General features: G+C 71.2%; 107 protein-coding genes and 1 tRNA gene (2 of these 108 cut by a window edge). 53 read left to right on the forward strand and 55 right to left on the reverse strand.

The genetic code is table 11. From position 1 onward, the window contains the following. Positions 1–376, forward strand: partial view of a TetR family transcriptional regulator gene (locus ACGFY9_RS19635; RefSeq protein WP_393755653.1) — the 3' portion only. The gene continues 209 nt to the left of window position 1, outside the view; 376 of the gene's 585 nt are visible here — the last part of the coding sequence; its start codon lies beyond the left edge, outside the window; it ends in the stop codon at positions 374–376. Positions 377–449: 73 nt separating this feature from the next. Here the strand turns inward: ACGFY9_RS19635 and ACGFY9_RS19640 are convergent, their stop codons facing one another. From ACGFY9_RS19640 to ACGFY9_RS19650, 3 genes are all read right to left on the reverse strand, one after another. Further along, positions 450–728 carry a hypothetical protein gene (locus ACGFY9_RS19640; RefSeq protein WP_393755654.1) on the reverse strand — a complete coding sequence of 93 codons (279 nt, stop codon included), beginning with the start codon at positions 726–728 and terminating at the stop codon, positions 450–452. Between the two features lie 66 nt (positions 729–794). Further along, positions 795–2,921, reverse strand: a complete 2,127-nt coding sequence (malQ, locus tag ACGFY9_RS19645; RefSeq protein WP_393755656.1) for a 4-alpha-glucanotransferase — start codon at positions 2,919–2,921, stop codon at positions 795–797. Then, positions 2,922–3,233 (reverse strand): hypothetical protein, encoded by a 312-nt coding sequence (locus ACGFY9_RS19650; protein WP_393755658.1) that lies wholly within the window; start codon positions 3,231–3,233, stop codon positions 2,922–2,924. 181 nt (positions 3,234–3,414) lie between these two features. Between ACGFY9_RS19650 and ACGFY9_RS19655 the strand changes: the two genes are divergently transcribed. Genes ACGFY9_RS19655 through ACGFY9_RS19665 form a run of 3 tightly spaced genes read left to right on the forward strand, consistent with a single transcriptional unit; the run spans position 3,415 to position 5,983 of the window. After that, positions 3,415–3,948, forward strand: a complete 534-nt coding sequence (locus ACGFY9_RS19655; RefSeq protein WP_393755660.1) for a PadR family transcriptional regulator — start codon at positions 3,415–3,417, stop codon at positions 3,946–3,948. After that, positions 3,945–4,643 carry an ABC transporter ATP-binding protein gene (locus ACGFY9_RS19660; RefSeq protein ID WP_393755662.1) on the forward strand — a complete coding sequence of 233 codons (699 nt, stop codon included), beginning with the start codon at positions 3,945–3,947 and terminating at the stop codon, positions 4,641–4,643. The genes ACGFY9_RS19655 and ACGFY9_RS19660 overlap by 4 nt, the downstream gene beginning before the upstream one ends. Beyond that, a complete protein-coding gene (locus ACGFY9_RS19665; protein WP_393755664.1) occupies positions 4,640–5,983 on the forward strand; it encodes an ABC transporter permease in 1,344 nt (447 codons plus the stop codon). Before ACGFY9_RS19660 ends, ACGFY9_RS19665 begins: the two co-directional genes overlap by 4 nt. Positions 5,984–6,067: 84 nt before the next feature. Here the strand turns inward: ACGFY9_RS19665 and ACGFY9_RS19670 are convergent, their stop codons facing one another. Beyond that, positions 6,068–6,604: an HNH endonuclease gene (locus ACGFY9_RS19670; RefSeq protein ID WP_033284586.1), complete on the reverse strand. Its 537-nt coding sequence runs from the start codon at positions 6,602–6,604 to the stop codon at positions 6,068–6,070. A 324-nt stretch (positions 6,605–6,928) separates the two neighbouring features. On the opposite strand from ACGFY9_RS19670, the gene ACGFY9_RS19675 reads away from it, so the two are divergent. Both ACGFY9_RS19675 and ACGFY9_RS19680 read left to right on the forward strand, forming a co-directional pair. Then, positions 6,929–8,023: a mechanosensitive ion channel family protein gene (locus ACGFY9_RS19675; protein WP_393755666.1), complete on the forward strand. Its 1,095-nt coding sequence runs from the start codon at positions 6,929–6,931 to the stop codon at positions 8,021–8,023. A gap of 197 nt (positions 8,024–8,220) precedes the next feature. Beyond that, positions 8,221–8,841: a Uma2 family endonuclease gene (locus ACGFY9_RS19680; RefSeq protein ID WP_393755668.1), complete on the forward strand. Its 621-nt coding sequence runs from the start codon at positions 8,221–8,223 to the stop codon at positions 8,839–8,841. 21 nt (positions 8,842–8,862) lie between these two features. Here the strand turns inward: ACGFY9_RS19680 and ACGFY9_RS19685 are convergent, their stop codons facing one another. From ACGFY9_RS19685 to ACGFY9_RS19700, 4 genes are read right to left on the reverse strand one after another with little or no spacing between them, the layout of a single operon-like run. Next, a complete protein-coding gene (locus ACGFY9_RS19685; protein WP_393755670.1) occupies positions 8,863–9,174 on the reverse strand; it encodes a hypothetical protein in 312 nt (103 codons plus the stop codon). 42 nt (positions 9,175–9,216) lie between these two features. Continuing rightward, positions 9,217–9,468, reverse strand: a complete 252-nt coding sequence (locus ACGFY9_RS19690) for a hypothetical protein (protein ID WP_393755672.1) — start codon at positions 9,466–9,468, stop codon at positions 9,217–9,219. A 41-nt stretch (positions 9,469–9,509) separates the two neighbouring features. Continuing rightward, positions 9,510–9,803 carry a hypothetical protein gene (locus ACGFY9_RS19695; RefSeq protein ID WP_393755674.1) on the reverse strand — a complete coding sequence of 98 codons (294 nt, stop codon included), beginning with the start codon at positions 9,801–9,803 and terminating at the stop codon, positions 9,510–9,512. 47 nt (positions 9,804–9,850) lie between these two features. Further along, positions 9,851–10,312: an ATP-binding protein gene (locus ACGFY9_RS19700; protein ID WP_393755676.1), complete on the reverse strand. Its 462-nt coding sequence runs from the start codon at positions 10,310–10,312 to the stop codon at positions 9,851–9,853. A 143-nt stretch (positions 10,313–10,455) separates the two neighbouring features. Between ACGFY9_RS19700 and ACGFY9_RS19705 the strand changes: the two genes are divergently transcribed. The 3 genes from ACGFY9_RS19705 (at position 10,456) to ACGFY9_RS19715 (ending at position 11,753) form a co-directional block, all read left to right on the forward strand. Then, positions 10,456–11,340 (forward strand): helix-turn-helix domain-containing protein, encoded by an 885-nt coding sequence (locus tag ACGFY9_RS19705; RefSeq protein ID WP_393755969.1) that lies wholly within the window; start codon positions 10,456–10,458, stop codon positions 11,338–11,340. 3 nt (positions 11,341–11,343) lie between these two features. After that, positions 11,344–11,517 carry a DUF397 domain-containing protein gene (locus ACGFY9_RS19710; protein ID WP_393755678.1) on the forward strand — a complete coding sequence of 58 codons (174 nt, stop codon included), beginning with the start codon at positions 11,344–11,346 and terminating at the stop codon, positions 11,515–11,517. 62 nt (positions 11,518–11,579) lie between these two features. Further along, complete coding sequence (locus tag ACGFY9_RS19715; protein ID WP_393755680.1) at positions 11,580–11,753, forward strand: DUF397 domain-containing protein; 174 nt, start codon at positions 11,580–11,582, stop codon at positions 11,751–11,753. Positions 11,754–11,789: 36 nt separating this feature from the next. Here ACGFY9_RS19715 and ACGFY9_RS19720 read toward each other — a convergent pair whose 3' ends face one another. After that, positions 11,790–12,362, reverse strand: a complete 573-nt coding sequence (locus ACGFY9_RS19720) for a hypothetical protein (protein ID WP_393755681.1) — start codon at positions 12,360–12,362, stop codon at positions 11,790–11,792. A 354-nt stretch (positions 12,363–12,716) separates the two neighbouring features. Here ACGFY9_RS19720 and ACGFY9_RS19725 point away from each other — a divergent pair, with 354 nt between their 5' ends. From ACGFY9_RS19725 to ACGFY9_RS19790, 14 genes are all read left to right on the forward strand, one after another. After that, positions 12,717–13,550, forward strand: a complete 834-nt coding sequence (locus ACGFY9_RS19725; protein ID WP_393755683.1) for a hypothetical protein — start codon at positions 12,717–12,719, stop codon at positions 13,548–13,550. Positions 13,551–13,751: 201 nt separating this feature from the next. Then, entirely contained in the window at positions 13,752–14,978 is a 1,227-nt protein-coding gene (locus ACGFY9_RS19730) for an ROK family transcriptional regulator (RefSeq protein WP_393755685.1), read from the forward strand. Between the two features lie 292 nt (positions 14,979–15,270). Beyond that, complete coding sequence (locus ACGFY9_RS19735; protein WP_393755687.1) at positions 15,271–16,608, forward strand: ABC transporter substrate-binding protein; 1,338 nt, start codon at positions 15,271–15,273, stop codon at positions 16,606–16,608. Positions 16,609–16,615: 7 nt separating this feature from the next. After that, a complete protein-coding gene (locus ACGFY9_RS19740) occupies positions 16,616–17,557 on the forward strand; it encodes a sugar ABC transporter permease (RefSeq protein ID WP_317882743.1) in 942 nt (313 codons plus the stop codon). Between the two features lie 2 nt (positions 17,558–17,559). After that, on the forward strand, positions 17,560–18,453 hold the full coding sequence (locus ACGFY9_RS19745) for a carbohydrate ABC transporter permease (RefSeq protein ID WP_019065213.1): 894 nt from the start codon (positions 17,560–17,562) through the stop codon (positions 18,451–18,453). An 89-nt stretch (positions 18,454–18,542) separates the two neighbouring features. Continuing rightward, on the forward strand, positions 18,543–19,808 hold the full coding sequence (locus tag ACGFY9_RS19750; RefSeq protein ID WP_393755690.1) for a 6-phospho-beta-glucosidase: 1,266 nt from the start codon (positions 18,543–18,545) through the stop codon (positions 19,806–19,808). Beyond that, positions 19,799–20,770, forward strand: coding sequence for an N-acetylglucosamine kinase (locus ACGFY9_RS19755; RefSeq protein WP_393755691.1), 972 nt, complete (start codon positions 19,799–19,801; stop codon positions 20,768–20,770). The genes ACGFY9_RS19750 and ACGFY9_RS19755 overlap by 10 nt, the downstream gene beginning before the upstream one ends. A 185-nt stretch (positions 20,771–20,955) precedes the next feature. Then, a complete protein-coding gene (locus tag ACGFY9_RS19760) occupies positions 20,956–22,401 on the forward strand; it encodes a hypothetical protein (RefSeq protein ID WP_393755692.1) in 1,446 nt (481 codons plus the stop codon). A 14-nt stretch (positions 22,402–22,415) separates the two neighbouring features. Continuing rightward, positions 22,416–23,477, forward strand: a complete 1,062-nt coding sequence (locus ACGFY9_RS19765; protein ID WP_393755694.1) for a glutamate ABC transporter substrate-binding protein — start codon at positions 22,416–22,418, stop codon at positions 23,475–23,477. Between the two features lie 66 nt (positions 23,478–23,543). Further along, on the forward strand, positions 23,544–24,875 hold the full coding sequence (locus ACGFY9_RS19770; protein WP_393755696.1) for a hypothetical protein: 1,332 nt from the start codon (positions 23,544–23,546) through the stop codon (positions 24,873–24,875). Positions 24,876–24,901: 26 nt separating this feature from the next. Then, positions 24,902–27,442 carry a tetratricopeptide repeat protein gene (locus ACGFY9_RS19775; protein ID WP_393755698.1) on the forward strand — a complete coding sequence of 847 codons (2,541 nt, stop codon included), beginning with the start codon at positions 24,902–24,904 and terminating at the stop codon, positions 27,440–27,442. After that, positions 27,443–28,786 (forward strand): protein phosphatase 2C domain-containing protein, encoded by a 1,344-nt coding sequence (locus ACGFY9_RS19780; protein WP_393755699.1) that lies wholly within the window; start codon positions 27,443–27,445, stop codon positions 28,784–28,786. 98 nt (positions 28,787–28,884) lie between these two features. Then, positions 28,885–30,231 (forward strand): VWA domain-containing protein, encoded by a 1,347-nt coding sequence (locus tag ACGFY9_RS19785; protein WP_393755701.1) that lies wholly within the window; start codon positions 28,885–28,887, stop codon positions 30,229–30,231. 61 nt (positions 30,232–30,292) lie between these two features. Next, positions 30,293–32,251, forward strand: coding sequence for an FHA domain-containing protein (locus tag ACGFY9_RS19790; RefSeq protein ID WP_393755702.1), 1,959 nt, complete (start codon positions 30,293–30,295; stop codon positions 32,249–32,251). Positions 32,252–32,361: 110 nt separating this feature from the next. Here ACGFY9_RS19790 and ACGFY9_RS19795 read toward each other — a convergent pair whose 3' ends face one another. From ACGFY9_RS19795 to ACGFY9_RS19810, 4 genes are all read right to left on the reverse strand, one after another. After that, positions 32,362–33,327 carry a methyltransferase domain-containing protein gene (locus ACGFY9_RS19795; protein WP_393755703.1) on the reverse strand — a complete coding sequence of 322 codons (966 nt, stop codon included), beginning with the start codon at positions 33,325–33,327 and terminating at the stop codon, positions 32,362–32,364. A gap of 157 nt (positions 33,328–33,484) precedes the next feature. Beyond that, positions 33,485–34,111 carry a hypothetical protein gene (locus tag ACGFY9_RS19800; protein ID WP_393755705.1) on the reverse strand — a complete coding sequence of 209 codons (627 nt, stop codon included), beginning with the start codon at positions 34,109–34,111 and terminating at the stop codon, positions 33,485–33,487. Between the two features lie 52 nt (positions 34,112–34,163). Then, a complete protein-coding gene (locus ACGFY9_RS19805; RefSeq protein ID WP_393755706.1) occupies positions 34,164–34,451 on the reverse strand; it encodes a hypothetical protein in 288 nt (95 codons plus the stop codon). After that, positions 34,441–34,941, reverse strand: coding sequence for a hypothetical protein (locus tag ACGFY9_RS19810; protein ID WP_393755707.1), 501 nt, complete (start codon positions 34,939–34,941; stop codon positions 34,441–34,443). The genes ACGFY9_RS19805 and ACGFY9_RS19810 overlap by 11 nt, the downstream gene beginning before the upstream one ends. A 198-nt stretch (positions 34,942–35,139) precedes the next feature. Here ACGFY9_RS19810 and ACGFY9_RS19815 point away from each other — a divergent pair, with 198 nt between their 5' ends. Together ACGFY9_RS19815 and ACGFY9_RS19820 are read left to right on the forward strand one after the other, a co-directional pair. Continuing rightward, entirely contained in the window at positions 35,140–35,487 is a 348-nt protein-coding gene (locus ACGFY9_RS19815) for a hypothetical protein (RefSeq protein ID WP_393755709.1), read from the forward strand. Further along, complete coding sequence (locus ACGFY9_RS19820) at positions 35,484–35,690, forward strand: hypothetical protein (protein ID WP_393755710.1); 207 nt, start codon at positions 35,484–35,486, stop codon at positions 35,688–35,690. The genes ACGFY9_RS19815 and ACGFY9_RS19820 overlap by 4 nt, the downstream gene beginning before the upstream one ends. A gap of 659 nt (positions 35,691–36,349) precedes the next feature. Here ACGFY9_RS19820 and ACGFY9_RS19825 read toward each other — a convergent pair. From ACGFY9_RS19825 to ACGFY9_RS19855, 7 genes are all read right to left on the reverse strand, one after another. Next, a complete protein-coding gene (locus ACGFY9_RS19825; protein ID WP_393755711.1) occupies positions 36,350–36,550 on the reverse strand; it encodes a hypothetical protein in 201 nt (66 codons plus the stop codon). Positions 36,551–36,552: 2 nt separating this feature from the next. Further along, positions 36,553–36,717 (reverse strand): hypothetical protein, encoded by a 165-nt coding sequence (locus ACGFY9_RS19830; RefSeq protein ID WP_393755712.1) that lies wholly within the window; start codon positions 36,715–36,717, stop codon positions 36,553–36,555. Further along, positions 36,714–37,679: a hypothetical protein gene (locus tag ACGFY9_RS19835; RefSeq protein WP_393755713.1), complete on the reverse strand. Its 966-nt coding sequence runs from the start codon at positions 37,677–37,679 to the stop codon at positions 36,714–36,716. Before ACGFY9_RS19835 ends, ACGFY9_RS19830 begins: the two co-directional genes overlap by 4 nt. Continuing rightward, positions 37,676–38,680, reverse strand: coding sequence for a helix-turn-helix domain-containing protein (locus ACGFY9_RS19840; RefSeq protein ID WP_393755714.1), 1,005 nt, complete (start codon positions 38,678–38,680; stop codon positions 37,676–37,678). Before ACGFY9_RS19840 ends, ACGFY9_RS19835 begins: the two co-directional genes overlap by 4 nt. A gap of 225 nt (positions 38,681–38,905) precedes the next feature. Next, positions 38,906–39,127: a helix-turn-helix transcriptional regulator gene (locus ACGFY9_RS19845; RefSeq protein ID WP_393755715.1), complete on the reverse strand. Its 222-nt coding sequence runs from the start codon at positions 39,125–39,127 to the stop codon at positions 38,906–38,908. Between the two features lie 201 nt (positions 39,128–39,328). Continuing rightward, positions 39,329–40,177 carry a helix-turn-helix domain-containing protein gene (locus ACGFY9_RS19850; RefSeq protein ID WP_393755717.1) on the reverse strand — a complete coding sequence of 283 codons (849 nt, stop codon included), beginning with the start codon at positions 40,175–40,177 and terminating at the stop codon, positions 39,329–39,331. 15 nt (positions 40,178–40,192) lie between these two features. Beyond that, entirely contained in the window at positions 40,193–40,948 is a 756-nt protein-coding gene (locus ACGFY9_RS19855) for a DUF6879 family protein (RefSeq protein ID WP_393755718.1), read from the reverse strand. A gap of 171 nt (positions 40,949–41,119) precedes the next feature. Here ACGFY9_RS19855 and ACGFY9_RS19860 point away from each other — a divergent pair, with 171 nt between their 5' ends. The 3 genes from ACGFY9_RS19860 to ACGFY9_RS19870 are packed head-to-tail and all read left to right on the forward strand — an operon-like array spanning position 41,120 to position 41,690. Further along, positions 41,120–41,326, forward strand: coding sequence for a hypothetical protein (locus ACGFY9_RS19860; protein ID WP_393755719.1), 207 nt, complete (start codon positions 41,120–41,122; stop codon positions 41,324–41,326). Beyond that, positions 41,323–41,544, forward strand: a complete 222-nt coding sequence (locus ACGFY9_RS19865) for a hypothetical protein (protein WP_393755720.1) — start codon at positions 41,323–41,325, stop codon at positions 41,542–41,544. The genes ACGFY9_RS19860 and ACGFY9_RS19865 overlap by 4 nt, the downstream gene beginning before the upstream one ends. Further along, a complete protein-coding gene (locus ACGFY9_RS19870; protein ID WP_393755721.1) occupies positions 41,541–41,690 on the forward strand; it encodes a hypothetical protein in 150 nt (49 codons plus the stop codon). Before ACGFY9_RS19865 ends, ACGFY9_RS19870 begins: the two co-directional genes overlap by 4 nt. A gap of 70 nt (positions 41,691–41,760) precedes the next feature. Here ACGFY9_RS19870 and ACGFY9_RS19875 read toward each other — a convergent pair whose 3' ends face one another. After that, positions 41,761–43,377: a recombinase family protein gene (locus ACGFY9_RS19875; RefSeq protein WP_393755722.1), complete on the reverse strand. Its 1,617-nt coding sequence runs from the start codon at positions 43,375–43,377 to the stop codon at positions 41,761–41,763. A gap of 88 nt (positions 43,378–43,465) precedes the next feature. Between ACGFY9_RS19875 and ACGFY9_RS19880 the strand changes: the two genes are divergently transcribed. The 4 genes from ACGFY9_RS19880 to ACGFY9_RS19895 all read left to right on the forward strand — a co-directional run bounded on the left by ACGFY9_RS19880 (position 43,466) and on the right by ACGFY9_RS19895 (position 51,002). Continuing rightward, complete coding sequence (locus ACGFY9_RS19880; RefSeq protein ID WP_393755723.1) at positions 43,466–43,879, forward strand: globin; 414 nt, start codon at positions 43,466–43,468, stop codon at positions 43,877–43,879. A gap of 146 nt (positions 43,880–44,025) precedes the next feature. Then, positions 44,026–47,253 (forward strand): FtsX-like permease family protein, encoded by a 3,228-nt coding sequence (locus ACGFY9_RS19885; protein WP_393755725.1) that lies wholly within the window; start codon positions 44,026–44,028, stop codon positions 47,251–47,253. A 1-nt stretch (position 47,254) separates the two neighbouring features. Then, positions 47,255–49,978 (forward strand): ABC transporter permease, encoded by a 2,724-nt coding sequence (locus tag ACGFY9_RS19890; protein ID WP_393755726.1) that lies wholly within the window; start codon positions 47,255–47,257, stop codon positions 49,976–49,978. A 67-nt stretch (positions 49,979–50,045) separates the two neighbouring features. Continuing rightward, the gene (locus ACGFY9_RS19895) at positions 50,046–51,002 is read left to right on the forward strand and encodes an ABC transporter ATP-binding protein (RefSeq protein WP_393755728.1); all 957 of its coding nucleotides are present in this window, start codon (positions 50,046–50,048) and stop codon (positions 51,000–51,002) included. Between the two features lie 6 nt (positions 51,003–51,008). Here ACGFY9_RS19895 and ACGFY9_RS19900 read toward each other — a convergent pair whose 3' ends face one another. The 8 genes from ACGFY9_RS19900 to ACGFY9_RS19935 form a co-directional block, all read right to left on the reverse strand. After that, positions 51,009–51,677: a hypothetical protein gene (locus tag ACGFY9_RS19900; protein WP_393755730.1), complete on the reverse strand. Its 669-nt coding sequence runs from the start codon at positions 51,675–51,677 to the stop codon at positions 51,009–51,011. Further along, the gene (locus tag ACGFY9_RS19905; RefSeq protein WP_393755732.1) at positions 51,674–52,087 is read right to left on the reverse strand and encodes an acyl-CoA thioesterase; all 414 of its coding nucleotides are present in this window, start codon (positions 52,085–52,087) and stop codon (positions 51,674–51,676) included. Before ACGFY9_RS19905 ends, ACGFY9_RS19900 begins: the two co-directional genes overlap by 4 nt. Positions 52,088–52,092: 5 nt before the next feature. Continuing rightward, positions 52,093–53,757, reverse strand: a complete 1,665-nt coding sequence (ettA, locus tag ACGFY9_RS19910) for an energy-dependent translational throttle protein EttA (RefSeq protein WP_329554831.1) — start codon at positions 53,755–53,757, stop codon at positions 52,093–52,095. A gap of 143 nt (positions 53,758–53,900) precedes the next feature. Then, positions 53,901–54,134, reverse strand: coding sequence for a hypothetical protein (locus tag ACGFY9_RS19915; protein ID WP_393755734.1), 234 nt, complete (start codon positions 54,132–54,134; stop codon positions 53,901–53,903). 144 nt (positions 54,135–54,278) lie between these two features. Further along, positions 54,279–55,697 (reverse strand): Cys-Gln thioester bond-forming surface protein, encoded by a 1,419-nt coding sequence (locus tag ACGFY9_RS19920; RefSeq protein WP_393755736.1) that lies wholly within the window; start codon positions 55,695–55,697, stop codon positions 54,279–54,281. 270 nt (positions 55,698–55,967) lie between these two features. After that, positions 55,968–56,483 carry a single-stranded DNA-binding protein gene (locus ACGFY9_RS19925; RefSeq protein WP_393755738.1) on the reverse strand — a complete coding sequence of 172 codons (516 nt, stop codon included), beginning with the start codon at positions 56,481–56,483 and terminating at the stop codon, positions 55,968–55,970. 210 nt (positions 56,484–56,693) lie between these two features. Then, positions 56,694–58,703 carry a GTPase gene (locus ACGFY9_RS19930; RefSeq protein WP_393755740.1) on the reverse strand — a complete coding sequence of 670 codons (2,010 nt, stop codon included), beginning with the start codon at positions 58,701–58,703 and terminating at the stop codon, positions 56,694–56,696. Positions 58,704–58,706: 3 nt separating this feature from the next. After that, positions 58,707–60,314: a dynamin family protein gene (locus ACGFY9_RS19935; protein WP_393755742.1), complete on the reverse strand. Its 1,608-nt coding sequence runs from the start codon at positions 60,312–60,314 to the stop codon at positions 58,707–58,709. A gap of 322 nt (positions 60,315–60,636) precedes the next feature. On the opposite strand from ACGFY9_RS19935, the gene ACGFY9_RS19940 reads away from it, so the two are divergent. Continuing rightward, positions 60,637–60,709 (forward strand) — tRNA-Arg (locus tag ACGFY9_RS19940). A gap of 149 nt (positions 60,710–60,858) precedes the next feature. Here ACGFY9_RS19940 and hisG read toward each other — a convergent pair. From hisG to ACGFY9_RS19975, 7 genes are all read right to left on the reverse strand, one after another. Then, the gene (gene hisG / locus ACGFY9_RS19945; RefSeq protein WP_393755744.1) at positions 60,859–61,707 is read right to left on the reverse strand and encodes an ATP phosphoribosyltransferase; all 849 of its coding nucleotides are present in this window, start codon (positions 61,705–61,707) and stop codon (positions 60,859–60,861) included. 62 nt (positions 61,708–61,769) lie between these two features. After that, positions 61,770–63,155 (reverse strand): hypothetical protein, encoded by a 1,386-nt coding sequence (locus tag ACGFY9_RS19950; RefSeq protein WP_393755745.1) that lies wholly within the window; start codon positions 63,153–63,155, stop codon positions 61,770–61,772. Next, the gene (locus ACGFY9_RS19955; protein ID WP_393755747.1) at positions 63,152–64,231 is read right to left on the reverse strand and encodes a RimK family alpha-L-glutamate ligase; all 1,080 of its coding nucleotides are present in this window, start codon (positions 64,229–64,231) and stop codon (positions 63,152–63,154) included. The genes ACGFY9_RS19950 and ACGFY9_RS19955 overlap by 4 nt, the downstream gene beginning before the upstream one ends. Then, positions 64,228–65,436 (reverse strand): ATP-grasp domain-containing protein, encoded by a 1,209-nt coding sequence (locus ACGFY9_RS19960; protein ID WP_393755749.1) that lies wholly within the window; start codon positions 65,434–65,436, stop codon positions 64,228–64,230. The genes ACGFY9_RS19955 and ACGFY9_RS19960 overlap by 4 nt, the downstream gene beginning before the upstream one ends. Next, positions 65,429–66,634: an MFS transporter gene (locus tag ACGFY9_RS19965; protein ID WP_393755750.1), complete on the reverse strand. Its 1,206-nt coding sequence runs from the start codon at positions 66,632–66,634 to the stop codon at positions 65,429–65,431. Before ACGFY9_RS19965 ends, ACGFY9_RS19960 begins: the two co-directional genes overlap by 8 nt. Beyond that, complete coding sequence (locus ACGFY9_RS19970; protein WP_393755752.1) at positions 66,631–67,833, reverse strand: acetyl-CoA carboxylase biotin carboxylase subunit family protein; 1,203 nt, start codon at positions 67,831–67,833, stop codon at positions 66,631–66,633. Before ACGFY9_RS19970 ends, ACGFY9_RS19965 begins: the two co-directional genes overlap by 4 nt. Next, positions 67,830–68,891, reverse strand: a complete 1,062-nt coding sequence (locus tag ACGFY9_RS19975) for a pyridoxal-phosphate dependent enzyme (protein ID WP_393755754.1) — start codon at positions 68,889–68,891, stop codon at positions 67,830–67,832. Before ACGFY9_RS19975 ends, ACGFY9_RS19970 begins: the two co-directional genes overlap by 4 nt. Positions 68,892–69,078: 187 nt before the next feature. Between ACGFY9_RS19975 and ACGFY9_RS19980 the strand changes: the two genes are divergently transcribed. From ACGFY9_RS19980 to ACGFY9_RS19995, 4 genes are all read left to right on the forward strand, one after another. Continuing rightward, positions 69,079–70,872 carry a non-ribosomal peptide synthetase gene (locus ACGFY9_RS19980; RefSeq protein ID WP_393755756.1) on the forward strand — a complete coding sequence of 598 codons (1,794 nt, stop codon included), beginning with the start codon at positions 69,079–69,081 and terminating at the stop codon, positions 70,870–70,872. A gap of 14 nt (positions 70,873–70,886) precedes the next feature. Continuing rightward, positions 70,887–71,663: a thioesterase II family protein gene (locus ACGFY9_RS19985; RefSeq protein ID WP_393755758.1), complete on the forward strand. Its 777-nt coding sequence runs from the start codon at positions 70,887–70,889 to the stop codon at positions 71,661–71,663. A gap of 13 nt (positions 71,664–71,676) precedes the next feature. Continuing rightward, entirely contained in the window at positions 71,677–72,975 is a 1,299-nt protein-coding gene (locus tag ACGFY9_RS19990) for a cytochrome P450 (RefSeq protein WP_393755760.1), read from the forward strand. A gap of 110 nt (positions 72,976–73,085) precedes the next feature. Beyond that, positions 73,086–73,232 (forward strand): hypothetical protein, encoded by a 147-nt coding sequence (locus ACGFY9_RS19995; RefSeq protein WP_393755762.1) that lies wholly within the window; start codon positions 73,086–73,088, stop codon positions 73,230–73,232. Between the two features lie 21 nt (positions 73,233–73,253). On the opposite strand, the gene ACGFY9_RS20000 is transcribed toward ACGFY9_RS19995, so the two are convergent. After that, positions 73,254–76,325 (reverse strand): BTAD domain-containing putative transcriptional regulator, encoded by a 3,072-nt coding sequence (locus ACGFY9_RS20000; RefSeq protein ID WP_393755764.1) that lies wholly within the window; start codon positions 76,323–76,325, stop codon positions 73,254–73,256. Positions 76,326–76,603: 278 nt separating this feature from the next. Here ACGFY9_RS20000 and ACGFY9_RS20005 point away from each other — a divergent pair, with 278 nt between their 5' ends. Together ACGFY9_RS20005 and ACGFY9_RS20010 are read left to right on the forward strand one after the other, a co-directional pair. Continuing rightward, positions 76,604–78,142, forward strand: coding sequence for an APC family permease (locus ACGFY9_RS20005; protein ID WP_393755765.1), 1,539 nt, complete (start codon positions 76,604–76,606; stop codon positions 78,140–78,142). A gap of 40 nt (positions 78,143–78,182) precedes the next feature. Further along, complete coding sequence (locus ACGFY9_RS20010) at positions 78,183–79,142, forward strand: D-2-hydroxyacid dehydrogenase family protein (RefSeq protein ID WP_393755767.1); 960 nt, start codon at positions 78,183–78,185, stop codon at positions 79,140–79,142. A gap of 10 nt (positions 79,143–79,152) precedes the next feature. On the opposite strand, the gene ACGFY9_RS20015 is transcribed toward ACGFY9_RS20010, so the two are convergent. Continuing rightward, complete coding sequence (locus tag ACGFY9_RS20015; RefSeq protein ID WP_393755768.1) at positions 79,153–79,695, reverse strand: DUF2087 domain-containing protein; 543 nt, start codon at positions 79,693–79,695, stop codon at positions 79,153–79,155. Positions 79,696–79,892: 197 nt separating this feature from the next. Here ACGFY9_RS20015 and ACGFY9_RS20020 point away from each other — a divergent pair, with 197 nt between their 5' ends. Beyond that, a complete protein-coding gene (locus ACGFY9_RS20020) occupies positions 79,893–80,192 on the forward strand; it encodes a chaplin (protein ID WP_393755770.1) in 300 nt (99 codons plus the stop codon). Positions 80,193–80,294: 102 nt separating this feature from the next. Here ACGFY9_RS20020 and ACGFY9_RS20025 read toward each other — a convergent pair whose 3' ends face one another. The 7 genes from ACGFY9_RS20025 to chpG form a co-directional block, all read right to left on the reverse strand. Continuing rightward, complete coding sequence (locus ACGFY9_RS20025; protein ID WP_393755772.1) at positions 80,295–81,161, reverse strand: tyrosinase family protein; 867 nt, start codon at positions 81,159–81,161, stop codon at positions 80,295–80,297. Then, positions 81,145–81,597 (reverse strand): tyrosinase family oxidase copper chaperone, encoded by a 453-nt coding sequence (locus ACGFY9_RS20030; RefSeq protein ID WP_393755774.1) that lies wholly within the window; start codon positions 81,595–81,597, stop codon positions 81,145–81,147. The genes ACGFY9_RS20025 and ACGFY9_RS20030 overlap by 17 nt, the downstream gene beginning before the upstream one ends. A 166-nt stretch (positions 81,598–81,763) precedes the next feature. Then, positions 81,764–82,282, reverse strand: coding sequence for a hypothetical protein (locus ACGFY9_RS20035; RefSeq protein WP_033284546.1), 519 nt, complete (start codon positions 82,280–82,282; stop codon positions 81,764–81,766). Between the two features lie 185 nt (positions 82,283–82,467). After that, the gene (locus ACGFY9_RS20040; RefSeq protein ID WP_393755776.1) at positions 82,468–82,965 is read right to left on the reverse strand and encodes a DUF5949 family protein; all 498 of its coding nucleotides are present in this window, start codon (positions 82,963–82,965) and stop codon (positions 82,468–82,470) included. Positions 82,966–83,091: 126 nt separating this feature from the next. Beyond that, the gene (locus tag ACGFY9_RS20045) at positions 83,092–83,382 is read right to left on the reverse strand and encodes a hypothetical protein (RefSeq protein WP_266856879.1); all 291 of its coding nucleotides are present in this window, start codon (positions 83,380–83,382) and stop codon (positions 83,092–83,094) included. A gap of 255 nt (positions 83,383–83,637) precedes the next feature. Beyond that, positions 83,638–84,339 (reverse strand): hypothetical protein, encoded by a 702-nt coding sequence (locus ACGFY9_RS20050; RefSeq protein WP_393755778.1) that lies wholly within the window; start codon positions 84,337–84,339, stop codon positions 83,638–83,640. A 260-nt stretch (positions 84,340–84,599) separates the two neighbouring features. Further along, positions 84,600–84,839, reverse strand: coding sequence for a chaplin ChpG (gene chpG, locus ACGFY9_RS20055; RefSeq protein WP_393755779.1), 240 nt, complete (start codon positions 84,837–84,839; stop codon positions 84,600–84,602). Positions 84,840–85,092: 253 nt separating this feature from the next. Between chpG and ACGFY9_RS20060 the strand changes: the two genes are divergently transcribed. The 9 genes from ACGFY9_RS20060 (at position 85,093) to ACGFY9_RS20100 (ending at position 95,582) form a co-directional block, all read left to right on the forward strand. Then, positions 85,093–86,172, forward strand: coding sequence for a DUF3344 domain-containing protein (locus ACGFY9_RS20060; RefSeq protein ID WP_393755780.1), 1,080 nt, complete (start codon positions 85,093–85,095; stop codon positions 86,170–86,172). Positions 86,173–86,226: 54 nt separating this feature from the next. Then, positions 86,227–87,402: a glycosyltransferase gene (locus ACGFY9_RS20065; RefSeq protein ID WP_393755781.1), complete on the forward strand. Its 1,176-nt coding sequence runs from the start codon at positions 86,227–86,229 to the stop codon at positions 87,400–87,402. After that, on the forward strand, positions 87,399–88,820 hold the full coding sequence (locus tag ACGFY9_RS20070) for a sugar transferase (protein WP_393755782.1): 1,422 nt from the start codon (positions 87,399–87,401) through the stop codon (positions 88,818–88,820). The genes ACGFY9_RS20065 and ACGFY9_RS20070 overlap by 4 nt, the downstream gene beginning before the upstream one ends. Before the next feature lie 66 nt (positions 88,821–88,886). Next, positions 88,887–90,221 carry an O-antigen ligase family protein gene (locus tag ACGFY9_RS20075; protein WP_393755783.1) on the forward strand — a complete coding sequence of 445 codons (1,335 nt, stop codon included), beginning with the start codon at positions 88,887–88,889 and terminating at the stop codon, positions 90,219–90,221. Then, positions 90,218–91,960 carry a murein biosynthesis integral membrane protein MurJ gene (murJ, locus tag ACGFY9_RS20080; RefSeq protein WP_393755784.1) on the forward strand — a complete coding sequence of 581 codons (1,743 nt, stop codon included), beginning with the start codon at positions 90,218–90,220 and terminating at the stop codon, positions 91,958–91,960. Before ACGFY9_RS20075 ends, murJ begins: the two co-directional genes overlap by 4 nt. Next, positions 91,944–92,702: a polysaccharide deacetylase family protein gene (locus ACGFY9_RS20085; RefSeq protein WP_393755786.1), complete on the forward strand. Its 759-nt coding sequence runs from the start codon at positions 91,944–91,946 to the stop codon at positions 92,700–92,702. The genes murJ and ACGFY9_RS20085 overlap by 17 nt, the downstream gene beginning before the upstream one ends. Beyond that, the gene (locus ACGFY9_RS20090; RefSeq protein WP_393755787.1) at positions 92,699–93,853 is read left to right on the forward strand and encodes a glycosyltransferase; all 1,155 of its coding nucleotides are present in this window, start codon (positions 92,699–92,701) and stop codon (positions 93,851–93,853) included. Before ACGFY9_RS20085 ends, ACGFY9_RS20090 begins: the two co-directional genes overlap by 4 nt. Beyond that, complete coding sequence (locus ACGFY9_RS20095) at positions 93,850–94,482, forward strand: lipopolysaccharide biosynthesis protein (protein WP_393755788.1); 633 nt, start codon at positions 93,850–93,852, stop codon at positions 94,480–94,482. Before ACGFY9_RS20090 ends, ACGFY9_RS20095 begins: the two co-directional genes overlap by 4 nt. A gap of 5 nt (positions 94,483–94,487) precedes the next feature. Then, complete coding sequence (locus tag ACGFY9_RS20100) at positions 94,488–95,582, forward strand: GNAT family N-acetyltransferase (RefSeq protein ID WP_393755789.1); 1,095 nt, start codon at positions 94,488–94,490, stop codon at positions 95,580–95,582. Between the two features lie 22 nt (positions 95,583–95,604). On the opposite strand, the gene ACGFY9_RS20105 is transcribed toward ACGFY9_RS20100, so the two are convergent. Further along, positions 95,605–96,900, reverse strand: a complete 1,296-nt coding sequence (locus tag ACGFY9_RS20105; RefSeq protein WP_393755790.1) for a glycoside hydrolase family 26 protein — start codon at positions 96,898–96,900, stop codon at positions 95,605–95,607. Positions 96,901–97,053: 153 nt separating this feature from the next. Here ACGFY9_RS20105 and ACGFY9_RS20110 point away from each other — a divergent pair, with 153 nt between their 5' ends. Beyond that, positions 97,054–98,364 (forward strand): ATP-grasp domain-containing protein, encoded by a 1,311-nt coding sequence (locus tag ACGFY9_RS20110; protein ID WP_393755791.1) that lies wholly within the window; start codon positions 97,054–97,056, stop codon positions 98,362–98,364. Then, positions 98,364–99,620: an NAD(P)-binding domain-containing protein gene (locus ACGFY9_RS20115; RefSeq protein WP_393755792.1), complete on the forward strand. Its 1,257-nt coding sequence runs from the start codon at positions 98,364–98,366 to the stop codon at positions 99,618–99,620. Before ACGFY9_RS20110 ends, ACGFY9_RS20115 begins: the two co-directional genes overlap by 1 nt. A gap of 44 nt (positions 99,621–99,664) precedes the next feature. Here ACGFY9_RS20115 and ACGFY9_RS20120 read toward each other — a convergent pair whose 3' ends face one another. The 3 genes from ACGFY9_RS20120 to ACGFY9_RS20130 form a co-directional block, all read right to left on the reverse strand. Further along, complete coding sequence (locus tag ACGFY9_RS20120; protein WP_393755793.1) at positions 99,665–100,708, reverse strand: chaplin family protein; 1,044 nt, start codon at positions 100,706–100,708, stop codon at positions 99,665–99,667. 99 nt (positions 100,709–100,807) lie between these two features. Further along, positions 100,808–101,035 carry a chaplin ChpD gene (chpD, locus tag ACGFY9_RS20125; protein ID WP_033284615.1) on the reverse strand — a complete coding sequence of 76 codons (228 nt, stop codon included), beginning with the start codon at positions 101,033–101,035 and terminating at the stop codon, positions 100,808–100,810. Between the two features lie 249 nt (positions 101,036–101,284). Then, positions 101,285–101,701 carry a rodlin gene (locus tag ACGFY9_RS20130; protein ID WP_393755794.1) on the reverse strand — a complete coding sequence of 139 codons (417 nt, stop codon included), beginning with the start codon at positions 101,699–101,701 and terminating at the stop codon, positions 101,285–101,287. Between the two features lie 191 nt (positions 101,702–101,892). On the opposite strand from ACGFY9_RS20130, the gene ACGFY9_RS20135 reads away from it, so the two are divergent. Both ACGFY9_RS20135 and ACGFY9_RS20140 read left to right on the forward strand, forming a co-directional pair. Beyond that, positions 101,893–102,306 carry a rodlin gene (locus tag ACGFY9_RS20135; RefSeq protein WP_393755795.1) on the forward strand — a complete coding sequence of 138 codons (414 nt, stop codon included), beginning with the start codon at positions 101,893–101,895 and terminating at the stop codon, positions 102,304–102,306. Between the two features lie 314 nt (positions 102,307–102,620). Then, the gene (locus ACGFY9_RS20140) at positions 102,621–103,031 is read left to right on the forward strand and encodes a rodlin (RefSeq protein ID WP_200711930.1); all 411 of its coding nucleotides are present in this window, start codon (positions 102,621–102,623) and stop codon (positions 103,029–103,031) included. A gap of 56 nt (positions 103,032–103,087) precedes the next feature. On the opposite strand, the gene ACGFY9_RS20145 is transcribed toward ACGFY9_RS20140, so the two are convergent. The 6 genes from ACGFY9_RS20145 to mmsA all read right to left on the reverse strand — a co-directional run. Then, positions 103,088–105,019, reverse strand: a complete 1,932-nt coding sequence (locus ACGFY9_RS20145; protein ID WP_393755797.1) for an AMP-dependent synthetase/ligase — start codon at positions 105,017–105,019, stop codon at positions 103,088–103,090. Between the two features lie 85 nt (positions 105,020–105,104). Next, positions 105,105–106,697, reverse strand: a complete 1,593-nt coding sequence (locus ACGFY9_RS20150; protein ID WP_393755799.1) for a von Willebrand factor type A domain-containing protein — start codon at positions 106,695–106,697, stop codon at positions 105,105–105,107. Positions 106,698–106,845: 148 nt separating this feature from the next. Continuing rightward, positions 106,846–107,709 (reverse strand): ABC transporter permease, encoded by an 864-nt coding sequence (locus tag ACGFY9_RS20155; RefSeq protein WP_328683247.1) that lies wholly within the window; start codon positions 107,707–107,709, stop codon positions 106,846–106,848. Further along, complete coding sequence (locus ACGFY9_RS20160) at positions 107,706–110,486, reverse strand: alpha/beta fold hydrolase (RefSeq protein WP_393755801.1); 2,781 nt, start codon at positions 110,484–110,486, stop codon at positions 107,706–107,708. The genes ACGFY9_RS20155 and ACGFY9_RS20160 overlap by 4 nt, the downstream gene beginning before the upstream one ends. A gap of 160 nt (positions 110,487–110,646) precedes the next feature. Further along, the gene (locus tag ACGFY9_RS20165) at positions 110,647–112,080 is read right to left on the reverse strand and encodes an APC family permease (protein ID WP_393755803.1); all 1,434 of its coding nucleotides are present in this window, start codon (positions 112,078–112,080) and stop codon (positions 110,647–110,649) included. A gap of 208 nt (positions 112,081–112,288) precedes the next feature. Beyond that, positions 112,289–112,362: the 3' end of a CoA-acylating methylmalonate-semialdehyde dehydrogenase gene (gene mmsA, locus ACGFY9_RS20170; RefSeq protein WP_393755805.1), read on the reverse strand. The gene runs 1,429 nt beyond the window's last position; the window shows 74 of its 1,503 coding nt (coding positions 1,430–1,503); its start codon lies beyond the right edge, outside the window; the stop codon is at positions 112,289–112,291.

Raw genomic sequence — 112,362 nt, forward strand, 5'->3', positions numbered from 1 at the left:
CTACGACCTACGGCTGCCGGACCTGGCCTCGACCGCGCGGGACGCGGTCGGACGGGCGCTGGTCACGCACTTCCTCACCATGTGGGAGGAGAACGAGGAGCTGACGGCGATGCTCCGGGTCGGCGCCACGAACAAGGGCGGGGCCGAGCGGATGCAGGGGATCTTCCGGGATCAGCTGATGCCGGTCGCGCGGCAGGCGTGCCCCGACCCGGAGCAGGCACCGGCGCGTGCCGGGCTGGTCGCCTCCCAGCTCCTGGGGCTCGCGCTCACGCGCTACGTACTGCGCTTCCCGCCGACCGTCGCACTGGCCCGCGAGGAGATCGTGGCCTGGCTCGGCCCCACCGTGCAGCGCTATCTGACGGCACCGAGCCCGTGACCGGAAGCGGACATGCCGAAGGCGCCCGCCTCACCGCTGTGGGTGATGTGGGCGCCTTCCGGAAGAGGTGAGGTCAGACCTTGGCGTCGACGGCGGTGCCGGTCTTGCCGGACTTGGCCTTCGGCGCGCGGTCCTTGGACTTGTCCAGCGCCATGACCAGGCCCGCGATGACCGCGAACAGGGCGAGCGGGATCAGGACATAGAGCCCCAGCGTCTGGGCGACGCTCAGGCCATCGCCCGGGTCGTCACCGTCGTCGCGGGTGATCGCGAGCGCGGGGGACGTCATGAGCAGCATCATCAGCGTCGTACCGGCAGCCAGGGCACCGGCGCGCAGGGCGTTCTTCTTGTCCACACCGCAAAAGTAGCGAACGCTCGAACGGGCCGCGCGCCCGGGGGTGCCGTATGGGGCGCACGCCCCTCACGCACCCCCTCCACCACCGTCCCCCGAACCCTCCCCCAACCCCACCCGCAGCACATCCACCAGCGCGTGCAGCCGCGGCGACGCGGCCAGTTCCTCCAGCGTCACCGGCCGCCCGTCCGCGTCGGCGATGGGCAGGCGCCAGTTCGGATACTGGTCCCACGTGCCGGGCAGGTTCTGCGGGCGCCGGTCGCCGACGGTGTCCGGCAGCCAGACACCGATCATCCGGGCCGGGGTGCGGAGCAGGAAACGGTGGACGGCGTGGATCTCCGCCTCCTCCTCGGACGCGGGCCGCCCGCCGCCCGCCGGGTGTTCGTAGAGGCCGAGCCGGGCCAGCAGCGCGAGCCACTCCCCGACATCGGTGGCGGACTCGATCCGCTCCTCCTCCACCGGCCGGGTCAACAGGCCCAGCCGGTCGCGGAGTTCGAGGTGTTCGCCGGTGAGCCGGGCCGCGGTGGGCGGCAGATCGTGGGTGGTGGCGGTGGCGAGGCAGTCGGCGCGCCACTTCTCGGGCGCGAGCGGACGCCCGTCGCCCTCCCAGTCCCGCTCGAACCACAGCACCGACGTGCCGAGCACCCCCCGCTCCTGCAAGGTCTCGCGCACACCCGGTTCTACGGTCCCCAAGTCCTCGCCGATCACCACCGACCCGGCACGCGAGGCCTCCAGCGCGAGGATCGCGAGCATGGCCTCGGCGTCGTAGCGGACGTACGTGCCCTCCGTCGGAGGATGTCCCTGGGGGACCCACCACAGGCGGAACAGGCCCATGACGTGGTCGATGCGCAGGGCGCCCGCGTAACGGAAGAGCGCGCGGAGCAGGCGGCGGTACGGGGCGTAGCCGGACTCGGCGAGGCGGTCGGGGCGCCAGGGCGGCAACCCCCAGTCCTGGCCGAGGGAGTTGAAGGCGTCCGGGGGCGCTCCGACCGACATGCCGGCCGCGAAGTACCGCTGCTGGGCCCAGGCGTCGGCACCGTCCGGGTGCACCCCGACCGCGAGGTCGTGCACGACGCCGATCGGCATGCCCGCGTCCCGCGCTGCCCGTTGGGCGGCGGTGAGCTGGTCGTCGGTGAGCCAGGCGAGGCGGCAGTGGAAGTCGACGCGGTCCATCAACTCGGCGCGGGCGCGGGCGGTTTCGGGTGAGCGCGGGTCGCGCAGCCCGGCGGGCCACTCCCGCCAGTTCGAGCCGTGCACCTCGGCGAGGGCGTACCAGGTGGCGTGGTCCTCCAGCGCCTCGCCCTCGCGGGCGAGGAAGTCGACGTAGGCGGCCCGTCGTCCGGGGCCGAGGGGGACCTCGCGGACGAGTTCCAGCGCCTCCCGCTTCAGCTCCCACACGGCGTCGCGGTCGATCAACGCGTCCTTCTCCAGGACGGATTCACGCAGTCGCGCGGCCTGCGCGAGGAGTCCGAGCAGCCGCTCCCGCTCGCTCTCCTCGACGTACGCGAACTCGGGGATGTCCTCGACCCGCAGATACACCGGGTCGGGGAAGCGGCGCGAGGACGGCCGGTACGGCGAAGGGTCGGTGGGCGCGCCCGGCACGGCCGCGTGCAAGGGGTTGACCTGGACGAACCCGGCCCCGAGCGATCGCCCCGCCCAGGCGGTGAGTTCACCCAGGTCACCGAGGTCGCCCATGCCCCAAGAGCGCCGGGAGAGGAGCGAGTAGACCTGCACCATCAGCCCGTACGACCGCTCGGTGGGCCTGGGCAACCGGTCCGGGGCGATGACGAGTTGGGCCTCGGCGCTGCGGCCGTCCGGCACGGTGGCGGTCAAGTGGTGGACGCCGAGCGGGAGTTGCTCGGCGCTCGCCCGCAACTCGCCCTGCTCGGTCTCGATGTGCAGCACGGTGCCCTCGGGCAGCGCGTCGAGCGCGGCGGGCGTACTGCCGTACCGGCCCACGACGGTGGGCGGCAACAGCCGTCCGGCCAGCTCCTGTTGGCGGGCGGCGAGCGCGGCGGCGGTGGCCTGCGGGGTGCTCGCGTCGACGCCGAGGGCGGCCAGCGCGGCGACGACCGCGACGGCCGAGGCGGGGACCGCGCGGTCCGGTGAGGGGCTGTAGGCGGTGGCGACGCCGTGCAGTTCGGCGAGGTGCGCCAGGTCCTCGCCGAGGGTGTCGGCCGGCCGGGGTGCGGTCATCTAGGGCCTCGTCGAGTCCGGGTCGGCGAAGGGGGCGGCCGCACCGCTCATCGGGTCGTCGAACGCGACGGCCTCGCTGGTGAGCGGGGCGTCCATGGTGGCGGACTCACTGGTGAGCGGGGTGGCGTCGGCGAGCGGGGGCTCGCTGGTGAGGGGTTCGGCGTCGGCCAGCGGCGGTTCGCTGGTCAGCGGGGTCTCGGCCCAGGCCCCCTCGGAGTCGAGGAAGAACAGGTCGGGTGCGAGATCGGCGGGCGGCTCCGGGGTGCGTTTGGAGCGGGCCGGGCGCGGAAGCGATGCCGATGCTGCGGCCACGGGGGCCTCCTTGTCGTGTCGGGCGTGCGGGCGGGTCACCGCAGCCCTACCCAGTGGGCGCGACGGCAGACCTCCAGGCTGGGGTACAGGTGGCACCGCAGCCACTCCCGCCCCCACTCCCCGCAATTCTCCTACTGATCACTATTCACTCAGTACATGTACCTGGTGCATACTGAGCGCCATGAGCACCCGCCACATCCTGCTGGGCCTGCTCGCCTCGGGACCGAGCCACGGCTACGACCTCAAGCGACGCCACGACGAACGTTTTCCGCAGGCCCGCCCGCTGGCGTACGGGCAGGTCTACACGACCCTGCAGCGCCTCGTCCGGGACGGTCTCGCGGAGGTCGACGGCACCGGCTCGGACGGCGGCCCGGAGCGCACGGCGTACCGCGCGACGGCGGAGGGTTCGCGTGAACTCGCCCGCTGGGCAGGGGAGATCGCGCCGCCCGCGCCCTTCGTGACGAACGAGATCTTCGCCAAGGTCGTCGTCTCGATCCTGGCCGACGGCGACCCCGAGGCGTATCTGCGGGCCCAACGCGCCGCCCACATGGAGCGGATGCGGGAACTCACGGCGGTCAAGACCGCCAAGGGCTCCGACCTGGCGACCGTGCTCTCGGCGGACTACGCCCTCAACCACCTTGACGCGGACCTCCGTTGGATGGCGACGACGGCGGCCCGGCTGACCACTCTGACCGCGGAGGTCGACACAGCATGAGCGACAACGGGGGTACGGCGGCGCCGCTCCTCGCGGCCCGTGACCTCGCCAAGACGCACGGCAGGACGAGGGCACTGACCGGCGCCTCGGCCGAGCTGGGCGCCGGCGAGATCCTCGCCGTCACAGGCACCAGTGGCAGCGGCAAGTCCACCCTTCTCCACTGCCTGGCCGGGATCGTCCGCCCCGACGAGGGGACGGTGACGTACGCGGGCCAACGGCTGGACGAACTCCCCGAGAAGCGGCTCAGCGAGCTCCGGCGCACCGAGTTCGGGGTGGTGTTCCAGTTCGGCCAACTGATACCCGAGCTGACGGCCGCAGACAACGTCGCGCTCCCGCTGCTGCTCGCGGGCGCCTCGCGCACGGACGCCCGGGCGGCGGCCGGGGAGTGGCTGGAGCGGTTCGGGGTGCGCGGGCAGGGCGAGCTGCGGCCGGGCGAGCTGAGCGGCGGCCAGTCCCAACGGGTCGCGCTCGCCCGGGCGTTGGTCACCTCCCCGAAGGTCGTCTTCGCGGACGAACCGACGGGCGCGCTGGACTCCCTGGCGAGCGAGCAGGTGATGACGGCCCTGGTCACGACGGCCCGCGAGTCCGGTACGGCGGTCCTGCTGATCACCCATGACGCGCAGGTCGCGGCCTACGCGGACCGCGAGATCCGGCTGACGGACGGGACCGTGGCGACGGCGGGGGTGGCGGTATGAGGTCCCTGGGGTCCGATCTACGGCTGGCCTGGCTGCTCACGCGGGGTTCCGACCGGCGGGAGTGGTGGCGGGTCGGGCTCACGGCGGCCGGGGCCGCGCTGGCGACGGGGATCGGGATCGGCGTCGTAGCACTGCTGTCGTTGGACGGGTTCTACTCGGTGTCCTTCGGGTCGGGGCTGTTCGACTCCCCCAGTGACCGGCAGAACGTGAGCCTGGCCCTCGGGCTGCTGCTGATCCCGGTGCTCGGGTTCCTCGGGCAGTGTGCGCGGATCGGGGCGGTGCACCGGGACCGGCGGTTGGCCGCGTTGCGGCTGGCGGGTGCCGGGCCGTGGCAGGTGCGGCGGATCGCGGCGCTGGAATCGGGGCTGGCGTGCCTGGCCGGGGCGGTGGTGGCGACGGCGGCCGTCGTACCGCTGCTGCCCTATGCGACGGTCTGGACCGGGGTCGTCGTAGTCGCCGTGCCGGTGCTGGGGGCGGTCGTGAGCGCGATGGCGTTGCGCCGGGTGGTGGCGGATCCGCTGGGCCGGGTGCGGCGAGTGCGGCCGGTGCGGGGGCCGGGGAGGTTGTTCGGTACGGCGACCCGGCTGCTGACGGTGACGCTGGCGGCCATCGCGCTGACCCCGTTCTTCGGCAGCCCCGTCTCCTTCGATCTCGGCCCCGTGACGGTGCTGGTCCTGGCCGGCCTGATCAGCCTGATCGCGATCTGGCTCTCCGGCGCCTCGTCCCGCCAACTGGGTGAGGGCTTCGCGGCCGGCACCTCGCGCCCCGCGCTGCTGATCGCGGCGGAACGGCTGCGCGAGGACCCCTGGTCGACCGCCCGCACCCATGCGGCACTGCTGCTGGTGACGGTCGTCGGCTCGGGCTTCGCGGGCGTACGGCAGATCCTGCTCGCGGATCTGGAGGACATGCGCCGCAAGGGCCACCTCGGCACGCCCATGTCCTACTACACGACGGGCATCGACCTCACCGCCGCCGCAATCCTCGTCGCCCTCGCGCTCGTCCTCACCGCCCTGGCCGTCGGCACCGCCGAGTCCCTCGCCACCCGGCGCCGGGGCCTGGCCGCACAGGCGGCGGCCGGGGTGCCGCACGCCGTACTGGCCCGCGCGCTCCTCCTGGAGACCGCGCTGCCGCTGCTCCCGGCGATCGCGGTGGCGGGCCTCGGCGGTACGGCGATCAGCTTCTGGTACGGCGCCGCCGTCTCCGGGCACACGGACGTGCCGGTGCCGTACGCGGCGCTGCTGGTGCCGGTCGGCGTGTACGCGGCCTGCGTGCTGGCGGCCGCCACATCACTGCCTCTGCTACGGCGGTCGGTGCGGCCGGGCGAGCTGCGGTACGCATGACGGTCCGCCCCGGCAGCACGGGGGGGCTGCCGGGGCGGACGACTCCGTACCGCCGTACATGGGCGTACACAAAAGCCCGGATCGTCAGGCGGAGATGCCGTCGATCCGGGCCATCGCGTCCTCCGCGCCGTACGGCTGCAAGTACGGCAGCCAGCGCGGGTCCCTATGACCTGTCCCGATGATGCGCCAGGCCAGGCCGGTGGGTGGGGCGGGTTTGTGGCGCAGCCGCCAGCCGATCTCGAAGAGGTGTCGGTCGGCCTTCGTGTGGTTGCAGCGGCGGCAGGACGCCACCACGTTGTCCCACGCGTGCTTGCCCCCGCGGCTGCGCGGAATGACATGGTCGACGCTGGTTGCGACGCCACCGCAGTACATGCACCGGCCCCCGTCGCGCGCGAAGAGCGCCCGGCGGGTCAGAGGAACGGGCCCCCGATAGGGAACCCGTACGAATCGCTTGAGCCGGACCACGCTGGGTGCGGGGACTGTGACGGTTGCGCTGTGCATAAAGGCGCCGGATTCCTCAAGGGAGACTGCCTTGTTCTCCAGGACGAGGACGAGCGCGCGGCGGAGCGGTACGACGCCGAGTGGCTCGTACGACGCGTTGAGGACCAGGACATGCGGCACGGATGCCTCCTTGTGCGTCGGCGGCGCGTGGCTCGCGCCGGGACGATCTGTAGTCAGTCTCCCCTCATGCCTGGTGGAAGCGCCACCATGTCCCGGTAACGGGCTGGGAGTGTTTTCGACCACATGTGATGCGGGGCCGGGACGGGTGTGGGTTCGTCCCACCTGTTCATTCCCGGCTGAGCACAGCCTCTCCCCTGAACATGGCAACGATCCACACACGATGCCCCGATAGTGTGGTGGGCCTGCCCTCCTGGTGACCTATTCGTGACCTTGCCCCTGTCGGACCATGCCGGAGGGCGGACGCAGCACCTGGAGGTACCTGCCGTGTCCTTGTCCGCCGTCCTACTGGCCGCCGCTTCGCCGTCGCCGTCCCCGAGCCCCTCGGAGACAGCGGTGACCGTGCCCTCGCTCCAGGACGCCCAGGAGAGCGCGACCAACGCCGCGAGCTGGGTGGAGCAGAACTGGTCCACATGGCTGGCGATAGGTCTCCGGGTGCTGCTGATCGTGGTGATCGCGGCGGTCCTGAGAATGACGGTGCGGCGGGCGATCACCAAGCTGATAGACCGGATGAACCGCACGGTCGAGTCGGTGGACGGCACGGCTCTGGGCGGTCTCCTGGTGAACGCGGAACGCCGCCGCCAACGCTCGCAGGCGATCGGCTCGGTCCTCCGCTCGGTGGCATCGTTCGTGATCCTGGGCACAGCCGCACTGATGGTGCTGGCGACCTTCGAGATCAACCTGGCCCCTTTGTTGGCCTCCGCCGGTGTCGCGGGCGTGGCGATCGGTTTCGGCGCCCGCAACCTCGTCACGGACTTCCTCTCCGGTGTCTTCATGATCCTTGAGGACCAGTACGGCGTCGGGGACCAGATCGACGCGGGCGTCGCCTCCGGCGAGGTCATCGAGGTCGGCCTCCGCGTGACCAAGCTCCGCGGCGACAACGGCGAGATCTGGTACGTCCGCAACGGCGAGGTCAAGCGCATCGGCAACCTGTCCCAGGGCTGGGCTACGGCGGGCGTCGACGTGACCGTCCGCGCCTCCGAGAACCTGGACCGGGTGAAGGCCACGCTCGACTCGGTCACGGAGAAGATGAGCAAGGAGGAGCCCTGGAACGAGTTGTTGTGGGGCCCGATCGAGGTCCTCGGCCTGGACAGTGTGTTGATCGACTCGATGGTCGTCCGGCTGTCGGCCAGGACCATGCCGGGCAAGTCGGTGAGCGTCGAGCGGGAACTGCGGTGGCGGGTGAAGCGGGCGTTCGACGAGGCGAACATCCGCATCGTGGGGGGTGCGACTGCGGATCCGGTGGAGGACGCGGGGGATCCTACGGAGGCGGTTGCTGCGCCGTCGGTTTACTCGAACTCGGATTCGCCTCAGGTGGCGAATACTTCGCCTATTTCTTCGCAGCGGGGGTCGGGGCGGTAGTTGCAGGGGCCGGGTGTTCCCGGGCTGTGCGGGGGCGTGCGGAGGCGGGGCCAAGGTCGGGCGGAACGGTTCAGCACACCCGTTCGAGTGAACGCATGCGGAAACCCAGGTCGCAGGCCTTCCCGGCGGCCCATGGTTCTGCCGGGGCACCCGGCACGGGCGTAGCCTGGCAGCAGCGTGACGAGGGAGAAGCATCGATGAGCGCCGAACCCATCATGGAGCCGGTCATGACGCAGCAGGACCCCATCGATCTGCTGATCGCGATCGAGGAGGCGTCGACGACGCCGATTCGACCCGAGTACGTCGAGGGGATGGCCATCGTGCCACCGGCACCGAACGACAACCACAACGACGGCGCGGGGGAACTGTTCTTCCAGTTCCGTGTCGCCGGACACCGCCTCGTGGGCATGGGCAACGGCTATCGAGCAGCCCACAAGGACGGCACCACGATGGCCCTGCTCATCCCGGACTTCTACGTCCGTCGCCGCAGGCCGAGCGAACTCGACGAGTCGTACCTCAAAGCCCACAGGGGCTGGTGCCCCATCGACATGATCGCCCTGGTCGGCGAGGTCACGTCCACCAATCACGAGACGGACACCGGCCCGAAGCTCCGCACCTACGCCGCCGCCGGAGTCCCGGTCTTCGTCCTGATCAACCGCAACACGAAGACGGCCCACTGCTACACCGCCCCCGTTCTCCCCGGCGACGATCCCAAAGAGGCGTACTACGACGCCGAGTCCAAGGTCGGCCTGGGCAATCCCCTCGTCCTCCCGGCCCCGTACCCCACCCTGGACACGGCACCCTTCCTGGAGAACTGAGGCCGAGGCCAGGGGCACGCCTCAGGCCCCGGCCCGCTCCGCCCCCGTAGCGAAGAACCGCCCCACGTACTCGCCGGCGGGCAACCCGCTCTCCCGCATGAGCGAGAAGACCTCGGCGCCCTCACCCGGCTCGCCGAACATCCGGTACGCCTCGGCGAAGTCGGCGTACTCGACGCCGTCGAGGTCGGCGCAGTACTCGTACGCCTCCAACTCCCCACGGCTGACGGCCTCGTCGAGCGAGGTGGCCCGCCACAGGGTCAACCGCTCCTCGTAGACGCCGAGTTGGCGGTGCCGGAACACACACCGGACGCCGTACCAGGACTGTTCGCTCACCTGTCGTCCCCCACTCGTCACGGTCGCACAATCGGTGAACCGCTAGCCGAACCAGCCCACTTGGACCACCACGATCCGCTCCCCACGCACATCCGTCAGATAGGTGAGCATGAGCAGGCCGCGGGTCTCAGTACGCACCCCGGGTCCGGGACCGGTATAGGCGGCACCCTCCAGAAAGACCATGGACTCGCGTACGGCGACCTCGTTGGCCAGCCGCTCCGTCTCGGCGTGTGTCGCATCCGGGAGTCCGTCCGGCAGTTCGTCCTGGAACAGCTTCCAGCGCCAGTCAGCCACCCGCGACCTCGCGGTGCGCCGTCCGTACGATCTCCCCGGCCTCACGGATGGCACGGTCGCGTACGGCGGGGTCGGCGCTGTTGATCGCCTGCTCGGCGGCGTGCAGTCTCCGGGTGGCGTTCGATCTCGACGATCACGCCCCACTCCCGGTAGAACATGCGGATCGGTACGACGCTGTCCTCGTCGCCGGCCCGTACGAACGCCTTCTGCACGTCCTCGAAGAACTCCGGGAGGCGGGAGGGGACGACGGTGGCCACGGCCTGCCGAAGTGCCGCGAGGGTGAGTTCGGGACGGGGGATCAACGGAGCGTTCCCCTCCGCGTACGGCATGGTCATCGGCCGCCCCTTCCGCTCACCGAGCGCCCTTGTGGCACGTGCCCACGCTAACGCCATTCCCGTCGCCCCCTCACGCCCACGAGCGGATTGCCCACGGCAGGGTCAGCCCCGAGCACCCACTCCGCGTACACGGTCTTGCCGACGGAACGGGGCTCCCACCCCCAGCGGTGGGACAGGGCTCCGACCAGGAGTAATCCCCGCCCGAACTGGTCCGTGTCGCCTGCCGGGCACGGGCTCGGCAAGCGTTCACCGCGCGGATCACTGACCTCGACGCGGAGGGTGACCCCGGTGACCGTGATCCGTACCCGGATCAGCCGGTCCCGCAGGCTGCCGTGCAGCAGGGCGTTGCTCATCAACTCCGATACGACGAGGGCGACATCACCGGCGAGGGCGGGATGCCCCCACTCGGTGACGAGCCTTGCGATGCGGCGGCGGGCGAGGGTGACGCTGCGGGCGAGGGGGGTGTAGTCGAGGCAGTCTTCGTGGGGAGCGGGCGGGGCTTCGGTCATGGGACACGCGCCTCTCTTTGTAGCGGGATGAGCACCGAAAGTAGCGACACCCACACCCTCAGCGCAATCTACTTGAGGAAGTTCTTCCTGAGAGGGTGAAACCCTTCGACTCGGTGACGCCGATGGGACACACTGTGACCGTGATGCGATCAACTCAGCCTCGACAGGGCCAGGTCTCAACTGTCTTGGCGCGCAGGCTCGGTGGAGAACTACTGCGCCTACGAGACGCCTCGGGCAAGACCCAGCAGCAGGCCGCCGAGTCCATCAACGCGACCGGCACCAAGATCGTGAAAATGGAACGCGGCTGGGTGCCGATGCGGGACCCGGACATTCGGGTGCTGTGCGAGTTCTATGGCGTGGAGGACAGCAAAGTCGTAGGCCGGCTAATGGAGTTGGCGAAGCTGGACCGCGAGCGACGCAAGGCCAAGGGATGGTGGCAGCACTCGCCGCACCCGGGCACGCTGTCCGAATACATCGCGCTGGAGGATGCCGCGAGCCGGGTTCGGACATGGCAACTCTCTCTGATCCCAGGGCTGTTCCAAACACCCGAATACGCCCGGTCGCTGGCAGTCAGCGAGGGAGTGGGCCCGTGGGAGGACCCTGACGAGATCGAGCGACTCGTCGAGATCCGGATGCGCCGCCAGGAGCGTTTGCGAGGAACCCATCCGCTTCAGGTGTACGCCGTCGTCTGGGAAGCAGCGCTACGGCAGTTGATCGGAGGCCCGGAGACGATGCGTGGCCAACTGCAGCATCTGCTTGAGCTAGCGAAGCTCCCGAACGTCCGGCTCCAGGTGCTCCCGTTCCGCGCGGGCGGACACCCGTGCATCACAGGGCCGTTCACCATCATCTCGTTCGCCGAGACCGAGGCGGTGGACGTGGTCCATGCCGACACCATCGCGTCTACCGTATGGGTGGAGAACGAAGCCGACAGCGCCGCCTACGCCGATTTCTTCGACCGCACGGCTCGGCTGAGCCTCGCCCAGCGTGACTCAGCCCAGCTCATCGACACCATCCGCCAGGAGATCTGACCCGTGCCCGAGTTCCACTTCGTGAAGTCCAGCTACAGCAACACCGCAGGCGAGTGCATAGAAGTAGCCCTCAACGTCTCCGAAAGCGTCGCTGTCCGCGACTCGAAGACTCCCGACGGCCCGGTACTCCGCCTGACTCCCACCACCTGGACCAAGTTCGCCGCGACGCTGCGCTGACCGAACCTGACGCCGCGCGACTTCCTCGCACTCGTCGACAGCCTCCGCAAGGAGATGTGACCATGCCCGAGTTCCACTTCGTGAAGGCCAGCTACAGCAGTGGAAACGGCGAGTGCCTCGAAGTCGCCCGCAACATCCCAGGCACCATAGCCATCCGCGACTCGAAGTCCCCCACCGGCCCGATACTCCACCTGACCCCCACCACCTGGACGAAGTTCACCGCGACCCTGCGCTGACCAACTAACTCCCGGACAGGTCAGCCGAGTTGGTCTCTACGACACACGCGACTCCCCCTCGCCCTCCCCCTCGCCCAGCCCCAGCCACCCAGCCACCTGACACAGCGCGACGAACGACACCCCCCGCCGCAACCCCGAAGACCCCGTGTACGCCCCACTCGCCCGTAGGTCGACCAGCACAGTCCCCGACCTCTCGTCGAAGGCGATCGAACCCCAGACCGTGCGTCTACGCCGCCCCGGCCTCCAGTGGAACCAGATCTCCTCACGCCCCTTCTCCGCCGTGACGGACGCGCGGTCCGACGCCTTCAGCTCCGTGCGCATCCGGTCCGACCAGCCCACCGAGGGTCGTAGCACGCGGAGTTGGCGGGTCTGGCGGGCGGCGAGGGCATCCGGGGTGAGGGTGATGCCCGACCTGCGCGCCCGGTGCCGTAGCGACAGCCATGCCACGGCGGCCCATACGACGCTCGCGGCGGCCCATGTCGCCGCCAGTTCGCCCGCCGTGCTCCAGGCGAGGCCGCCCCGGTCCCAGAGTTCGAAGCCGACCCTGATCACCACGGGTACGGCGACCGCGCACACCGCCTCCCGCCAGCACCCCGCCAACACCCTCACGCCCCGCACCCCGTTCCCTGGATCCCCCTGCCCCGCAAACGCCGCTGATCAAAAGTCAAAAACCTGTGAGGCGGCTGGCAGGACAGGTAGGCCCACATCACGAATCGGCCTCGGGGGCGGAGCCGTAGCGGCCGAAAAGCGCCCAACAGGCCTCGCAATTCCGGCAGATCGAGGGAATCTACGCCACCCGCCCCCACCTGCGGCTTTACCCATCGTGACGAACCCGTGATGCGATCACCTTCACAGCTCCAACTCATTTTCACCGCAGCCTCCGCACACCTAAGGTCACCCCCACGACGGGCCCTTGCTCTGGAGCGCAATGCCCAGGGGTCCGTTTCGAATGTGGGGACAAGAATGAGAAAGCTCGCCATCGGCGCCGCCCTGACCGGTGCCCTCGCCCTGACCGGTCTGGCCGCGCCGCTCGCGCAGGCCGCTACGCCGGCCCTGGTCTTCAGCGGGGTGACGGTCAACAAGGGGAAGGCGGTCGTCGTAGGGACGACCGCGACGGTGAAGGTGCCCGTCACGTACACGCTGACGCGGCCGTCCGACGTGACGATCGACTACAAGAAGACGTTCGCCGGGGTCATGCTCTACCGCGGCTCACTCGCGGCCTTCGACAACGAGATCGACGCCGACATGTCTCCGACCTGCACGACCACCGCGACGACGGACACCACCGTCACCGCGTCCTGCTCCGACACGATCACGATCGATCCCGGGGACAGCCTGTACGAGACGGCCGACGCGACCACCTGGAACGTCGCCGGCGTCTACGCCCACATCGACGCCGACCTGGACGACTCGGACGACCAGATCAGCTACTCCACCGACTTCGCCGCCTGGGGCAACAAGGGCAAGGTGAAGATCCAGCGCGCCGCCAAGCTCACCGCCAACGCCTCCCCGGAGCCGGTGAAGAAGGGGAAGACCATCACGGTCACCGGCAAGCTGACCCGGGCCGACTGGGAGCGCGGTACGTACACCGGTTACGTGTCGCAGCCCGCCAAGTTGCAGTTCCGGGCGAAGAGTTCGAGCACCTACACCACCGTCAAGACGGTCACCACGACCAAGGGCGGTGCCCTGACGACGACCGTGAAGGCCGCGCAGGACGGTTACTTCCGCTACGTCTTCGCCGGCACCTCCACCACCGGCGCGGCGACCGCCGCCGGTGACTTCATCGACGTGAAGTAGCAGACCCGGCGAGACGCCGGGCTACACCAGCACCTCCCCACCGCCCCCGCAGGTAACGAGTCTGTTGCCTCGGGGGCGGTGTCTATTGACGCCCCCTTCGCCCCGGGCTTACGTTCCTTCCACCCAATTGGAAACTTTCCTAACAGTGATCACGTGACACGCTGTGTGGTTCGGGAGTTCGAAAGGCAGGTGGCGTAAGACATGGCAGGAACCTCCGGTACCCCGGGCACCGGCACCCCGGGCACCCCCCGCGTCCTGCGCGCCATGAACGACCGTGCCGCCCTGGACCTCCTCCTGGAGCACGGCCCGCTCTCCCGCACCCGGATCGGCAAGCTCACCGGCCTCTCCAAGCCGACCGCCTCCCAGTTGCTGGCCCGGCTGGAGGCGGCGGGGCTCGTCCTCGCCACCGGGACGAGCGAGGGGCGGCCCGGCCCCAACGCCCAGCTGTACGTGGTCAATCCGGGTGCCGCGTACGCCGCCGGGCTCGACGTCACGCCGGAGCGCATCCGCGCCGCCGTCGCCGACGTCACCGGCCGGACGGTGGGGGAATTCGAGCTCGCCACTCCTGGTCGGCGGCCCTCCCAGCCCGTCGTACGGCAGGTCACCGACGCCCTCGACGGGGCCGTGAAGGCGGCCGGGCTCGCCCGGGACGACGTCCACCGGCTCGTCATCGGGACCCCCGGCGCCTTCGACCCGAACACCGGCCGGCTGCGCTACGCCTCGCACCTGCCGGGCTGGCACTCCCCTGCCCTCCTCGACGAACTCGCCGCCGCGCTGCCGATGCCGGTGGAGTACGAGAACGACGTCAACCTCGTCGCCATCGCCGAGCAGCGGCTCGGCGCGGCTCGCGGGCACGGCGACTTCGTGCTGCTGTGGAACGAGGGCGGTCTCGGCGCCGCCCTGGTCCTCGGCGGCCGGCTGCACCGCGGCTGGACCGGCGGCGCGGGCGAGGTCGGGTTCCTGCCGGTGCCGGGCGCGCCCCTGGTCCGCCAGGTGACCAAGGCCAACAGCGGTGGTTACCAGGCCCTGGCCGGTTCACAGGCCCTGCCCGGGCTCGCCCGCGAACTCGGCATCACCGAGATCCCGACGGGTCCCTACGCCGAGGTCGCCGCCGCCCTCGTCGCCACCGCCGCCGACCACACCACCGGTCCCCAGCGGCGGCTTCTGGAGATCTACGCGACCCACCTCGCGACCGGTCTCGCCTCGCTCGTCTCCGTACTTGACCCCGAACTCGTCGTCCTCAGCGGTGGCTCGCTGGCCGCGGGCGGCGAACCTCTCCGTGCCCTCGTCCAGGCCGAGTTGGAGGAGCTGGCGGCATCGCGGCCCCGGCTCGTCGTCGGCGACGTCCACGAACAGCCCGTGCTGCGCGGCGCGTTGGAGAGCGCGCTGGCAACGACTCGCGACGAGGTCTTCGACACCTCGCGCTGAGACCACGCCCCGACCGACCAACTCCGGCTTCCCCGAACCGACTTCGACCTACCCCCGGCTTCCTCCGGACCGACTCCGACCCACCCGCACCGCCCGCACCACCCGGCCCCTCCGGACCGACCCCGGGCACCCCCGCCCCACCTCGCCACCCCCGAACCAACTCCGACCCACCCGCACCACCCGGCCTCTCGGACCGACCCCGCACCGGCCCGCACCACCCACATCGCCCGCCCCACCCGGCGCCCCCGCAACCACCACATCACACCCCGCCCTGCCCTTGGGAGACCTCGTCATGCCCGGAATATCCCGGAAAGCGGTCATCGCGCTCGCCGCCTCCGCCTCCTTCGCCCTCCTCACCACCGCCTGTACCGGCCAGTCCTCGTCCGGCGCCTCCGACGACGCCTCGAAGGACGTCACCATCAACTTCTGGCACGCCTGGAGCGCCGCCTCGGAGCTGAGCGCCGTGAAGTCGCTGGTCGCCGGGTTCGAGAAGGCGCACCCCAACATCCACGTGAACGTCGTCGGCAACATGACCGACGACAAGATCAACCAGGCGCTGCGCACGGGGGGTGGCAAGTCGCCCGACGTGATCTCGTCGTTCACCACGAACAACGTCGGCAAGTTCTGTTCGTCGGGGGCCCTGGTCGATCTCAACCCCTTCTTCAAGAAGGCCGGCATCGACCCGGAGACGACGTTCCCCAAGGCGATGAACGAGTACACCCAGTTCGACGGAAACCGGTGCACCGCACCCCTGTTGGGCGACGCGTACGGGCTCTACTACAACAAGACGGAGTTCAAGAAGGCCGGCATCACCAACCCGCCCAAGACCTGGTCCGAATTCGAGGCCGACGCCAAGAAGTTGACGATCTCCAAGGGTGACTCGTACTCGCAGCTCGGGTTCATGCCGGACTACCACGGCTGGGAGACCACGACCGAGCACATCTTCGCGCAGTTCTCGCCGACGTACTTCGACAAGAGCGGAAAGTCGGCGCTCGCCACGGACCCCGCGTTCAAGGCCGGTTTCACGCTGCAGAAGAAGCTCGTCGACGAACTCGGCGGATTCAAGAAGCTGGAGAGCTACCGCTCCACGCTCGGTGACGAATGGGGCGACAAGCACCCCTTCCACACCGGCCAGGTCGCGATGCAACTCGACGGCGAGTGGCGGCTCGGGATGGCCACGGCCGCGAATCCCAAGCTGGACATCGGCGTCGCCCCGCTGCCCGTCCCGGACGACCAGGCCGCCCAGTACGGCAAGGGCTACATCACCGGCACGATCACCGGGATCGCCGCCAACAGCAAGAAGCAGAACGCCGCTTGGGAGTTCGTCAAGTACATCACCACGGACACGGACGCGGTGGTCGGCTTCTCCAACTCCATCCACAACGTGCCCTCCACCCTCGCGGCTCTCAAGTCCCCGAAGCTGAAGTACGACCCGCGCTTCAAGACCTTCCTGGACATCGCGTCGAACCAGTACTCGACGACAAGTCCCGCCTCCATCAACGGCGGTGTGTATCTGACGACGATCCAGAACCTCGGCTACGACTACGAGAGCGGCAAGGTGAAGGACCTCGACTCGGCCCTGAAGAGCACGGCCAAGCAGATCGACACCGACATCGCGCAGGCGAAGTAGTCCCGGAATGAGCACAGTCACCCTGGCGTCGAAGCGCCGTAAGTCGGCGCTTCGGACTCTCGCCTTCATGTCGCCCTGGCTGATCGGCTTCGCGGTCTTCTTCGCCTATCCGCTGATCTCGACGGTCTATTTCTCGTTCATGCACTACGACGGCTTCAAGCCGCCGACGTGGGTGGGGACGAAGAACTGGACGTACGTCTTCAAGAACTATCCGTACTTCTGGCCCGCGATGCGCAACACCCTGTGGCTGGTCGTGGTGATGGTCAGCCTCCGGGTCGTATTCGGCCTGGGCGTCGGGCTGTTGATCACCAAGATCAAGACGGCGACCGGCGTCTTCCGGACCCTCTTCTATCTGCCGTATCTGGCCCCGCCGGTCGCGGCGACGATGGCGTTCGCGTTCCTGCTCAACCCCGGTACGGGACCGGTGAATTCGATCCTGGAGAAGGTCGGCATCCCGGCCCCGGGCTGGTTCAACGACCCCACCTGGTCCAAGCCGGCCCTCACCCTGCTCGCCCTCTGGGGCATCGGCGACCTCATGGTCATCTTCATGGCCGCGCTGCTCGACGTACCCCAAGAGCAGTACGAGGCAGCCGAGTTGGACGGCGCGTCGGCCTGGCAGCGGTTCCGGTACGTCACGCTGCCGAACATCTCGCCGATCGTGATGTTCGCCGTCGTCACCGGCGTGATCCAGACCATGCAGTACTACACACAGCCCCTCATCGCCGGGAAGGTCGCGTCCGGTGTCATCCAGGGCGCGGGAACCCAGTTCGAGCCGGGCTACCCGGAGAAGTCCACGCTCACCCTTCCCCAGCTCGTCTACAACCTCGGCTTCCAGCGCTTCGACTACGGCTCGGCCTGCGTGGTGGCACTCGTCCTGTTCGCCCTGTCGATGGTGTTCACCGCGTTCCTGATGCGGCGCCGGGGCGGCCTCAATCTGGCAGGTGACTGACCATGGCCCAAGTACTCGACAAGCCCGTGGAGTTGAGGGCGCCGGTGACCCCCGCCGAGCGCACCGCCCGCCGCAAGGCGCTCATGGAGTGGATCGCCGTCCACTCGCTCGGCGTCGCCGCCGCGCTCTTCTTCACGCTCCCCTTCGTGTTCGTGTTCCTGACCTCGCTGATGAGCGACAGCCAGGCCCTGAGCCGCGACCTCATCCCGCACACCTGGGAGTGGGGCAACTACAAGAAGGTCTTCGACACCCCGGGCTTCCTCACCTGGTGGAAGAACACGCTGATCTACGCCGGTCTCGGCACCGTCCTGACCGTCGTGTCGTCGATCCCGGTGGCGTACGCGCTCGCCAAGTTCCGCTTCCGGGGCCGGAATCTGTCGCTGATGCTGGTCATCTCGATGATGATGCTGCCGCCGCAGGTCGTGATCATCCCCATGTACCTGTTCTGGGCCAAGCAGTTGGACCTCTCGGGCACGCTGTGGCCGCTGATCATCCCGATGGCGTTCGGGGACGCGTTCTCGATCTTCCTGCTGCGCCAGTTCCTGATGACCATCCCGAACGAGTACCTGGACGCGGCGAAGGTGGACGGCTGCGGCGAGTTCAAGACGCTCGTGCGGGTCGTCCTGCCGATGGCCAAGCCGGGGATCGCCGCTGTGGCGCTCTTCCAGTTCTTCTACGCCTGGAACGACTACTTCGGGCCGCAGATCTACGCGTCCGAGAACCCCGGTGCCTGGACGCTGAGTTACGGCCTGGAGTCGTTCAAGGGCGCGCACCACACCGACTGGAATCTCACCATGGCCGCGACCGTGCTGGTCATGGCCCCCGTGATCCTCGTGTTCTTCTTCGCGCAGAAGGCGTTCGTCGAGGGCGTCACGCTCACCGGAGTGAAGGGTTAACCACGCATGCTGTGCCTTCCCGGGGGACAACCCCCGGACCCCCGGCAGATGAAAAACGTCCCCGGCGCCCGGAAGCGAGGAGACCTCCAGTGAAACTCACCGTGGTCGGCGGAGGCTCGACCTACACACCCGAACTCATCGACGGCTTCGCCCGGTTGAGGGACACCCTGCCCGTCGAGGAACTCGTCCTCGTCGACCCGGCGCCCGAACGCCTGGAGCTGGTGGGCGGGTTGGCCCGCCGGATCTTCGCCAAGCAGGGGCATCCCGGCAAGATCGTGACGACGTTCGACCTGGACGCCGGTGTCGAGGGCGCCGACGCGGTGCTGCTGCAGCTCCGGGTCGGCGGTCAGGCGGCCCGCGAGCAGGACGAGACATGGCCGCTGGAGTGCGGCTGTGTCGGCCAGGAGACGACCGGCGCGGGCGGCCTCGCCAAGGCGCTGCGGACCGTACCGGTGGTCCTCGACATCGCGGAACGGGTCCGCCGGACGAACCCGGACGCCTGGATCATCGACTTCACCAACCCGGTGGGGATCGTCACCCGCGCCCTGCTCCAGGCCGGGCACAAGGCAGTTGGCCTGTGCAACGTGGCGATCGGCTTCCAGCGGAAGTTCGCCGGACTCCTCGGGGTCACCCCGACCGATGTGCACCTCGACCATGTGGGCCTCAACCACCTCACCTGGGAAACCGGTGTGCGGCTCGGCGGCCCCGAGGGCGAGAACGTGCTGCCCAAGCTGCTCGGCGAACACGGCGACGACATCGCCGCCGACCTGAGCCTGCCCCGGGTGCTGCTCGACCGGCTCGGCGTCGTCCCGTCGTACTACCTGCGCTACTTCTACGCGCACGACGAGGTCGTACGGGAACTGCGGACCAAGCCGTCGCGGGCCTCCCAAGTGGCGGAGATGGAACGTGAGTTGCTGAAGATGTACGCCGACCCGGCCCTCGACGAGAAGCCCGCGCTGCTCGCCAAGCGCGGCGGGGCCTACTACTCCGAGGCCGCCGTCGACCTGGCCGCCTCGCTGCTCGGCGGGGGCGGGAGTCCCTACCAGGTGGTGAACACGTACAACAAGGGGACGCTGCCGTTCCTGCCGGACGACGCGGTGATCGAGGTGCAGGCGGCCGTCGGCGCGAAGGGCCCGACTCCGCTTCCCGTGGCCGAAGTCGACCCGCTGTACGCGGGGTTGATGGCCAACGTGACGGCGTACGAGGACCTCGCCCTGGAGGCCGCGCTGCGCGGGGGCCGGGACCGGGTGTTCCGGGCGCTGCTCTCGCATCCCCTGATCGGCCAGCACGAGTACGCCGAAGCCCTGACCGACCAGCTGATCGCGCACAACTGGGAGCACCTCGCGTGGGCCTGACCGCAAGTGTCCTCGCCGTCGACGCGGGCAACAGCAAGACCGACGTCGCGGTCGTGGCGGCCGACGGGGAAGTCCTCGCCACGGCCCGCGGCGGCGGGTTCCGGCCGCCGGTCGTGGGCATCGAGACGGCCGTGGACAACGTCGCCGAAGCCGTCGCCCGCGCCTTCGCGGAGGCGGGGGTGAGCGCCGTCGGCCATGTGTCGGCCTGTCTCGCCAACGCCGACTTCCCCGTGGAGGAGGAGCAGTTGGCGACCGCCCTGCACGCGCGCGGGTGGGGCACGAGTGTGGAGGTGCGCAACGACACGTTCGCGATCCTGCGGGCGGGCATCCCGGAGCCGCGTGGTGTCGCCGTCGTGTGCGGGGCCGGCATCAACTGCGTCGGCATGCGGCCCGACGGCCGCACCGCCCGCTTCCCGGCGATCGGCCGTATCTCCGGTGACTGGGGCGGCGGTTGGGGCCTGGCGGAGGAGGCCCTGTGGCACGCGGCCCGCGCGGAGGACGGACGCGGCGGTCCTACGGCCCTGGCGCGTACGCTCCCGGCGTACTTCGGCCTGGACTCGATGTACGACCTCATCGAGGCGCTGCATCTGGAGCACGTCGCGCATCGCCGTCGGCACGAGTTGACGCCGGTGCTGTTCGCGACGGCGGTGGACGGCGACCCGGTGGCCCGCTCGATCGTGGACCGGATGGCGGAGGAGGTCGTGGCCATGGCGACGGTCGCGCTGACCCGCCTGGAGCTGCTCGACGAGGAGGCGCCGGTGCTGCTCGGCGGCAGCGTCCTCGCCGCCCGGCATCCCCAACTGGACGACCGTATAAGGGAGTTGCTGGCCGCCAGGGCGCCCAAGGCGGTGGCGACGGTCGTCACCGCGCGGCCGGTCCTCGGCGCCGTCCTGCTCGGTCTGGACCATGTGGGCGCCGCGGCCGAGGCGCATGCGCGGGCCAGGGCCCATTACGAGCACTGACACCCGGGAACCGAACAGATTCCCACGGCGTATTCATGGACAGGGGGGCGGTGCGGGGCGTTGTGTGGTGCCGGAAATCCGGTGACCGCGCTGCGATCCGATCAAGATCCAGTGAAGGCCGGTGCGGAATGTCAGTCCTGGCGGCGATACTTGCCGCGACGGGATGACCCTGGGGGAGGTCAGCAGTGACACAACCGCAGAAGAGCAGTACGGCGCCACCGGGCACCGCCGTGCCCACGATGCCGGCGCTGCCGCCGCAGCCGGGCCGGCCGGGGCCGCCCACGCCCCGGCGTGCGCCGGACGCCGCGCCCGCGCGCCGTACGGCGCTCGCCGAGGGCGTCGATCAGCTGCGCGCCGCGGCCACCACGGAGCCGGGGCGGCTGCGGGCCATCGGCGCGCTGCTGGCCGTGCTGGTGGTCGCGTTCGGCGCGGTCGCCGCCTGGCAGACCGACAGCCGCGCGACGGCGGCCGACGACGTGCTCCACCACAGCCAGCCGCTCAGCTCCGACGCGGCGGCCATCTACCGCTCGCTCGCCGACGCCGACACGATGGCGGCCAGCGGTTATCTGGCGGGTCTGCAGGAGCCCCCGGCGACCCGCGCACAGTACGAGAAGGACATAAAGACGGCCGCCGCGAAGCTCGTCACCGCCGCCGCCAACACCGACCCGGGCTCGTCGTCCGCGGCCATCATCACGGATCTCAACGAACTCCTGCCGCAGTACAAGGGGTTGGTGGAGTCGGCCCGCGCCAACAACCGACAGGGCTTCCCCGTGGGCGGCGCCTATCTGCGCGCCGCGAACGACACCATGCAGAACCAGATGCTCCCGAAGGCCCAGAAGCTCTACAAGAACGAGAACGCGCGGCTGAACGCCGACTACGGGAACGCGACGCCGTACCCGTGGTTCGCGATCGCCCTCGGGCTCCTCGCGCTCGGCGGCCTGGCCTGGGCCCAGCGGCGCAACTACCAGCGCACGAACCGGGTGCTGAACAGCGGCCTGGTCGCCGCCTCGGCCACCACCGCGGTCGTCCTGCTGTGGATGGTCGTCGGCCACACCGTCGCCCGCGCGGGCCTGAACGACTCCTTCGACCACGGAGTCAAGTCGCTCAACGTGCTGCACAACGCCCAGATCGCCTCCCTGAAGGCGCGCAGTGACGAGAACCTGATCCTGGTCAGCCGCGGCGCGGCGACGAAGACGCTCGCGAACGAAGAGGTCGTGGACGCCTACGACTGGGGGTACGACCAGGAGATCGCCGCGCTGGGCAGAGGCCTGGAACTGGCCGACTCGCTCGCCGACGACTCCGCGGGCCGCAAGCCCGTCGCGGTCGCCAACAGTTCCATGCAGGTGTGGAAGTCCCGCCACGACAAGGTCAGCGAAGCCAACAACGCGGGCGACTACCAGGCGGCGCGCAGCGGTGTCATCGGCGACGACAAGTCGACGGGCGAGTGCTTCACATCGGTGGACGACTCGCTGAACCTCGCGCTGAAGCACGAGACCGAAGAGTTCAAGCAGTCCGCCGGTGACGGCCTGGACGCGATGACCGGCCTCACCGCGGGCGCCGCGGTGCTCGCGCTGCTCGGAGCGGCCGGCGCCGTACTGGGCATCGGGCGCAGGCTGTCGGAGTACCGGTGAAAGGGGGCGTGACGATGCGGGCACGGAGTGACTTTTTTCGCCGCCTGGGCGCTGTACGACGTGTGCGGGCCGGTCTGCGGGGCTGGGGCGGGGTGGGCGCGATGGCGGTCGTCTGCGTCCTCGCGGTCGCCTTCGTCCTGCTGCTGCCGCTCACCCAGTCACGCGGGGAGGCCGGCGCGGACCTCGGCGGACAGCGCACGGCCCAGGGCGTCCAGGCCAAGGCCCCCAAGTGCGAGGAGAGCACGGTCCAGGACCAGAGCCCGCCCCCGTCGGACGCCGACGGCACCACGATCAACGCCATCAAGGAGCGCGGCTACCTGAACGTGGGCGTCGACCAGAACAGCTACCGGTGGGGCTATCTCAACCCGAACAGCTCCGGCGAGCTGGAGGGCTTCGACATCGACCTCGTGCACGCCATCGCCAAGAACATCTTCGGCAGCTCCTACAGCCCGAGCAAGGTGCATCTCCTGGCCATCCCGACCGACCAGCGCATCCCGGCGGTCCAGAAGAAGCGCGTCGACATGGTGGTCCGCACCATGACGATCACCTGCCTCCGGACCGATGACGTCGCCTTCTCCGCGCCGTACTTCGTCACCGGCCAGCAGGTCCTCGCCCCGAAGGTGTCGACGATCACGGGCTACAACAACACCCTCGCCCACAAGAGGGTCTGCTCGGCGGCGACCTCCACCGCGAACACGCGTCTGCACGCGGACAAGGGCCACAAGATCCCCGCCACTGTCGACATCCTGAAGCCCGTCCCGAACCAGCTCGACTGCCTGGTGGAGCTCCAACTCGGCCAGGCGGACGCGGTGGTGACCGACGGCGCGCTCGCCGCCAGCCAGGCCGCGCAGGACCCGACGGTGGAGCTGAAGGGCGCTCCCTTCACCACCGAGTACTACGGCGTGGCGATGAACAAGAGCGCCACCGACCTGGTGCAGCGGGTCAACCGAATACTGGAGACCTACCGCACCAGCACCGGCGCCGAGGGCTGGCACGCGTCCTACACGAAATGGCTGCTTCCCACCCTCGGCAAGGACTCGCCGTCCGCCGACCCGCCCACCCCGCACTACAAGTGACGGACCGTCAACAACGGAACGACACAACGGACTTCCGACAGACCACAACGCAGCGAGAGGTGATCGATGGGCGTCACGGGACCCCCCGGGCCGGTAATGGACCGGGACGAGGTGGACCGTGCGCTGGCGCGGCTCGGCGCGGAGCACGAGGCCATCGAGACCTCGCTCCTCGCCCTGCAGGACCACGCGGGCCGCAGACTCCTCGAAGGCGCCGAGCTGACCGGCACGACCAAGGAGCGCTGGGCGTCCACGGACGCGTCGATCACGCTGCTGTGGGCGTACTTCGACGCCTACACGGACGCGTTCCACGCCGCCCAGAGCATCCGCTCCCGGCGCCGCTGGTCCAGCCGTGAGGACCTGGTCGAGCTGACCGAGCTGCTGCGCGGCGAGTCCGTCACGGTCGCCGGATCCACCACGGCGACCGCCAACGCCCCGACGCTGACGGGCGGTTCGAGCAAGCTGAGCCACCAGTTCTCGCTGAGCGCGCTGGTCGACGAGATGAACGAGCTGTACGCGACCTCTCTCGACATGGTTGTCACGTCCGACGCGGTGTGGTCGGCGCTGCCCGCCCGGATCGATTTACTGGCCGCGGAGTTGCAGCGCACGCGGCAGCTCGCCCACTCCGTCGGCGTGCGCCCGGGCGAACACCCGGCGGGCGACGACCTGGAGCGCATCACCCACACCCTGACCGAGCTGCGCGAGCGGGTCATCTCCGACCCGCTGGCCTTCTGGGTGCGGGCGCAGGGCAGTTCGGCCCCCGGCGGCGGCCGCCCGGACACCACGGTCTACGACCGGGAGGCGCGCGCCCTGGAGGACGTGCGCCGCGAGATCGACGCCGTGCTCACCGTCCGGCAGGACGCGGAGGCGCGGCTGGTGAAGCTGCGGGACGTGCTGTCCCGCGCGGACCGCACCCTCTCCGAGGCGCGTACCGCACGCGGTGAGGTCCTCGCGAAGATCGCCGCCACGGAGGTGCCGGTCGTCAGCGGACCGCCGACCGTGCTGCAGGAGCAGCTGTCGACGGCCGCCGAGTACCGCAGACACGCCCAGTGGCACCGTCTGTCCCCGCTCCTGGAGTCCCTGGAGCAGAAGGCGGAGGACGAACTGCTGCGCGCCCGCGAGTCGTTGACCGCGGTCACCCAGCCGCTGGCGGTCCGCGCGGAGCTGCGCGGCCGCCTCGACGCGTACAAGGCGAAGGTCGCCCGGCACGGCCTCGCGGAGGACCCGCTCCTCATCGAGCGGTACGACGCGGCCCGCCGCATGCTGTGGAGCGCGCCCTGCGACCTGCGCGTCGCCGAACAGGCGGTGCTGCGCTACCAGCACGCGGCGGCCGAGCAGTTCAACGCTCCGCGGACACAGCCGCAGGGCGGTCCCGAGGACCAGAGGGGGCCGGGCGCGTGAGTGACGAGGGAGAAGCGGGGTCGGTCATGAGCGAGACACAGCAGAAGTGTCAACGGCCGGGCTGCGAGGGGTCGTACGAGGACGTCGGCGGCGGCGAGCTGTACTGCGACACGTGCGGTCTGGCGCCGGTGGTGTCGGCGAAGGGCGCGATCAGCTCGCCGCCCACCGGGATGACCAGCGGCAAGGGCTCGCGGGGCACGGGGAGCGGCAGTTCCCGTACCAGCAGCCGCAGTTCGCGTACGTCGTCGCAGTCGTCGAAGTCCCGGCGCTCGGTGTCGGGGCGGCTCTCGCGCTCGGAGTCGGGCCGGGCCTCCAGCCGTTCGGTGTCGGTGCGCAGCTCCGGTTCGTCGTCGGGGACCTCCAGCCGAGGCCGGCTCGGCGTCGGCCTGGTGCAGGTGCCGGGGGTGCCGCGGCCCGACCCGCGCGAGATGGTCCTGGAGAACCCGGAGGTGCCCGAGCGGAAGCGGTTCTGCTCGCGCTCGGACTGCGGTGCTCCGGTGGGCCGGGCCCGCGGCGACAGCCCGGGGCGCACGGAGGGTTTCTGCACCAAGTGCGGCAACCCGTACTCGTTCACGCCCAAGCTGGAAGCCGGCGACATCGTGCACGGCCAGTACGAGGTCGTGGGCTGTCTCGCGCACGGCGGCCTGGGCTGGGTCTATCTCGCCGTGGACCGCGCGGTCTCCGACCGCTGGGTGGTCCTCAAGGGCCTCCTCGACACCGGCGACCAGGACGCGATGGAGGCCGCGATCTCCGAGCGGCGCTTCCTCGCCGAGATCGAGCACGCCAACATCGTGCGGATCTACAACTTCGTGGAGCACCTGGACCAGCGGACGGGTTCGCTGGACGGGTACATCGTCATGGAGTACGTCGGCGGCAAGTCCCTCAAGGAGATCGCCAACGACCGCCGTACGGAAGGCGGGAAGCGCGATCCGCTGCCGGTGGAGCAGGCCTGCGCGTACGGCATCGAGGCCCTGGAGGCGCTCGGCCACCTGCACAGCCGCAACCTCCTCTACTGCGACTTCAAGGTCGACAACGCGATCCAGACCGAGGACCAGCTCAAGCTGATCGACATGGGCGCGGTGCGCAGGATGGACGACGACGAGTCGGCCATCTACGGCACGGTGGGCTATCAGGCGCCGGAGGTCGCGGAGGTCGGCCCGTCGGTGGCGAGCGATCTGTACACGGTCGCCCGCACGCTCGCGGTGATGACCTTCGACTTCCAGGGCTACACGAACGTCTTCGTGGACTCCCTGCCCGACCCGGACAACATCGAGGTCTTCCGCCGCTACGAGTCGTTCTACCGGCTCCTGGTCCGCGCCACCGACCCGGACCCGGCCCGCCGGTTCGCCTCCGCGCAGGAGATGGCCGAGCAGCTGACGGGCGTGCTGCGCGAGGTCGTCTCGCTGCAGACCGGGCGGGCCCGCCCGTCGCTGTCCACCCTGTTCGGGCCCGAACTCAAGGTCACGGACACGGAGTTGTTCCCGACGCTGGACGGGGACGTGTCCCTGCTGGGCGCGAGAGCGGTGCAACCGCCGAAGCGGACCCCAAGTGGCCGCTCCGGCACAGCACTTGCCGAACGCCCCAACGGCGGCCCGGTGTTGACCGCGCTCAACGGCAGCGCGCCGAGCACCGTCAAGGAGGTCGACTCCCCCGCCGTGGCGCTCGCGCTGCCCGTTCCGCACGTCGACGCGACCGACCCCAACGCGGGTTTCCTGGCAGGCCTGATGGCGACCGCGGCGACCGAACTGCTCGGGGCGCTCGCCTCGGCGCCCTCGCCGTCCGTGGAGACCCGGCTGCGGCAGATCAGAGCCTGGCTGGAGAACGGCGACTCGTACACCGCGCTGGACGCCCTGGCGAAGCTGGAGGACGAGCGGCCCGACGACTGGCGGGTGGTCTGGTACACGGGCGTGGCCGCGCTGGCGACCCGTGACTACGAAGCCGCCGCGCTGTCCTTCGACGCGATCTACGACGCCTTCCCGGGCGAGCCCGCGCCGAAGCTGGCGCTCGGCCTGTGCGCCGAGGTGCTGGGGCAGCTGGACAACGCGGCCGAGTACTACCGGCTGGTGTGGTCGACCGACCCGAGCTATGTGAGCGCGGCCTTCGGCCTGGCCCGCGTCCAGTTCGCGACCGGCGACCGGCAGGGCGCTGTACGGACGCTGGAGTCGGTGCCCGAGGCGTCGATCCACTACACGGCCGCGCGGGTGGCCGCCGTACGGGCGCGGCTTCGGGAGCGGGCCGCGACGGCGGACGACACGCCGTTCCTGGACGATCTGACCGCGGCCGCCGGACAGGTGGAAGCGCTGGAGGGATACGGTCTGGACGCCGTCCGGCGCGAGCGGTTGTCGGCCGAGGTCCTCGGCCGCGCCCTCGACTGGATACTCTCCGGAGGCCAGGGTTCCGTACCGCTCACGCGGCGGGAGCTGCTCGGCAGCGAACTGGACGAGCGGGGACTCCGCTTCGGCCTGGAGCGTTCGTACCGCACGCTGGCCCGGCTGGCACGGGACGGCGAGGAGAGGATCGACCTGGTGGAACGAGCCAACCGTTACCGCCCCCGGACGTGGGTGTAGTTGATGTCGCAGATGCCCCAGCTCTCCGCCTGCCCGAGCTGCGAAGAGCCCCTGGAGTCCGGTGACCGCTTCTGCGGCGCGTGCGGATACGACCTGTCCGCCGTGCCCGCGCCGCCGGACGACCACCCGACGCTCACCATGAACGGCGCGGTGCCGCTCCCGCCCGAGGAGGCCGCGGACGTGGACTGGCCCGTCGTGCCCCAGCCGGAGAACTCCGAGACCCCGGCGACGGTCCATCTGCCGACGGACCTGCCCGGCACCGACTCGGGTGGCATCCCCCTGCCGTCCAACGCCCCGCTGCCGCCCACCGGTTCGCCGGTCTCCCCGGCCACGGGCGTACGGTTCGACCGGCCGCCGGAGCCCGACGAGTACCCCCTGCAGGCGCCGGACCCGCGGGTCGCCGCCGATCCGCCGACCGCGGGCGGGGGCGTCAAGGTGTGCGTGGCCTGCCGCTCGGGCCGGGTGGACCCGGACGGCTACTGCGAGAACTGCGGGCATGCCCAGCCCCGCGAACGCGACCACATGGAGCAGGAGTTGGGCCCGCTCGCGGCGGTCAGCGACCGCGGGCTGCGCCACCACCGCAACGAGGACGCCTTCGCCGTAGGACAGTGTGTGCTGCCGGACGGGGCGCCCGCGCTGGTCGCGGTGGTGTGCGACGGGGTGTCCTCGGCGACGCGGCCCGACGCGGCCTCGCTGGCCGCGTCGCGGCAGGCGGGCGAGTCGCTGCTGGCCGCGCTGCCGCAGGGCACGCACCCGCAGCAGGCGATGCACGAGGCGATCATCGCGGCCTCGCACGCGGTCAACTCCCTTGCCCAGGAGCCCGCCACGGCCCGCGAGCACGCCCCGCACCAGAACGCGCCGGCCTGCACGCTGGTCGGTTCGATCGTCACCCCGACCCTCCTGGTCGTCGGCTGGGTCGGCGACAGCCGCGCCTACTGGATCCCGGTGGACCGCAGTTCACCGCCGGCCCGGCTCACCGAGGACGACTCGTGGGCGGCGCAGATGGTCGCCGCGGGCCTGATGAGCGAGGCGGAGGCCTACGCCGACGAGCGCGCCCACGCGATCACCGGCTGGCTCGGCGCGGACGCGTACGAACTGGAGCCGCACACCGCCTCGTTCAAGCCGGACCGCCCCGGTGTGGTGGTGGTCTGCACGGACGGACTGTGGAACTACGCGGAGTCCGCCGAGGAGATGGCCGAGATCGTCCCCGCCGACGCGGCGGTCCGTCCGCTGCACAGCGCCCAGGTGTTGGTCGGCCACGCGCTGGACGGCGGGGGCCACGACAACGTAACAGTGGCCGTCGTGCCGTTCCCCGCCCCGCCGCAAGGGGCAGTAATCGGCTGAGGCCGTACAAACGGGGGCGGCCTCGGACCGGTGGGGACCGGTCCGCATATAGTCATCGCCCCATCCAGGTGGGGCACTTGAGGGGGATCAGAGCAGGCATGGCCAATTTCTCGAAGTCGAACGTGCCACAGTTCTCGGTCGACGTGTACCAGAACGAGTACCTGCCGGAGGGCGGGCGTGAGGTCAACGCGATCGTCACGGTGACCTCGACCGGCGGCGGCACCATCGGGAGCCCGGTCGCGGCGCCCCACCTGTACTCGGCCGGGCAGGGCCCGGACGCGGCCGTGGCGATCATGGTCGACTGCTCGGGGTCGATGGACTACCCGCCGACCAAGATGCGCAACGCCCGGGACGCCACGGCCGCCGCGATCGACACCCTGCGCGACGGGGTGCACTTCGCGGTGATCGGCGGCACGCATGTCGCCAAGGAGGTCTATCCGGGCGGCGGGGCGCTCGCGGTCGCCGACGCCCGGACCCGCGACCAGGCCAAGCAGGCGCTGCGCAAGCTGAGCGCGGGCGGCGGTACGGCGATCGGCACCTGGCTGCGCCTCGCCGACCGGCTGCTGTCGTCGGCGGACGTCTCCATACGCCACGGCATCCTGCTGACCGACGGCCGCAACGAGCACGAGGCGCCGGAGGACCTGAAGGCCGCCCTCGGCTCCTGCGCCGGACGTTTCACCTGTGACGCGCGGGGCGTGGGCACCGACTGGGAAGTGAAAGAAGTCACAGGGATCGCCTCCGCGCTGCTCGGCACCGCCGACATCGTCGCCGACCCGGCCCACCTCGCCACCGACTTCACGAAGATGATGGAGACGGCGATGGGCAAGGAGGTCGCGGACGTCGCGCTGCGGCTGTGGACGCCGGTGGGCACGGCCATCAAATTCGTCAAGCAAGTCGCGCCCAGGGTCGAGGAGTTGACCGACCGCCGCACCGAGGCGGGCCCCCGCGCCGGGGACTACCCCACCGGTTCCTGGGGAGACGAGTCCCGTGACTACCACGTGTGCGTCGAGGTCCCCGAGGCCGGCATCGGCCAGGAGATGCTCGCCGCCCGGGTCTCCCTGGTCGTCCCCCAGCCCGACGGAAGCACCCAGAACCTCGGCGCCCAGGGCCTGGTGAAGGCCGTGTGGACCGACGACATGGTGGCCTCCACGTCCATCAACCCCCAGGTCGCGCACTACACCGGACAGGCCGAACTGGCACAAGTCATCCAACAAGGGCTCGATCTCCGCAAATCGGGAGATGTCGACGGAGCAACGGCCAAACTGGGACGGGCCGTTCAGCTCGCCAGCGTCTCCGGAAACGCGGATACTGCGAAACTGCTTGCGAAGGTGGTGGACGTGGTCGATGCCGCGACGGGTACTGTGCGACTGAAGGCGAAGGTCGCGGAGGCCGACGAGATGACTCTCGAGACACGGTCCACAAAGACTGTTCGTGTAAAGAAGTGACCTAGCCAGCACGACTCCGTGAGACCCAGAACGACCCTGTGCGAAAGGGGGACGCGCCGACATGCCGACCTGCCCGAACGGACACCAGTCGGGTTCCGACGACTGGTGCGAGGTCTGCGGTCACCGCATGGCCGGTGCCGTGCCCCCGCCCCCTCCCCCGCCCCCCGGCGGCGGCTACGGCTTCCCGCCGCCCGCGCCCGGCCGCGGCCCGGCCGCCGAGGCGGAACTCTGCCCGCAGTGCCGCACGCCCCGCGAGGGCGGTGCGCCGTTCTGCGAGGAGTGCCGATGGAACTTCCTCACGAACACGGCGACCTCGTACACCCCGGCCGCCCCGCGCCCCTCGACCCCGGGCCCCGGCCCCGGCCCGAGCCCGGCGTCCCGCTTCCAGCAACAGCCTCCGCCGCCCGGTCCTGGCCCCGGTCAGTCGTACGGCGGTGACCCCTACGAGTACCAGGGCTCGCGGCCCTCGCAGATGAACCGGCCCGCGGAGCCCATACCCCCGTTCGGCAGCGAGCCGACGGGGCGGCCTGGTGCGCCTGGGGGTCCCGGCGGACCTGGTGGTCAGGGCGGACCCGGCGGACCTGGTGGACCGAACGGTCCCGGTGGTTTCGGTGGCGAACGGCAGGGCGGACCCGGCCCGCAGGGCTTCGGCGGCGAACGCCAAGGCGGACCCGGTGGCCAGGGCGGACCTGGTGGACCTGGCGGGCCTGGTGCCCCCGGTGGCCAGGGCTCGCAGGGCTTCGGCAATGAGCGGCAGGGTGGCCCCGGCGGTCCTGGCAGTCCCGGCGCGCAGGGCTTCGGCGGTGAGCGCCCGGGCGGCGGTCCCGGTGGTCAGGGTGGACCTGGTGGTCCCGGTGGCCAGGGCTCGCAAGGCTTTGGCGGCGAGCGGCAGGGCGGCCCTGGTGGCCCCGGCTCGCAAGGTTTCGGCAATGAGCGGCAAGGTGGCCCCGGCGGCGGCCCTGGCGGCCCCGGCGGCGCGCAGGGCTTCGGTGGTGAGCGTCAGGGTGGCGGTCCCGCGCCCTTCGGCAACAACGACCCGTCCGGTCCGCCGCGCCCCTTCGGCAACGACCCCTCCGGCCCGCCCCCTCCCCCGCCCTTCGGCAACGAGGCGTCCGGCCGTCCCGGCCCGTTCGGCAATGAGCAACCCCCGGGTCCCGGCGGCCAGTTCGGCAACGAGCGCCCCCGCCAGGGTGACTTCGGCGGCGGCCGCCCCGGCACCCTCGGCGGCGAGCGGCAGGGTCCGCCCGGACCGTTCGGCAACGAACCCTCGAACCCGCAGGGTCCCTCCAACTTCGGCCCCGACCCGTCGCGGCCGGTCCCGCCGCCGCCCGGACCGACCCCGCCCGCGGGTCCCGGTGGGACGAGCGGCGCCCCGCAGGCCTTCCAGCAGTCCGCTCCGCCGGCCCCGCCCGGGTTCCCGCAGGAGACGAACCGTCCTCAGCAGGGCGGCCCGTCCTTCGGCGGCGGTGACGACGACTGGGTGATCTCCCCGCCGACCCCCGGCTCCCCGGGCGGACCCGGTGGGCCCGGTCAGGGTGGCGGTGGCTACGGCTATCCGCAGCCCGGTTCGACCCAGGCACCGCCTCCGCCGCGTCCGGCGTACCAGCAGCAGCCGACGACGTGGATGGCGACGATCGGGCCGGACCGCGAGTACTTCATGGCGATGATGCAGCGTTCGGGGCCGGAGGCCGCGGGGCTCAATCTGCCCGCGTACTCGCCCGAGCAGCAGCGTCAGCTCACCGGCAACCAGATCACCATCGGCCGTCGACGGCACTCCACCGGCGAGTCTCCCGACATCGATCTGTCGGTGCCGCCTGAGGATCCGGGTGTCTCGCATCAGCATGCGGTGCTGGTGCAGCAGCCGGACGGGAGTTGGGCCGTCGTCGATCAGAACTCGACGAACGGTACGACCGTCAATGGTGGCGAGGAGCCTATTCAGCCGTTTGTGCCGGTGCCGTTGCAGGACGGGGATCGGGTGCATGTGGGGGCTTGGACGACGATCACTGTGCGGCGGGGTTAATTAAAGGTCCCGCAGCGTCGTTTTTCGTCTGCCGCGCCGTCATGGCTGGTCGCGCCCTGCGGCGGAGCCGCTAATGTCACAGCCCCGCGCCCCTTGCAGGGGCGTTGCAGCTAGGGGAGCTGCCAAGTGTGCGGGCTCTCCGGCGCGTCGAGCCACGCCCACGCCCCTTCACCGCTGACCGTGACGCCGTAGCGCTCTCGCCCGGGTCTCCCTTCGCGCTCCCACAGCTCGCGGGCCTCCCCCGGATCAAGCGTCCCGTGGGTGAGGGTCAGCAGGAAGCGGAGTAGTTCGGGGTCGCCGGGCCGGTGCGGGATCTCGCCCGCCGAGCCGGGCCCGGCGCCGCGCAGGGGCACGAAGTACGCGGCCGTGTCCAGGAAGCGGCCCTCGGCGTGCTCCGCGTCCCGGACGGTGAGGGTGATGAGGCCGGTGGCCAGTGGGGCCAGGATGCGGGCGCCGGGGGTGCACTGGGCGGGCCAGGCGGGCGGGACCGTGGGCAGGGCGCAGGTCGCGATGATGCGGTCGTAGGGGCCGTGTTCGGGGACTCCGCGGGTGCCGTCGCCGGTGACGACGGTCGGGCGGTAGCCGGCGTCGGCGAGGTGGGTGCGGGCGGAGTCGGTGATCTCCGGTTCCAGGTCCACGGTGGTCACCAGGTCGTCGCCGAGCCGGTGGGCGAGCAGTGCCGCGTTGTAGCCCGTCCCCGCGCCGATCTCCAGGACCCGGTCCCCGTCCGCGACCCGTAGCTCGGCCAACATCCGTGCCATCAGGGAGGGTTGGCTGCTGGACGACACCAGCTCCCCGTCCCGCAGCCGCGTGGCCAGCGGTACGTCGGCGTAGGCCCCGCGCAGCCAGCGCTCCCGGGTGCGGGGGTCGGGGCTGTCCCTCCACAGCCGCTCGTTCCCGTCGGCGACAGCCACGTAGTAGTACGGCACGAACAGATGCCGCGGTACGGCCGCGAACACCGCGCGCCAGCCGGGGTCCGCGTCCCAGGCGCCGCTCAGGCCGATCGCCCGCACCAGCTCCGCCCGGGCGGAGACGGCGACGGCGTCCAGGTCCTTGTCGAGAACGTGCGCGCTCATACGTCCACTGTCCTGCGGCGGGGGCCGGGAGGCGAGCGGTCCTAAGTCTCAAGTCGTCGGTAATGCACGGATCGTTTGTAACAACTTTCTGTAGCTGGTGAAAGCCCAGCTCAGGACGGGTGCCGGGGGCGGCTCGTCGGCCAGTTCCGGAGCGTAGTCAGGCGGAGGGTGGCCGGACGGTGCCGCCCTCGACCGACCGGCGCCAGGCACCGGAACGCAACAACTGGGTCTTCACCCGCGACCACCACGGGGTCCGGCTCCTGGTCTTGAATGCGGCCTCATCCCGCACCGCGTCGGCAAGCTGCCGGTCTGCTAGGTCAACGGTCTTCGCGAAGTCCTCGACCTCCGCCCACTTCTCGTCGGCCGCAGCCCACATGTCCGCGTTGCTGTGGTGAGCCGTGGCACGGGCGTGCAGCTCGCGCCACTCCGAGAGGGCACGGTTCCAGTGGTTGAACGCCGCCAGGGAGAGAGTGTCCAGGGCCCGGATCGCGGGCGAGCCGAACATCTCCAGTTGAGCCTGCATCAGCATGAACGCCTTGAATTCACCCTCGGCATCGAGGAGGGCTGCCTTGGCTGACTTGGCGTGGAGTACGTCCGCCCGGTGCTGAGCCAGAACCCGGCGTACCCGCAGTGCCTCCTTGTAGGTGTCCATCCGGCGATCCCACACGCGATGCTGGCGTTCCCTGTTGCGGGTCAACCGGTGGGTGACTAGTACAGCGGACGTCGAAGCCAACACCGAGGCGGTCCCCACAATCAAGGTGGCCTCGACTGGTTGCAGTGCCATGAAGTGATCGTATGCACCAGCCTCAACCATTTGGGGCCACATCACGAGACCCCTACCGCCAGGGCAGGATCTGCCGCGTCAGGGCGCGGTCGTGCAGCCGGGCGCGCAGCTCCGGGGGCCACGTCTCCACGGCGGCCCGGTCCGCCTCGGTCAGCCCGTCGGTGGGATCGACCACCGTGTCGGACAGGGTGCGCTCGCGGTCGGCCGGGGCACGGTCGGCCGACTGGAGCCGCCGGTACTCGGCCGTGAGCCGCTGCGCCTCCCCCGGCTCGGCCGACGCCGGGTCGCGCTTGATCTCCCGCAGCCGCCGCTTGATCTCCCGGCGCCGGTCAGCCTTCATCGTCGTCCTCCAGATCTCCGAACTCGTCCTCGAAGTTCGCCAGTTGAGTCAGCACGTCATCAACGCTGTCCCGCTCGCGCCAGCGCCGGGGCGTGGACGGCTCGGGGGCCGACGGGCCCGGCGGCAGGGCGAGCTGCGGCCGGGGAGCCTCGGGGCGCGAGGCGCCGGGGTCCTCCCCGTCGATGGAGCGCAGGTGCCACCCGGCCAGCTCCAGGGCGTAGGTGGTCAGCCGGGCCCGGAAGGCGCCGTCCATGTCGACGGCCTCCAGCACCTCGGGGATCACCTTGAGCAGCACCTCGGCCATGTCGGCCGACTCCTCGTCCACCCGGCGCTCAAGAGCGATGTTCAGTTGCTCCGGGGCGTCCAGGCCGAACAGCTTGCGCCACGACTCCGAGATGCGGACGAGCTGTTCGTTCGCCTTCAGGGTCGGGGCGTCGTCGCGGAGCGGCTGGCCGTTCGGGTCGAGGACGACGGCCCCGCCCTGGACCACTTCGCGAGGCGGCAGCCGAGCAGGGCATCACCCTGGAGGCGTCGTGAGTGCCGCCCGGCCGGTGTGTGCCTGCTCGGGCTCGGGCCGCAGCCTGCGTCCGTGCCTGAAGCACTTCGCCGCCCTGCCGCCCGCCGAGCGGAGCCAGGTTCTCCTACGGCTCGGCCTCTCCAACCCCCGTACCTCCAGGAGGAGTTGACCATGCCCGGTGAACTGGATCAGGAGCGCGAGCGCATCGCACAGGCCGGGCGGGAGGCGCTGGCCGACATCCAGCGAGCCTCGGCCGAGGCGTCGGCCTCCGTGGTGCGGGTGATCGAGCAGCAGACCGGCATCACCCTGACCCCCGTGAGGCCGTCCGTGATGGACGCTCACTTCCCCGAGCTGGCCCGGATGGAACGCCAGGCCGCCGCGTACGTCGAGGTCATGCGCATCGTCCGGCAGTGGATGCTGCCCACCGATCCGCGTCGCCTCGGTGAGCTGGTGCCCGACCTGCCTGAGGACGTCCGGGAGCAGATCGCTGACAACTTGGTCCAGGCGGGCCTGAGTTGAGCACTTCTCCCTCACTGATCAACCCCGGGCAGCGCAGGAGGCTGCGGGACTTCGTCGCCGCCCACCCGGGCCTTACACGCCCCGAGCTGATGGCGGCGGCCGACCGCGTCCAGATGCGGATGCTCATCACCGACGGCCTGACCGAGGTGGTGCACAGGTCGATGGTCCAGCAGGACGACGACGGCCGGTACTGGCCCGCCTGAGCTGAGGGAATGCCTTGCCGGCCGATTAACCTAAATCGCTGTCAGCGGGGGTTGCTCGGCCGCACACTCTCGGCATGATTGCTGCGGCTGCTGATCCCTGGTGGGCCGACTGGCCCAAGTTCCTGCCCGGCTGGCTCGCGTTCGCCTGGACCCTCGGCCTCGGGGCCCGCAAGGTCTGGCTACGCCGCCACCGCCTTGCCGTCGGCCCCGACGTCGAAGGCGTACGGGAAGCGGTGATCGGCGTCCGCAGTCTCTGCAACGAGATCATCGCCAAGCGTGGCTGCATGGCTCAGTGGTTCAGGGAAGCCGGGCGTCGTGAGGCCCACCTGTCCCTGACAGATGCTGCGGGCCGGGTGGACGACAAGGAACTCAAGAAGTCCCTTGAGACAACGGCCCGTGAGTGGACCCACCTAGTCGAGCAGGCGCCGATCGCTCGGGCGCGCGTGTCAATCATGGGCACACCCGATCCGCCGGGTGTACGGCAGCAGCGTGCCGACGAGACCCGCAGACTCAAGGAGCAGGTGCTGGGGGCGAAGGGCATCGTTCTCGCACTTAGATGTCACCCTTGCCCGCCTGAACGAACTGGAGCGCCGCACCCTCGGCCGGTGATGACGGAGCCCCGCTCGGGTGTACCCGAGCGGGGCTCCTGTGCGGTCGGGCTACGGACGCGAGATGGACTCGCAGCGCGACTCCTGCGCCATCTTCTGGTCGTCGGCGGACCAGTTGGACCGGGTGTCGGCACGCGGGCAGAAGACCTTGGCGTAGCCGGGGACGTTCGCCCCGAGCACACCCCCGGCCAGAGCCCAGACGATGATCCCGATGCAGATCACGGTGGACAGGCTGAGTTTTCCCTTACTCATGATCAGCCTCCGAGGCCGGGAACGGCGGCGAGGGCCGCCTGGATGAACTCCTGCGGACCGCCCATGAGCATCACCACGGCGGCGGCTGCGATCAGGACGGGCACGCGGTGCTGCTTGGCGACGGCGACGATCACCCCGAGGGCGACGAGAGCGGCGAACTCGATCACAGGTACGGCCCTGCCTTCCGGCGCTCCCGGCGGACGGCTGCGCCGACCGAGCCGGGGTTGGCCTCGGGGATGATCGCGAGCACGTTCGCGATTGCCTCGGCGTTGCTCGCCGTGTTCGCGATCTGCTCGCGCACGATCGCCGCCATGTTCGGGCGTTCGCGATCCGTGTTCGGGCTGGTCGGCGGGGGCGTGCTCGCGCCGTTCGCGATCTGCTCGCGAACAGGCTCGGGGTGCTCGCGAACAGGCTCGCCCGTGTTCGCGATCTGCTCGGCGAACTGCCTCCCGGCGCTCGCCAGTTCGGCCGGGCTGGTGTCGCGGTCGCTGGCCGACAGCTCCAGCACGGTCGGCCGGGCCCCCTCCAGGGACCGGCGCAGCGCCTCGGTGTGCGCGTCGACCCGGAGCGTCTGCCGGTCCACCAGGGCCACGGCCTGCCGGACGTGCGCCTTGCTCAGCCGGTCGGCGAGGTCGTCCCGGTCCTGCTGGGACAGCTCCCGCTCGATGTGCTTCATGATCCCGAGCCAGAGCACCTTGGCTATGGCGCTGGTCAGGGCGCCGACTGTGGCCATGCGCCAGTCGGGGGCGCCGTGCCAGAAGATGGCGCCCATGGTCACGACCAGCAGCGCCCACCCCAGCGCCCGGGGGAAGGCCCGCTTGTCGGGGTCGTACCGGGCCTTCCACTCCAGGATCAGGCAGGTGGCCCAGCTCAGGTCGAACACCGTCGCGGCCAGGAACCCGAGGCCGCCGTGCAGCAGGCTGCCGATGCTCCAGGTGGACCAGGCCACGGCAACGGCGGTCAGCGCGAGCACCATGCCGACCCCGGCGCGCGTGCTGATGACGTCCCAGTCCCGGGGCGGCTGCGGCTCGGGGGCGAACTCGATCGTCTTGGTGGTCTCGAACGTGGAGCCGTCGGGCCGGGCGACGGTCACCCGGCGCCGCTCGGGCGGCGGGGTGCGTACCTTCATGAGGAGTCCTCTTCCTGTGCGTTCACGTGGGGGAGGGTGAAGCCGTCCGGGGTCTCTTCGACCAGCCCCCGGACGGCCAGTTGGCGGATCTTGCGGTGGACCGAGCCGGGATTGCGGCCGGTGGCGCGGGCGACCTCCCGCACGCCCGCCGGGCCCCCGAGCAGCGCGCGTTCGATCTCCTCGGTGAAGGCGTCCGTCCGGGTGTTGCGTGTTGCCGTCGCGGGCGCAGAATGCGAGGTCAGGCGCGTGTCCGGGCGTGCAACAGCAACGGGCGCAACGCGCTTGTCCAGGCTGACGGGTGCGCCCAGCGCGGTCACCTGTCCGTGCACCCGCAGCCCCCGGAAGCGGCCAGGCGAGAGCCACAGGCCGTACAGGGTGCGCGGGCTGCGGTCGTGCTCCCAGACCAGGCAGGTGCCCGGCCCTCCGAGCAGGTGCGGCGCCCACCCGGCCGACCCGAGGCCCGGGAACACGACCTCGGACTCCTTGGCCGACTTGAGCCGGTGGCTGATGACGCAGGCGAGCTGCGACCGGAGCTGGGTCGGGATGGTGAGGGCGAGCGGGTGCTGTACCGCGAGTACGAAGAACACCCGCAGCTCCCGGCCCATCTCCACGGCCCCGAAGAAGTCGCGTTGGGCGTAGGCGTCCAGCTCCCGCAACAGCGTCGCGGCCTCGTCCACGAGCACGACGAGATACGGCACGTCCTCACCGGCGATCAGCCGGTCGGCCCGCTCGGTGAACTCCCGGCCGACCAGATCCCGCAGCCGGGCGGACACCTCGGCCGCCGTGACGCAGGTACGGGCCCGGCCCCGGTAGTCCCGCAGGGCAGAGATCCGCTTGAGGTCCCACACCTCCAGGCACGCGTCCGGCGCCTGGAGCACGTGCGCGGCGATGACCCGCTGGGTGCTGGACTTGCCGGAGCCGGTCTGTCCGGCGAGCAGGATGTGCTGCGTCAGGCGGATGCGCTCTCGGCGGCCGAGGGGACCCCGCCGGGCGAGCGCCACGGGGGCCGTGAACGGGCGCGTACGGGCCTCGGAGCGCCACCGGAACAAGGTTCTGGCTGAGCGTCAGCGGGAGCACGCTCAGCACCCGCTGAAGGACGGGGCGGCGGGTCTTCGCGGCACCCTGGGCACGGAGCTTGGCGGCCTCGCGCCGCATGAGGCGCCACGCCCGGTACCGGGCCCGGACGTAGAAGAAGCCGACGACGGCGACGAGCACGAGAGCGAGGCTCACGACGGCTCACCCCCGTGGGCCTCCAGGTACCGGACGAGGTCGGCCGTGCGGACCTTCTGTCGGCGGCCGACGGTCCGCACCACCGGCACAGGGAACTCCCCCCGGGCGGCGAGAGTGAAGGCGGTGGTGCGGCCGATGCCGAGGGCTCGGGCCGCCTGGGACAGGGGGACGAGCGCGGGCCAGGCGCGGACCTCGTCGAGGGTTGCTGGTTCGCCCATGTGGGGCTCCTCCGGGGCAGGACCCGGCCCAGCACACGGAAACGACCACGGACCGTGTTCTGGTCCGTGGTCGTTGGTCGTTCTGCTGCTGCCAGCGTACGTCTACGTTCGCCGGAGTTCCAGAGGATTCGGGGGCGTACAACACCCAATCTGAACTGGGGATTTAGTCGATTCGGCTAATCAGCCGGCAGGGGGCCCGGGTCAGACGTTGAGCGCCTGGCGCGCGTCGCTGATGAGCCGGTGCGCCTCGGCCCCGTAGACGGCCGACTCGCGCAGCGTGTTCCAGGTGCGGAGATAGGTGCTGACGCTGGTCTCGTCCTCGATCCACAGCTCCGAGTGCCACGTCTCGACGATCACGCGGCTGTCGTCGTAGACCCAGAAGGCTGTAGCAGGCGGGATCTTGAGCGAGGCACTGAACGGGATGATTCCCAGCTCGACCGTGTCGAGGCCGACGGCTCCGGACAGCCGGTCGAGCTGTCCGGCCAACACAGACGGCGGACAGACCAGCGCCCGGAGCGCGGCCTCCCAGAGGATCAGGTGGAAGCGCTTGGAGGAGTCGTACAGCGCCTCCTGCCGCTTGATGCGGGAGCGGACGGCTTCCTCAGTGTCCCGGGGCGACTGCTGGAGTTCGGCGTACCGGGTGAAGATCGACCGGGCGTAGTCGGGGGTCTGGAGGATGCCGAAGATGATGGACGACTCCCAGCCTCGGAACACCGAGGCGTCACCGTGGGCGGCCAGGTGTGTGTCCTGCACGGGCTTGTGCCCCGAGGCGAGTTGCCGCCGCCATGAGCGGATGTGGGACTCGAACCCCCTCAGCCGGGCGAGGAGTTCGTCGTACGCGTCCGGCTGGCCGGTGCCCTCGGCCCAGGCTCGGAGGTCGTCGGGGGTGGCGGTCTGGCGGCCGTTCTCCAGCTTGGAGACCTTGGGCTGTGGCCAACCGAGGCGCCGGGCGAGCGCGGAACCGGTGAGCCGACCGTCCGGCGCGGTGAGCCTCAGCTCACGCAGCCGGACCCCGAGCGCTTCGCGCGCCTGCTGGTAGTCGGTGGTCACCGGTTCCGCTCCCTGCTACTCGCTGGCGGCGAGCCTCGCCGCGAACTCCTCGTACGGCACGGCGTAGTGCGTGGCGGCGTCGCGCGCCTGGCAATAGCGGTTGACCTCCACGGGTTCCGTGATCAGCTCCACACTGACGAGGTCGTCGGCGTCGTCGAAGTTGAGCCGGGCCACCAGCCGGGAGTCGAAGAGCCAGAAGTCCTCGTCGGGAAGCTGGAGGCGCTCGGCCTCGGGCCGCCAGATCTGCCGGATGTCCTCACCGACGGAGCTGTTCCGCCGGGCGTTGTCGAGCAGGTAGAGCTGCCCCGGGGTCGGGGGGTTGTCGACGACGCGGACGCGCTCGAACCTCTTGCCGAGAGCGGTCTGTTCGCGGCGCTCGGCACACCACTCGGGGTCCCTGCCCTCCCAGTCGACGGACTCGCCCCGGAGGAACTGCGTGTAGGTGTCGGTGACTTCGTCTGAGGCGTACCGGCGCCGGGTCTCCAGCCTCCACGCCGTGTGCTGGAACTGGGTGAACAGCCGGTCGAACTCGTCTAGGCCGATGACGTTCGGCACGCGTACGACCTCCTTGGGGCCGAAGTCCACGAGCAGTTCGCGCGGGACGATGATGGGCACCTCGCCCCCTCCGAGGTGCCGCAGGCGGGCGATGTCGTCAGGGTCGGTGAGCGCCGGTCCGTGAATGATCACTTCGCCGGTGTCGAGGTCTTCGTGCACGGCCGGGCAGCCATTCACGCCGCTGCCCGTGCCGTTGAAGCGCAGCCGTCGCGCCATGATCAGTTCCTTTCGCCGGGTACTGACTCCTTCATGATCACCGTGCTGGGGAGTGGACGGTACGGATCCGCCGGGCCCTTGTGGATATAAACGGCTATAGATAACCCTTACCCGAGAATAATCGGGTATAGGCGCTAGCCCTCTCAACTGGCCCACCAGAACGCTGAGTTCATGGTCACAGCACAGCAAGAGCCGGGCACCTCGGATGTCACAGCGGCGGTCGAGACTCTGCGGGAAGCACTGACGTCGGCGGGGATCGTACTGCCGTCCTTGGGGGCGGACGCAGCGTCGCCCTCTCTGAACCTGATCAACCTCGGCCGGGTGCGGGCAGACGTCGCCCTCCGGCTGGCCGACGTGATCCAGCGGGGGTGCGCATGAACTTGTTCATTCCGGAGATCGGCGAGTTGGTGTACGACGTGGCGACCGGCAAGGTCGGCCAGGCCATGGGCCACGAGGGGCCGCACTGGCAACTTCGGCCGGTCGGCGGGGGACGCGAGTGGGACGCCCTGGGGCCGATCCGTCCGCCGACGGATGCCGAGCGGCTGTCGGCAGGCGTGGCCCTGGCCAACGCCCGGAGCCGGGGTGAGTGCGCATGAGCGCGCCGGTCGGCAAGGTGGCGTCGTACGACGTTGCCGCGTACCGGAGGCTCCTGGACCACGGGCAGGCGTGCCCCGGCTGTGTGAAAGCCATGTGCCCCGAGGCCCGGATCATGTGGAGAGCCGTCAAGCGGCGGGAGTTGTAGCCACCCCAACAGCGCGATGCCCGGCCGACAGGGGGAACGTCGGCCGGGCATCGCTCGTATGTGATGTGGATCAGGCAGCGGTGACCCACTTCAGCCGGTCCGGCACCGGGTCCCTCCATCCCTGCGATGGCGTGATGCGCACCTGTCCGAGGGCATCCGGGACCAGAAGCAGCGCCGCTACGGCACGCTGGCGATGGACGTCGGCCGCCTGCCACCAGGCAATCAGATCCGCCTCGGGGTCGGCCGGGAGAAGGTCCGCAAGTGGGGCGGGCGTCGTGAGCTTGGCCAGCTTGTTCTCCAGGACGGCGATGTCCTGCTCCAACTCCTCCATGTCGGCGGTGCGCTGGATACGGGCGCGGGCCGTCTTCGGCTGGGGTGCTGCCTCCAGCTCCTCCAACTCGGTCCGGAGCCCCGCCAGTTCGCTGCGCGTCGCCTGCTCCTCCGGGCCCCCGGCCGGGCGCTTACGGAGCCGGGCGACCCGGTGGGGTGCGGACAGGTACGCGAGGATGACACCCAACTTGGGCTTCGCCTCGCCGGTCCCTGGGTCGACGGCCGTCAGGTCGCCGATGAGGATGCGGTCCACCTCCGCCTTGTCGACGCGGACGCAGCCCTTCTTGGCGCACTCGTAGCCGGGCACCCCGGCCTTGCGGCAGCGGACCGTGATCGGACCATCGCAGGGGTTGCAGCGCAGCGTCGTGGTCAGGACGTGCTGCACGCCTGTGTCGAGGTAGGTACGCCGGGACGGGTCGGCGAACAGCCGTTGAACCCGGCTGAACACCTCGCGGGACACGATCGGTTCGTACCCCTCCCACTGCACCGGGATCAGCGTGTCCTTGTGCTTCCTCAGCCCCGCGTAGGCGGGCCGGGTCAGCATCTCCCGCAGGTTGCCGTCGTGGAAGGGCTTGCCGGACGCGTTGACGAGGCCTCGCTCCGCCCATTCCTGCGCGATGGCATAGACGGCCTCAGGGAGCGCGTCGTCCCCGACGGGGTTGCTGTAGAGCAGCGCCACAGACTCATCACCCATCCGGTTGTCCCGTACTCCGGCCGCGCGGACGAACAGTTCGGCGATGAGCTTCCCGTCCCCCGGGCCCGGGTACTGACGGACGCAGCGGGGACGGCCGTCCATCACTTCGTACTCCCGGGCGTAGCCGAACGGGATCTTGCCGTGCGGACGGCCCTCCCCTGCGGCCGAGTTCACACCTCGCTGCGTCCGGGCGGACAGGCGCCGGGCCTCCTTCTCCGCGTCGAGGATGCCTCGGTTCAGGAGGTCGTAGTCGTTGTAGTTCCGGGGGTCGTACGGCTGACGCTCGTCGCTCGTCACGTGGATCAGGTAGCCGCCCACCTCGCACAGCTTGATGATCCGGTTTCCCACCCCCATCTCGCGAGCGAGACGGCTGATCTCCCACAGGACCAGGACGTCACCGGGCTTGCCGAAAGCGCCGGTCGCGAGGTCGTCCATCAGCTTGTCGAAGTCGCTGCGCGCCTTGGTCGCGTACTTGCTGGCGCTGCCGGTGTCCTTGTACGGCTCGCCCGTCCAGGGGCCGTACTCCAGCTCGGAGGCGAGGTTGCCGCTGTGCTGGTCGGTGATGCTGCGGGCCGTCCGCCCCTTGCCCTTGCTCACGCGCAGGTACTCCCGCGCGGTCCGGGTCGCCACCTCGGCGGCTATCTGTGCGGTTGCGGTAGCCATTGCCCCTCCTCGTCACCTTGTGTCCCCTTGCACCCCCAATTTTGGTACCTACGGTCCATCCTTAACCTCGGCCGCCCTGTCTGAGACCATGGAGAGCGTGAAAGAGATTCGGCGCGGCACGCTTCAGGAGCAGACCTTCTACGAGCAGGTCGGCGGGGAGAAGACCTTCCGCCGGCTCGTCCACCGTTTCTACGAGGGCGTCGCCGGGGACCCGCTGCTGAGGCCCATGTACCCGGAGGAGGACCTGGGCCCGGCCGAGGAGCGCTTCACCCTGTTCCTGATGCAGTACTGGGGCGGCCCGACGACGTACAGCGACAACCGCGGCCACCCGCGCCTGCGCATGCGCCACGCGCCGTTCCAGGTCGACCAGGCCGCGCACGACGCCTGGCTGAAGCACATGCGCGTCGCCGTCGACGAACTCGGTCTGTCCGAGGAGCACGAGCACACGCTGTGGAACTACCTGACGTACGCGGCCGCCTCGATGGTGAACACGGCGGGCTGACCGCCGCTCACTGAACGTCGGATTCCGGTCGTCCGGCGCCGATATCCGGTCACAATCCGGTCAAGCAGTGGTCGCAAACGGTTACTCGCCGCCGGTCCCCTCTGGCAGCATCGCCGGAGAAGATCCGGACGACGGCGGGGGGCCGGGTGGGGTTCGTCCTGGTACGCGCGCGGGCACACCGCCTGCTGCTCGCCGCCGCGCTGCTCACGGTGCTGCTGACCACGGCGGTCCTCACGACGCTCACGGCCTACTCGGGCGCGATCGGCGACGCGGCGCTCCGGCACTCCCTGAACGACGCCCGCAACGCCCCCGACACCGCCCTGATCGTCAAGGCCGAGGTCCCGCCCGCCCAGCGCGCGTCCGCCGACACCGCCGTACGGAAGGCGGCGGGGCGGACCTTCGACGAACTGCCCGTGACGGTACGGACGTTGGTGCGCTCCGGGCCGTACGCCCTGCCGCGCTCGCTCCAGCCGCGGGCCGAGCGGTCCGGCGATCCGGATCTCACCTACTTCGGGGCCCTGGACCGGTCGCAGGTGCGGCTGATGTCGGGCCGCTTCCCGCGCGCGACGGCCTCGGGGGACATCGAGGTCGCGCTGCCCCGCACCGCGGCCGAGGGACTCGGGGTGCGGGCCGGCACACGGCTCACCCTCGACAACCGGCTCAGCGGGCCCAAGGCGCACATCCTGGTCACCGGTGTCTACCGGCCCGCCGACGCGAGCACGGCCTACTGGCTCCTCGACGACCTGCGCGGCCGCGGCCTCAGCACGGCCGGTTTCACGACCTACGGCCCGCTGTTCACCGATCCCGCGAGCCTCGCCGAGTTGAGCGCCGGGCCGTCCGCGTGGCTCGCGTCGGCCGACTTCTCCACGCTGACGACCGGGCGGATCGGCACCCTGCGCGCGAGCGCCGGGGCGGGCGGCACCTCGCTGCAGAAGTCCGGTGCCGTACCGGGAGTCACCACCGCGACGACCTCGTTGCCGGACGTACTCGACCGCATCGACCGCTCGTTGCTCGTCTCCCGCTCCACCCTGCTGATCGTCGCGCTCCAGCTCGCGCTGCTCGCGGGGTACGCCCTGCTCCTGGTGGCCCGGCTGCTGAGCGCCGAACGGGCGGGCGAGAGCCGGTTGTTGCGGGCGCGCGGCGGTTCCCGGGCCCGGATCGCGGGCCTGTCGGCGGTGGAGGCGCTGCTGCTGGCCGTACCGGCGACGGCAGTTGCACCGTTGCTGGCGGGTCCGCTCACCGAACTCCTCGCCGGACACGGCGCGTTGGCGCGGATCGGCCTGCACCTGGACACCCCGGCGGGCGGCCGGGCGGGGGTGTGGCTGGTCGCGGCGGCCGTCGCCCTCGGCTGCGCGCTGGCGGTGACGCTCCCCGCGCTCACTTCCTCCTTCGAGGGCGGCCGGGCCCGCGCGATCCCCGCTCCGCTGCGCGCGGGCGCTGACCTCGGGCTGCTGGCCGTGGCCGGGGTCGCCTACTGGCAGCTGAACCGGCAGACCTCGGGAGCCGTCAGCAGCGACAACTCCGGGACGCTGGGCATCGATCCCCTGCTGGTCGCGGCCCCCGCCCTCGCCCTGCTCGCGGGCACGGTCCTGACGCTGCGGCTGCTGCCACCGGTGGCACGCCTGGCCGAGCGCCGGGCCGCCGCCGGGCGGGGGCTGCCGGTGGCGCTGGCGGGCTGGCAGTTCAGCCGCCGTCCGATGCGTGGTGCCGGGCCGGTGCTGCTGCTCGTGCTCGCCCTGGCGCTGGGCATGCTCGCGATCGGCCAGAGCGCCTCCTGGAGCCGCTCGCAGGGCGACCAGGCCGACTTCCAGGCCGGGGTGCCGGTCCGCGTACTGGCCGCCGGTGACGGCGGGTTGGGCCGCACGGAGACCTACGCGGACCTTCCCCGCGTACGGGAGGCGGCTCCCGCCGTCCGCACCTCCCTGTCCCTCTCGGGCGACCGCACGGCGACCGTGCTGGCCCTGGACACGGCCCGCGCGTCGGACGCGGTGCTGATGCGAGGGGACCTGACGTCGGGGCACCCCGCCGGTCCGCTGCTGGCCGGCCTGGGCCCGAAGGGGCGCACAGCGGGCACCGGGATCCCGGCGGGAACGGCCGGGTTGACGGTGCGGGCGGGCATCGGCGGCACGGGCCCGCGGACCACGGCCGACGTCACGGCCACGGTCGAGGACCGCTACGGCACCCCGTACCAGGAGTTCCTCGGCCAACTCCCCACCGACGGAAGACAGTACGACCTGAAGCTGGACGTCTCCGCGTCACCCGGCCCGCTGACCCTCACCGGACTTCAGCTCGACCTGCCCCAGCCCGGCGAGCACTCGTCCCGGCACCGGCTCACCGTCAGCGGGCTGACCGCCACGGACGCCCGGGGAAAGGTCCGGCCGCTGCCGCTGCCCACCGCCTGGACGGCGCGGGCCGCCACCAGCGAGTCGTACGGTCCGCGCTCCAACCCGCCCACCCCGAAGGTGACTTCGACGAAACCACTGACCGTCGACTACGGCACGGGATACATCCCGGGCAAGGACATCTGGACGGTCTCCTCCGTCACGGTGCGGCTGCGTGTCGCACAGCCCCCGGCGCCCGAGATCACGGCCGTCGCCACCGACCGCTTCCTGACCTCGGCGGGTGCCCGCACCGGACAGCGGGTGCAGGTGACGCTCGGCGGCGAGAACCTGCCGGTGCGGATCGTGGCGGCGGTGCGGGGACTGCCGACGACGGGTGGTGCCGAGGAGGGCGACGGCGGTGCGCTGCTGGTCAATCTCCGGTCCGTGAACCGGGTGTTGGGAACGCGCTTCGTCGATGGCGTCACGCCCACCGAGTGGTGGCTGGGGACGTCGCCGGGCGACGCGCCGGCGGTGGCCGCGGCGGTGCGCGCCCTGCCCGACGTCGATCCCGGGGAGGTCGTGGTGCGGGAGGAGATCGCCCAGGAGCTGCGCGACGACCCGTTCGGCGCCGGTCCCGAGGCCGCGTTCGCGGCGGCGGCGCTGGTGGCGGCGGCGCTCGCGGCGGTCGGGTTCGCGGTGAGCGCGGCCGGCTCGCTGCGGGAGCGCGATGCCGAGTTCGCCGTGCTGCGCGCGCTGGGCGCCCCGCGCCGCCAGCTGGCCCGGATGATCGCCGCCGAGCAGGGGGTCCTGGTCGCCCTGGCCCTCGTGGTGGGCGTCGCCCTGGGGACCGTGCTGACCCGCGCGGTGATCCCCCTGATCGTCCTCACGGCCCAGGCGACCCGCCCGGTACCGGGCGTCCTGGTCGAACTCCCCGTCACACATGTGGCGTTGCTCCTCGTGGCGGTGGCGGTGACACCGCTGATCGTGACGGCGACGCTCGCGCTGCGCCGGGCCGACCCCGCCACCTCGCTCCGCGAACAGGGAGGCGAGTGACATGAGCACCCCCCATGCCTCCGTGACCGCACCCTGGATCCGTACCCATCTGCGCTCCGCGTCCGGGACCGCCTGGACGCTGGCGCTGCTCGTCGCGGTGACCGCGTGTCTGGCCGCCGTGTTCCCGCGGGCCCTCGACCGGTACGAGGACGCCGGGCTGCGGCGCTCCGCCGCGCAGGCGGGCCCCGGCCGGACCTCCATCCAGCTCTCCGGCGAGCAGCCGGACCCGATGCTCCCGCCGGACCAGCGCGAGGCGGCCCTGCGCCCCGACGTGCTGCGCTCGGGGTACGAGCGGGCGCGCACCGTGGTGGGCCGTCCCCTTGTCGTCGACACCGCCCAGTCCGCGTACGGCGTGCGCCCGGCCGACGAACCGGCCGTGCCGGACACCTGGATACCGCGCCCGAACGGCCTGCCCGCGCATGTCTACCCGGCGACCCAGAGCGACCTCGCAGGACACGCGACCGTACGGGAGGGCAGACTGCCGCGCGCCTCCGCACCGGTCACCGCGCAGACCCCGGAGGTCGAGGCCGCCGTCACCGCCGCGACCGCCAAGAGCCTGCACATCAGGGTGGGTTCGGTGATCCACGTGCCCGGCGAGGGACGCGGCCCGCTCGCCGTCCGCGTCACCGGCATCCTCGTCCCGCGCGACCCGGCCGGCGCCTACTGGTCGGCCCAGCCGCTGCTGCGCACCCCGACCCTGGTGGCCCTGCCGACGCCGGACCGGCCGAAGTACTGGCTCGGCGCCCTGCTGCTGGCCCCGGACGCGGCCCCGGCCCTCCTCGGCACCTCCGCGCAGCCGGGCCCGTACTGGCAGTTGGCCCCCGATCTGACCACCCTGCACGCCCACGACCTGGACCGCCTGAAGACCGCGGTCGCCTCCGTCGAATCGGGTCCCGGCCTCCAACTGGCCCGTACCTACACGACCCCCGACACCGAGGTGAGCACCGGCCTCGACGACATGTTCACCGCCTACGGCGAACTCCGCTCGGGCATCCGCCCGTTGACCGCCGTCGCGGCCTTCGGCACCGGCACGGTCGCGCTCGTCGTCCTGCTCATGGCGGGTGGCCTCACCGCCGACCGCCGCCGCACGGAACTCGCCCTGCTGCGCGCCCGCGGCGCCTCGCTGCGCGGCCTCACCGCCCGCCTGCTCGCCGAGACGGCCGTGATCGCCGTACCGGCGGGCGCGGTCGGGCTGACGGCGGCGCTGCTGGCCGCCCCCGAGGGCCGTCGCACCCACGCCGTCGCCGCCGCCCTCGCGGTCGCCCTCACCGCGTCCGCCGCCCTGCCCGTGCGCGCCGCGCTCACCCATCGGACCGTGGGCGTCCACGGCCCGCGCGAGGACGTGACGGCAGTACGTCCGTCCCTGAGCCGCACGGTCGCCGAACTCACCCTGCTGGTGCTGGCGTCCGGCGCGGTGGAGGCGCTGCGCAGACGCGGCACGTCCGGCTCGGCGGGCGATCAACTGGTCGCACTGGCACCGGTGTTGGTGGGCGTGATCGCGGCCCTGGTGCTGGTCCGGGTCTATCCGCTGCTGCTGCGCCGGCTGACCCGCCCGGCCGGCCGGCTGCGGGGCGCGGTGGGCCATCTGTCGCTGGCCCGGGCGGGCCGTACGTCCGTTTCCGCGGTGCTCCCCCTGCTCGCCCTGCTGACCGCGCTCACCACGGCCGCGTTCGGCGGCTCGGTCCTCGCGGGGGTGGACGACGCCCGCGACCACGCCGCCCTGCTCGCCGTCGGCGCCGACGCCCGCCTCGACGCGACGGCTCCGCTGCCCGCCGAACTCCCGGGCCGGGTAAGCCGGTTGGCCGGAGTGGACGGGCTCGCCGAGGTGAGCATCACGGACCAGGCGAAGCCGCTGGACGGCCAGGAGGCGGTGCCGCTGGTGGGCGTGGACCCCGGCTCCTACGCCGAGTTGACGGACCGGACGGGCTTCGGGGCCTTCACCGGAGGGCGGTTGAAGCGCTCGGGCTCCGTCCTCCCGGCCCTCGCCTCCCCCTCCGTGGCGTCCCACTACGGCACCCGCCCCTTCCTCGTCCGGCTGCCGGACACCAGCGCGGTCACCGTGCGGATCGTGCTCGTCCGGGACGTGACCCCGGCCGTGTCCGGCGCCGACTTCCTGGTCGTGGACCGGGCCGGGCTGTCCGGTACGGCGGCCCGGCCGAGTTCGCTGCTGGTGACCGGCGCCCATGTGAGCGGTTCCGCGCTGCGCGGCGCGGCCGGTTCCTCGGCCGGGGTGACGGTACGGGCCGAGGAACGCGCCCGGTACGTCGACTCGCCCCTGCAGTCCGGTGCCGAGCGCATCTACGCGGCGGCGGTGGCGGCGGGCGCCGGGTACGCCGTCCTGGCCCTCCTTCTGGCCCTGCTGCGCGCGGCCCCCGAACGCGCCGCCCTGCTGGCCCGGCTCCGCACGATGGGTCTCAGCCGGGCGCAGGGCCGCCGGCTGCTGATCCTGGAGTCCCTGCCCCAGGCCGTGTTGGCGGCGGCGGGCGGCGCGCTCACCGGCTGGGCGACGATCCGGCTGCTCGCCCCGGGCTTCGACCTGACCTCGGTGGCCCTGGCCTCGACCCGGAACCCGCTGGGCGAGGCCCGGTTGAGAACCGACCCGGTGTCGCTGGCGGTGCCCGCGATCGGGGTGCTGCTGGTGGCGGTGGGGGTCGCGGGGGTACAGGCGTGGTGGTCCGGACGGCAGTCGTCCGTACGGGAGTTGAGGGCGGGGGACGCGCGGTGAGCCGTGGCGAAGGTGTCGGTGGAGCAGGCTTGGGCCGGAGTGCCGGCCAGGACCGAGGAGAGCGTCGATGACCACGAACCCCACCCTCGCCGACCTGGCCACCCGCGCGGCCGAGAGTCGCAACCGGCCCGCCTACGGCCATGACGCGCTGATCACCTGCGACCGGCTGGTCCGTGTCTTCACCGCGGACGGGGTCGAGGTGCAGGCGTTGCAGGGGCTCGATCTCCTGGTCAGGGAGGGCGAGTTGATGGCCCTGGTGGGGGCCTCGGGCAGCGGCAAGTCAACGCTGATGAACATCCTGGCCGGGCTGGACACGCCCACCGCCGGTGCGGCCCGGGTGGCCGGCCGGGATCTGCTCGCGATGACTGCCAAGGACCGGCTCGCCTACCGTCGTGAGGTCGTCGGGTTCGTCTGGCAGCAGACCTCCCGCAATCTGCTCCCCTACCTGACGGCAGCTCAGAACATCGCCCTGCCCATGCAGTTGTCCGGCATCCGCTCCGGGCGCCGGGCGAAGGCCGAACGCGCCCTGGAACTCCTGGAGTTGCTGGAGGTCGCCGACTGCCGTGACCGGCGGCCGCGGGAGATGTCGGGCGGTCAGCAGCAGCGGGTGGCGATCGGGGTGGCCCTCGCCAACGCCCCGGCCGTGCTGCTCGCCGACGAACCGACCGGCGAACTCGACTCCCACACCGCCGAACAGGTCTTCGCCGCGTTCCGCACGGCGAACGAGCAGTTGGGCACCACCATCGTGATCGTCACCCACGACCAGGCGGTGGCCGGCGAGGTCCGCCGCACGGTCGCCATCCGCGACGGCCGCACCTCCACGGAGGTCCTGCGGCGCAGCGAGGTCGACGCGACGACGGGCCACGAGACGGTCGTAGCGAGGGAGTACGCGATGCTGGACCGGGCGGGGCGGCTTCAACTCCCCGCCGAATACACGGAATCGCTGGACATGCGGGACCGGGTGGCCCTGGAGCTGGAGTCGGACCACATCGGTGTGTGGCCCGACGACAGCGAGCAGCGGTGACCGCGCTCAGCGCACGCTGACGCCGAGCGCCCCAAGTCCCGCCCTGCGTACGGCGATCGAGCCGTACGGGGTGCGCAGGCGCAGCCACGCCCCCGACGAGAAGAGGCCCGACTCCCCGCCGGGGCGCAGGAATCCGAGGGACTGGGCCGCGTGCACGGCGCGCACCGGGAGCGAGGTCTCGCCGACCGTGCGGGACCAGATCTCCCGTCCTATGCGGTCGAGTTCGGCGCGTGTGCGGGTCTCGGGGGTCAACTCCTGGGTGCGGGAGCGGAATTCGGCGACTCCGGCCGCGACCATCCCGCTCAGTGCCTGCGGGCCCGGCAGGCCGGACTCGGGGGTCCAGCCGCGGCGGGGCGGCAGCACCCCGGCCCACGGCGGGCCGGTCACCGCGGCCGGCACCCCGGCCGTGGCCGCCGACTCGTCGAGCAGCTCCAGGAGTTCACCGGCGGAGACGGTCACGTCGAGGGTGACGTCGAGGCCGTTCTCGTACGGCTTGGCGAGGCGTACCGCACGGATGGCGAGGACCTCGAAGGACGGCGGCCGCCCGAAGACGGCGAGTGCCGTGCCGACCGCCTGGAGGCGGACCGCGGCGCCGCGGTCGTAGTGGAGCAGCCGGGAGAGGAAGGCCGCGAGATCCGCCGCCTCCCCCTCGTCGGCGAGGTGGAGGACCGTCATGCGGCGACGGCCTCGTCCTCGTCGTCGTCCCGGTATTCCTCCAGGAACTCCCGCTCCTCGGCGGTGATCCGCCGCGGGCGCTGCGCCTCGAAGTCGAACGGGACGACGACCGTGGAGGCCCGGACGTAGACCAGGTCGCCGTCCTTCACCTCGTAGGTGATGGTGAAGGACGCCGCCCTGATCTCGGTGATCCACAGCTCGATGTCGACCGGGTGGTGCCGGTGGACGAGCTGGCGTTTGTAGTCGATCTCGTGGCGCGCCACCACCGACCCCTGCTTGAAATCCTTTTCCGGGCGGAAGAGGAAGTCGATACGGGCTTCTTCCAGGTAGCGGATGAAGACCGCGTTGTTAACGTGGCCGTACGCGTCCATGTCCGACCAGCGCAGTGGGCAGCGGTAGATGTGGCGCAAGAAGATCAGCCCCGGGTCAGCTTCTTGTAGGTGGCGCGGTGCGGACGAGCCGCGTCCGCACCGAGTCGCTCGACCTTGTTCTTCTCGTACGACTCGAAGTTGCCCTCGAACCAGTACCACTTCGACTCGCCCTCGTACGCGAGGATGTGCGTCGCGACCCGGTCCAGGAACCAGCGGTCGTGGGAGATGACCACGGCCGCACCGGGGAACTCGAGCAGCGCGTTCTCCAGCGACGACAGGGTCTCCACGTCGAGGTCGTTGGTGGGCTCGTCGAGGAGCAGCAGGTTGCCGCCTTCCTTGAGGGTCAGCGCCAGGTTCAGGCGGTTGCGCTCACCACCGGAGAGGACACCGGCCGGCTTCTGCTGGTCCGGGCCTTTGAAGCCGAAGGCGGACACATAGGCCCGCGACGGCATCTCGACCTGGCCGACGTTGATGTAGTCGAGCTCGTCGGAGACGACGGCCCACAGCGACTTCTTGGGGTCGATGTTGGCGCGGCTCTGGTCGACGTAACTGATCTTGACGGTGTCGCCGACCTTGATGGAGCCGGAGTCCGGGGTCTCAAGGCCCTGGATCATCTTGAACAGCGTGGTCTTGCCCGCGCCGTTGGGACCGATGACCCCGACGATGCCGTTACGCGGCAGCGTGAAGCTCAGGTCATCGATGAGAACCTTGTCGCCGAACGCCTTGGAAAGGCTCTGGACCTCGACGACGATCGAGCCCAGACGCGGGCCCGGCGGGATCTGGATCTCCTCGAAGTCCAGTTTCCGCATCTTGTCGGCCTCGGCTGCCATCTCCTCGTAACGGGCGAGGCGCGCCTTGGACTTGGTCTGACGGCCCTTGGCGTTGGAGCGAACCCACTCCAACTCCTCCTTGAGCCGCTTCTGGCGCTTCTCGTCCTTGCGGCCCTCGACCTTGAGGCGGGCGGACTTCTTGTCGAGGTACGTGGAGTAGTTGCCCTCGTAGGGAATCGCGCGGCCGCGGTCCAGTTCGAGGATCCACTCGGCGACGTTGTTCAGGAAGTACCGGTCGTGAGTCACGGCGACGACGGCGCCCGCGTACTTCGTGAGGTGCTGCTCCAGCCAGTTCACCGACTCGGCGTCGAGGTGGTTGGTGGGTTCGTCGAGGAGGAGCAGGTCCGGGGCCTCGATCAGCAGCTTGCAGAGCGCGACGCGGCGCTTCTCACCGCCGGAGAGGTTGACGACCGGCCAGTCGCCGGGCGGGCAGCCCAGCGCGTCCATGGCCTGCTCCAGCTGCCCGTCGAGGTCCCAGGCGTTGGCGTGGTCCAGGTCTTCCTGGAGCTTGCCCATCTCGTCCATCAGGGCGTCCGAGTAGTCGGTCGCCATCAGCTCGGCGACCTCGTTGAAGCGGTTGAGCTTGCCCATGATCTCGGCGGCACCGTCCTGGACGTTCTCCAGGACCGTCTTGGTCTCGTCCAGCTCCGGCTCCTGCATGAGGATGCCGACGCTGAAACCGGGAGTCAGGAACGCGTCGCCGTTCGAGGGCTGCTCAAGCCCCGCCATGATCTTGAGAACGGTGGACTTACCGGCACCGTTCGGCCCGACCACACCGATCTTCGCGCCGGGCAGGAAGCTCAGCGTCACGTCGTCAAGGATGACCTTGTCGCCGTGCGCCTTGCGCGTCTTGCGCATGGTGTAGATGTACTCAGCCAAGAGAAACCGTCCGGCAGCTTGAAATCTGGAGTGGGCAGACGTATCCATCTTGCCTGAGGTCCCGGCTTGGGTGGTAACCCGTTTGGTCGGGGGGCTGTGAGCTGGGGGTTCGCCGCGGACGGCGGCGCCCCGCCCGGCGGGAACTACGCGGGCTTGCCCGGAGTCCCGTTCCACGGCCAGTACTCGAACCCGTTGCCGGTGTACCAGTCGAGCCTGGTGCCGCCGCAGGCACCGCTGCGGACATCGAGGAAGTCGTAGTCGACAGCCTTGATCGATTTCTTGGGGAGTTCCACAGCGCCAGTGAGCCGTTGGTTGGTCTTCTTGTTCCAGTGCAGGCTCGCCTTGTGCCAGTGCCCGTTGCCGACGCGCCACTGCACGAGGGGCGCCGGCCGCGGTTCTTCAGGAGATTGCCCAGGGCGAAGACCTAGGTGGCCTTGGGCAGTGCCACGGCCTCCCTCCCCCCACACACATCCGATGTCGATGGTGTTCCGTACCCGTACCCGTACCCGTACCGCTACCGCTCAGCCCTGCTGCCCGGGCTTCCGGTCCCGCAGCAGGACCAGGGTCGTGGCGCCGATGCCGACCAGGCCCAGGGCGAGGACCGTGATCATCGGGGTGATGCCGGAGCCGCCGGTCTCGGCGAGGTTCGTGTCGACGGTGGTGCCGCCCACCGTCGCGGGGCTCGGTTCGCTGAGCGTCTGCGTCACGTCACCGCCCGCGTCGCTCTGCGTCCGGCAGTCGAGGACCCCGGTGAACCGCTTCTCGTAGCCGTTCGGCCCCGTGATCGTGAAGTCGTACGCCTGGTCCTCCTGGAGCGGGACCGTCACCGTCGCGGACTTCCCTGCGTCGATGCCGTGCTCGATGCCCATCAGCTCGAAGGTGAACGTCGCGTCGCCCTGGTTGGCCGCGGTGATGTCCACAGCGCCCTCGGCGCAGTTCTTCCGCGCCGACAGTGCCGGTACGGCACCGGTCTCCGCCCAGTTCGCGCTCGCGGCCGCGGCGACCGTCGACTCGCTGGAACCGGCGAGGATCTGCGTCTGGCTTCTGCTCTCGGAGGTGAAGGCCCGGCCGACGGGCACGGTGGTGGAGGCCTGCACGGTCAGGTCGGCCGACCCAGCCCCGGCGTCCTCGGGCACGTCGAAGAAGACCTGGCTGCCGTCCGCCGCCGACGTGACGACCTTGCCGTCCTTGTCGACGATCCGCACCCCGGTCGTGGCGGCATCGGCGGGCGGTGTCACCGTCACCCCGCTCGCGTTGGTGTGCACGGTCACCGGGCCGAGCCGCTCACCGGGGTGACCGGAGACCGCAGGCGGGTCGAGGGTCAGCGAGGCCTTCGGCTCCGCCACGTTCCGCGCGCTCTTCTCCAGGTAGTCCGCGAGCTTCTCGGCCTGCGGGTCGACCGCGTCGACGTCGGCACCGTCCGAGTAACGCCAGATGGCCACCTGGGTGCCGGCCGCCGCGTCGCTCTCGGTCAGGCCCTTGGTGCCGGCCTTCGCGGAGAGCGCCGCGAGGTCGTTCACCTGCGGGTAGGAATGCTGCAGGATCCAACTGATCCTGCCCGCGCTCTTGTTGGCGCCCAGCGATGTCCCGCTCCACGCGGTCTCGTGGTACTTGGCGTCCCGCTGGGTGGGGTTGCGGAGATCGACGCAGTACGTCTGCAGGGTGCCGCCGCCGTCCACGGACATCTCGAACAGGCCCGCGGAGACCTGCACATCGCTGCCGCCGTCCTCGTGGAGCACGGCGGCGCCGTACGTCTTGAGCCCGCCTATCGTCGCCGTCGCCCCGCCCTGGGTCTGCGGTGTCTCGTCGGCGACGGCCGGGCCGGCGCCGGCCAGCACTCCGGCGGCGACGAGTCCGCACGCCCAGGTCGCGGCGACGAAGCGCACGGCGCCCCGGCCGCGCAGGGACAGCGCGGAGAACACAGACAACGCAGATGACACGGAATTCCCCTTCGAGCAGGACCCGTCGACGTGGGGGTGCGGTCCCACCAGCAGAATCAAAGCGCCGGGAGCTGTGCCCGAGCCATGCCCGGCATCCTAGGGACGCGGGCCCACCCCCTTCTCCAGTCGGGTCATCCGATAACCGATCCGACTCGGAATCGTTATCCCCAAGATCGCCTGCGAGCAGGGCTTATCGACAAATCCACCGGGTCTTTCGGAGCGCATTCATCGATAAGCCGCAGTTCGATCAGCTGGGGGCATTCACTGACATCACGTCATCACGAGGCTCTCCGCGAGCTGTTGGTCGGAATGCCGGCCATCGGCGGAAACAGCGCTCTCGGCGGAATCGGCGGCCGAGTCGGCCGAATCCCCCGCCGGTGTCTCCCAGTTGGGCTCGGGCCGGGGCGGAGAGGCCGCCGACTCCTGCTTGTTGGCCCGGCGGAAGGCCGAGGTGCCGCGCGCCAGGTCGTGGCCGATCGCCACGGCGTCGATGTCCGCCGAGGACCAGTTCGGCTGTCCCTCGCGCACTTCCGTCCGCACCTTCAGCCGGCCCTGGACGACGACTGGGTCGCCGACCGACAGCGACGCCGCCACGTTCGTGGCCAGTTGGCGGTTGGCCCACACCGTGAAGAAGCTGGTGTGGCCGTCCGTCCACACGTTCTTCTCGCGGTCGAAGTAACGCGCGGTCACCGCCAGCCGGAACCGCGCCGACGGTCCCGCCGCCAGGTCCCGGTACATCGGCGGGGTCGCCACATTGCCGACCGCGCAGATCGTGGTGTCGTTCATCGCTCGTCCCTCCCTGACCCGGCCCCGCGGGGCCGGGCGGAAACGCGTACGGGCCCGTCCCGTACGGCTGCAGTCAGACTGCCTCCGCCGAGCCGGGCCCGCTGAGCGCCGTGGACCACCGCCCACCTGTGGAAAACCTCATCACCCGCACGAGGGAATCGCGTCCGGGGTCAACCTGCCGTTCCCCCGGCCCCGTTCACCCGGCCCGGTTCACCCGACCCCCGCCCCCGTGACCCGCGCGTACTGCTCCCGCACCTCCCGGTACCGCAGCAGCTCCGCGGCCAGCGGATCGAGCACCCGCGCCCGTCCGCATCCCGCCGCGGCCTCGCGCAATCGGCGTTCCGCGTCGAGGCCGTAGCGCCGGGCGGGGCCGCGGGCCGCCATCCGGCAGCTCCACTCGACGAGCGGGCCGCCGATGATGCCGGCCACCATCAGCAGCACCGGCACCCCCAGGTTCGGCGCCATGAAGCCGATGATCTGACCCACCAGCCAGAGCCCGCCGACGACTTGGAGGATCGTCATGGACGCCTGTGCCAGGACGGCCGCCGGCCACCAGCCCGGCCGCGGCGGCCGCCCCACGGGCAGCCCGGCCCGCGCCGCCAGCTCGTCCAGCGCCTCGGGCAGCCCCTGCGACCCGCGTACGGCCGCCTCGCGCACCGCCTGCGCCCACGGCGCCGGGAGCCCGCCGGAGGCCCGGTCGGCGACCGTACGGACCGCCTGTTCGACGCGCTGGCGTGCCGTGGCCTCCTCGTCCGCCTGTGCGCGGATCGGCAGTCGGCCGGTGATCGGTTCGCGCCGGTCGTTGTACCAGCGCCACAGCCGCAGCCAGGGCGTGCCGCAGGCACGGTTGGCGTTGCGCAGCCAGGCGCGTTCGGCGGCCTCGCCCGCCGCGGTGGCGCCCACCGAGTCCGCGAGCCGCGCGGCGAACTCGTCCCGCGCCTCCTCGCTGAGCCCGGTGCGGCGCCCGGTGGCGTAGACGGGCCGCAGCCGCCACGCGGCGGCGTCGACATCGGCTGAAATTCGCCGTGCCGCCGCTCCACGATCCATGACGAACTGGCCCAGAACCTCACGCAGTTCGGGGATGCCGTCCCCGGTGAGCGCGGACAGGGAGAGGACGGTCGCGCCCGGTTCGCCGTACTCCCCCAGGGCGATGCCGTCCTCGTCGAGGAGCCGGCGCAGATCGTCGAGGACCTGGTCGGCTGCCTCTCCGGGGAGGCGGTCGATCTGGTTGAGGACGACGAACATGACCTCCGCGTGGCCCGCCATCGGCCGCAGATAGCGCTCATGGAGGATCGCGTCGGCGTACTTCTCCGGGTCGACGACCCAGATGACCGCGTCGACGAGTGCCAGCACCCGGTCCACCTGTTCGCGGTGCGCGACGGCCGCCGAGTCGTGGTCGGGCAGGTCCACCAGGACGAGCCCGCGCAACTGGGCCTCCATCTCGGCGCTCTGCAGGGGGCGTCGGCGCAGCCGTCCCGGGATGCCCAGCCGGTCGATGAGGGTGGCCGCGCCGTCGCTCCAGCTGCACGCGATGGGCGCGGCGGTGGTGGGCCGTCGTACGCCCGTCTCCGAAATGGCCACTCCGGCGAGGGCGTTGAAGAGCTGCGACTTGCCGCTGCCGGTGGCGCCCGCGATGGCGACCACGGTGTGCTGCCCGGAGAGCCTGCGCCGCGCGGCCGCCTCGTCGAGCACCCGCCCCGCCTCGGCGAGGGTCCCGCTGTCGAGCCGGGTGCGGGAGAGCCCCACGAGTTCGCGCAGCGCGTCGAGACGGGACCGTAGCGGCCCGTCGTACGCCAACGGGGCCGGGACGTGGGCGGCTTGGGCGGCGTGCGCGCTGTGCGCGGCCTGCGCGCGGGAGGCCCTGATCTCCACGGCGGCGGCCTGCTGCGCCGCGGTGGTCTCGTTGACCCGCCGCGCGATCAGCCCGTCGTCCCAGGAACCGGTCGATTCCTCGGGGTCGGCCGGGTCCGCGGACGCCTTGGATTCCGTACGGCCCGAGGTGTCGGCGTCGGCCCGCACGCGCGCGTGGTCGTCGGCGTCCTCCGGGGCACTCGCCTTCTCCGCGTCCTCTACGGGGAGGCCGTTCGCGGGAGTCGCCTCTGGACCGCCCGCTACGGGGGAGGCATTTTCGGGGTGCTCGTCCTGGGCGGCGACCGCGTCCCCGGTGTGCGTGACGTGGTCCATCTCGTCCGTGTGGTCCTGGTCAGTGACGGCAGTCACCGGTCACCTCTCCTTCTGCAGTACGGACAGCGCGGCGATGAGTTCGGCCTGGGGTTCGGGGTGCACCTCAAGGGCGTCGAGCGGGGCGAGCCGCCGTTCGCGCTCGGTGTGCACGACCCGGTCCAGATGGTCGTTGAGCAGCCGCCCGGCGCGGTCGCGCAGCCGCAGCGCGCCGTGGGCGCCGATCCGCTCGGCGAGCCCTTCGCCCGCGGACCGTGCCCTGCGGCCACCCAGGAGCGCGGTGGCGACCAGGGCGGCGACGACCTCGGGATCGGGCGCGATGCTCCGGTCGAGGTCGGCCACCTCCTCCTCGGCGTACTCCTCCAGCTCGCGCCGCCACCGCCGTACGGCCATCCCGATGCGGTGCTCGGCGCTCTCCAGCGACGGATCGCGGTCGGTGAGCTCCGGGGCGCCCGCGGCCGGTTCGCGGCGCCAGGCGTCGTCCACGCGCTCGTCGGCGGCCGTGACGGCGCACAGCAGCAGTGCGGCGAGGCTCTCCGCGAGGGCGTCGAGCAGTTCGCCGGCGGAGCAGTCGAGCGGGAAGGCGCGCCAGCGCTTCAAGGCGTCCCCGGCGAGCACGGCCCCGGCCTGCAACCGCCCCCGCACACGCGCGTGCTCGCTGTCGTACGCCCCGTCGACGGCGGCCGTGAGCCGGAGCGCGGCCGCGTACTGGGCGGCGGCGGCGCTGGCCAGTTCGGGCATCCGCGACTTGAGCGAGTCGAGGACGCCGTAGGCCGTGCGCGCCATCGACTGGTGCCGGGCGCCCGGGTCCTGGGCCTGCTGGACGAGCCAGCTCCGCAGTGGCGCCACGGCACTGGCCGGGAGCAGCCCGCCGCCCCAGGCGGATTCGGGGAGTTCGGGCACCGTGAAGCGGGGGACGTCGCCGAGGCCTGCCTTGGCGAGCAGGGCGCCGTACTGCCGCGACACCTCGGACACCACCTGGTGGGGCACCCGGTCGAGGACGGTGACCAGGGTCGCGTTGTGCTCCTTGGCCGTGCGCAGCAGATGCCAGGGCACGGCGTCGGCGTAGCGGGCGGCCGTGGTGACCATGACCCAGATGTCGGCCGCGCAGATCAGTTCGGCGGCCAGCACCCGGTTGTCGGCCACCAGGGAGTCGATGTCGGGCGCGTCCAGGAGGGCGACTCCGCGCGGGAGGGTGTCTGCGGTCTCGATCCGCAGCACGCGCATACCGTCCTCACCGGGGAGGAGCAATTCGTCCCCCGGGTCCTGATGGGGCACCCACACGCGCGTGAGGTCGGGCAGCACCCGCATGCCGCTGAACCAGTGATGGTCCTCCGGGTGGCAGACGAGCACCGGTGTGCGGGTCGTCGGCCGCAGCACGCCGGCCTCGCTGACCCGGCGCCCGACAAGGGAGTTGACGAGCGTCGACTTCCCCGCACCGGTGGAACCGCCGACCACGGCCAGCAGCGGTGCTTCGGGTTCTTTCAGGCGGGGCACCAGATAGTCGTCGAGCTGGGCGAGCAGTTCATCGCGATTGGCACGCGCGCGTGGAGCCCCCGCCAGGGGCAGCGGGAAGCGTGCGGCGGCGACACGGTCGCGCAGGGCGGAGAGTGCGTCGAGCAGCTGAGGCCGTACGTCCAAGGTCACCACATGTGAAGAATGCCCAATTTTGGGGGAATTCTGAAGCATATGAGCATGTCTGCGCGCCGACGGAACACAACGGACGGAAGGGATGACTGGGGCATGGGCACAGTCCAGGCATAACGAGTGCACAACACCCGTGGCCCGGGGCACCAAAAGCGATGCACGATTCGTACCTGCCTGCGATTATCAGGACCGCTTCACTGAACCTCCACATCGAGCCACGGAGGGGAAGGAACAGGGACAAGGACCCGGGAGCCCTATCCTTGTCCCCGGCAACGTCACGGACCGGCCCACACCCGGGCACACCACGACCGAGGCCACACACCCGGCCCCCGTAGCTCAGTGGATAGAGCAGGCGCCTTCTAAGCGCTTGGCCGCAGGTTCGAGTCCTGCCGGGGGCGCCCAGCTACACCCCGCGTTTACGCAGTCCAGGCGGACGTCACCGGCTACCGGCACCCCTTCCTTCGACGGGCGCCCCGCAACTCCACGCGTGTCGGGCCGGGGTGACGGCGAGCCACCTCCGCGCGCTCGGCCGGACGGACTTCGGGCGTCACAGCCGGCAAGCGTGCATGGCGGTGGTCAGGATCGCCCGCGCCCCCAGCTCGTACAGGCCGTCCATGATCCGCTGTGCCTCCTTCCCCGGAACCATCGCGCGGACGGCCACCCAGCCCTCCGTGTGCAGCGGCGACACCGTCGGCGACTCCAGCCCCGGGGTGAGGGCGATCGCCCGCTCCAACTGCCCGGCGCGGCAGTGGTAGTCCATCATCACGTAGGCACGGGCGATGAGGACGCCCTGGAGGCGGCGGACGAACTGCCGTACGGACGGGTCGGAGGCGTCCGCGCCCGCGCGGCGGACGACGACCGCCTCGGACGTCGTGATCGGTTCACCGACGACCTCCAGGCCCGCGTTGCGCAGGCTGGCACCGGTCTCGACGACGTCGGCGATCACCTGGGCGACCCCGAGTTCGATCGCCGTCTCCACGGCTCCGTCGAGATGGACGACGGAGGCGACCACCCCCTGGTCGGCCAGGTGCTTGGCGACGATGCCCTCGTAGGAGGTGGCGATGGTCAGACCGTCGAAGTCGGCGATCTCCCGCGCGGTGTCCGGCCGGGCCGCGTACCGGAAGGTCGAGCGGGCGAAGCCGAGCGGCAGGATCTCCTCGGCGTTGGTGCCCGAGTCCAGCAGCAGGTCGCGGCCGGTGATGCCGAGGTCCAGCCGGCCGGACGAGACGTAGATCGCGATGTCCCGGGGCCGGAGGTAGAAGAACTCGACGTCGTTCTCGGGGTCGACGAGGACCAGCTGTTTGCCGTCCTTGCGCTGTTGGTAGCCGGCCTCGTGCAGGATCTGGGCGGCGGGCCCGGACAGGGAGCCCTTGTTGGGGACGGCGATACGCAGCATGGGCCGGTCTCCTTCAGGTGAATACGACGGACGGGGGACATCGGGGCGGGGGACGGGCGGAGCTAACCGCCGAGGGTCAGTACCGCCGACGACTCCGCGCCGCTCGACGCGTTGATCGCCGACCCGGGCCGCACCGGGGCCTGGCGCATGAAGACGCCGGCGAAACGGCCGCCGAACACCAGCGGTGCCAGCACCACTTCACGCCCGCCGGACGGCCCGACGCCCGGCAGACCGACCACGGACGGCCGCACCCGCTCCTGCAGCACATGGCGCTCGCGCGGGTCCGCGAGCCGTTCCCGCAGCTCCGCGGCCCAGGACCGGTCGTCCTCGGCCAGGAAACCGAAGGCCAGGTCCTTGCCGCCGTAGGCCGAGGCGGGCTTGCAGAGCAGCCGCCCGCGTCCCTCGACCGCTCGGTCGAGGGTCTCCGGCCGCAACCGGAAGGTCACCGGCACGTACGCCTGGACGAGGGCCTGTTCCTCGTCGGTCAACAGGCCCTGGAACCCGGGGTCGTGGAGCAGGGCCAGGTTCGCCTTGTTGTCGTGGAGCGCGGCGGCGGGCGAGCCGATGAAGTCCAGCCTGCCGGCCGTGTCGAGCTCCATCAGCGCACGGGTCAGCGCGGACGGCACGAAGTTCTTCGTCTCGTGCCAGGTGTACGCGGTGAACACGGCGTCCACCCGCCTGCCCCGGAAGTGGGCCCCGTCGTCGGTGAGGTCCAGCTCGGTGATGAGCCCGCAGCTGATGTCGTGGCCCGCAGAGCGGATCATGTCGACGAAGAACCGGCGGCCGCCGTCGAGGTCCGCCGGGTTGGCGGTGGCCTCGAAGACGTGCAGCGGCCCGTCGCCGCGCGCCCGGGTGAGCCCGGCGAAGACGTCGAGCCACACCCGTGCCGTGTCGGGGCCGTCCAGCCGCAGTCCGCGCCCGGCGAGGAAGGCCGCGTACCGCGAGTCGCGGGCCGCGCTGGTGTACGGGGCGAGCGTGCTGAGTCCGCCCAGGGAGGCGGCCACGTTCAGCTCGACGAGCTTGAGTCCCTCGTCGGTGACGACCAGATCGGGCCGCATGAAGGCGGTGGCGACCCGGCGCAGCCGGGGCCGGTCCAGCGCCTCGGTCATCAGGGACGCGTCCTCGTCCGGCAGGCCGAGGTAGCCGGCCCACGCCGCCAGGTCGTCCCCGAAGACGCGGCGCGGGAAGCCCGAGATCAGTTCGGCGAGCCGCACGCCGACCGTCTCGACCGTGCGTGCCGCTTCGGCGGTGAAGGCGTGCGGCGGGTACTGGTGCCGCCAGACGGGCCGGTGCAGCCGCTCGGTGAACCACTCCCGGTCGGTCTCGGCGGCGGGCGTCGCCGCGAACTCGTCCCAGGCCGCGAGGGCGCGCGGCTCCAGCCAGGACCACGCGTCGGGCCCGGCCGCTCCGCCCTGGAGTGCCCCGGCCCGCGTGACGACCCCGCTCATGACAGCTTCCCGGCGGTCCGCAGCGCCGCGAGCACGGTGTTGACGGCCTCCGAGGACCTGTCCTCGCCGGTCGCCCGGTAGTGGTAGCTCAGCCCGCCCGGGTTCACCATGTTGACCTCGATGACGTAGGGGAACGCCAGGTCGATGCCCGAGTAGAAGATCCCGAGGTCCGTCATCCGCTTGCCCAGCGCGCGGACGAACTCGTCCTCCTCCGGGGTGAGTTCGAGCGCGGCGAAGCCCGCGCCCAGGGTGGCGTTGGACCGGTGGTCGTTCTCCGGGTGGAAGCGCAGGAACCCGGAGACGGGGACGTCGCCCGCGAGGATGACCCGCTTCTCGTTGGTACGGATGTTGGGGATGTACTCCTGGACCGCGGTGTGCCGCTTGGCCATGCCGATGACGTCACGGCCGTAACGCCCGTAGCGGGACGCCGCGTTGCCGGTGGCGCCTGCGAGCAGGGCCGAACGGTTGCGGTCGCCCTTGTTGACGACGAACACGTCCGCCCCGCAGCCGCCGTTGGTCGGCTTCACGACCCAGGAGCGGTCGCCGTCGGCCTCGACGAGCCTGTTGAGCTGGTCGAAGTCGTTCGAGACGTACGAGACCGGAAGGTGCTCGGCGGGGACCACGGCACCCAGGTTGATCTTGGTGTTCAGGTAGAACAGCGCGGACGCGTCGTTGACGAACGGCACCCGCTGGTTGAGCAGCCACAGCAGCTGGAAGGAGTCGGTGCCCGACTCCGGGTGCGTACCGGCCAGCACCCACACGAGGTCGAACTCCTCGGCGGACGCGTACGGCAGGCTCAGCTCGGGGAAGCTGCCGCCGCTGGTGAACTCCTCGCTCAGCCGCACCCGGTCGCAGACGACGACGGAGTCGTGCACGCACAGGGTGTCGATGTCACCGATGTGCACCTCGTGGCCCTCACGGTGGAGGGCACTGGGAATGATCGAGTGGTTGTTGAGCTCGAAGGTGGACGCCCCGGAGACCAGGACCAGGATCTTGTACGGCAACGGATGCACCTTGTTCTGTGAGTCGTGGGTCGGGTGGGTCGGGCGGGCGGAGTGCGGGGTTCGGGCGGTCATGCGGGCTTCGACCCCGCCGTGAGGGTCCGGACCGCTCGGGCGAGGTTGTTCTCCAGCTCCTCGCGGGTGTCGCCGGTGCCGACCACGAACGCGTGCCGGTCGCCCGACCTGCGGACCTCCGGCGGGGTCGCGCCCGCGGGCACGCTGATGTGCACCTCCGCGACGCCGGGCAGCGAGGCGACGAGTTCGGTGCTGATGCCGTGCAGCGGGACCATGCGGTCGAAGGTGACGTACCGGATGCCGGCGACCCGCTTGCGGGGGCCGGCCGGGAGCGGTTCGAGGCCGAGGACGGCGGCGATCATCTGGGCGAAGACGTCCTCGCCGAGGGCCAGGTCCAGCATGTCGCTGATGCGGTCGCCGCCGGGCCGCCCGTGCGACTCGATGAGCCGGGGTCCGGCCGCGGTCAGCATGACCTCGGTGTGCGAGGGCCCGTAGCGGTAGTCCACGGCGTCCAGCACGGCGGTGACCAGCCCGGTGATCGCCTCCTCGGCCGCGGGGCCGAGCGTCACGGGCAGGGTGTGCCCGGTCTCCACGAAGTGCGGGGCGCCCGTGGTCGCCTTCTCGGTGACGGCCAGGACGCGGTGGCCCTCGGGCGAGGTGACCGCCTCGACGGAGTACTCGGTGCCGGCCAGGAACTCCTCGACCAGGTGGGGCGTGGTGAACTCCGCCGAGCCGGTCACGAAGTCCTCGGCCGCCGCACGGTCCGCCAGGTACCGCACCCCCGAACTGCCCGTGCCGTCCACCGGCTTGACCACGCAGGGGAAGCCGATCCGTTCGGTCGCGGGCAGGATCTGGTCCCTGCCGGTGCACAGGGCGTGGGCGACCGGCGCCCCGGCCCGGTCGCCGACCACGGCCCGCAGCCGTGCCTTGTCCTTGAAGGCGGCCAGCGCACCGGGGGGGTTGCCGGGCCAGCCGAGCCGCTCGTTGACCACCGCGGCCGCCGCGCAGCCGAGTTCACCGAAGCCGAAACAGCTGACCGGCGCGGGCAGGTCCAACTCCCTCAGCAGCTCGATGAGTTCACCGGGGTCCTCGATCCAGGCACTGCGCAGCGGCTCGCCGGGCGCGTTGTCCGGCAGCGGTGCGGTGGGGTCGCCGACGACGACCATCGCGCAGCCGAGCTTCACGGCCGCGTCGATGACCCGGTCCCGGGGATTGAGCAGGACCGCCGTCGGGATGCGGAGGTCGGTGTCCGGTGCGTCAGCCATGCTGGGCCCGCGCTTTCGGTAGAAGGAGACTGGTCAGCGCCGCGCAGAGGGAGAGGGAGACGAGCACCAGCCAGATGCCGCGCCCGCCGCTGAGGGACTGGAGCAGATAGCCGCCCATGCTGGAACCGAGCAGGCTGCCGACCGCGCCGACGGCGCTCATCGTGCCGAGGGCGAGTCCGGTACGGAGCGGCGAACTCGCCCTGACCGCCTGCTCGTCCAGGCTGGGCGAGATCAGCATCTCCGCGAAGGTGACCGGCAGGACGAACACGAACAGCGAGAACCAGCCGGTGAGCGGGATGAACACCGCGTAGGCGAGGGCGAAGGCCAGGAAGCCGGCGAGCAGGAGGGTCCGTGCCTCGGCCCGGCGGAACACATGGCGCAGCAGGGTGTACTGACACAGCACCACCAGTGCGCCGTTGACGACGAAGACGACCGAGATCGCGGCCGTGCTCCCCGTCGTCCGCTCGGCGGTGATGGGCATGACGACGTTGAGCTGGCTGTAGATCGCCCAGTACGCCACGCCGAGCAGACACAGCGGCAGCCACTGCCACGGCCCCCAGCCGTCACCGGCCGCGCGGGCCGCCGCGTCCTTCCCCTGGGTCCGCGGTCCGGGCGCCGCCCGCCGCACCGGGCGCACGGTCAGCCGTATGCCGAGCAGCAGGTGGGAGAGCACGCAGGCGCCCAGGATCCAGCCGAAGCCCAGCGGGTACACGAGCGCGCCCAGCGCGGGCCCGGCCACCACACCGATGTTCACGAAGGTCGAACGCAGCGCGAGCATCTCGCGGGGTTCGACGCCGTCCTCGCTGACCAGCAGGGTCTTGACGGACAGGCCGAGCAGCGAGCCGCCGACGCCGATCGCCGCGATACCGCCGACCAGCGGCACGAGCCGGGTGCCGTCCGGGCCGCCTACACCGAGTCCGACGCCCAGCAGCAGATATCCCCCGATGCGCAGGGCGAAGCCCGCCGTCAGCACCGACCGGGTGCCGAACCTGTCCACGATCAGCCCGGACACCAGCGAGAAACCCTGGCCGCAGAAGGCGAGCAGTCCGACGAGGAATCCCGTCCGGGCGGCCGGCACGCCCTGTGCGGTGAACTCCAGCGCCAGCAGCGGCAGGAACATGAACGTCGTCAGACCGGTGAGCAGCACCGTCGTGAGCAGGACGCGTCCGGCCGGCGACATCCGGCGCCAGGTGTTCATGACGCCTCGTCCCCCGGGCCGCCGTCGTCCAGGTCCTCCAGGTGGGCCATCAGCCAGGCCTCGGTCACCAGCAGCCGCTCCTCCACCTGCTCCGCGTCGGCGCCGGAGACGATCACGAAGCACAGGTGCGAGGTGCTGTTCTGGGCCACGGCGCCGGGCGCGAGCCCCTCGTTGACCTGGTACTCCCGCACCCACGCGAACGGCGGCCGGCCCGGCGCACGGACCGGCCGGCCCTGTGGCAGCACGGAGACCGAGCCGTGCACCTCGGCGGGCGGGCCGGCGGGCGGCGCCTCGACGGGCAGTCCGACCGAGTGGCGCAGCCAGGCGGAGTGGAGGTCGACGCCGTAGGTGGCGCGGGTGAGCGCGGGAATGCGGTTGCCGCCGACCCGGGAGGCGATCTCGCAGAGCACCAGCTCGTCGTCCGGGGTGTGGAACACCTCAAGGTGGTACGCGCCGACCTCCGGTGTGTCGAAGGCCGCCAGCACCCGGTCGAGGAACTCCTCCAGACGCAGGGCGAGTTGGTCCCCCGGCCGCAGCTGCACCGAGCCGTTGTTCTCCCCGGAGAAGACCCCGAGGCAGCTGCGCAGATAGCGGGAGGCGGCCACGAACCGGTAGCCGGGGGCGATCACCGCGTCGACGTGGCACATCCGGCCCTCGACGAACTCCTCGGCCAGCAGGTCGTCCCGCCAGTGCCGGCGGCTGAACGCGGTCAGGTCGTCCTCGCCGCGCAGGACGACGATGTCGCGCGAGCCACCCTGCTTCACCGGCTTGACGACCACCGGGAAGCCGTTCTCCCCGATGAACCCGGTGAGGTCGCCGAACGTCTCCAGGCGGGCGAAGCGCGGAACGCGCACGGCGGCACCGGCGACCCGCTTCATCACCGCCTTGTCCCGGAAGGACAGCGCGCTCGCCGCCGACTGGCCCGGGATGCCCAGGTCCGCGCGGATCCGGGCGGCGCGCTCCAGGTCGTACTCGTTGTCCGTGACGAGGTGGGTGAACGGCTGCTCCGCGGCGAGCCGGCGGATCGTCAGTTCCGGGTACGGGACGAACTCGCAGTCGGGTACGTACTCGTAGCGCGCGAAGCCCTCGGTGTTCTTCAGCTCGTTGTGGCTGAACACGTGGAGCCGGTCCGCCACCTCGGCGAGCATCGCGGCGTAGTCGTGCTGGGGGCCGTAGTTGATGACGGCGATCCGGCTCATGCGGCGTTCCTCGGGGAGCTCGGGACGACCGGGACGACCGGCAGATCGTCCTGGACGTCGTACGGCCTGCGGGCCCAGTGCATCGTGGACCAGGGGCCCGTCATCCGGGACAGGTCGGAAATGGTCCGCGGCCGGTACTCGGGGTCCTGGACGAGCGGGCCGTCGGGCGGGAAGACCCGGTCGACATAGCGGTGTCCGGGGTCGGCCGCGAGGAAGACGACGGGGCCGCCGTCCGGCTCCTGCCGGCGGATGTGCCGGGCGACCTGCCATCCGGCGCCCGCGGAGAGCCCGGCGAAGACACCGGTGGTGGACAGCAGATGGCGGCAGCCGGCCGCGGAGACGTCGAAGTTGATCCAGTGGATGTCGTCGTAGGCGGTGTAGTCGATGTTGGCGAAGCGGATTCCGCTGCCGATCCCGGCGATGATGAAACCGTCCAGCGGTATGGCCTCCGAGCCGAAGGAGCGGCTGCCGAAGGGTTGGATCCCGGCCACCCGGACATCGCTGCTGGACGCCCGCAGATAGCGGCTCATCGCACTGGTCGACGCCCCGGTGCCGACCCCGCCGACCAGCGTGACCCCCGCCGACCCCAACTCCTTGACCAGGGTGTTCGCGACGCTCTCGTAGCCGATGTAGTGGACGTCGTCGTGGTACTGCTGCATCCAGTACGCGTCCGGGTTCTCCTCCAGGTACGTGTGGACCAGCCGGACCCGGGTCTCCTGGTCGTGCTGGAGGCCGTCGTCACCGGAGGAGGGCACCTGGGTGTAGGTGGCCCCGAGGTACTTGAGCTGGGTGCGGATGGCCGCGTCGACCGCCACGGACGCGAAGATGTGGCACTTCAGGCCGAACTCACGGCAGACGAGTGCGAGCGCGTGCCCGTAGATACCGCTGGAGCTGTCCACCACGGTCTGCCCCGGGCGGACGACCCCGCGGTCCAGCAGGTCCCTGACCGCGGCGCGGACCGAGGTGACCTTCATGACCTCGAACCGCAGCACATGGATGCCGTTCCCCAGGTCGATGAGGTCGGGCTCCGCCAGTTTCTCGGCGAATGATCTGTACAACGCTCTCTCCTGCCCTTCTGCTGCCCCCGCGTCGACACCGTGCGGACGACGACATACGAAGAGGTCTAGGGGAGGCGGGTCCCGGCGCCCTACCGGCCCGGTCCCGGCGCGTTCCCGTTCGGATCCCGGAGTGTTTCGGGACCGGACCGGGAGGGTTCCCGGAATGGCCCTGCCGAGGATCTCCGGCATGACGACATCCGAATCCGGGGTATCCGGCGAGATAGCAGGACCCCGCCTGCCCGAACCCGTGCCGCTCGTCTCCGAGGCGGTGCTGGAACACGCCCGCCGCCATCCGGAGCGCACAGCGCTGATCTGCGGCGAAGAGCGGGTCAGCTACGGCGAACTGGCGGCCGGGGCCGCCGCCGTCGCGCGCGCGATCGCCGCGGACGAGGAGTGCGCGGCCGCCCGCAGAATCGGCGTCGTCTCGCACCGCACGGTGGGAGCCGCCGTCCATGCCCTGGGCATCTGGCTGTCCGGACGCTCGTTCGTCTTCCTCGATCCGGCGGCACCGCACCGCGCCGCCGAGCACATCCGGCACACCGCCGGGCTGTCGGTGGTCGTCGACCCGCGCGAGTGGCCGGCCGAACCCGCGGGGCCCGCCCCGGCCGCGTCGTACCCGCCGGACGCGGAGGCGTACGTCCTGTTCACCTCCGGCAGCAGCGGCCGGCCGAAGGGCGTCTCGGTCTCGCTGCGGAACCTTGCGCACTCCAACGCCGCCCGGCTCGCGCTGTACGACGGCTTCGGCACCCCGGTCTTCCTGCTGCTGTCCCCGTTCCACTTCGACTCCTCGATGGCCGGGCTCTGGGGCACCCTCGCGGCCGGCGGCACCCTCGTCGTCGCCGACGAGGACGAACGGCGCGTCCCCCAGGCCGTCCTCGGCCTGATCGCACGGCACCGGGTCACCCACACCCTGACCGTCCCCGGCTTCCACACGGAGCTGCTGCACACGCTGCGCGAGGACGAGCGGCACACGGCCGGGGCGGCCTCGCTGCGGCTGGTGACCAGCGCCGGCGAGGCGCTGCCGCAGAGCGTCGTCGACCAGCACTTCGCGCTGCTGCCCGGCGTGGCCCTCAGCAACGAGTACGGCCCCACCGAGTGCACCGTCTGGTCCACCGCCCGGATCTACGAGAAGCCCGGGCCCACCGGCATCGGCTTCCCGATCCCCGACACCTCGCTGCGGCTGCTCGACGACCGGCTGCGGCCGGTACCGGCCGGCGCGGTGGGGCAGATCGCCGTCTGTGGCCCGGGAGTTGCCCGGGGCTACGTCGGCGACGAACGGCAGACGGCGGCGAAGTTCGTCGACCTGCCCGCCGGACCGCCGGCCGGTCCGCCCGTACGCGCCTACCTCACCGGGGATCTCGGCCGGTGGTCGGACGAGGACGGACTTGAGTTCGTCGGGCGGCTGGACAACGAGGTGAAGATCCGCGGCGTGCGTGTGCACCTGGAGACCTTGGAGGAGGCGCTGACAGCGCACCCCGGCGTCCGGGCCGCCGCAGTGGCGTACGACGCGGAGAACGCCGTCTGCCACGCCTTCGTGGTCGCGGAACCCGGCGCCGAACCGGCCGCCACCTCGATCCGCGGCTTCCTGGAGACGGAACTCGGCGCCGCCGTGGTCCCCGACCGGATCGTCTTCACCGCGGCCCTGCCGCGCACCGCCCACGACAAGACCGACCGGGCCGCGCTGCTGGCCGCCACGGCCCCGCCCGCGGAACGGGAGCGGGAGCGCATACCGGAGCAGGCCGCCCGGCCGCCGGAGGACGGCGCCCTCGCCGACCACATCGCCCGCGTCTGGGAGAAGGTCCTCGGCGTACCGGTGGCCTCTTCCGAGCAGGACACGTTCTTCTCGCTCGGCGGCAACTCACTGACCGTGATCCGGCTCTCCCGGGCACTGGGCGAACTGGCCGGCCGCCCGGTCGGAGTCAAGAACGTCTACCGCTGCGGCACGATCCCCCAGCAGGTGGATCTGTTGTCGCGGCTCTGAGCGACGAGGTTCCCATGTCCGCGTACATCAGACCCGGCAGGCCCCTGCCCAGCGGTCCCACCCATGCCAATGCCGACTCCGACTCCGGCTCCGTGCTCTGCTTCCCGCACGCGGGCGGCTGCGCCTCGTTCTTCCGGTCGTGGCAGCCACTGCTGCCCGCGGCCCGGGTGCACTCCGTGCAGTACCCCGGGCGCGAGGACCGGTTCGCGGAGCCCGCGCCCGAGAGCCTGTTGGCCCTCGCCCGCGCGGTGACGGAGGAGATCCTGGCCCGCGACGAGCGGTACTCCCTGCTGTTCGGGCACAGCATGGGCGCGTACGTCGCCTTCGAGGTGGACCGTCTGCTGCGCGAGGCCGGTGTGCCCACGCCGACCCTGGTGCTCTCCTCGGCGGCGTCCCCCGCCCTGCGGCCACCGGTCCCCTACGAGGAGGACGCCGACGTACTGGCGTACCTCGAACGGTACGAACCGCTCAGCGCGGAACTCCGGCAGGACGAGGAGCTGCTCGGGCTTCTCCTGGAGTACGTCAAGGACGATCTCAGGCTCGTGTCCGGGTACCGGGAACACACCGGGAAGCGCACCCGCGCCCGGCTGGTCAGCGTGGTCGGCGAGCACGACATCCCCGAGATCCGGTCCCGGGCCGGGCGGTGGCGGGACCACGCGGGGGGCGAGTTCGTCCAGGTGGTGAAGCCGGGCGGGCACTTCTACCTGCGTTCGGATCCGCCCGTCGGGCTGATCGCCGCCGAGCTGGCCCGCGCCGGGAGTCCCGACTCCCGTTCCACATGGACTTCCTGAGGGGGAATGCAGCATGCCGTACATCCACACGGACCCGACCGGGCGTCCGGGGGACCTACCGGACCTCGCCGAACTGCGCCGCGAGGCCGGCCGGCTCGTCGACGGGCGGACCTACCGGCACGGCAATCCCTTCGATCTGTGGCGGCGGATGCGCGAGGCCGCTCCCGTGCTGTGGCACGAGCCCGGTGTCTTCCCCGGCTTCTGGTCGCTGACCCGGCACGACGAGATCAAGGAGGTGCTCAGGGACGCCGACGCGTTCAGTTCCTCGTCCGGCATCCTGTTGCGTCCGCTGTCCCAGGGCGAGGACCCCGGCGGCAACCGCACCCTGGCGCTGTCCGACCCGGCACGCCACCGCGTGCTGCGCGGAGCCGTCGCCGGCTGGTTCGCGCCCAGGAACCTGCGGCTGCTGCGGTCCGCCCTGGACGCGTCGGCCCGGCGGATCGTCGAGGCGGCCGTACGGAAGGGCCGGTTCGACTTCGTGACCGAGGTCGCCGCGCAGTTGCCGGTGGAGGTCGTCTGCGCGTTCCTCGGCATTCCGGACGAGGACCGGCCGCTGATCATCGAGTGGTCGACGGACGCCTTCTGCGCCGCCACGGCGGAGGACCGCAGCCTGGCCCATCTGGAGATCCTGGACTACTTCGGCGACCTGGTGGAGCGCCGCCGGGCCGATCCGGGCGAGGACCTGGTCAGCGTGCTGGCCGGGGTGCGCTACGAGGGCGAACCGCTCCCGCTCGACGAGGTGGTGCTCAACTGCGACAACCTGCTGGTGGGCGGGACGGAGAACGTCCGGCTCGCCATGTCGGGCGGGATGCTGGCGCTTCTGGACCACCCGGACCAGTTCGAGCTGCTGCGCCGGGATTTCGACGAGGTGGTGGAGTCCGCGATCGACGAGATCCTGCGCTGGACGTCGAGCGCCACGCACATCGTGCGGCGGACGACCCGGGACGTGGAGCTCGGCGGCGAGCGGATCCGGCGGGGTGATCTCGTCGTGTGCTGGCTGACGGCGGGCAACCGCGACCCGGCGCACTTCCCCGGCCCCGACAGCTTCGACATCCGGCGGTCCCCGAACCGGCATCTGGCGCTGGGCGCGGGCCCGCACTACTGCGTGGGCACCCAGCTGGCACGGCTGGAGATCCGGGCCGTCCTGCGGGAGTTCTTCGCGCGGGTGGACCGGGCGGTACCGGACGGCCCGGCCGAGCGACTGGAGTCCATCGTGGTCAACGGCCTGCGGACCCTTCCCGTCCGTTTGACCTCGGCATATGCCGTCCCCGCCGGTACCGGTCCGGGAACGGGGCGGGAAGGGCTGCGGTGAGCATTCCGACTACGCGAAGCAGGGAAGCGCCGGCGCACCTCGTCCGGAACACGCCCGTCCTCGCACCCGCACACACACCCACCGGACTCGCAGAAACGAAGGTGCACGGAATGCGCAGCACACTGGCCGTACTCGCCGGAATCCTCACCATCGCCCTCGCCTCGGGAATCGGAGCCCTCACGCACGAGGTGTCCGTCCCCGCCGCAGGCCACTCCGTCCTGGCCAACGGCACCGGCCCGGGCAGCACCGACTCCTGACCCGGTCGGCGGCGGGCCCGCTCACCGGCGTACGCCGGTCATCCCGGCGTAGAGCTCGTCCGCGCCGAGCCGGTGAGCGGCCGCCTCCCGTACGTCGCCCATGCCGTCGAGGGCCTCGGCCATCCCCTCGACGGCGTGGGCCACCTCGATCCGGTACTCGATGGCCCCGGCGTGGAAGCGCGCGCTGCGGTGCAGTTCCAGGGCCTGCTCGAACTCGCCTCGCCGGCAGTGCACCCGCCCGAGAATGTTCTGGACGGTCGCCTGCCGGGTCGCGGTCCCCTTGGAGCGGATCAGGTGCAGGGCCCGTTCCGCGTACCCGACCGACTGCTCGGCGGCACCGAGCCACTGGCTCACATCCGCGGCGAGCGCCAGCGCGTGCGCGTACTCCTCCGGCATCCGCACCTCGTCGCCGAGGTCCAGGGCGCGCTCCACCACGGCGCGTGCGGCCGGGTGCTCCCCGGCGCCGAGCAGGGCCGCCGTCAGATCGGTCAGCGCCGTGATCTCCTCGGCGCGGGCGCCGAGTTCCCGGCTGAGCCGCACCGCGTGCTCGGCGGCCACCACGGCTTCCTGGTACCGGCCGAGCCAGGTGTACACCGTGCTCAGGCTGCACCAGGCGTACGCGCCCTGTCGGCCGTCGGCCATGTCGTGACGCCGTTCGACCGCCTGCTCCAGATAGCCCTGCGCCTCGGGGAAGTGACCGAGGCAGCTGTGCAGCAGGCCCAGCAGGCTGAGGCAGACCGCCTCGCCGTTGCGGTCCCCGTGGTCCTTCGCGACGCCCAACGCCTCTTCCGCCACCGGGATCCCGTCCCGGAACCGGCCAAGACGCCACCACGCGGAGCCCAGATTCGACAGGCTCACCCGGAGCAGCCCGGGATTCCCGAGCCCCCGGGCCGCGGCCACCGCGATCGTCGCCGCCTGCCGGTACTCCTCCAGATGGCTGCGCGAGTTGAGATGGAAGACCAGGTTCCGGGACAGGTGCACGGTCTGGTCGAGGAAGCCCAGCCGCTCGGCGCGCGCGACGGCCGAGAGCAGCGCGCCGTGTTCCCGTTCGAAGAACGCCTCCGCCTCGGCGACCTGACCGCTCGACGGCGCTACGGCCGCGGCCGTACCGCGTGTGTCGCCGGTGCTCCCGTGCGCGGCGGCACCGACGGGCACACGCCCCGGATAGAGGACCCCGCACGCCTGGTCCGTCACCGCCAGGAAGTGGTCGAGCAGTCTCCCGAACGCGGCCCGCTCCTGCCCGGTGTCCGCCCCCTCCTCCTCGCTCAGCCGCTGCGCGAAGCTGCGCACCAGGTCGTGGAAGGTGTACCGGCCGATCTCGTGCTGCTCGACCAGGTGCATGTCCAGCAGATGCTCCAGCACCTCCTCGGCCTCGGGCGACCCGGTGTCGAGCAGGGCGGCCGCCGAGTCGGTGTCGGTCTCGGCGCCCGGGTGCAGCCCGAGCAGCCGGAACGCCTCGCGATGCCTCGCGTCCAGTCCGTGGTACGACATCCGGAGGGTGGCCTCGACGCTGCGGTCACCGGACTTCAGCTCGTCGAGCCGGCGGGTCTCGTCCCGGAGCCGGCCCACGAGATGGCCCAGGGTCCACAGCGGCCGGTTGCGCAGCCGGGCCGTGGCGATCCGCAGGGCGAGCGGCAGGTTCCCGCACAGGGCCGCCAGCTCCGCCGCCGCCTCCGGCTCACCGAGCGTCCGCTCCTCGCCCAGCGCGCCGGTGATCAGCGCGAGGCTGTCCGAGGGCGACATCGTTCCGATGGACATCCACTCGGCCCCGTCGAGACCGATCATGCGGGTACGGCTCGTGAGCAGGCCCAGGGAACCCGGGTGCGAGGGCAGCAGCGGGCGGATCTGCGCGGCGTCCGCCGCGTTGTCCAGCACCAGGAGCACCCGCCGGTTCGCCAGGGTGGCCCGCCACAGGGCGACCCGGCCGTCGAGGTCGTCGGGGATCCGCTCCCCCGCCACGCCCAGGGTGCGCAGCAGCGTGCCGATCACCGTGCCGGGCCGCATCGGCTGCTCGCCCGGGGTGAATCCGCGCAGGTCGACGAAGAGCTGTCCGTCCGGGTACCGGTCGGCCAGCCGGTGCGCGCCGCGGACGACGAGCGCGGTCTTGCCGCTGCCTCCCATGCCGTCGACGGCTACGATCCGCACCGCCCCGTCCTGCGGCGGCGCGGCGTACTCCAGTAGCCGGGTCAGCTCCCGGTCGCGCCCGGCGAAGTCCGTGAGGTCGTGCGGCAGGGTGCACGGGGCCGCCGCCGTCCCGGGCTCGGGTCCACCGGTCGCCGCGGGCGTCGGCGGCGCGGCCGCGGGTTTCGCCGGAGCCGCGTCCGGCACGGTCAGTTCGGGACTGTCCCGGAGAATGGCCTCGTGCAGCCGGGTCAGCTGGGGACCGGGTTCGATGCCCAGTTCCTCGACGAGCAGTTCTCTGGCCCTGGCGTACTCGGCCAGTGCCTCGGCCTGCCGCCCCGAGCGGTACAGCGCGAGCATCAACTGCCCGCGAAACGATTCTCCCAACGGATGTTCGGCGACGAGCTCACGCAGATCGCCGATGAGCTCCCGGCTCTCGCCCAGCGTCAGCCGCAGCTCCATCAACTGCTCGACGGCGGCCAGCCGACGCTCCTCCAGTACGACGGAGGCCGCGGCGATCACGGACCCGCCGCCTCCGGGCAGCACGGGGCCGCGCCACAGCACGAGCGCGGTGCGCAGCAGTTCGACGGCCTCGGCGGGGTGGCCCGCCTCCAGCGCGTCCCGTGCCTCGCGCAGCCGGTCGGAGAACAGGCTCAGATCGAGTTGCTCCCGGGCGACGTCCACCCGGTATCCCGGACCGTCGGTGACGATCATCGAAGGGCCGTCCGGGATGCGCTGCCGCAGATCGGCGATCGCCTTGCGCACTTGGTGCGCCGCGGTCGCCGGCGGCTCGTCGTCCCATGCGGCCTCCACCAGCCGCGACACCGGCACCATCCGGCACGGGTCGAGCAGCAGGGTGGTCAGCACCCGCGCCTGGATGGGCCCGCCGAGTCGCAGCCGGACCCCTCCGGCTCTGACTTCCAGCGGCCCCAGGATCGCGAATCTCGCCTCCCCACGCGCACCGTCGTCCACTCCGCGTCCCCCTCGGCTCCGCTTTCCTCATGATCGTGTGCATGATCATCGAAATCTACGCGTGGTGATTTTAAGCTGTCACTCGTTCACGGAACGTCAAAAAAACAGAAATGATCTCACGCCGGTAACGAGCCGATGGACCGTGTTACATCCCGGTTTCCGATACGTCCCGATGGACACGTAATGGTCAAGACTGCCCCCCGAACGCTTGTGGGATTTCGCAAGGGCGACGGATCATTGGCCAAATCTCGCCCCTCCCCGAACCCGCAGGAGCCCCGGTGGCCGCTGGTCAGATCGACTCCGAACCGGCCGGTGCGCCGGCCGCAGCGCAGGTGGAGCGGCAGAAGCTGCGCAAGCACTTCGGCCGTTTCGACATCCTCTTCTTCCTCCTCTGCACGATCGTCGGCGTCGACACGATCGGCACGGTCGCCTCGTCCGGCGCCGAGGCGTTCACCTGGCTCATCATCCTGGCCGCGGTGTTCTTCGTCCCCTCCGCGCTGCTGATCGCGGAGCTCGGCGCCGCGTTTCCCGAGGAGGGCGGCCCCTACATCTGGACCAGCCGGGCCTTCGGCCGCCTCGCGGGCGCGGTCAACAACTTCCTGTACTGGATCACCAACCCGGTCTGGCTCGGCGGCACCCTCGCCGTCTCCGCCGTCACGGCGTTCACGACCTTCTTCAACGACGGCAAGGACCTGAGCACCCCCGCCTTCTACGTCTTCGCCCTCGTCTTCATCTGGGTGGGCGTCCTCGCCGCGATCCTCTCCTTCGACGTCGGCAAGTGGATCCCCACCATCGGCGCCTGGAGCCGCTTCGTCCTCCTGGGCCTGTTCACGATCACGGTCGTCGTCTACGGCATCCAGCACGGCCTGCACGGTTTCGGCCCCGGCGACTTCTCCCCGACGTACGCGGGCTTCGTCGGCCTGGTCCCCGTCCTGATGTTCAACTACGTCGGCTTCGAACTGCCCAACACCGCCGGCGACGAGATGACCGACGCCCAGAAGGACGTCCCCTTCGCGATCTTCCGCAGCGCCGGCCTCGCCGTCCTCCTCTACGCCCTCCCCATCCTCGGCATCCTGCTCGTCCTCCCGGTCAAGGCCATCACCGGCCTCGGCGGCTTCCTCGACGCGATCCGCCAGGTCTTCACCGTCTACGGCGGTGACGTGGCCGCCGACGGCACCGTCACCAGCAGCGGCGCCGGCACGGTCCTGGGGGACATCGCCGCGGTCCTGTTCATCCTCACGGTGCTGTCCTCCGGCGTCACCTGGGTCATGGGCTCCGACCGCGCCCTCGCCGTCTCCGGCTACGACGGCGCGGCGCCGCGCTTCCTCGGCGTCATCTCCAGCCGCTTCGGCACACCGGTCCGGGTCAACATCCTCAGCGGCCTGGTCTCCACCCTGGTCCTGGTCCTGGCCCACCAACTGACCAACGGCAGCGCGGCGAAACTCTTCGGCGCCGTCCTCGGTCTCGCCGTATCCACCACGCTGGTCAGCTACCTGGGCATCTTCCCGGCCCTGGCGGTCCTGCGCCGCAGGGCCCCGGACGTCCCCCGCCCCTACAGGGCACCCTTCCCCCGCACCATCAGCACGGTCCTCACCGTGCTCATCCTGTTCGCCAGCGTGCAGCTGATCGCCCCCGGCTTCGGCGACCACTGGTTCGGCGCCGACTACCTCCCGGACGGCTGGACCCACGCCGAACGCTGGAAGTACCTGCTGACGGAACTCGTACCGCTTCTCGGCTTCATGCTCCTCGGCGTCCTCTTCTGGGCCCTGGGGAAGCCGACGCGGACGGCCAACTCGCTCTCGCTCAGCAAGGAGTAGCGTTCCGGACGATCACCGGGAACCTACCCAAGGAACTGCCGTGCCCCTGCGCTGTGTTGTCCTCGACGACTATCAGAACGCGGCGACCGGACTCGCCGACTGGTCGCCCGTCGAGGACACCGTGGAGGTCGTGAGCCTGCGCGAACACCTCGACGACGAGGCCGAGTTGGCCGCCGCCCTCGCCACCGCCGACATCGTCGTCACCCTGCGCGAACGCGTCCCCTTCCCCGCCTCGCTGATCGCCCGGCTCCCCCGCCTGAAGCTGCTGATCGCGTCCGGCATGCGCAACACGGTCATCGACCACGCCGCCGCGAAGGCGCACGGCGTCACCGTGTGCGGTACGGCCAGTTCCTCGACCCCGCCCGTCGAACTGACCTGGGCGCTGCTGCTCGGCCTGGCCCGCGGGATCGTCGAGGAGGCCAACTCCCTGCGCGGCGGCGGCCCTTGGCAGCAGACGGTCGGCGCCGACCTGTACGGCCGCACCCTCGGGCTGCTCGGACTCGGCAGGATCGGCAGCCGCGTCGCGCAGGTGGGCCTGGCCTTCGGCATGCGCGTCACGGCGTGGAGCCAGCACCTCACCGAGGAGCGCGCGGACGAGGTCGGCGTACAACTCGCCCCGTCCAAGGAGCAGTTGCTCGCGGACAGCGACTTCGTCTCCGTCCACCTCGCCCTCGGCGACCGCACCCGCGGTCTCCTCGGCCCCGCCGAACTCGCCCTGCTCAAGCCCACCGCGTACCTGATCAACACCTCACGCGCGGCGATCGTCGACCAGGACGCCCTGCTCGCCGCGCTGCACGAGGGCCGGATCGCCGGCGCCGGGATCGACGTCTTCGACACCGAGCCCCTCCCCGCCGGCCACCCGATGCGCACGGCCCCGCGCCTGCTCGCGACACCCCACCTCGGGTATGTGTCGCGGGCCAACTACACGACGTACTACGGCCAGGCCGTCGAGAACATCCAGGCCTACCTGGCGGGTTCGCCCGTACGGCAGCTGCCGTAGGAACAGCCGGTCACGCGGCTGCCGGCCGCCGGTAGACGCCCTCGCTCCGACGCAGGTGGTGGAGGTCCACCAGGTAGCGCCGGAGCGTCACATGGTCGACCTCGCCCTCGTCGCACCAGGCGCGCAGCTTCTCGTTGACGGCCCGCTCGGGGTACTCCACACCGGGGGTGAAGGTCTGCTCGGCGATGTGCTGGAGCACCACCTGCTTGCGGGTCCACTGGGCGGGGAGGCGGATGAGGCGGCCGCCCCGGACGAAGGTCCGCAGGATCATGTCGGTGTGCTCGTCGCCGGTGACCGGGCCGGCCTCGACCGGTTCGGCACCCTCGCGGGCCAGCTTCTTGAACAGGTCGTAGTCGACGCGGAGTTCACCGTCGTCCATGGTCTTCACCACGCCCTGTTCGCGCAGCCGCAGCAGGGCGACGGCCGTGCCCCTCGGGGTCAGGCCGGCCACCTCGGCGACCTGCTCGGAGGTCTCGGCCCCCAGGGCCACCGCCGCGAAGGCGCGCACACGGTTCTGCTCGGCGAACAGACGGAACAGTTGGTCGGTTGCCATGACCGGAGGCTAATGGACACCCACCCGTCCAGGGCACCGAATTTCCGCCCGTCGAACATCCGCGCCCGGCGCTCGAAGCCGTGTTCCCAAAGGGTGATCCCCACGTCGGCGCCGTTACCAGCCATGCGCCGCCGCGTTGAACTCCAAGTGCGGTGGCGAGTCGTGCCGTCGCACTCATCGAACCAAAGGAGAACGTGATGTCTCGCATCGCGAAGGCGGCCGTCGTCGCCCTCGGCACGGGTGCCGTGGCGCTCGGTGGCGCCGGCCTGGCCATGGCGGACGCGGGCGCGCAGGGTGCGGCCGTCGGTTCGCCCGGCGTCCTGTCGGGCAACATCGTGCAGGTCCCGGTCCACATCCCGGTCAACGTCTGCGGCAACACCGTCAGCGTCATCGGCCTGCTGAACCCGGCCTTCGGCAACACCTGCGCCAACGTGAGCGGCCACGACCACCCCGGCCACCCCGGCCCGGGCTACGGCGGCAACGGCTACGGCCACTGATTCGACCGCACGCTTTCGACCGCACCCGCGGACGGACGTACGCGAAGAGCCCCGGCACCTCAGGCGCCGGGGCTCTCCCCGTTTCCCCATGCCGACGACCGGTCAGGCGTACCGGTAGATCGCGCTGACGTCCTCCAGCTGCTCCGGCGTCACGTCCCACGGCGGCATCCGCTCCTGCCGTGCCACGACCCGCCCCTCCTGGTCGTCGCCCGCGCCCGGCGGCTTCGCCGGAAGGTAGCGGGCGCCGCGGTGCCTGCTCTGCCAGCGCGACCACTGCAGGTCGATGAAGGCGTGGTGCAGCCAGAACACCGGGTCGTTGACGGACGCGCCGCCGAGCATCACTCCGCCGACCCACTTGTGGACCCGGTTGTGGTTGCGCCAGGACGCGCTGCCCGACCCGGTGCCCCACCCTTCGAGCCGGTTGCGGAACCCCGTGCGGCAGGTCGAGTCCCAGGGCGAGACGTCGTAGACCGGGTCGGCGAGCGCCCCGTTCAGGTCGCTCTTCGTCGGCAGCGCGATCGGGGAGCCGGCCCGGCCCAGGTCCCGGGTGAGGTACGGCTCGTCGGTGATATTCTCCGTGATCTTCCACTTGCCCGTCGCGTAGGCGAACGGCCCGGTCGTCACCTGGTGGTCGGAGCGCCGCCCGGTGCCGCCCAGCAGGTCCTTTGTCCAGGGCATGGAGGTCGCGGAGCGCTCGCGTGTCCAGTCCCAATAGGGCACCGTCACCGAGGAGTCGACCCGGCGCAGCGCCCGCTCCAGGTCCAGCAGGAACTGCCGGTGCCAGGGCAGGAAGGAGGGCGCCATGTGCGCCGAGCGCAGTCCGTACTCCCCGTCGGGCACGAAGAACTCGATGTGCGTGCGCACGAACTCGTCGTACTCGCCCCGCCGTTTGACCTCCAGCAGCGCCGCCACGAACCGCCGCTTCTCGGCGCTCGTGAGCGTGCTGACGTCCTTACGCGTGTACGCCATGGTCTCCCCCCATGTGCATCTGCTCCATCGGACCGTCCGCCTCGCGCAGTTCCCGGCCGGGGCTCAGCTCGTCGACGGCCGCGCGGGTCGCCTCCAGGGCGGTGGGATACGAGCGGTAGTGGTCGACCATGCTCAGCCAGGTGCCGTCCGCGCGCCGCATCAGATGCAGCGGCCTGCCGTCCACCGTGACCTGCCACCCGTCCGTCAGCACGCCGTGGATACGACGGCCCCGGTACGTCTCGTCGAAGGCGGTGTCCCCGGGGTCCTCGCCGGAGCGCGTGGGCCGCGAGGCCGCGACGACGGGCACGAGGGCCACCGCGAGGGCGGCACCGAACACCCCGCGCAGCGCCTCCCGCCGCGTCCTGCGCACCGGCCCGGGTCTGACCGGCCGCAGCGACTCCCCGCCCACCGAAACTCCACCGACGCTCACACTCATGGCCCAACTCCCTCGTCCGGTACGGCTCGTTCGAGGGGCTAACCGTCCAGTACCCCGTGCGGTCACTCTCCGCAGGGCTCGGGCAGACAGAAGGGCCCGGGTCGCACCACCCGGGCCCTCATCCGCTCCGGCCCTGCGGCCGCCTTCGTTCTTCCCGCGCTACGTCCTAGAGGCCGGCGCCCGTGACCAGGTCCGCGCCCGGCACGGTCTGCAGCACCGGCGCCAGGACGCCCAGCTGGGGCGCCTTCAGGTCCGGGAGACCGAAGTTGTCGGGGTTGGGCGGGGTCAGCGGCACGTCCAGCGCCAGGCCCGGGGCCATCGTGCGCAGGTCGGAGGCCGGCGTGCTGACGCCGACGTGGTCGAAGCCGTCGCCGAGGACGTGCGGCAGCGGAGCGCGCAGGCCGAGGCCGGGCAGCCCGCCGTGGACCGGGAGTTGGGGCACGGCCCGCTCCGGGATGAGCCGGCCCTCGACGTACCGCGGGCCCTCGGGCGAGCCCGGCATGGGCACCGGCACCTCCCCGCCCAGCTTGGGCAGCTCCATGCCGAGGGCGCTCTCCGCACCCTCAAGCGGCACGGGCACGGGGACCGTGCCGATCGCGGCGGCGGGGGTCGCGACGGCGGCGCCGGTCGCGGCCGCCACGGCCGTGATGACGGCGGCGATGGTTCCTCGGGTGGTCGACTTCATGGAGTGCGGTCCCTTTCGGAATTCGGAGGCTCTGCGTGCTGACCGGGTAACGAGGCCGGGCAGCGCATCAGTTCAAGATTCCCCCGGGTGCCGTAGTAGTCAGCTTTCCGGAATTCCCGTCGGCGGGCCGGAAGTTGCTTCCGTCAGCGGGCCGGACCCGGCAATTCCCGCCCGCTGTCCGGTCGTCAGCCGCGCAGGCTGCGGGCGGGCAGGATGATGTGCGCGGCGGCGTTCAGGGTGTCCTCGGAGCCGGCGAACTCGGCCAGCGCCTCGGGGGTGACGGGCTTGCCCGGCTCGGCCTCGGGCCAGGGGCGGGTGGTGAACACGAGGTAGGCGAAGCCGCGTTCGCCGACCGCCGCGAGCCACTCGGGCGGCGGCACGCACTGGGCGTTGAGCTGCGGCATGTTGAGGACGGCCTGCCCGGACTCGATGAGCATGGTGATCGGCAGGCTGGGCTTGCTGGCGCCGTCGACGACGTTGCCGCCGACCGGGAGCCCGTTGTCGGTCAGCAGCCGTTCCACGGCGGCGGTGGCGGCCTCGGGGCCGTCCGCGGCGTCGCCCAGGGTGTAGGCGAGGAGGTAGGGCATGTCCCCGTCGGGGGCCTCGCCGCTCCACGCCAGGACGACGAGGGTGCCGAGGTCGGCGACGCGGAAGGGGCGCGTTTCGCTTGAGGTTGAGGTCACCGCGCGACCTTATCGACGGGCCGGAAGGCCACCGGACGCGTTCTCACCCGTCCGGCCGATGGCGCGGGCGCCCCGCCACACGAACGAGGGACGCCTCGCGACGCCCCTCGAACACACCGGGGAGACTCAGCTCTGCAGCGGGAGACCGCCGAGCAGCGGGTTGTGCTGGTTCAGCGCGGCGGTGGCACCCTTGACGGTGTTGAGCGCGGAGCCCTTGTTCTCGGTGTCGAGCGCGTCCGACTGGTGCTGCAGCGGCATCACGTCGGCGGGCTGGAGCTGACCACTGGTGAGGGTGTTGACGGCGCCGGTGAGGCTGGTGGGCGTCACGTCGGCGGGGCTGTAGGCGAACGCGGGCGCGGCGGCACCGGCGATGGCGAGGGACCCGGCAACGACAGCGGCAGCCTTCAGGGACTTCATCGTGTTCCTTTCTTCGGCAACTCATGTCACCAGAGCGAATTCTGTCGCCGTGTGTAACGAGTTCCGGCCGGGGCGGAAACCCCGTGCGCAGAAAGTTTCTGCTGCCCACCCGAATGCGGTGTGTGTCTCATCGGCGATTCCCATCCTCATATGAAAAGGCCGTGGAACCGAAAAGACCGTCGGCCCGGCCCCGGAAAGGGACCGGACCGACGGCCGTTCTACGACTGCGCTGCGACTGCCCTACGGCTGCTCGCGTCAGACGCTCGGAAGCGCCGGAACCGCCGGGAGCGCGGACGTCGAAGGCAGCGACGGCAGCGCGGGCAGACCGGCCAGGCTCGGTGCGGGCAGACCGCCGCCGAGCAGCGTGGCCGCGACCACGTTGACGAGGCCCGTCACCACACCGGTGACCGCCGGGACGACCTTGCTGACATCGCCGGAGGTGACCGCCGTGAGCAGCGCGGTGACCGCCTTCTGAAGGGAGGCGAGGGCGTCACCGGCGAGGTCGGCGGGCGCCGCCTTGGCCTTGGAGTCGTCGCCGCTCTTGAGCGAGGGCAGCGCGGGCACGGCCGGAACCGCGGGCACGGCGGGCACGGCAGGTGCCGCGGGGACCGCCGGAACCGCCGGAGCGGCAGGCGCCGCCGCGGTGATCTTGGCGACGGCCTGGCTGACCGCGTCGCCCAGCTTCTGCGCCTGGTCGGCGGAGAGCTGGCCGTTGTCGGCCTTGAGCACCTGGGTCAGCAGGTCGGTGACGGGGGTGAGCACGCCGCCGACGTCGCCGAGGCCCTTGACCTGGGCGAGCAGCGCGTCAGCGCCCGGGACCGGCGCGCTCGACGCGGCGTGGACGTGCTTCCGCGCCGAGTCGTTGTCGGCCGCGACGGCCGCGGGGCCGGCGATTCCGATCAGGACAGTGGCACAGAGCACGGATGACGCGACGCGCCGTGCGGGCAGACCACGCATGGGTGTTTCCTTTCGGTGGTGCTTCGGATCTTGAGCCCACCGTGAAAGCGCTCACCACCATCTGCAACCGGTCAGACGCGCCAGGTGACCGTCCGTCAGCCGTACGGTTGGCGTCGTGCCTGGTGAGGGCCATGTCAAGACCGAACCGCCGGACCGGGACCGCTACCGCCCATTCGGGGCAACACCGCCGAACGCCGACCGGCCGTCCCCCCGTGGAGACCCCACGGGAGAACGGCCGGACGAAGTGATGCGCGCGGACGTCAGTCGTTGACGCAGGTGTTGCCGAAGGCCGGGTTCAGCAGGCCGATGACGTTGACGGTGTTGCCGCAGACGTTGACCGGGATGTGGATCGGAACCTGGACGACGTTGCCGGACAGCACGCCCGGGGAGTGGGCGGCCGCGCCGTGCGCGTCGCTGTCGGCGGCGGCGATGCCGGCGGTGCCCGCCATGGCGGCGGCGGCAACGGAGGTCAGGACCAGGCCCTTCGCGATACGCGACATGGAGAGGTGCTCCTTGGGGTTGAAACAAACATCCGGGCGGGGATGCCCGGCGCTGTGTCAACGCGCGGCACCCCAAGGGGTTGTGCCGCCAATGGGGTGATCTCCCGGAGGCCGAACTTCACCATTCCGACACACTTGTCGCGTTTCGCCGGATTAATACGGGTAGCCACTAGAGTTGCGCATCTCCCGAAGTACCCCTATAGCCATCAGATCGCATATAGGGGCCGTACTTCCCGAAAGGGCACCTCCGGTCATGCGCAATTCCCTGGGTCCGCTGCTGCGCCGGGCGTCGACGGGCGCTCTCGCCCTCGTCACGATCTGGGCCCCGGCCGCCTCCGGAGCATCCGCCCCGTCCGCCGAGGCCGAGCGCGTCCCGTTCGCCCAGCGCTACCACGCGCTCCAGCACGGCGGCATCGTCCGCGCGGCCAACACCTCCATCAGCTGCCGCGCGGACTCGGCCGCCTGCCCCGCCGTACGAGAAGGACAGGCCGCGGTCAACGGCGACTTCGACATGTTCTACGTAGACGTCGACCGCGACCCCAACACCTACAACTCCTCCCGCGCGGAGGTCCGGCTGCCCGAGGGTGCCCGGGCCACGTACGCGCGCCTGTACTGGGGCGGCAACCTCCGCGTCGGCGAGCAGAAGCCGCCCAAGGACAACGGGCGGGTGCTGATCGCGGAGCCCGGCGGCGAGTACAAGGCGGTGCTCGCGGACACGGTCGTCGGGCACCGGGTGGCGGGCGGCGCGGACGCGTTCCAGGCCTCGGCGGACGTCACCAAGCTGGTCCGGGAGAGCGGCTCGGGCCTCTACACCGTGGCCCAGATCAACACGGCGATGGGCAAGTCCGCGGCCGGTGCCTGGGGCGGCTGGACGCTCGTCGTGGCGTACGAGAAGCCGCAGGAGCCGCTGCGCCGACTGGAGTTGTGGGACGGCTTCGGCACGCTGGACTCCCGTACCGGCGCGGAGATCCGGATGCGCAGGGTGCGTGTGCCCGCGCACGCCGGGGGACGCGCGGGCGTGGTGGCGTACAACGGGGATCGCGGCCGCACCGGGGATTCGCTCACCCTCGCGACCGGTCGTACGAACGCCACCGCGCTCGGTGACGGCGCCAACCCCCGTGACGACGTGCTGAATTCCACGATCAGCGACCCGCCGGCGGCGCCTTCGGAGCGTGCGCCCGCGTATGCGAACACGCTCGGCTACGACTCCGATGTGTTCGATCTCGGCAAGGCGCTGCGTCCCGGCGGTGACCAGCTGGCCTTCCGGCTCGTTTCCCAGCGGGACGCGGCGTGGTTCGGGGCGCTCTTCGTCGCCGTCGACGCCCAGCAGTGAGGCGCGTTCCCGCCCGCAGTCCCGAGCACCACCCGTGAGCGAGGAAACCGCGCAATGCACCAGCCAGCAACCGACCCTCGGCCACGGGTCCTGCACCTCGCCCAGCCCGTGGACGCCGGGGTCGCCCGTGTCGTCCTGGATCTGACGCGGGCTCAGCTCGCGTCCGGCCTGCATGTCACGGTCGCCTGCCCAGCCGGCGGCAGCCTCGCGGACGGGGTCCGGGCACTCGGCGCCGACGTACGCCTGTGGGAGGCGACCCGGTCACCCGGCCCGGCGCTGGTCTCCGAGGTACGGCGGCTCGCCCGGGTGGTCGCGGAGGTGCGGCCCGATCTGGTGCACGCACACAGCGCGAAGGCCGGACTCGCCGGACGTCTTGCCGTGCGGGGGCGGATCCCGACCGTGTTCCAGCCGCACGCCTGGTCGTTCGAGGCGGTCGGCGGGGTCACCGCCTCGCTCGCCGTCGGCTGGGAGCGGTGGGGCGCGCGCTGGGCCACCCGGACGGTGTGCGTGAGCGAGGCTGAGCGGACGACCGGGCTGCGGGCCGGGGTCCGGGGCCGTTGGAGCGTGATCCCCAACGGGATCGACACCGAGCGCTTCCACCCTGCGGCCGTCGACACCGTACGGGCCGGCATCGAGCAGCTCGCCGGGGTCGATCCGGCCGCGCCGCTGGTGGTGTGCGTGGGGCGGCTGTGCCGGCAGAAGGGCCAGGACGTCCTGCTGACGGCGTGGGACGCGATCCTCCGACAGGTGCCGAAGGCGCGGCTCGTGCTCGTCGGCGACGGGCCCGACCGGGCCGCGCTGCGCCAACTCGCCCCGGATTCCGTCCTGTTCGCGGGTGCCGTCATCGACCCAGTGCCCTGGTACCAGGCCGCCGACCTGGTGGTCCTGCCCTCGCGCTGGGAGGGCATGGCGCTCGCCCCGCTGGAGGCGATGGCCTGCGGGCGGCCCGTCGTCGTCACGGATGTCGCCGGCGCCCGCGAGAGCCTGCCACCCGGTCTCGCTCCTCGCTGTCTGGTCCCGGCGGAGAACCCGGCGGTCATGTCCGGGGCCGTCGCCGAGCTGCTGCTCGACCCGCTGCTGCGCGAGTCCCTCGGCCACCAGGGGCGGCGGTACGTCCAGTCCACGCACGACGTGCGGCACTCCGCCGAGGCGATCGCGGGCGTGTATCGCGAGCTCCTCGGCGGCAAACCCGTCGTGCCCACCGAGTGCAGGGAGTCCATCCACTCGTGACTGCGGAAAGCACCGTCCCCTCCCCCGGCGGACAGCCACGGGACCACGGATTCTCGAACGTCTCGGTCATCCCCCGCCGCACCGGCGGCGGTTTCCGGTTCCCGGTCCGCCGCCCGCCCGCGCGGCCGACCTCACCCTTGCCGTTGCTCGGCGCTGACCTCACCGCCGCGCTCGTGGGCGCCCTCGCGCTCACCGGCAGCCGGCGCAGACCGCTCCTGGTGGCCCTGCTGATCGCCGGGTCGATACTGCTGCGTCCGCATCTGCCCCGGGCCGTGCCCCGCGTCCTCGACGAACTGCCCGCCGTCTGCGGCCGGATCGCCGTCGCGTGGCTCGCCCTCGGCACGCTCACCGCGGCCTACGCCCCCGACCGCGCGCTGTCCCCGCGCACCCTGCTCCTGGGCTTCGCCCTTCAATCGGCGGCGAGTTGCGTGGCCCGCGGCGCGGTGCACCGACGCCGCCGCAAGGCCCTGCTGAACCGCCCCCGCACCGCCCTCGTGATCGGCCCGGCGACGACCGCTCAACGCGTGGCGGCGGCGGTGCTGCGGCACCCGAACTGCGGGGTCGAGCCGGTCGGCATCGTCGCCGAACACCCGGACGGCACCGAGGGGTTGCCGGTCCTGACCACCGGCGAGGAGGTCGAGCGGGCCCTCATCCAGAACGGCGTCCGGGCCGTCCTCACCGTGCATCCCTCCGTACGGTCCGAACGCGGGCCGCTGCTGCGGGCGTTGGCGGAGTCGGGCTGCGTGGTGTGGGAGGTCGACGCCGACTCGCCTTCGTACGAGATGCGCGACCAGCTGGCCGGATTCGCCTGCAGGCGGCTGGAGTTGGGGTCGCGCCGCCCCGGCAGCTTCGGCAAGCGGGCACTGGACGTACTGGCGTCCGGGATCCTGCTCCTCCTGGTGAGCCCGCTGCTGCTGGTGTGCGCGGTGGTGCTCCGTCTCACCGACGGACCCGGTGTCGTCTTCCGCCAGGAGCGCATCGGCAAGGACGGCCGCCCCTTCACCCTGCTGAAGTTCCGCACCCACCGCCCGGTCGACGAGCACGAGGCGGCGACCCGCTGGAACATCGCGCGCGAGCCGCAGATGAGCCGCTTCTGCCGCTTCCTGCGCCAGACCTCGCTGGACGAACTGCTCCAGCTCTGGAACGTGTTCCGGGGCGACATGAGCCTGGTCGGCCCGCGCCCCGAACGCCCTTACTTCGTCGCCCAGTTCAGCCAGACCTACCCCGGCTACGCGGCCCGCCACCGGATGCAGACCGGCATCACCGGCCTCGCCCAGATCCACGGGCTGCGCGGCGACACCTCGATCGAGGACCGCTGCCGGTTCGACAACGCGTACATCGACAACTGGTCGCTGTGGCAGGACATCTGCATCCTGGCCCGCACGGTGACCGCGCTCGTACGTCCGACCGGGAGCTGAGCCGTGAACCACCGAGCCCGCATGAACGCCCCTGTCCTGCCCGTACGTCCGACGGGGAGCTGAACCGTGCTGCGCCGCGTCCACCCGTTCGCACCCGTCCTTCCGGTCGTCGCCGTGATCGCCCTGCTCGGCCTGCCGCTCACCCCGGGCGAGGGCGGCGCGGGCCCGGCCGACGCGGTCTCCGGCCTGGTGGTGCTGTACTGCGCGATCCGTCTGCTCCGCGACCGCAGCCGCCCCCTGACCCCAACTGCCGTAGCGGTCATGGGACTTCCCGTCCTGGGCCTGTCGATCGCCGCGATGGGCGCGTCCACACCGGGCGCGGGCCTCAGCGGCCTGGGCCGCTACCTCCAGATCTTCGTGCTGGTCCCCGCGGCAGTCGTCCTCCTGATCCGCGACCGCCGTGACTTCCGCCTCCTGGCCTGGTCGTTCGTAGCACTCGCGCTGTGGCAGGGGGCGATCGGCGTCAAGCAGTACGTCACCGCGACCGGCGCCTCGTACCAGGGCGAGGACATCCGCGCGGTGGGCACGTTCGGCCCGACCGACGTGATGGGCATGGCGACGGTGGTGTCCTTCGGCCTGATCTGCGCGCTGGCCCTCGCCCTGGGCCGAAATGACGCACGGCACAGGGCAGTTGCGGCAGCCTGCGCCTTCGTTCTCCTCCTCCCCCTGGCCCTCTCCTTCAGCCGGGGCGCCTGGATCGCAACGGCCGCGACCTGCGCGATCCAGCTGGCTCTGGCGGGCCTGCGCCGAGCCCTGAAGGTGGCGGCGGCGGTGACGGCGGCGGGCATCGTCCTGGTGGGCGGCTTCGGCGTCGGTACGGCGATGCTCCAGGAGCGGATCGACAGCATCACCCAAGTCACCGACGCCCCCGACCAGTCGGTGATCGACCGCTACACGATGTGGGCGGCGGCAACAGCGATGTGGCGCGAACACCCGCTCGCCGGCGTCGGCTTGAAGGGCTTCCCCGAACACCGCGACGGCAACGCCTCGTTGGCATTGTCCTCAGGCAGCGACACGGAAGGCGCAGGCGCGGCGTTCCTCAAACAACCCCTGCTCTCCCCCCACAACATGTACCTCCTGGTCCTCAGCGAACAGGGCCTACTCGGCCTCGTCACCCTGGCCGGCAGCTGGCTCGCCCTCCTGGTCTGCGCCCTACGCGGCCTCTTCCACGTCCACCGCACCAAACTCCCGGGCCTGGACTGCGCGTTGGTCTCCACCGGCCTCCTGACCTGGCAACTGATCGACTTCATGTACGCAGACATCGGGGGCCCGTCGACAGTACTGACGGCGGTCGTCTTCGGCTTGGCGGCCTGGTGGTCCTTGGTGGGCGCAAACGCGGAGGAGCAGCCGAATGTGGCGGTTCCGGTACGTGCACCCGCCGAAGGGGCCCTGACCCAATGACGGCAACGCCTCCAACACAGGCCAGCCCCAACTCCCCCAAGGGGCGCGGGGCTGTATCGATCAGCGGCTCCGCCGCGGGGCGCGACCAGCCCCCACGGCGCAGCACCCAGACAACGACCGACACCACCCCACTCCTGCCACCGGCCCGCACCCCCGAAGACACCCCCACCCCAGAGTCCCGCAACTTCCTTGCCAAAGCCGCACTAATCACCGCCGCCCTCTCCATCACCGGCTCCCTCCTAGGCCTCGCACGAGACCAGGCCCTGGCCCGCCTCTTCGGCGCCGGCAGCGAAACAGACGCCTTCCTCGTCGCCTGGACCATCCCCGAGTTCGCCGCCACCCTCCTGATCGAGGACGGCCTGGCCTTCGCCCTGATCCCGGCGTTCAGCATGGCCCTGGCCCGCAGAGCGCAAGGCGCCCCCGGCGACCCGGTCCGCACCCTGGTGGCAACCACCCTCCCCCGCCTGACCCTGGCCTTCATCGCGGTATCGGCACTCCTCATCGGCACAGCCCCCTACCTGGTCGAGGCCCTGGCCCCCGGCCTGCCGAACCCCGCCCTGGCCATCAGCTGCACCCGCCTCACCGCGACCTGCGTCCTCAGCTTCGGCCTCGCCGGCTACTGCAGCGCGGCGCTCCGCGCCCACCGCCGCTTCGTAGCCCCGGCGGCGATCTACGTGGCGTACAACATCGGCATCATCGCCGGGATGTACGCCTTCGGCGCCCACTGGGGCGTACGCTCGGCGGCCCTCGGTGTGGCCGGGGGCGGCATCCTGATGGTGCTGACCCAACTCCCCGCACTGTGGCGCCAGTTGACGAGCCACAAGCCCACCACCCCGGACGCGGACACCGGCCCCGCCGAACCCCGCCCGATGAACCTCGCCCTGATGGCCACCGTGCTGCTCTTCGCACTCTGCCGTCAGTCCCAGGTCCTCATCGAGCGCTTCCTCGCCTCCCACCTCCCGGCCGGCGCCATCTCGCATCTGAACTACGCGCAGAAGGTCGCCCAGATGCCGATGGTGCTCTCGCTGATGCTGTGCACGGTCACCTTCCCGGTGGTCGCGCGGGCGCTGGCCGAGGGCGACACGGAGAAGGCCCGCAACCGCGTCGAGCGGGACCTCGCGCTCGCCGCCTGCCTGGTGCTGCTCGGCGCCGCCACGGTGATCGCCTGCGCCCCGCAGATCATCCAACTCCTCTTCCAGCGAGGCGCGTTCACCGCCCACGACACCGCCGCTACGGCCAGTGTGATGCGCGTGTACGCCCTCGGACTGCTCGGCCAGACCCTGGTCGGCGTCCTGGTCCGCTCCTACTTCTCGGCGGGCCGCCCCACCTGGTACCCGGTCGGCGCGATGGCCGCCGGCATCGTCGTGACCACTTGGATCGGCGCCTGGACGGTCGGCCCCTGGGGCGTCATCGGCATCGCCGTCGCCAACGCCACCGGCATCACCTTCACCGCCCTGCTCCTGCTCTACGGATCGGGCCCGCGCAGTGTCCCGCTCCGCACCCGGCAGGTCCTGATCGAGCTGAGCCGGCCGGTGCGCGCGGCCGTGGTCGCCACGATCGCGGGGGCGTTCGTGGCCCGCGCGCTGCCCTCGCCGCTGCTCGGTCTGACCGTCGGCTGCACGACCGTCACCGTCGTCTTCGTCCTGCTCGGCTGGGCCCTGGGCGCCCAGGGCTTCGCACCCGCACTGGAAACCGTACGCTCCGTCACACGAAGGCTCATCCATGGCCGCTCCCGTTGATTCCCCGACCACCGGCAGACGCGCCACGGGCCCGGTCCCGTGGGTGGCGATGTACCACTCCGTAGGCGACTGCTCCGACGACCCCTACCGCATCACGGTCACCCCCGACCGCCTTGAACAGCAGCTGAGTTGGCTGCGCCGACGCGGTCTGCGAGGCGTGTCCATGGCCGACCTGCTCGCCGCCCGCGCCCGGGGCGAGGGCCACGGTCTGGTCGGTCTCACCTTCGACGACGGCTACGCCGACTTCGTCACCAACGCCCTTCCCCTGCTGGCCCGTTGGGACTGCGGCGCCACCCTCTTCGTTCTCCCGGGCCGCCTCGGCGGCGACAACGCCTGGGACCCGCTGGGCCCCCGCAAACCCCTCCTCACCGCCGACGGCATCCGCCAAGCGGCCGCACACGGCGTGGAGATCGGCTCGCACGGACTCACCCACGTCGACCTCACCAAGGCGGACGACGCCACCCTGCGCGCCGAAGTCGCCGAAAGCCGTTCCAGGCTCCAGGAGTTGCTCAACTCCCCTGTCGACGGCTTCTGTTACCCCTACGGCACGATCGACGCCCGCGCGATCGCCGCCGTCCGCGAGGCCGGTTACGCCTATGCCTGCGCCATCGACCCCGGCGACCTGGGCGGCCTCCACGCGCTCCCCCGCGTCCACATCGGCCAGAACGACACCGCCGTACGCCTCTTCCTCAAGTACCGGCTGCACCGCCTGCGCCGACGTCCGGTGGAGGGGCTCGCATGAAGGCCCTGCACATCATCACCGGGCTCGGCGTCGGCGGCGCCGAGCAGCAACTGCGGCTGCTCATCCACCACTTGCCGGTCGACTGCGATGTCGTGACGCTCACCAACCCGGGCGCGGTCGCCGCCGGACTGACCGCCGACGGGGTGCGCGTCTTCCACCTCGGCATGACCGGCAACCGCGACCTCGCCGCCCTCCCCCGCCTGGTCCGCCTCATCCGCACCGGCGGCTACGACCTCGTCCACACCCACCTCTACCGCGCCTGTGTCTACGGCCGGCTCGCCGCCCGGATCGCTGGAGTGAAGGCGGTCGTCGCCACCGAACACTCCCTGGGCGACTCGCAGATGGAGGGCCGCGGTCTCAGCACCGGTGTCCGCGCCCTGTACCTCGCCAGCGAACGCCTGGGCCGCTCCACGGTCGCCGTCTCCCCCACGGTCGCCGAGCGCCTGAAGCAGTGGGGCGTGCCGGGCCCGCGCATCGAAGTCGTCCCGAACGGCATCGACTTGGCCCGCTTCCGCTTCGACCCGGTCCAGCGCCTGCGCACCCGCCAGCGCCTCGGCCTGCCTGAGGGCGCGTACGTCGTCGGCGGCATCGGCCGCCTCGCCGCCGGCAAACGCTTCGACGTGTTGATCCGGTCCCTCGCCCAACTCCCGGACGACTACTGGCTGTTGCTGGTCGGCGGCGGCACCGAGGAGAATCTGCTGCGCCGTACGGCCCACGACTACGGGGTCGCCGACCGGGTGCTGTTCACCGGCGAACGCCCCTACGTACCCGACGGCTCACCGGGCCCCGATCTGCCCTCCCTCACCGCCGCGATGGACCTGCTCGCCTCGCCGTCCCCCGAGGAGGCCTTCGGCCTGGCGGTCGTAGAGGGACTGGCGTCCGGGCTGCCCGTGCTCTACGCCTCCTGTCCCGCCATCGAGGACCTCCCCCCGCAGGCCGCGGCCGCCGCCCGGCGTGTGCAGGGCGGCCCCGAGGTCTTCGCCCGCGCGCTGGCGGCGGCCCGCGCGCAGGGCCCGCGGCCGCGCACCGCCCCGGACGCCGCCCACCACTACTGCATCACCCGCAGCGCCGCGCAACTCATGGACGTGTACGCGGCCGCGGTCTCCACCTCGTCGCCGTCCCCCGCACCCCAGGGAGCCAGTTCCTCATGACCGAGATCCGACAGCACCTCCCCCTCAGCCGCGCGAAAGCCCTCCCGGCCTGGTCCCTCCTCGCGGCCGGCGCCGTGACCGGCGGCCTGCTCGGCGGCGCGTACGGCATCGTCAAGACCCCGACGTACACGGCCACCAGCTACGTCATCGCCGTCCCCACCGACAAGGCCGACTCCTCGACCGCCCTCGGATTCGCGCAGGCCTACGGCCGGGTCGCCACCCAGCTCGCGGTGCTCGGGGACGCGCAGGTGTGGGCGGGCGTGCCGGTGAAGACGCTGCAGTCGAGCGTGCAGACGGCGACCTCGCCGGACGCGCCGATGGTCGCCGTCACGGCCACCTCCTCGCGCGCCGACCTCGCCGCCGACATGGCCAACGCCGTGTCCCGCTCGCTGACCGTGCACGCGAACGACTCGAAGGCCGCGACCCACGTCGAACTCCAGACCTTCGCCCGCGCCATCAAGCCGGCCGCGCCCACCTCGGCCTCGGCCACGGTGACCGGCCTGGTGGGCGCGAGCGCGGGCGGTCTCCTCGGCGGCCTGCTGCTGCTCGTCCGGCCGCGCCGGACCAGCGACGAGACCGGCCGCCCCGCCTCCGTGCCCAGCCCGGCCACCGCGGCCGACGTCCTGTGACACCGGTGTACTCGGCCGAACTCGTCACCGACGCCCAGGAGTTCGCCGAACTCGCCCCGGCCTGGGGCCGGTTGTACCAGAAGTGCGGCGCGGCGACCCCGTTCCAGTCCCACGCCTGGCTGCACTCCTGGTGGCTGTCGTACGGCCGAACGGGTCGTTTGCGCCTGCTCGTTGTCCGCGACGGCCGCGAACTCGTCGCCGCCGCACCCCTGATGCTCGTACGACGCCCGGTGCCCGCACTGGTCCCGCTCGGCGGCGCGATCTCCGACTACGGGGACGTCCTGCTGGACGACGACCACGGCGACCCGGCCGTCGCCGCGCTCACCGAGGGCCTCGCGGCCGCCGCCCGCACCGCGCTCATCGACTTTCGCGAGGTGCGCCCCGGCGGCGCGGTCGAGCGCGTCTACGACCGCTGGCGCGGCCCGCGCCGCCGCGTCCACGACTCGCTGTGCCTGGAACTGCCGGCCGTACCGATGGACGAACTGGTCGCCCGTCTCCCCTCCTCCAAGGCCCAACGCGTCCGCGCCAAGCTCCGCAAGCTGACGGCACTCGGCGTCGAGCGTCACGTCGTACAGCCGGACGGGGTGGACTCGGCGCTACGGCGACTGCTGGAACTGCACCAACTCCAGTGGCAGGGACGGAAGGTGACGTCCGAGCACCTCCAGACCCGGTTCTGCGAGCACCTGGTGCGCTCGGTCGGGCCGATGGTGCGCTCCGGGGACGCCGTGGTCACCGAGTTCCGGCTCGACGAGGACGTGGTCGCCGTAGATCTGACGCTGTTGTCGCGGCGGCTCGCGGGCGGTTATCTCTACGGCGCGCATCCGCGGCTGCGGGAGCGGAAGGCGGATGTGGCGGTGATGCTGCTCGACGCGTGTGCCGAGCACACCGGCGCCGACGAGCCGCGCACGCTCAGCCTGTTGCGCGGGGACGAGCCGTACAAGCATCACTGGCGGCCCGAACCGGTCGTCAACCAGCGGCTGTTGCTGGCCCGGCGTCGTACGGCGCCGCTGATGTCGGCGGTCGTCTGCGATGTCGCCGCGCGCCGGCGGGGCAAGGTGCTCCTGCGGAAGTGGAGGGAACGCGGTGGCGACGGACCGTGAGCGGCCCGCCGCCACCTCTGGTTCAGCGGTCGCGCTGCCACCAGTCGAACTTCACACACAGCTTCCCGCCGAGCCAGTACTCCACCCAGTCGCCCAGCTCGACCGGCGAGCAGTTGGCCGGGTGCGTCGGGGTGGGCGGTGTCGTGGGCGTGACCGGCTTGGTCGGCACCGGGGTCGTGGGTGTCACGGGTGTCGTGGGTGCGGTCGGGGTCGGAGTCGGGTCCTCGGTGCGGCCGAACAGGACCGAGCGGTAGACCTTGGACGACTTCGGGTTCTGGGAGCACTGCCACACACCGTGCGGGCAGTAGTCGGTGACCGTGTTGTACAGCGGCTTGTGCTCGTCCATCCAGGCGAGCATGCGCTTCATGTACTCCGCGTTGTCGCCGTTACGGAAGAGTCCCCATTCAGGATAGGAAATGGGCTTGCCGTGGGATTTGGCGAAGTCCACATGTGCCTGAAGTCCGTAGGGCTCTTTCACCTGCTCGTCGAACGTCAGCCCGGAAGGCTGGTCGTACGAATCCATTCCGACGATGTCGACCGTGTCGTCGCCCGGATAACACTGCGTCCAGGGAACGGCGTCCCGGCCGCGGCTCGGATCGAAGTCGAACCGGAATTTCTGGCCCGGCACCGAGCGCATCGTGGTGACGATCCTGTTCCAGTACTTCTTCCAGGCCTCCGGGTCCGGCCCGCAGCGAGAGGTGTACGTGGTGCCGTTCATCTCCCAGCCGAGCACGATCACCGTGTCCGGCACCTTCAGGTCGACCAGCCGCTCGGCGAGGGCCTTGAAGTGCTGATCGAACTGACCGGCCGCGCCCTGCTGGAGCAGCCGCCGCACCTGCCAGTCGGACACGCCGTCCTCGTTGTGCTCCTGCATCGGCACGTTGAGGACGAGCATCCGGTCGGACTTCTCGGTACGCCAGTCCGCCCACACGTCGAGGAGACCGGGGGCACCCTCGATGTCGTTCCAGTGATTGCCCGGCAGGTAGGTGTGGCCGACGCGCAGTTCGGCCCCGCCCAGCCAGCTGCTCAGCGCGGCCATGCGGGCCACCCCCGTAGCCCCGGAGTCGAGGAAGGCGCCGAAGGCCGGGCTCGCGGGTGCGGTGGGAGTGGGTGCGGTGGTCGGGGATGCGGTGGTCGTGGGTGCGGTGGTCGTGGGTGTGGTGGTCGTGGGTGTGGTGGTCACGGGAGCAGGCGGATCGATGACCCGCGTCACCCCCGCCGCGAACCCGGGGCCCGACGCGAAAGCCGCCGACGCGGCGACCGTAGCCGCGATGAAGGCCAGCCGGGCGGTGCGGGACCGTCGCTGCTGTGGGGCCATGTCTGCTCCTCTCTCCACTGTCGTACTCCGTGCCGACTTCGCTTTTCCTGCTACTGACACTCAGTCATATGAATATGAATTACGCCACCGCCGTTACGGCTTCCGAGTTCCTCCATCGCCCGCACGGGTGAACCGAACCGAAGGAAACAGTCCGTGTCGCTGCTCGACATCCGTGTCCCCGCAGTTCTTTTGCGGATCGACCGGAATCCCTTTCACCACGGAACGCTGGGGGCCGTGCGTTCGCTGGGCCGGGCGGGAGTGGAGGTGCATGTGGTCGCCGATTCCGCCGGAAGTCCCGTACGCAGCTCCCGCTTTGTCTGCCAGATGCATCCCCCGCCGCCGCCCGGCGCGTCTCCCGGCGAGATCGCCGGCACGCTCCGCCGGGTCGCGGCGCGGATCGCGCGTCCCGCCGTACTGATCCCGATGGACGACGCGAGTGCCGTCGCGGTCGGCCGGCTGGCCGACGAACTCGCGCCCTCCTATCTGCTGCCGCAGCAGCCCGGCGCGCTGCCCGGACGGGTCGCGGACAAGGCCGAACTGGCCGCCGTGTGCGCGGGTGCCGACATCCCGCACCCGGTGACGCTGATCCCGGAGAACCCGGCGCAGGCCGCGAGCGCGGCGTGGCAACTGGGGCTGCCGGTGGTCGCGAAGTGGAGCCGGCCCTGGCTGGTGCCGGCCGGGACCGGGCTGCGCAGCACGGTGGTGGTGCACAGCGCGCAGGAGGCGCGCGAGTTGTTCCTGCGCGCCGAGGAGGCGGGCAGCCGGCTGCTGTTGCAGGCGTTCCTGCCGTCCGGGCCCGACCGCGACTGGTTCTTCCACGGGTACGCCGACCGGTCCGGTGCCGTACGCGGCGGCGGCCCCGGCCGCAAGCAACGCGCCTGGCCGCGCGGCGCGGGGCTGACGGCGGTGGGCCGCTGGACGCCCAACCCGCAGGTGCAGGCGCTCGCCGAGCGTCTCACCGCCTCGCTCGGCTACCGCGGCATCCTCGACCTGGACTTCCGTCGCTGCGGCTCGACCGGCCGCTATCACCTGCTCGACTTCAACCCGCGGCCCGGCGCCCAGTTCCGGCTCTTCGCCGACTCAGCGGGCCTGGACGTCGTCCGCGCCCTGCACCTGGACCTGACCCACCGTCCGCTGCCGGACGGATCGCCGCGGCCGGGACGGGTGTTCGTGGTGGAGAACTACGCGCCGCTGAGCGCGCTGCGCCCGGCGCTCGGCGGACGCGAGCTGGCCTGGCACGCGCCGGACGACCCTGGGCCGGGCCGCGCGATGTGGGGGCTGTGGGGCCGGCATGTGCTGCGCAAGGTGCGCGAGCGGCTGGTCGGGGCGGCCCCGGCGCCGAGCACCGCGGAGGCACGGGTGGTGCGGCAGGCAGGCGAGAGTCGCCCCGACAAGCCCGCAGAACCAGCTGAGTTGAGCAAGTCGACCGAGTTGAGCGATGACGAGAAAGCGAGCAGCTGCTGATGTACGACCTGCTGGTGGTGGGCGCGGGCCCGTACGGCCTGTCCATCGCGTCCCACGCCGCGGCCGCGGGGCTGAACCTGCGCGTCTTCGGCCGGCCGATGGCGTCCTGGCGCGACCACATGCCCCGGGGCATGTTCCTCAAGTCGGAGCCCTGGGCCTCCAACTTGTCGGACCCTGAAGGCCGTTGGCCGCTGGACGTGTACTGCGCGGGCCAGGGCGTGGAGGCCCGGCATGGGGAGCCGATCCCGGTCGAGATGTTCGCCTCGTACGGCCTGTGGTTCGCGCGGAACGCCGTGCCCGAGGTGGACGAGCGGACGGTCGAGCGGATCGCGCCGGTGCCCGGCGGCTTCGAGGCGGTGACCGACGACGGCACGGTGCTGCACGCCCGTACCGTCGCGCTCGCGGTCGGTGTCATGCCGTTCGTCGAAATCCCGACCGCGCTACGGGGGTTGGGCCGGTCCCTCGTCTCGCACAGCAGCCACCACAGCGCGCTGGACGACTTCCGCGGCAAGGACGTCACGGTGATCGGCGGCGGCCAGGCAGCGCTGGAAACGGCGGCCCTGCTCGCCGAACAGGGCACGCGGGTAAGGGTGTTGGCACGCGCCGACGAACTGTCCTGGAACGACGTGCCGCCCGCGTGGGAGCGCCCGTGGTGGCAGTCGGCCCGCTCCCCGCACAGCGGCCTGGGCTGCGGCTGGCGCAACTGGTTCTACTCCGAGCGCCCCGGCCTCTTCCACCGCCTCCCGGAGTCGACCCGGGCCAGGATCGCGGCCAACGCCCTTGGTCCGGCGGGTGCTTGGTGGGTACGGGACCGGGTCGAACCGGCGGTGGAGGTGCTCCTCGGCCACGAGGTCGCGGCGGCCGACGTGATCCCGGGCGGGGTCCGCCTGGAGACGGTGAGCCGGGCAGGCGGTACGCGGACCCTGGACACCGAACACGTCATCGCGGCAACGGGGTTCAAGGCCACGACCGGCCGACTCGGGCTGCTCTCCAGCGAGTTGAGGGGCTCCCTGACCGCGGTCACCGACGGCTCCCCGGAAATCGGCCGGGACTTCGAGTCCTCGCACCCCGGTCTCTTCATGGCGGGCCTGGTGACGGCCTCGGGCTTCGGCCCGGCGATGCGCTTCGTGCACGGCGCCACGTACACGGCGGGCGCGCTGGTGCGGGGAGTCGAGCGCCGACTGCGCTCGGAGCCGCGCGGCGGCATGATCCCGGCACCGGGCCGACGGAGCACGCCGGCCTTCGTACAGCGCTGACGGCGCGGGTGTGCCGGGCGGTGACGTCCGGCACCCCGTGCGTCTTACCTACGGGACGCGGCTCGGCCTCGTCGGTAGAGGATCGTGCCACCCGCGATCAGTGCGGCACTGACACCGGACGTGGCCAGCATGGCCTCACTTCCGGTGTGCGCCAGAACGGGCGGCGGGGTGTGCTCCCCACCGTTGGGCGGAGGCGTGTGATGCCCGCCTGTGGGGGGAGGCGGGGTGTGGTTGCCGCCGCTGGGGGGAGGCGGCGTGTGATGCCCACCGGTGGGAGGCGGCGGGGTGTGGTTGCCGCCGGTCGGGGGCGGCGGGGTGTGGTGCCCGCCCGTAGGAGGCGGCGGGGTGTGGTGCCCGCCCGTAGGAGGCGGCGGGGTGTGGTGTCCACCCGTGGGCGGAGGCGGGGTGTGATGAGGGGGCGGGGTGTGGGGTGGCGGCGGGGTGTGATGGGGCGGCGTGTGCGGAGGAGGCGGCGTGTGGTGGTGCCCGCCCGTGGGCGGCGGCGTCTCCTCGCAGTCCGGGGTGCCGTAGCCCGAGTGATCTCCGTGCCCGTAGCCCGAGTGGTCACCGTGGCCGTAACCCGTGTGGTCCCCGTGCCCGTAGCCCGAGTGGTCACCGTGGCCGTAGCCCGTGTGGTCTCCGTGCCCGTAGCCCGAGTGGTCACCGTGGCCGTAGCCCGTGTGGTCTCCGTGCCCGTAACCCGACTCACCGCCGGAGCCGTAGCCCGAGTCGTCTCCATAGCCGGAGCCGTGGTCGTGGCCGTAGCCGCCGTAACCGGAATCGTCGTCGGAGTCCCCGTACGACGGCTCGGTCCACCGGTGGTGGTCGCCGTGCCGGTGCTCGTCCTTGCCGCCGGCACAGGAGTTGCCGAACGTCGGGTTGAACCCGGACACCCCGTCGGCGGTGTTGCCGCAGGCGTTGACCGGTGCGTCGATCGGGACGTCGATGCTGTTGCCGGACAGGACGCCCGGCGAATCCTTGGCAGCGCCGCCGGTGTACGAATCGGCCAGGGCGGGGCTGCCGCACAGGGACAGAATGCTCGTCGCGGCGGCCGCCGCGACCATTCCCTTACCCAGGGTCTGTCGCAATCTCTTTGTCTTCCTGCTTGAAGTGGGAAAAGCCGGCCTTGGAAACCTGTCCAAGGCCGGCCATGACACAGCCGGAACGGCTGGTGCGTTACGTCGTCGTCAGTCGTTGACGCACGTGTTGCCGAACGCCGGGTTCAGCAGGCCGATCACGTCGATCGAGTTGCCGCACACGTTGACGGGGATGTGCACGGGAACCTGGACCACGTTGCCCGAGAGGACACCCGGCGAACCGACGGCCGCACCCTCGGCACCCGCGTCGGCGAAGGCCGGGGCGGCCATACCGAGGGCCATGATCGCACCAGCGACAACAGCAGCGCTCTTCTTCATGAACGTTCCCTTCTCTGCGGTCATGCCCACCATGACCTGCAGCCTGTAAAACGAGGGATAGACGCAGGAAGAAACTCAAGAACGCGTGTCACCTGACAATTCACTCGATCGTCCGCACCGAATTGACGGGATGGACGCAGCCGAGCAGAAACGCTTCTCTTCAAGGGAAGACAGCTTTATTCAGCGGTCCGGGCGACCCGCACGGAAAATCCGGCGGGCCGCCCGGGTCACTCTCAGGCGTACGGTCGGTCAGCTGCCGATGGCGCCGTTGCCCGACAGCACCGGGATGTTGTCGGCGAGGTGCGACAGCGGCTCGTCGCCCTTGGCCTGGGTGGAGTTCTCGGTGCACTGCTGGTTCTGCGGGGCCGAGAGGATCGGCACGTCCTGGAGGACGGTGACCGGCACCAGCAGGCCCACGATCGAGGCCGCGTTGACCTTGGCCGGCAGACCGACACAGAGCTTGTTCAGGTCGCCCTGGGCGAGCCCGAGCTGGGGGCTCATGTCGCCGACCGTCTTGGCGTTGCCATAGGCCTGCTCGGCACCGTTCCCGTTGACCGTGGTGACGCCGTTGTCGTTGCCGATGGCCAGCGCCTGCGGGGCGGCCGTCGCCGATACGCCGACGACGGAAGCCGCGACAGCCGTCGCAGCCATTGCCTTCTTGAGCATTTCTGCGGTCCTTTCCTGGCAGAGACACAATTCCTGCTCCCCCATCAACAGAGGTCGGCCGGATTGGTTGCGTGGCTTCACCCGGTTGGATTCATCTGGGCCATTGGAGTGAATCGGAGCAACCATGCGGCCCGGCACCAGTTGTTCAGGTCGCTCCGGTGGACGGGGTTACTCCAGAAGGGACCACGCAAGTGATCAAGAAGGTTATGGCTGCTGCGGCTGTCGCCGCTTCCGTCGTCGGAGCCTCGGCTGCCGTCGCCGCCCCGGCGATGGCGATCGGTAACGACAACGGCGTCACCACGACGAACGGCAACGGCGCCGAGCAGGTCTACGGCAACCAGGCCACGTACGGCAACATGAGCCCCCAGATGGCGCTCATCCAGGGTTCGCTGAACAAGCCCTGCATCGGCCTGCCGGCCAAGGCGAACCTGGCCTCGCTGGTCGGCGTCGTGCCGGTCACCGTCCTGCAGGACGTGCCGATCCTCTCCGCGCCGCAGAACCAGCAGTGCACCGAGAACTCCACCCAGGCCAAGGGCGACGAGCCGCTGTCGCACATCCTGGACAACATCCCGGTCCTGTCGGGCAACGGCTCCGCGGGCAGCTGACCTCGCGGACGTGCACAGCGGGCCGTCGATCTCTCGGCGGCCCGTTGGTTTACCTCGCCGGGACGCGCGGACGGCGGCCGAGGAGTTCGGGAAGCTGCGCGCGGCCCGTCCGCTGGTCCCCCGCGGACAGCAGCCCCTGCCGAGCGACCCGCCGCGGATCACCCGCCGCGTCCCCTCGCGAGGAAGCCAACTTGCTTACACGCGAGCCGACTTATTGCTCCATTCAGGGCAAAGGCCGCAACCAAACCAGTCATCACTCAGTTGATCATCGCGCGGCTCCGCAACGGGAGTCCGTCCTCCGAAAGGGTTTGAACATGAAGAAGCTGTGGGCGACCGCGGCTGTTGCCGCCTCCCTCGCCGGTGCCACCGCCGCTGTCGCCACCCCGGCGATGGCGATCGGCAACGACGACGGCGTCACCACCACCCAGGGCAACGGCGCCGTGCAGAAGTACGGCAACCAGGAGACCAAGGGCGACATGAGCCCCCAGCTCTCCCTCGTCCAGGGCACCCTGAACAAGCCTTGTGTCGGCCTGCCGGTCAAGGCGAACCTCGCCTCGATCGTCGGCGTCGTGCCGGTCACCGTCCTGCAGGACGTGCCGATCCTCTCGGCCCCGCAGAACCAGCAGTGCACCGAGAACTCCACCCAGGCCAAGGGCGACGAGCCGCTGTCGCACATCCTGGACAACATCCCGGTCCTGTCGGGCAACGGCGCCGTGGGCAGCTGACCTCAGCACCACGCACCACAAGAGCGGGCCGCCGAGCACTTCGGCGGCCCGCTTTGTTACGCCTGTTTCGGCTTCGCGTACAGGGCCTCGATGTCCTCCGCGTAGGCCGCCGTCACCACGTGCCGTTTGAGTTTCAGGGACGGGGTGAGGAGGCCGTTGTCCTCGGTGAACTCGCCCTCGACCAGGGCGAAGGCGCGGATGGACTCGGCGCGGGAGACGGCCTCGTTGGCGTGGTCGACGGCCTTCTGTACGTCGGCGCGCAGGCGTGGGTCCTCGACCAGGTCGGCGAGCGGGGTGTCGGCCGGGAGTCTGCGGACCGCGAGCCAGTGGGCGAGGGCCTCGGGGTCGAGGGTGATCAGGGCGGCGACGAAGGGGCGGTTGTCGCCGACGACCAGGCACTGGCCGACCGGGGCACGGCTGCGCAGGCGGTCCTCCAGGACGGCCGGGGAGACGTTCTTGCCGCCGTTGGTGACGAGGATGTCCTTCTTGCGGCCGGTGATGGTGAGATAGCCGTCCTCGTCGAGCGCGCCCAGGTCGCCGGTCGCGAACCAGTCGTCCCGCAGTACGGCGTCGGTGGCCGCCGGGTTGTTCCAGTACGCGCCGAAGACCACCCCGCCCTTGACGAGCACCTCGCCGTCGTCGGCGATGCGGATGCTGGTGCCGGGCACCGGGAGGCCGACCGTGCCGGGGCGGGGCCGCAGGGGCGGGACGACGGTGGCGGCGGCTGTGGTCTCGGTGAGGCCGTAGCCCTCGTAGACGATGATCCCCGCGGCGGAGAAAAAGAGGTTGAGGTCGCGGTCGAGCGGGGAGCCGCCGCTGATCGCGTACCGCAGGCGGCCGCCTAGTTCCTTGCGGATACGGCGGTACACCAGCAGGTCGTAGAGGGCCCAGGCGGCGTAGAGGGCGGGGCCTGGGCCCTTGCCGGTGCCGAGGAACTTGTTCAGGTAGGCCTCGCCGAAGCGGACGGCGACGCGGTCGGCGCGGTCGAAGGAGGCGGCGCGGCCCATCTTCTCGGCGGTCGCGCGGCCGGCGTCGTGGATCTTCTCGAAGAGGTACGGCACGCCGACCAGGAACGTGGGCCTGAACTCCTTCAGTGCCGGGCGGAGTTCGTCGGGCTTGATGCTCGGGCAGTGGCCGGTCTCGATGCGGGCCATCAGGCAGGCGATCTGGAGGGTGCGGCCCATGATGTGCGCGAGCGGGAGGAACAGGAGCGTCGAGGCGACCTGGCCGGTGACCTCCGTGAAGAGGGGGTGCAGCAGCTCGACCAGGTTGGCGGCCTCGGCGTGCAGGTTCGCGTGGGTGAGGACGCAGCCCTTGGGGCGTCCGGTGGTGCCGGAGGTGTAGCAGATCGTCGCGATCGTGTCGGGGGTGAGGGAGGCGCGGCGTTTGGTGATCTCCTCGTCGGGCAACTCCGCGCCCAGCGCGGCGAGTTCGGCCATGGCTCCGGCGTCCAGCTGCCAGACGCGCGGGGGTTGGGGGTGGCGGGCCGTGCCGGTGGTGACCGTGTCGGTGTTCTCGGTGGTCTCCGTGATGACGAAGCGGGTGCCCGAGTCCCGGACGATCCACTCCACTTGGTCCGCCGACGAGGTGGCGTAGATCGGTACCGTCTGGCCGCCGGCCGCCCAGATCGCGAAGTCGAGGACCGTCCACTCGTAGCGGGTACGGGACATGATCGCGACCCGGCCACCCGGTTCGAGGCCTGCGGCTGTCAACCCCTTTGCGGTGGCGGTGACTTCGTGGGCGAAGGCGGTCGCGGTGACGGGGTGCCAGGTGCCGTTCCGTTCGCGGCGGAGGACCACGGTGTCGGGGGCCTCCGCCGCGTTGGTGAACGGGAGGTCGGCGGTGCTGCCGGTCGTCGGGCGCGCGGCGAGGGGCAGGGTGCCCGCCTCCCGTACGACGCCCCGCTCGTCCCGGGTGAGTTGGACCCGGGTGCGGGCCGCCAGGTCGGTGCGTTGCCGCGCCCGCTTCAAGTCCTTGCGTACGCCCATGACGACTCCCGGTCGACGGTGACTGGGACGTCAACCTACTCGCAAGTAGGAGAAGGTCAATGGGGTCTGTGCGGTTCCGGTGGGTTCAGTTGGTTCGGCGCGCCTCGTCGATCGCCTCTGCGAGTTGTCGTACATCCGTGTCTTCCGTTTCCTTCGCCAACGCGTGGGCGCGGGCGGCGAGTTGGCCGAGGCCTGGGTTGCCGGGCAGGGTGCCCGCGCTGTCCTCGGGTGAGCGGAGGGTGTCGGCGAAGTAGGCGGCCACGGCGGTGACTTGGAAGGTGGTCGGGGCACTGCTCAGGGAGTCGTGCAGGGCGTCGGTCTCCAGTTCGCCCGAATTCTCGTGCGGGGCGCGGGTGTCGGGGTCGAGCCAGCGGACGCTCGCGGTGGCGAGGTGGCCGTCGGCGCCGGGCCTGGTGCGGACGGCGTAGAGGGCGGTCACGGTGTGGCCGGGGCCGATCTCGCCGCCGTCGACGTTGTCGTCGCGGAAGTCGTCGTCGGCGACCTTGCGGTCCTCGTAGCCGATGAGGCGGAACTGGGCGACCGTCTCGGGGTCGAAGGCGACCTGGGCCTTGGCGTCGCGGGCGGTGAGGTCGATGTTCTGCGGGAGCTGGTCGACGAAGACCTTGCGGGCGTCGGCGTCGTCCGAGACGTACGCGGTGTGGCCGTCGCCCTTGTCGGCGAGTTTCTCCATCAGGGCGTCGCCGTAGTCGCTGCCGACGCCGACGCCGAAGAGGGTGATGCCGTGGTCGCGGCGTTCGTCCGCGATGCGGTCGAGGATCGAATCGGCGCTGGTGTCACCGGTGTTGGCGAGGCCGTCGGAGATGAGGACGACGCGGTTGGTGGCGCCCTTGCGCAGGCCCTCGGTGGCGGTGGCGTAGCCGGTCTCGACGCCCGCGCCGAGGTTGGTGGAGGACTGGGTCTCCAACTCGTCGATGGCGTCGTGGACTTGGCCGCGGTGGCCGTCGAGGCGGGTCATCGGGAGGACGGTCTCGGCCTCGTCGCTGAAGGTGACGAGCGCGACCGAGTCGTCGTCGCGGAGTCGGTCCGTCATCTCGTCGAGGGACTTCTTGGCGAGGTCCAGACGGCCCGTCTCGCTCATCGAGCCGGAGACGTCGATCACGAACGTCAGGGCGGCGGGCGGGCGTTCGTCGGCGGAGTCGGCGGTGCGGGTGGCGAGGCCGACGCGGACGAGGGACCAGGTGGAGCTGTCGGTGCGGGCGCCGTCGACGGTGACCGTGAAGCCGTTGCCGTCGGGGCGGTCGTAGTCCTGGCGGAAGCTGTTGACGAACTCCTCGGGGCGGATCGTCGACGGGTCGGGGAGCCGGCCGTCGGCGAGGACGCGGCGGGCGTAGCCGTAGGAGGCGGTGTCCACGTCGAGGGCGAAGGTGGAGAGGTAGTCGGGGGACGGGGCGACCTTGTCGGCTGGGGTGCCGGTCTGCTCACCGTCCTGTTCGCTGCTGTTGTCACCGCCGGTGGCGACGGGCGGGGCCGGGGCCGGGAAGCCGGTGCGGTTCGCCGCGTTCGAGCTGCTGGAGTTGTTGCTGCCGCCTGCGCCGCAGCCCGTGAGCAGCAGGCCGCTCGCGGCGGTGAGGGCGAGCAGGGAGGCGCGCAGTCGCCGGGGACGGTGGTGCGCGTGCTCCTGCCTCGGTCGTGTTCGGTGCGTCTGGTGGGTCTTCATCTCCCGTGCCCCCTCGGTCCGTTGACGTCGGCTTCTTGCGACTGTGACGGCGGAGGGGGCGGGAATGTGCGCTACGGGGAGTTGCGGAAGCGTCTCGAAGAGGTCGCGATCATGGCCCGTCGAGACCGGTGGGAGATCCTCCGGTGACCTAGGACACGATGTCCTTGCGGGCGAAACCCCGGAAGGCCAGGGCGAACAGCACGATGGCGTACGTAACGGAGACCGCCGTGCCCTGGATCATGCCGGACCACTCGGGATGGGGCTGTACGGCGTCCGCCCACGCGAACTGCCAGTGCGCGGGCAGGAAGTCACGCCAGTGGCCGAGGGCCGTGACGGCGTCCAGGACATTGCCGACGATGGTCAGGCCGACCGCGCCGCCGACCGCGCCCAGGGGTGCGTCGGTCTTCGTCGAGAGCCAGAACGCGAGCCCTGCGGTGACCAGTTGGGACACGAAGATGAACGCCACGACGACCAGCAGGCGTTGGGCCGCCGTGCCCGCGCCGATCGCGCCGCCGGTGGGCAGCTCCAGGGGGCCCCAGCCGTAGGCGGCGGTGCCGACGGCGAGGGCGACGAGCGGGAGCAGGATCATCGCGGCGAGGCTGAGGCTCAGCCCGACGACCAGCTTGGACCACAGGAGGCGGGCCCTCGGCACGGGTGCCGCGAGCAGATAGCGCAGGGAGGACCAGCTGGCCTCCGAGGCGACCGTGTCCCCGCAGAACAGGGCGACCGGGACGACCAGCAGGAAGCCCGCCGACACGAACAGGTTCACCGCGGCGAAGTTGGCGCCGGACGAGGTGGCCGTGTCCATCAGTGTGAGCTGGGAGCCGCGGTCGCCCGGGGTGCCGCCTATCGCGAAGGCGGCGACCAGGATGAAGGGCAGCGCGGCGAGGATGCCGCCCATGACCAGCGTGCGGCGCCGCTTCAACTGCCGGACCAGCTCCACCCGTAGGGGCAGGGTGCGGCCGGCCCGGTAGCCGGAGGCCACCTCGACGGGCTCGGCGAGCGTGCTCATGCGGAACCTCCGATCAGGGTGAGGAAGGCGTCTTCTAGTCGGCGGTGGGGGCCGAGGGAGGAGACCGGGACCTCCAGGCGGACCAGCTCTACGAGGAGGCGGGCGGCGGTGAGTGTTTCAGTGCCGTCGGTTTCGCGGGTGGCGGTTGCGAGGGTGCCTGAGTGTGCGGCGACTTGTAGTTGTTCATCTACTGCGCCGTCGTGGCTGGGCGCGCCGTTCCCCGCGCCCCTTTGGGGCGCTGCCGTCAGGCGTACCAGGAGGGCGCCCTCTGTTCGTGTTGCCGACTCGACCCCGGGCAGGGCCACCACTTTCTCCACCAAGGGGTCGGGGATGTCCGCCGCGAGGCCGACCAGGAGGGTGTCTCCGGAGCCGACGATCTCGGCGACCGGGCCCGCCTGGACGAGGCGGCCGCGGTCCATGACCACGAGGTGGGTGCAGGACTGTTCGACCTCGGCGAGGAGGTGGCTGGAGACGATGACCGTGCGGCCTGCTTCCGCGTAGCGGATCATCACCTCGCGCATCTCGCGGATCTGGGGCGGGTCGAGGCCGTTGGTCGGTTCGTCCAGGATGAGGAGGTCGGGGAGGCCGAGCATGGCCTGGGCGATGGCGAGGCGCTGGCGCATGCCCTGGGAGTAGGTGCGGACCGCGCGGGCGAGCGCGTCGCCGAGACCCGCGATCTCCAGGGCCTCCTCCAAGTGGGCGTCCTGGGGCGGGCGTCCGGTCGCCTGCCAGTACAGCTCCAGGTTCTCGCGGCCGGTGAGGTGCGGGAGGAAGCCCGCGCCCTCGACGAAGGCGCCCACCCGGGACAGCACCGGTGCGCCCGGGCGGATCGCGTGCCCGAAGACCCTGATCTCGCCGGCGTCCGGCTTGATCAGGCCCATCAGCATGCGCAGGGTGGTCGTCTTGCCCGCGCCGTTCGGGCCCAGGAGGCCGAGCACCTGGCCCTTCTCGACACGGAAGGACAGGTCCCGTACCGCGTACCGGTCCGCCGACTTCGCGTACCGCTTGCTCAAGTCGGTGATCTGGAGCGGGACTTCGGACAGTTCGGGGGCGGGGGGTGTCGACGTCGTACGCCTGCGTCCGGTCAGGAGCAGTGCCAGCGCGATCGCCGCGCCCGCGAGCGGGAGCCACCACACCCAGGACGGCAGGGTCGCCGCGGCGGTGGTGACGCCGGGAGCCGTCGGTACCTTGAGGTCGCTCTTCAGGGTGACGGTGTACGTCGCCGGGGCCGCCGGGGAGGCGTAGCCGAGGTCCGTCGAGGCGAGGACCAGGCGCAGGCGGTGGCCGCTCTGGACGTCGTAGTCGATGGCCGGGAGGGTGATCGTGACGTCCTTGCCGGACTTGGTGCCGTCGACCCTGAGGGGGGTCACCAGCTGGGAGGGGAGCACCTGTTGGGTGCCGCCCGGGCCTACGTCGTAGACCTTGCCGAAGAGGACGGTGTCGTCGCTGGTCGACTTGACGTGGACGGTGACCGTGGGCGAGCCGGTGATGCGGAGGCCGGTAGTGAGGGGGGCTGAGTCGAACGCCGCGTACTGGCCGGGGAAGTCGAGGGACACCCCGATGCCCAGGGAGGACAGTTGCGAGAGGCCGCCGGTGCTGCCGAGGCCCGGCAGGGCCGAGATCGCGGGTGGGCTGGCGCCGGCCGGGTTGGCGAAGGACTGCTCGCGGCGGCCGGTCAGGGCGATCGTGCGCGGGTCGCTCTCCAGGCCCGGGTAGGCGCTGCCGCTCGCGCCGCGCAGCAGGGCCGCGCCGTCCGTGGAGTCGACGCCTCCGGTGCGGGTGACGCGGAACGCGGGGCCGGTGTCGGTGTTCTTGTCGTCCTTCAGGTACCGGTCGAACCAGGACGTCACGCGTGCCTGCACGCGGCTCGTCTCCATGTCGCCGCCGTCATGGCCGCCCGCGATCCAGTCGACGTCCACGGGGGCGCCGTTCGCGCGGATCGCCTTCTCGGCGGCGTCGGCCTGGCCGAGCGGGAAGAGGGAGTCCGTCTGGCCCTGGAGCAGGAGTGTCGGCACGTTGATGTGCGTCGCCACGGCCGAGGGTGAACGGGCTTCCAGGAGTGCGCGGGCCTGGGCGTCCGGCTTTCCGGACTCGGCGACCCTGTCGTACATCTGGCACAGCGCGGGCTCGAACTTGGCGCAGCCCCCGCCGGAGTTGATGAAGATGCCGGCCCAGAGCTTCTTGAAGACGCCGTTCGGGAAGAGGGCGTCCGCGAGGTTCCAGTACGTGATCGCCGGGGCGATCGCGTCGACCCGGTCGTCGTAGCCGGCGGCCAGGAGGGAGATCGCGCCTCCGTAGGAACCGCCTGCCATGCCCACGCGCGGGTCGCCCGGCTTGTCGAGCTGGACGTCCGGTTGCTTCGCCAGCCAGTCGATCAGCTTCGATACGTCCTTGACCTCGCCGGACGGGTCGTTCAGGCCGATCTTGCCGGTCGACTTGCCGAAGCCTCGGGCGGACCAGCTGAGTACCGCGTAGCCGTCACGGGCGAGGTCTTGGGCTTCTTTTCGTACGTCTTCTTTGTTGCCGCCGAAGCCGTGCGCCAGGAGGACGGCTGGGCGGCGGCTTGATCCGCCCGTTGTGAAGTACGAGGTGTCCAGGGTGACGCCGTCGATCGCCATCATCCGGTCCGACTGGTGGACCGGAGGTGTGGTGTCCGAGGCTGCGGCCGTCCAGGTGCCGGCGGCGGCGAGCACGACGACGGCTGCGGTGGCTGCTAGCCAGCGCCGGGGGGGTCGTAGTCGTCGTAGGCCTTGCAGCCCGGGCAGTCGAAGATCCATGCGTTCAACGGTACGGGGCGTCTCTGACAGTTGGGGCAGACCCTGGGGTGAACCGGGGGTTAGGTGTGTACCGCGCTTGGTGTACGGCCAATAGCTCGGGTGGTGCTGTTTGCTGCCGGGTGCGGGTGCGTTGGGGCTGAGCGCGCAGTTCCCCGCGCCCCTAGAGGACTTGCCCCTTCGGGGCTTCGTCCTCCTCGGGGAGTGAGATCAGCCAGCGCGTCTCCCTGCGCGGGCGCAAGTACAGGGCCCAGTAGAGAGTGGCCGCCGTCACTATGCCGCCCGTCCACAGCAAGTACGTCGTCTCCTGCTGGGTGAGGATGTAGGCCAGGACTGCGATCAAGAGGATCGGCATGGCGGGCCATAGCGGCATGCGCCACGCGTGCGTGTGGCGGTGGGATCCGCGTCGGGAGAGTAGGGCGGCTGCCGCGACCAGGAGGTACATGCCGGTCACCGAGACGCCTGTCACGCCGTAGAGGGTGTCCAGGTTGACGAAGCAGAGGATCGCGCCGGGGATGCCTACCGCGAGCGTGGCCACCCAAGGGGAGCCGAAGCGGCCGAGTTTGGAGAAGAGAGTGTTGACCGGGTCGGGCCAGGCCTTGTCGCGGGCCGAGGCGAAGAGGACCCGGGAGTTCTGGATGACCATGACGATGCCGGCGTTGATGATCGCGAGGGCGACGCAGAGGCTGACGAAGGTGCCCACCGCGGAGTTGGACCAGGCTGTCACCATCGTGCTGATGTCTCCGCCGGTCAGGGTCGAGAGGTCGTTCGCGCCCATCGTGATCGCCACCACCGGGACCAGGATGATCACCGTCGAGATCGCGAGGGTGGCCAGGACTGTGCGGGCCACGTTGCGGCGCGGGTTCTCCAGTTCCTCGGAGAGGTAGACCGCCGTCGAGAAGCCCTGCGTGACGAAGAGGGCTATCGCCAGGCCCGAGACCACCAGCATCGCCGTCACCGTGTCCGTGTGGCCGCCCGCGCCCGCTACCTGCATCGAGGTCAGGCTGCCCAGGCCTCGTTGGCTGTGCGTGAAGCCGAGCAGGGCTACGACTCCCGCCGCTATGACCTCCAGGACCAGGAAGATGCCCGTGATCCACGCGTTGGCGCGCAGGTCCAACAGGCCCGCCAGGGTGGCCAGGATCATCACTCCGGCGCCGGTCATGGACGGGTTCAGGTGGGCGATCGGGGCCAGGTAGTCCGCCGTGCCCATCGCTATCACCGGCGGGACGATCATCACGACCAGGAGCGAGAGGACGAAGACCAGCCAGCCCGCCAAGCGGCCCGCCAGCGTCGACACCATCGCGTACTCGCCGCCCGCGCTGGGGATGAGGGTGCCCAGCTCCGAGTAGCAGAACGCCACGGCGATGCAGAGGACGGAGCCGATCGCGATCGTGAGGGCGGTCGCGGTGCCGAGCGAGCCGAACAGGTCGGGGACGACCACGAAGAGCGTGGAGGCCGGTGTCACACAGGAGAGCGTGAGGAGCGTGCCGCCGACGATGCCGATGGAACGCTTCAGCTGCTGCGGACGCCGGCTCTGGGAGCTGTCCGACGTCGCCTCGGAAACGGCGGCCTCGGCAGTGGGGAGGGTGTCGGTCACGCGCTGATGGAACATTGACGGAAACCATCACGTCAATGGGTGTTCACCTACGGAATTCGTTGATCCAGAGCGGCTGGAGTGGCCTATTCGACACTCGGACGCAGTACCGGTCCCGGTTCGGCTCGGTACGGGAACCGCAGCCGTCGTAGCCGAAAAAATGAGGCCGTCCGCGATACGGACGGCCCCACTCGGTGCTGCTCGGTGTTGATCAGTGGTTGCGCGGGAAGCCCAGGTCCACGCCCGACGGGCCGTCCGCCGGGTCGGGCCAGCGGGTGGTGACGA

Origin of the sequence: Streptomyces sp. NPDC048504 (assembly GCF_043200035.1) — a bacterium.
Classification (GTDB): Bacteria; Actinomycetota; Actinomycetes; order Streptomycetales; family Streptomycetaceae; genus Streptomyces.

What these genes read in the sequence shown, in the direction of transcription:
- ACGFY9_RS19660 (WP_393755662.1), top strand. Translation starts at nt 3,945, where the DNA reads ATGAGCGACAACGGGGGTACGGCGGCGCCGCTCCTCGCGGCCCGTGAC.
- ACGFY9_RS19680 (WP_393755668.1), top strand. Translation starts at nt 8,221, where the DNA reads ATGAGCGCCGAACCCATCATGGAGCCGGTCATGACGCAGCAGGACCCC.
- ACGFY9_RS19870 (WP_393755721.1), top strand. Translation starts at nt 41,541, where the DNA reads ATGAGCGCGCCGGTCGGCAAGGTGGCGTCGTACGACGTTGCCGCGTAC.
- ACGFY9_RS19700 (WP_393755676.1), bottom strand. Translation starts at nt 10,312, where the DNA reads ATGACCGAAGCCCCGCCCGCTCCCCACGAAGACTGCCTCGACTACACC.
- ACGFY9_RS20090 (WP_393755787.1), top strand. Translation starts at nt 92,699, where the DNA reads ATGAAGGCCCTGCACATCATCACCGGGCTCGGCGTCGGCGGCGCCGAG.
- ACGFY9_RS20155 (WP_328683247.1), bottom strand. Translation starts at nt 107,709, where the DNA reads ATGAGCACGCTCGCCGAGCCCGTCGAGGTGGCCTCCGGCTACCGGGCC.
- ACGFY9_RS19900 (WP_393755730.1), bottom strand. Translation starts at nt 51,677, where the DNA reads ATGACGGTCCTCCACCTCGCCGACGAGGGGGAGGCGGCGGATCTCGCG.
- ACGFY9_RS19765 (WP_393755694.1), top strand. Translation starts at nt 22,416, where the DNA reads ATGCGGGCACGGAGTGACTTTTTTCGCCGCCTGGGCGCTGTACGACGT.
- ACGFY9_RS20065 (WP_393755781.1), top strand. Translation starts at nt 86,227, where the DNA reads ATGCACCAGCCAGCAACCGACCCTCGGCCACGGGTCCTGCACCTCGCC.
- ACGFY9_RS19825 (WP_393755711.1), bottom strand. Translation starts at nt 36,550, where the DNA reads ATGAGTAAGGGAAAACTCAGCCTGTCCACCGTGATCTGCATCGGGATC.
- ACGFY9_RS19695 (WP_393755674.1), bottom strand. Translation starts at nt 9,803, where the DNA reads ATGACCATGCCGTACGCGGAGGGGAACGCTCCGTTGATCCCCCGTCCC.
- ACGFY9_RS19960 (WP_393755749.1), bottom strand. Translation starts at nt 65,436, where the DNA reads ATGGCTGACGCACCGGACACCGACCTCCGCATCCCGACGGCGGTCCTG.
- ACGFY9_RS20095 (WP_393755788.1), top strand. Translation starts at nt 93,850, where the DNA reads ATGACCGAGATCCGACAGCACCTCCCCCTCAGCCGCGCGAAAGCCCTC.
- ACGFY9_RS20060 (WP_393755780.1), top strand. Translation starts at nt 85,093, where the DNA reads ATGCGCAATTCCCTGGGTCCGCTGCTGCGCCGGGCGTCGACGGGCGCT.
- ACGFY9_RS20030 (WP_393755774.1), bottom strand. Translation starts at nt 81,597, where the DNA reads ATGAGTGTGAGCGTCGGTGGAGTTTCGGTGGGCGGGGAGTCGCTGCGG.
- chpD (WP_033284615.1), bottom strand. Translation starts at nt 101,035, where the DNA reads ATGAAGAAGAGCGCTGCTGTTGTCGCTGGTGCGATCATGGCCCTCGGT.
- ACGFY9_RS19865 (WP_393755720.1), top strand. Translation starts at nt 41,323, where the DNA reads ATGAACTTGTTCATTCCGGAGATCGGCGAGTTGGTGTACGACGTGGCG.
- ACGFY9_RS20045 (WP_266856879.1), bottom strand. Translation starts at nt 83,382, where the DNA reads ATGAAGTCCCTGAAGGCTGCCGCTGTCGTTGCCGGGTCCCTCGCCATC.
- ACGFY9_RS19995 (WP_393755762.1), top strand. Translation starts at nt 73,086, where the DNA reads ATGCGCAGCACACTGGCCGTACTCGCCGGAATCCTCACCATCGCCCTC.
- ACGFY9_RS19860 (WP_393755719.1), top strand. Translation starts at nt 41,120, where the DNA reads ATGGTCACAGCACAGCAAGAGCCGGGCACCTCGGATGTCACAGCGGCG.
- ACGFY9_RS20105 (WP_393755790.1), bottom strand. Translation starts at nt 96,900, where the DNA reads ATGGCCCCACAGCAGCGACGGTCCCGCACCGCCCGGCTGGCCTTCATC.
- hisG (WP_393755744.1), bottom strand. Translation starts at nt 61,707, where the DNA reads ATGCTGCGTATCGCCGTCCCCAACAAGGGCTCCCTGTCCGGGCCCGCC.
- ACGFY9_RS20085 (WP_393755786.1), top strand. Translation starts at nt 91,944, where the DNA reads ATGGCCGCTCCCGTTGATTCCCCGACCACCGGCAGACGCGCCACGGGC.
- ACGFY9_RS19875 (WP_393755722.1), bottom strand. Translation starts at nt 43,377, where the DNA reads ATGGCTACCGCAACCGCACAGATAGCCGCCGAGGTGGCGACCCGGACC.
- ACGFY9_RS19890 (WP_393755726.1), top strand. Translation starts at nt 47,255, where the DNA reads ATGAGCACCCCCCATGCCTCCGTGACCGCACCCTGGATCCGTACCCAT.
- ACGFY9_RS19735 (WP_393755687.1), top strand. Translation starts at nt 15,271, where the DNA reads ATGCCCGGAATATCCCGGAAAGCGGTCATCGCGCTCGCCGCCTCCGCC.
- ACGFY9_RS19785 (WP_393755701.1), top strand. Translation starts at nt 28,885, where the DNA reads ATGGCCAATTTCTCGAAGTCGAACGTGCCACAGTTCTCGGTCGACGTG.
- murJ (WP_393755784.1), top strand. Translation starts at nt 90,218, where the DNA reads ATGACGGCAACGCCTCCAACACAGGCCAGCCCCAACTCCCCCAAGGGG.
- ACGFY9_RS19790 (WP_393755702.1), top strand. Translation starts at nt 30,293, where the DNA reads ATGCCGACCTGCCCGAACGGACACCAGTCGGGTTCCGACGACTGGTGC.
- ACGFY9_RS19880 (WP_393755723.1), top strand. Translation starts at nt 43,466, where the DNA reads ATGGAGAGCGTGAAAGAGATTCGGCGCGGCACGCTTCAGGAGCAGACC.
- ACGFY9_RS19795 (WP_393755703.1), bottom strand. Translation starts at nt 33,327, where the DNA reads ATGAGCGCGCACGTTCTCGACAAGGACCTGGACGCCGTCGCCGTCTCC.
- ACGFY9_RS20025 (WP_393755772.1), bottom strand. Translation starts at nt 81,161, where the DNA reads ATGGCGTACACGCGTAAGGACGTCAGCACGCTCACGAGCGCCGAGAAG.
- ACGFY9_RS20130 (WP_393755794.1), bottom strand. Translation starts at nt 101,701, where the DNA reads ATGCTCAAGAAGGCAATGGCTGCGACGGCTGTCGCGGCTTCCGTCGTC.
- ACGFY9_RS19745 (WP_019065213.1), top strand. Translation starts at nt 17,560, where the DNA reads ATGGCCCAAGTACTCGACAAGCCCGTGGAGTTGAGGGCGCCGGTGACC.
- ACGFY9_RS20015 (WP_393755768.1), bottom strand. Translation starts at nt 79,695, where the DNA reads ATGGCAACCGACCAACTGTTCCGTCTGTTCGCCGAGCAGAACCGTGTG.
- ACGFY9_RS20020 (WP_393755770.1), top strand. Translation starts at nt 79,893, where the DNA reads ATGTCTCGCATCGCGAAGGCGGCCGTCGTCGCCCTCGGCACGGGTGCC.
- ACGFY9_RS19965 (WP_393755750.1), bottom strand. Translation starts at nt 66,634, where the DNA reads ATGAACACCTGGCGCCGGATGTCGCCGGCCGGACGCGTCCTGCTCACG.
- ACGFY9_RS19815 (WP_393755709.1), top strand. Translation starts at nt 35,140, where the DNA reads ATGCCCGGTGAACTGGATCAGGAGCGCGAGCGCATCGCACAGGCCGGG.
- chpG (WP_393755779.1), bottom strand. Translation starts at nt 84,839, where the DNA reads ATGTCGCGTATCGCGAAGGGCCTGGTCCTGACCTCCGTTGCCGCCGCC.
- ACGFY9_RS20145 (WP_393755797.1), bottom strand. Translation starts at nt 105,019, where the DNA reads ATGGGCGTACGCAAGGACTTGAAGCGGGCGCGGCAACGCACCGACCTG.
- ACGFY9_RS19800 (WP_393755705.1), bottom strand. Translation starts at nt 34,111, where the DNA reads ATGGCACTGCAACCAGTCGAGGCCACCTTGATTGTGGGGACCGCCTCG.
- ACGFY9_RS19740 (WP_317882743.1), top strand. Translation starts at nt 16,616, where the DNA reads ATGAGCACAGTCACCCTGGCGTCGAAGCGCCGTAAGTCGGCGCTTCGG.
- ACGFY9_RS19970 (WP_393755752.1), bottom strand. Translation starts at nt 67,833, where the DNA reads ATGAGCCGGATCGCCGTCATCAACTACGGCCCCCAGCACGACTACGCC.
- ACGFY9_RS19950 (WP_393755745.1), bottom strand. Translation starts at nt 63,155, where the DNA reads ATGAGCGGGGTCGTCACGCGGGCCGGGGCACTCCAGGGCGGAGCGGCC.
- ACGFY9_RS19980 (WP_393755756.1), top strand. Translation starts at nt 69,079, where the DNA reads ATGACGACATCCGAATCCGGGGTATCCGGCGAGATAGCAGGACCCCGC.
- ACGFY9_RS20115 (WP_393755792.1), top strand. Translation starts at nt 98,364, where the DNA reads ATGTACGACCTGCTGGTGGTGGGCGCGGGCCCGTACGGCCTGTCCATC.
- malQ (WP_393755656.1), bottom strand. Translation starts at nt 2,921, where the DNA reads ATGACCGCACCCCGGCCGGCCGACACCCTCGGCGAGGACCTGGCGCAC.
- ACGFY9_RS19725 (WP_393755683.1), top strand. Translation starts at nt 12,717, where the DNA reads ATGAGAAAGCTCGCCATCGGCGCCGCCCTGACCGGTGCCCTCGCCCTG.
- ACGFY9_RS19955 (WP_393755747.1), bottom strand. Translation starts at nt 64,231, where the DNA reads ATGACCGCCCGAACCCCGCACTCCGCCCGCCCGACCCACCCGACCCAC.
- ACGFY9_RS20160 (WP_393755801.1), bottom strand. Translation starts at nt 110,486, where the DNA reads ATGGATCTTCGACTGCCCGGGCTGCAAGGCCTACGACGACTACGACCC.
- ACGFY9_RS19835 (WP_393755713.1), bottom strand. Translation starts at nt 37,679, where the DNA reads ATGAAGGTACGCACCCCGCCGCCCGAGCGGCGCCGGGTGACCGTCGCC.
- ACGFY9_RS20050 (WP_393755778.1), bottom strand. Translation starts at nt 84,339, where the DNA reads ATGCGTGGTCTGCCCGCACGGCGCGTCGCGTCATCCGTGCTCTGTGCC.
- ACGFY9_RS19855 (WP_393755718.1), bottom strand. Translation starts at nt 40,948, where the DNA reads ATGGCGCGACGGCTGCGCTTCAACGGCACGGGCAGCGGCGTGAATGGC.
- ACGFY9_RS19990 (WP_393755760.1), top strand. Translation starts at nt 71,677, where the DNA reads ATGCCGTACATCCACACGGACCCGACCGGGCGTCCGGGGGACCTACCG.
- ACGFY9_RS20035 (WP_033284546.1), bottom strand. Translation starts at nt 82,282, where the DNA reads ATGAAGTCGACCACCCGAGGAACCATCGCCGCCGTCATCACGGCCGTG.
- ACGFY9_RS20140 (WP_200711930.1), top strand. Translation starts at nt 102,621, where the DNA reads ATGAAGAAGCTGTGGGCGACCGCGGCTGTTGCCGCCTCCCTCGCCGGT.
- ACGFY9_RS19705 (WP_393755969.1), top strand. Translation starts at nt 10,456, where the DNA reads ATGCGATCAACTCAGCCTCGACAGGGCCAGGTCTCAACTGTCTTGGCG.
- ACGFY9_RS19665 (WP_393755664.1), top strand. Translation starts at nt 4,640, where the DNA reads ATGAGGTCCCTGGGGTCCGATCTACGGCTGGCCTGGCTGCTCACGCGG.
- ACGFY9_RS19895 (WP_393755728.1), top strand. Translation starts at nt 50,046, where the DNA reads ATGACCACGAACCCCACCCTCGCCGACCTGGCCACCCGCGCGGCCGAG.
- ACGFY9_RS19770 (WP_393755696.1), top strand. Translation starts at nt 23,544, where the DNA reads ATGGGCGTCACGGGACCCCCCGGGCCGGTAATGGACCGGGACGAGGTG.
- ACGFY9_RS20150 (WP_393755799.1), bottom strand. Translation starts at nt 106,697, where the DNA reads ATGAAGACCCACCAGACGCACCGAACACGACCGAGGCAGGAGCACGCG.
- ACGFY9_RS19805 (WP_393755706.1), bottom strand. Translation starts at nt 34,451, where the DNA reads ATGAAGGCTGACCGGCGCCGGGAGATCAAGCGGCGGCTGCGGGAGATC.
- ACGFY9_RS19925 (WP_393755738.1), bottom strand. Translation starts at nt 56,483, where the DNA reads ATGAACGACACCACGATCTGCGCGGTCGGCAATGTGGCGACCCCGCCG.
- ACGFY9_RS19775 (WP_393755698.1), top strand. Translation starts at nt 24,902, where the DNA reads ATGAGCGAGACACAGCAGAAGTGTCAACGGCCGGGCTGCGAGGGGTCG.
- ACGFY9_RS19730 (WP_393755685.1), top strand. Translation starts at nt 13,752, where the DNA reads ATGGCAGGAACCTCCGGTACCCCGGGCACCGGCACCCCGGGCACCCCC.
- ACGFY9_RS19985 (WP_393755758.1), top strand. Translation starts at nt 70,887, where the DNA reads ATGTCCGCGTACATCAGACCCGGCAGGCCCCTGCCCAGCGGTCCCACC.
- ACGFY9_RS19655 (WP_393755660.1), top strand. Translation starts at nt 3,415, where the DNA reads ATGAGCACCCGCCACATCCTGCTGGGCCTGCTCGCCTCGGGACCGAGC.
- ACGFY9_RS19715 (WP_393755680.1), top strand. Translation starts at nt 11,580, where the DNA reads ATGCCCGAGTTCCACTTCGTGAAGGCCAGCTACAGCAGTGGAAACGGC.
- ACGFY9_RS19845 (WP_393755715.1), bottom strand. Translation starts at nt 39,127, where the DNA reads ATGGGCGAACCAGCAACCCTCGACGAGGTCCGCGCCTGGCCCGCGCTC.